Here is a 115,343-nt window from a genome sequence, read left to right on the forward strand (position 1 = left end):
TTTATGGCGGGTTTTTTGTTTTGTATCGAAGGTTACATATCAACCTGCTGACCACAGTCTTCAGCAACATCAGTCAAATGAAAGAAGTCAATTTTCAAAAGAAAACAAGTTGAAAAAGGAGGAAAAAAGATGGCGTTTCATAGTCCAAACTCCATTGCACAGAAAGTAGTTGAGGCAGGCGCGAAAAAGGCCGTTATGCCCATTCGCAACCTGCTCATTTTGGGATTTTTAGGAGGAGCATTTATAGCACTTGGATTCCTGTTAGATATTCGCGTAATCGGAAATCTGCCGGAGGAGTGGGGTTCCCTCAGTTCACTTATTGGAGGAGCTGTCTTCCCGGTCGGTCTTGTGCTGATTATCATTGCCGGAGGTGAACTGCTGACAGGCAATATGATGGCATTGCCCATGGCAGTGCTCGCAAAGCGTGCCTCTGGAATACAGCTTGTAAGAAACTGGTCGTTGATTCTTGTCGCTAACTTTGTTGGTGCGATATTTGTTGCTTATTTCTTTGGCCATGTTGTCGGCTTAACAGGATCAGGACCATTTTTAGAAAAAACAGTGGCTATCGCCCAGGCAAAAGTAGATGAGCCTTTTATGAAAACACTAATATCTGCTGTCGGCTGTAACTGGATGGTGTGTCTAGCCGTGTGGATGGCGTTTGGTGCAGAGGATATCGGTGGAAAAATTCTAGCCATTTGGTTCCCGATTATGGGATTCGTGGCAATTGGCTTTCAGCACGTCGTGGCCAATATGTTTGTGATTCCAGCTGCTATTTTTGCAGGTCAGGTGAGCTGGGCAGAGTATCTCTCTAACTTTGTTCCCGTATTTATCGGCAATGCAATTGGCGGAGGCGTATTTGTAGCCTTGATGTATTGGATGGTTTATAAACAAGCGCTCGAAAGCAAGGAAGATCAACACTCTATTAAAATGAAGAAGGCTATGTAGTTTCAAAGTTTCGCAAATTTCTAGAAAAAATTTCGATCAAAATGCTAGTAAGCAACATTTTATATAAAAGGTAAATTCATCCCTAAGTGCGAATAATTAACAATATAAACATAGTATTTATAGTAAAAGCAAAAATTGCTAGATTTTAAAAGTATTAAAAATTGCTAGGATATCCTGTTCTCATCATATGGATGAAAAATAAAAATGCAAAAACATCTCTCTGATAAGTAATTAGGGAGATTGTCTGTAGGAGTGACGTATTTTGTCTGAAAAAGTGAATGTTGTCATTAACGGAGTCGAACGTGAGATTGAAAAAGGAACACGCATCTTGGATTACCTGATATCTCAGGACATTCAGCATCCACATATTTGTTATTCAGAGGTTCTAGGTCCGGTGCAAAGCTGTGATACCTGTATGTGTGAAGTCGATGGGAATATTATGCGCGCTTGTTCAACAGAGGTAGAGGAAGGGATGAACATCCTGACGTCCTCAGAGCTCGCAAAAAATGCTCAGGAAGAGGCGATGGACCGTATTTTAGAAAATCATTTATTATATTGTACGGTTTGTGATAATAACAACGGTAACTGCCGTGTCCATAATACAGCTGAAATGATGGGAGTCGAACATCAAACTCGTCCGCATCGCTCCAAGGGATATGAAGTGGACATGTCTCATCCGTTTTACCGTTACGACGCGGATCAATGTATATTATGCGGCCGTTGTGTGGAAACATGCCAGGACTTGCAGGTCAACGAAACCTTGACAATTGATTGGGAAAGCAAACAGCCGCGTGTATTATGGGATGGCGGCACAAGCATCAATGAATCTTCCTGCGTTTCATGCGGGCAGTGTGTGACCGTTTGTCCATGTAACGCTTTAATGGAAAAATCAATGCTTGGAAATGCCGGGGTAATGACGTCGATTGAAGATGATTTGCTGACTCCGATGATTGATTTAGTAAAAGCAGTAGAACCTGATTATCAAACCATTTTTGCCGTATCAGAAGTGGAAGCTGCGATGCGTGAAAATAACATCGAGAAAACGAAAACCGTTTGTACGTTCTGTGGGGTCGGCTGCTCATTTGAAGTTTGGACAAAGGATCATGAAATTTTAAAAATTGAACCATCTGAAAACTCACCGGTTAACAGTGTTTCTACCTGTGTAAAAGGGAAATTCGGATGGGACTTTGTGAACTCACAAGAGCGGATTACGACACCATTAATCCGTAAAGGTGATGAGTTTGTAGAAGCGACATGGGATGAAGCGCTGACTCTAGTCGCTGAAAAAATGGGTGCCATTAAAGATACGTACGGAAGCGATTCATTAGGATTTATTTCTTCTTCCAAAATTACAAATGAAGAAAACTACTTAGTGCAAAAGCTGTCACGTCAAGTGTTTGGAACTAATAACGTCGACAACTGTTCTCGCTATTGCCAATCTCCTGCATCATGGGGCTTACAGCAAACAGGCGGAATCGGCGGAGACTCTGGAACGATCAAAGATATTGCGGGCGCTGGACTTGTCATCCTTGTTGGATGTGCACCAGCAGAAGGACACCCTGTTCTTGCATCGCGCATCAAACGTGCACATAAGCTTCATGGACAAAAATTGATTACCGTGGATGTTCGCAGACATGAAATGGCGGACCGTGCTGATTTATTTGTACGTCCAAAACAAGGAACAGACTATGTATGGCTGTCTGCCGTAACAAAGTACATGATCGACAAAGGCTGGCATGATGAAGCATTCATTCAAAAGCATGTGAATCATTATGGTGAATTCCTTGACATGATTAACCCTTATACGTTGGAAGAAGCAGAGAAAATTACCGGGATTACTAAAGAAGCTTTAATTCAAATGGCAGAAATGATTCGTGATGCTGACGGAACAGCGATCTGCTGGGGAATGGGTGTAACGCAAAACATTGCTGGTTCTCATACGTCTGTTGCAATTGCGAACCTTCTTCTTGCAACAGGAAACATGATGCGCCGCAATGCAGGGGCATTCCCACTTCGCGGACATAACAACGTCCAAGGTGCAAGCGACATGGGAACCATGCCGAATATTTTCCCAGGTTATCAGCAAGTGGCCAATGACGAAGTACGCGCAAAATTTGAAAAAGCATACGGTGTCACACTTCCTGCAGAACCAGGCCTTGATAATATTCAAATGCTTGAAGCGGTTGATAAAGACGAGTTAAAAGCAATGTATATCGTCGGTGAAGACATGGCTTGGGTAGATGCGGATTCTAACCATACACAAGACATGCTTGCGAAGCTTGATTTCCTTGTCGTTCAGGAAATCTTCTTATCAACAACTGCACAATTTGCGGATGTTATTTTACCAGGGGTACCTTCTCTTGAAAAAGATGGAACCTTCACCAATACGGAACGCCGTGTACAGCGTTTATACCAAGCATTGGAGCCAACTGGAAATGCGAAGCCGGACTGGTGGATTCTTCAAGAGGTAGCGAAGAAAATGGGCTACAACTGGAACTACGAGCATCCAAGTGAAATTTTTGCAGAAATGGCAAGCTTAACTCCATTCTTTGCACACTGTAACTATAATGTTCTTGAGGGATGGAACAGCTTCAGTTGGGGATCTCCAGATGGAACGGATACGCCAGTTCTTTACCTGGACGGATTTAATTTCCCTGATAAAAAGGCGCGCTTTGGTCTGTTCGATTATGTGGCTCCAGTAGAATTCCCAGAAGAGTTTGATCTGGCGCTAGACAACGGACGTTTACTTGAGCACTTCCACGAAGGAAACTTGACACATAAATCAGAGGGTCTTCAATACAAGTTCCCGAAAGTCTTTGTGGAAGTATCACCGGAGCTTGCGAAAGAGCGCGGTGTGAAGGATGGCGCACTTGTACGCCTTGTATCACCATATGGGGCGATTCGCCTTCCAGTTCTTGTCACAGACCGTGTTGAAGGAAAAACCATCTATGTACCAATGCACTCTAACAGCCATGAAAGCGCAGTTAACTTATTAACCGGCGGAGCGGTTGATGTCGTGACGCATACTCCTGCTTATAAACAGACGAAAGTGCGGATGGAGGTTCTCAACCAAGAAGGGGAAAATCCACTGCCAAGATTCAACCCGCGTAATGCGACACGCACTCCGCAAATGGGTCTTGAAATTTACCGCAAATGGGAGCGGGGCGACTATGTGCCGCTTGCAAGCATCAATGAACATGTACAGCCTGGAATGTATGACAGGAGGAATGCATAATGGCGAAACCAATCTCTACCATTAAAAAGAACGAGCTGACAGAAGAGCAAAAAAAATCGCAATCCTTGGAGAGTCTTCTCTCCGAGGTTGCTCAAAACAAAGACTCCCTGCTTGAAACACTTCAACTACTGCAGGAGCTTCACGACAGCGGCATTTTGGATGCCCTTAACAGTCTTGTCAAAGCAAAAGAGAAAGTGGCCAAGATTGCTGTTGGACAAATGACACGCGAGCCGGTAACAAATCTCATTAATAACACGATGGCTGCAGGCGGAGCGTTGACGACTCTTGATCCAGAGATGACGAAGAAACTCATGGGGAGCGTTGCATTAGGAATTGAAAAAGCGCAGCAGGGACTTCAAGAGGATTCAAAAGTTGGGATTCTAGACCTCCTAAAGGTACTGAATGATCCAGATATCAACCGTGCAATTGGATTTGGATTAAATCTCCTAAAAGGTGTCGGTGAAGGCTTAAAGGAATAAGTGTTGGAGAAATCCATTGGTTTTTATATAACGAATGGATTTCCCCTTTAATATGGAAACTATCCTTATAGGATTGTTAAGGGGGAAAAGCAAATGGGGAGAAATTTGGAGCATGAATTTAGTATGCTAGTTCGGGAAATCAGAAAAGAATATGTTGGCAATGGACCGAGGGAAATTAGTACGCGTTTCATGGGCAACTGGGCCGTTAGTGAAATGAAAGGCAATCTCACCAATGTAGAAAAGTTTATGATTACCTCTGATCAAGGAAAGCAAATGGTCCATGAGGCCAGAACGAAGATGATTAAAGAAATATACAAAAAACCAGAGGTTCTGGAAAAATTTGAAAATTTAATCGGAGCAAGGGTTCTTCGGCTATTTTCTGATATTAATATTGAAGAAGACACTGCGATGACTGTATTTGTCTTCGCCGACTCCGTTGATCTAAAAAGTAAATAAGGAACGAAGGAGGCGAGGATTATGAATCAGCAAATGCAGGTGACCAATACCGTTTGGAGATATGAAAATGGTGTTACTCAAACGGTAGAAGATAGTATTGTGACGGAGTATCCGATCACCATTATGTTAAATAACGAGGAATTCGCAACACTCGTTTGCAGCCCGGAGCATATCGAGGAGCTTGTTGTCGGATTTTTGGCATCTGAAGGCATGATTAGAGGATACGAGGACATCAAGGATATCAGCATCATTGAAACCATCGGAAAAGCAGTTGTGACCACACATCGAGTCAACAAACTTAATGAAATGTTCCACTCAAAACGGGTGGTAACCTCTTGCTGCGGGAAGAGCCGTCAAAGTTTTTATTTTTATAATGATGCCAGAACCGTTAAGCCGTTGGAAACAAAACATCATGTTCTTTCTATTGAGGATTGCTTTCGTCTGATGGAGGAGATGCAAGCGTCATCTACGATTTTTCAAGAAACAGGCGGTGTACATAACGCAGCGCTATGCGATGAGAATGGATTGGTCGTCGCAAGGACAGATATTGGCAGACATAATGCCTTAGATAAAATTTTTGGCTACTGTTTGAAGCATTCCATTTCGATGGAAGATAAAGTGATCGTATTCAGCGGCCGGATTTCCTCTGAGATATTGTTAAAAGTGGCCAAAATTAAATGCGGTGTTGTTCTTTCAAAATCAGCCCCAACGGAGCTGGGACTTCGCCTGGCGGAAGAGCTGGGGATTACCGCAGTTGGTTTTATCCGCAACAAGGCGCTTAATATTTATACAAACCCAGAAAGAATTATCCCTGAAATCACAGCAAATTGATCTGCTTTGTCTTTGCTGAAAAGCGGAGTCAAGCTGGGTTTTTAACAAACAAATACTTATCCTTACATTCACGGTTGCTTATAAGCAGCCTTTTTATTTGGTGCAGGCGATTAAGGACTTTTTAGAAAACCTATCATTGAGTGATGTTGAGTAAAAGCGAGTGAGGTGCCTGTGCCTTAGCGTAGTAGTGGGGAACAGATGCTAGCTTCCGATAAAAGGGATGAGACCCGAAAGAGTTTCAGCGCAAGCGAGGGACGGTCTTCATAAAGGGAATGAGAACCGAAAGAGGTAGAGTGCAGGCGGCCGACTGTCTTCATAAAGGGAATGAGAACCGAAAGAGGTTGAGTGCAAGCGGCCGACGGTCTTCATAAAGGGAATGAGAACCGAAATAGGTTGGGCGCAAGCTGGGGACGGTCTTCATAAAGGGAATGAGAACCGAAAGAGGTTGAGTGCAAGCGGCCGACGGTCTTCATAAAGGGAATGAGAACCGAAACAGGTTCAGTGCAAGCGTTCGACGGTCTTCATAAAGGGAATGAGAACCGAAAGTGTAGTGAGGGACAGGCACTGATTCTAGAAATTTTGCGACTTTTTCTGGTGGTTTTTCATAGTTATTTGAAGGTGTTAATCAGAATAAAATTTTATTTTACCTCATATAAAAATATGTTGTCAATAATAAATTTGTGTTATTTTCAAAAAAATGTTATAATAATCTTATAATTATTTTTCTATCGTATTCTGAATTCTTCTGTATACTTTTGCAGACAGAATTCTGGATGCGTTTTTTTAATATCCTTTTTCAAACGATAGAAAAATTCAAATGAGCTTTAAAGGTAAGTAAATCAATTTACTGCCTATTTAGTACCCGAGTTTTTATCCTATAAGGAGGAATAGAATAATGAACCTGATCAATAAGAAAGTTACACATAAGCGTTTTGGAGCAGGTAATATAGTTAAACATGATGACACGATTATTGAAATACATTTCGCTTCGGAAAATAAAAAGTTTGTTTTTCCCGATGTATTTGGAGAGCACCTAAAATTGCAGGATGAAAGTATTGCTAATTCACTTGGAGAAATTTTACAAGAAAAAGAAAACGAACGAAAGAAGGAAGAACAGAAGCGGGAAGAGGAAAAGAAACTACAACAAATAAAATATGAACTTCGCTTGGAACATGAAAAACTTATGAAAAATCATAAACTTCATCCTGAATCACAAATGGTTTTTTGGTGTGACACAGAAGAACAGAATCGTTCTTTTACGGAGTGGAAGGTTTTTTCGGGGGTAATAAAAAGCGGTAAAAACAAGGGGAAGCCTAACAAACCTACCCGCTTGCATCAAAATAGTGCGGTCCTGTTAACAGCAATAGATTCCAGCATGCTTGAAAAAGATAGACGTATTTTAGGTGTCTATATGGTAAACGAAAATTTTATCGGCAAACTTAATGAAGATGGATATATTCCAGCTCATTCCAAATACAGATTGCAACTTACTGAAGAGGAATCGGGTCAGATGCCTTTTTGGAAATATTATTTTAATGAAAAATCTCCTGATAAAATGACATGGAAAACCGGTAAACACCGATATTTTGATAATTCATGGATGGCTCAAATTTTGCTTGATATCGTTTCGTTGAAAAGTGATCCTGGTGAACGAGAGCTGGCACAACAATTTTTTGAACATTTTTGTAAAATGAATCAAATAGCAGAACAAGAGCTGCCAAAGCCTAATGGTGCATTAATGCGTATTTAAATTTAGCTCTCAGCAGAATAGTGATGGACTCGATAAAGCCACGTCATTCTTAGATGTGGTTTTTATACTTGATTCATATGTGATTCTGGTTTATATACTAAAAATAAGAAGTAAAGGTAGAAGCCTATTGGGCATAATGAAAAAAGTCATATATTTCTGAAGGGAGTGGAGTTTCATGGACACTCAAATCACGACGAAGTTTAAAATACATAAACCAACTAATGAGGTGTTTGAAGCCATTGTAGACCCTGCAAAAATAGGGAATTTTTGGTTCTCGTCGAGTTCCGAAAGATGGGAACAAGGCAAGTCCGTTACTGTAAGATATGTTGAATACGAAGCAGAATTAGTGATACATGTTTTAGAAGTCGAGGGAAATAAGAAGATTGTTTTTTCATGGGGTGGAGAGTACAACGAAGAAACAGTTGTTACTATTATCTTACAGGCGTTGGATCATGCAAGCACCAGGATTGAGGTAAACGAATCAGGTTTTAATGAAAACGACCCTGAAATAGTAAGCAAAATGATAGGACAAAAAGAAGGCTGGGTATATATGTTAACTTGTTTAAAGGGCTACTTGGAAAATGGAGTTAGAACTTTGAGAGGATCATTAATCCATTAGGCACCACAAGTACTAGATCTGTTGCTGGTTTCTAGGGGGATTTTTGGAATTGATACAAGGAAAACCTGCTCTTAACAACAAAATTTCCGAGGTGATGCTTGAATACAGGCATCGCCTTTTGCAACGTGAAGACGATTTCAGCTGTTGAGAGTAAAAGTTTTAATAATTTTTACAATTCAATCTTAATGAATGCTATAAAGCCTTCAAGCGAAGGCTTTTTTTGCGATGAAAATTTATAAAATAGTTTTACAATATTTGGATAAAATAAAGGATAGTAAAATTCGGAGTTGATGCCATGCATTTAATTTTTAATGGCCTTTTTCTAGGTGCCGGATTAAGATGGGGTGATTGGAGAAACTGGAAGAAGTACCATTCCACCATTTTATTTCTTTGGTTTGGCGACCTGCTTTATAACTATCTTTGTTATAACTATAAAATGTGGGAGTACAAAGAGAGCATACTTGCAGCAAATCTCCTCCCAAATCATACGATTATTTCCTTATTAATCATGTTTGTTGCCTACCCAGCAACAGTACTAATTTACCTCGGCAATTTCCCAACAGGGATTGTTAAAGTAATCATTTGGATCTTATTCTGGGTAACTTTATACTCACTAATTGAATACATAAATTTGCGATACTTAAATTTAGTTGCGCATCATAATGATTGGAGTATTGGCTGGTCAGTATTATTCAATTTCATCCTTTTTACAATGCTAAGGCTCCATTACAAAAAACCTACCATCGCTATACTGATCTCTATTCCGATTATTCTCTTTTTTGTTTTGTATTTTCATGTTCCCGTAGGGCAATGAACAATATTTAGCATTTTTGTATAGAGTGCAAACTTAATGGCTATAAGGAATATGTTGAATGTTTATTATTTGGAGGTCATGATGGGTAGAATCGTACATTTTGAAATTCATGTAGATGATATGGAACGGGCAAAAAAGTTTTATGGAGAGGTGTTTGGCTGGACATTTGAAGATTGGAGCGAATATGCTGGTATGCCCTATTTTGGAGCTGTAACAGGTGCTGAGAATGAACTTGGCATCAATGGAGCATTGATGAAGCGTCAAGGGCCGCCGCCAGAACAGAACCAAGCTTTGAATGGCTATGCTTGTACAATGGGAGTGGCGGATTATGATTCAACGGAATCTAAAATTCTAGACCGGGGCGGCAAGGTAGCTCTGCCTAAGTATGCTCTTCCAGGCATGGCGTGGCAGGGATATTATATTGATCCTGAAGGAAATATATTTGGTATTCATCAACCAGATAAGAATGCAAAATAGGCGAGTATGATGTGGTGACAATCATCAATTGACGTAATGATTTTGGCTAATTACATCTAATACAAAGTAATTGAGGATAGTTAAACAAATTACTGTATCTAACCGGAACACTTACAAATATTGTTTTAGCAATATTTGTAAGTGTTCTTTTATTTAGTGAAAACGAAGTTGTTTCTAGCAGCTAATTACCTGTTCTAATTAATTCGGATTAAAGATGCAAATCTCTTTTCAATAGCACACTTTGTCTATTTTTCTCGAGGAAGTATCGTTCGATACGTCTCTCTCCAATATTTCCCTATTAAAAATTTTGAACTACTTATTGTAATTTGTTCAGTGTAATATCATTAGATTTTTTTAAATAATAGAGTTTGGTTAAGCTGAATGACACCTTCTTCTTGCAGTCCTTTCCACAGTTTTAAAATGCCCTCAATCAGAGATATGCCTTTTGCTGAATTTAAGGGTTTATTGCATTTTTCCTTTCCCTTTGCCATTTTCCCAATTTTATTTTTTGTCCACACCTTTTTGTTGTTTTTGAATTTATTAGGGGTAAGGGACAAGAAATTCATAGTGGTTTCTTTCCTATTTAATGATAAGGAGAGGGTTTTATTTGGCACTAACAGAAAACCGTATACTTGTTGGTTTTTACCCAAATGTGTCAAGGGCAGAGCGTGATCAAGTTCATCAGGATATCGGAGCTACCTTAGTTAAAGAGTTAAAAGAAATTCACTTGGATATTGTCACGGTTCCGATTAATCAGGTTAGTACAAGCTGTGCTAATTATCAGGCGAACAATAAGGTTCGGTATGCTGAGGAAGATATCGAGATTCACCTTAATGGCCTTTGTAGAAGAATTGTTCCCAATGATCCAGAGTACGATCTGCAGTGGGGCCTGGAAAAAATTATGGCTCCGGAAGCATGGTGTAGAGCGGTTAGATCTTCAAATGATGTCAATATTGTCATTATGGATACAGGAGTTGACCAGAATCACCTGGACTTAGAAGGAAGAATCACTAAAAATATGAGTTTTACAGTTCCAGCGGGAACGGTCGATGATAATTATGGACATGGCACACATGTGGCTGGGATTGCTGCCGCGATCACTAATAACAATCAATTTGGAGCAGGGACAAGCTTTAATTCTGGTAATATATGGAATTACAAAGTGCTTGGCGATACTGGGACTGGTTCTATTAGTTGGGCCATCGCCGCAATTATCGACGCTGCCAATACAGGTGCACACATCATTAATATGAGCTTTGGTCATTATGGTTTTGTACAAGCTGAACAAGATGCCGTTGATTTTGCTTGGAGTAGAGGTGTGCTTCTTATTGGTTCAGCAGGAAATGATGATAATGATAATGATATTATTCCACATTATCCATCTGACTATTCAAATGTCATCAGTGTCGCTGCTACAGATGAGAACGATTTAAAAGCAGACTTTTCCAATTTTGGAGAAACGAATGTAGATATTGCGGCACCAGGCGTAGACATCTTCTCCACTTGCCCAAATCACCCAAATTCGATTGGGTGCCTAAATTTTGGTTCATTAAGTGGTACATCTATGTCTGCTCCGTTTGTAACAGGTCTTGGTGCATTAATCAAAGCGACTTTTCCATCCTTAACGAATGCCCAAATACGCCAAGCCATTGAATCGTCTACTGATACGGTTCCAGGTACGGGAACACAATATCGGCTTGGAAGAATTAACGCATTGAAAGCCATGATTGCAGCAGAAGGTCTAGCATAGGATATCACATATGTGCAAAGTCCGCCTGATCAGAGCGGACTTTTTTAGATTCAATATATAATAGGCTGCCATCTAAGCCGATTCTTTTTGATCTGAATACGATATTGAACAAAGGAGTCAGTAAAGGGGTCATGAGACATGGGTAAATCAGTTGGTAAATGGACCAAGCATAAAATATTACTTCAGGATGAAGCTTTGACAACCTATTTACCTGAGACCAAATTGTTCAGAAGGGATACATTCCATGAACTCTTGGAAAAGCATGGGGAAGTAATCGTAAAACCGTGTTTGGGTCTTCATGGAAGAGGAGTAGTTAGTGTATCAGCATTAACTAACCAACACTATTTGGTGCACTTTAAGAACGAAAAAGTAGTATACAACAGTGAAAATGATGTCTACACGTTTTTAAGGAAACAATATTATTCTCGTAGAAAAAAATATATTGTCCAGCAAAAACTCAATTTAACTAGCATTCAGAATTGTCCATTTGATATTCGAGTAATGGTCCAGCGCACTAGAGGTTCGCTAAAATGGTGGGTAACAGGAAGGCTTGCTAAGGTAGCTGCTAAGGGATATCTCATAACTAATGCAGCTCAAGCCGTTATGCCTGTTGAGGAAGCAATAGAAGAAGCTAATCTGAATTTTTCCGTTAAAGATTTAATAGCTGAAATGGATCATATTTCATTGTTAACGGCCAATAAACTGATGGCATATTATCCAAACAGAAGAATGATCGGTCTGGATATAGGTCTTGATATTTATGGAAAACTCTGGATCATAGAAGCAAATTTGGGTCCTGATATCTATATGTTTAAGAAGCTTAAAGACAAAAGCGTATTTAAAAAGATGAGATGGTTCCGAAAACATTGAGCCAGCATAGTTATCAGACCAAACCATTTACGCGATTTGGTCTTGGTAATTATTATTTATAACTGAGTTACTAAATAACCATTTATTCTAGGGAACTCAGAGATCCTGCTAATTTAATAAAAGGTTACATAAAAGGATTACTTGTGTTGATTCGTTTGAAAAGGAATTGTATTATTACGTTCCTTTTGCTATGATAATATCATCAATTAGGAAATGGAGGTTTTCTTTGTGACAGCATCAATGAGATTACGATTCCCTATGTTCATCCGTTAACTAAATACGTGTGAAGGCTCTGCCTGCGTTCAGAGCGATGGGATTGGTCTGTCTTTTTTTAAGAAAACCTATATTTGACGGTTATTTTAAAAGAGAGGGGATGATTTCTCCTCTTTTTTGTGTGTCTTTAAAATGGAATAAAGTGGTACAATCTTGTGAATGTGGGCGAAGCGAATTTCTGAAAAAATAATAATAGAAATGAGCTGGAAATCAATGAACATTGAAAACAATCATCTCCAGGAGAATTGGTTAAAAAATATCATTCTCTTTTTAAGCAGCCAGACGGTCTCACTATTTGGATCGTCTCTGGTTCAATACGCCATTATGTGGCATATAACACTAACGACCGAATCCGGATTGATGATGACGTTGTATATTATTTGTGGTTTTATCCCGACCTTTATTTTGTCACCAGTTGCAGGAGTTTGGGCTGACCGATATAACCGTAAAATGCTGATTATGTTAGCAGACGGACTGATCGCGATGGCAACTTTAATCCTTGCTATTCTCTATTTAATGGGGTTTAATGCAATCTGGCTGCTTTTCATGATGGCAGCGGTTCGTGCCTTTGGAACTGGAATTCAAATGCCAGCAGTCGGAGCCATTTTACCGCAAATTGTTCCCAAGGATAAATTGACAAAGGTGAACGGAACAAATGGTAGTATTCAAGCGATTATCATGTTCGTATCGCCAATGGTTAGTGCAGCACTGTTAGGACTGACCTCGATCGAAATGATTTTCTTTATCGATGTGATTACGGCAGGTATTGCCATTGTCACGCTTCTGGCTTTAAAAATTTCTGTACATGAGAAGGCAGCAGAAACACAAACAACAAGCTACTTTAGTGATTTTAAACAAGGGTTACAATATGTGAATAACCATGCTTTTCTAAAAAAATTCTTCCTATTCTTTGCGGTATTCTTTGTACTAATGGCACCCGCATCCTTTTTAACGCCACTCCAGGTTACACGCAGTTTCGGCGATGATGTGTGGCGATTATCAGCCATCGAAATTGCCTTCTCCGTCGGCATGATGGCAGGCGGGGGAATTATTGCGTCCTGGGGAGGCTTTCCGAACAAAATCAAAACGTTAGGATTCGCAAGTATGATCATGGGAGTCTGCACATTTGGCCTTGGTATTGTCCCGGATTTTTGGGTGTATTTAGCATTTATGGCCGTATTCGGTATTGCCTTGCCAATTTTTAATACACCGGCAACTGTTTTGTTACAGGAAAAAGTAGAGGAAGGTTATTTAGGAAGAGTTTTCGGCGTAATGGGGATGATTTCAACCTCGATGATGCCACTTGGAATGTTACTATTCGGTCCTATTGCCGATTTCATCAAAATTGAATGGCTATTAGTAGGAACTGGAATATTCATTATCATATTAGCCATATTCCTAGGCCGTAATAAAGTATTAATGGAAGCGGGAAAACCTGCAGCGATAGAATCATAATGTTAAGAACGAGGGTCATTGGCTCTCGTTTTCTCATGTTGGTAATTGTCCCCCAGCGTAAATATTGGGAGTTGGCTATTATATGTTTTATAATTTTAAGAAAAAAGGTGATAGCGATATGTATAAACTATATTGCAGGATGTATCAACGTTCTCTTAAATTTGCTATGAATTTTCTAGCCTGGCGAAAACCTGAATTAATAGAGGGAGAAAATAGTCTAAGCAAACTTCCTATTCTAATAAAAAATAAAAATATAAAGAATGTATTGATTGTAACGGATAAAGGAATTACAAAGCTCGGATTAATGGATGAAATGCTTAAAGGTTTGAATACTATGGGGATAAACTATGTTGTGTATGATGATACGGTTCCCAACCCTACGATTGATAACATTGAAGAAGCACTCAGCCTTTACCGTGAAAACGGATGTGAAAGTTTAATAGCTTTTGGCGGTGGATCGCCAATGGATTGTGCAAAAGGGGTTGGTGTACGTTTAGCAAGACCTGAAAAGAGCATTTCACAAATGAAAGGGCAGCTAAAAGTAAGAAAAAAGACTCCGACGCTTTTTGCCGTCCCAACAACATCTGGAACAGGAAGTGAAGCCACACTTGCGGCAGTAATATCGAATAGCAAGACACACGAGAAATATGCAGTCAATGATACGGTATTAATTCCGCACTTTGCTGTCCTTGACCCGCTGCTGACGATTAAACTTCCACCCCATATTACGTCCACTACAGGGATGGATGCATTAACACATGCTGTTGAGGCTTACATTGGAAAAAGTAACACAGAGGAAACAAAAAATTGCGCCAGAGAAGCGGTCAGCTTAATTTTTGAAAATCTATATGAAGCTTATTCAAACGGATCAAATATTGCCGCCCGCCGAAATATGCAGAAAGCTTCCTATTTGGCAGGAGTCTCATTCACACGTGCTTTTGTTGGCTATGTACATGCGATTGCTCATACTCTTGGCGGATTTTACAACGTTCCCCATGGCTTGGCAAACGCAATTATCCTTCCCCATGTTCTTGAGTATTACGGCAGTTCGGCACACAAACCATTGGCGGAGTTAGCTGATTTAATTGGTGTTTCAAAAGAATCTGACAGTTTGGAAGTCAAAGCAAGAAAGTTTATCAATGCCATAAGGCAGCTTAATCAAGCTATGGACATTCCAATTAAAGTGAGTGGTATTGAGGAAAAAGATATGCCAATTATGATCGAACGAGCTCTAAAAGAAGCCAATCCTCTTTATCCTGTACCGAGAATTTTGAACAAAGACGATCTGTTTAAACTTTATCAATTAATTAAAGAATGATTGGGGGTCTAGGTTGGCGGCTGTCCTCCAGGGGATTAACTGTAGTGGGGAGCAGGCACTATTTCATGAGGGATCGGTCTTCAAAAGTGGAATGAGAACCGAAAGAGGGTCAGGGTAATCATGAGAACGGTTTTCATAAAGGGAATGAAAACCGCAAGAGGTCTGGCGCCAACAGGAAACGGTCTTCATAAGAGGGATGAGAACCGAAAGAGATCCGCGCAATCATGGAAACGGTCTTCATAAGAGGGATGAGAACCGAAACAGGTCCCGCGCAAGTAGGAAACGGTCTTCATAAGAGGCATGAGAACCGAAAGAGGTCCCGCGCAAGTAGGAAACGGCCTTCATAAAAGGAATGAAAACCGCAAGAGGTTCAGCGCCAACAGGAAACGGTCTTCATAAGAGGGATGAGAACCGAAACAGGTTCAGCTCAATCAGGAAACGGTCTTAATAAAAGGCATGAGAACCGAAAGAGGTTCAGCGCCGACAGGAAACGGTCTTCATAAAAGGCATGAGAACCGCAAGAGGTTCAGCTCAATCAGGAAACGGTCTTCATAAAAGGCATGAGAACCGAAAGAGGTTCAGCGCCGACAGGAAACGGTCTTCATAAAAGGCATGAGAACCGCAAGAGGTTCAGCGCCGACAGGAAACGGTCTTCATAAAAGGCATGAGAACCGCAAGAGGTACAGTGCAATCATGGAACGGTCTTCATAAGAAGAATGAGAACCGAAAGAGATCCTGGCAATCATGTAAACGGTCTTCATAAGTGGGATGAGAACCGAAACAGGTCCAGCGGAATCAGGAAACGGTCTTCATATGAGTCATGAGAACCGAAAAAGATCCGGACAATCATGGAAACGGTCTTCATAAGAGGGATGAGAACCGAAACAGGTCCAGCGGAATCAGGAAACGGTCTTCATAAGAAGAATGAGAACCGAAAGAGATCCGGTCAATCATGGAAACGGTCTTCATAAGAGGGATGAGAACCGAAAGAGGATCCTGGCAATCATGGAAACGGTCTTCATAAGTGGAATGAGAACCGAAAAAGGACCAGCGCAACCAGGAAACGGTCTTCATAAGATGGATGAGAACCCGAAAGAGATCCGGGCAATCATGGAAACGGTCTTCATAAGTGGAATGAGAACCGAAAAAGGACCAGCGCAACCAGGAAACGGTCTTCATAAAAGTCATGAGAACCGAAAGAGATCCCGCGTAACCAGGAAACGTTCTTCATAAGAGGGGTGAGAACCGAAAGAGGTTCAGCGCAATCAGGAAATGGTATTCATAAGAGTGATGAGAACCGAAGATGGTCCATCGTAAGCAGGCAATGTATGTGTTTTTATATATTTACATTAGTCTTTACATAAAAGCCGATCATTTAAGGTATCGGCTTTTATATAGTAATTCTTATTCAGCTTCTTTATTTAATTTGAACTTTTTGATCCCCAATTTGGATATACCATTTACCTTGTGCAAAGCTTTCTTTAGAGATTTCATAAACTTCTGTATCTTTTATGGTAATTCCCGGATTAAGATCAGACACAATTTTTGAATTATCAATGTCAGTTTCAACAGCATAATAGCTGCTGGCGTCAAGATCAGCCTCATACTCTGTGCCTTTTTCATCAACTAAGTTAAGAGTTGGATAATCAAACATTCCCACTGGTTCATCAGATACGTTCTTCATTGTATATTGAATAGCCACAAAAGTTCCACCTTCTGAAGCTTGTTTATTAACATATTGATCTCCAACTTTTGATTTTTCTTCAAATTTAGAAACTGTTATTTCTAATTTGTTAGCGGCAACAACTTCTCCAACCGCATACACTTTTTCTTTTGGCGCTTCTTCTGTTTTTGAATCCGTGGCAGCATTATCTGAAGCAGTATTTGTACCCGTGTCGGTATCATCACCGCCGCCTAATGCACTACCAATTATAAATAGAACAATGATAGCTCCAATAAATGATAAAATCTTGTGTCTCATAAACCAATTACGTTGATCTTTACCGCAATTAGGGCATTTTTTTACTCCTTTTGCAATTTCTTTACCACACGCTTTGCAAGGGACTAAATTTTTATCAGCCATAGTTAGTACCTCCTTATTACGTGTATTATGTCCATATAATTCATTAGAAAATCCGATAATTTCTACCATTTTTTAAATCATAAGATGAAGTAACATAAGAGGTTTTATGTATTATTTATGTAATCCTATTTAATCTCGATCATTGGAATCAAAAGGTAAAATGGGTTAAATATAAGAAACGATGTAGCACTCAATAAACGTAGGTAAATTAATATCCTTGAGTTGTTTTTAATTTTTAGAAAAAGGCTTATAAGGGGGTGGATTTGTTTTACATATTAAAATCTGCCATTGAAATAAAGAATGGTTCCAAATAATTTTACTATTTATTGAAAATACTTAAGAAGTGGTCTAATTAATAAAGGGGAATCATTATGGAAGATGGGATTATTTCTTATTTGGATAAAAGGGAAGAAAAATTGCTGGAAATTCTTACGAGAGACTACGAAAAGTTTATTGAACCAGGCCCTATTCAAAAACAACTAATTAAGGCCCAAGGAAAAGTATTAGAATTTACACCTGAGAAGTTGAAAACCATCACTGCCGATACTATAAAAAAAGCTAATGATTTGACAGTAATTAGAAAAGTATTGGAAAAAGCAGGTGATGGTTTTTATGTAGTACAAGAAAACTCCTCCAGATTAACACTTAACAAAAGTAAAATAGTAGAATTCTTAAATAAGGGACAATTTCAAATAGAGGAGTTTCCTGAAATATGTACATTAAGGAGTTATCATATAGAAAAGGCTGCGCTGAATAGACGAAAACTTATAGACTTGCCCTCAGCTATGGTAGGAGGTGGTGGAACAGGTTTCTTTGGCTTGGCGGGTGTACCTTTCAACCTTGCTTACACCTTTTTTATGTATTTTCGATCTGTACAAGCAATTGGGCTGTACTATGGATATGATGTTTTGGATGATCCTAGAGAATTAGAGTTTGCGTCAAATGTGACTGTGACATGTCTCTCACCACATCTTGAATCAGATGTAAAAAATTTAGGTTCCATTATTAGTAAAATGATGCTAGCAGCTAATGTTTCATCCTTAAAGGAATCACTATCAAAACTAACATATAAGCAAATGGCACAAAAGGGTGGAGCAGAGCTGCTCTATGTACAAATACGAGCATTTGCCAATGCAGCCGCCAAAAAAGCGATTAAAGATGCGGGTAAAGAAGGCTTAGAAGCTGGGATATTTAGGAAACTTCTTGAACAACTAGGTAAAAGAATGACACAAGAAACTGGAAAGAAGGCAGTTCCTTTAGTTGGAGCTTTCATCGGTGCATTATCTGATACATATACAATGAATAAAATTTTATATGGAGCAAATTTGATTTATCATAAACGCTTTTTATTTGAAAAAAATATTAGGGTGAAAGCATTGAAGGACGAAAAGACTAATCCAGATATAATTGATTATGAAGAATGATGTGAAATTGGATCGTTGTTGAACTAGGTTATCCAATAAGAAAAGCTGAGAATGTAACCAACACTTTGCAAAACCGCAACAACTTTTCCAAATGATGTATTGAAGTCTCACGAGGAACTTCATAAAAGCATTCCTTTTTCCAAAGAAAGAAGGTACTTTGGTATATATCTAGACCGGAAAATGGCAGGATTGTGTACAAAGCAGCTGCAGAGAAATTAGAAAAAGATGAAGCACTACATATTGACTGCGAATCGTTCATTATTAAAAAAGGCAACTACAGAAACATTACTGTATATAACTTTAAAAATAGTTCGCATGTTATAGAAATATCATATTCTGATATTGATCCAAATGGCTATTGTATCGAATGGTACTTCAATGATGAAGATGTAAAGTGTATGGTCAGGTTAAGAGATAATTAATAAAGTAGCGGATTTGTATCTTTATACTAAGTTCCTTGCGAATGAAAGATCCGGAAAAACGGGGAAAGAATCATCCTCCAAACTGTTTTACCAAAATTCTCAGGCTGAATCCAATATGGACTCAGTCTTTTTCATTTGTTCGAGTCATTGCTAGGGCTGGGGTACCAGGTACCTGGAATTCTTACACAAACTTTACATACCTTTTACGCGGGCTTAAGAAGATATGGTCATTTTCATAATAAAATAAGAGGGAGTTGATCACGGTTGAGGGAAGCAATGGCTGCAGGACAATTTTGGCCTGAATTGGAGGAGATGTTTTTGAAAATCGCTATTTTTACGGATACCTTTCATCCTGATATTAATGGTGTTGCCCGCACGCTGAACCAATTTACCAATTATTTAGATGATCACAACATTTGCTATAAAGTGTTTGCACCGATTTCTCCTATTGACGATTATGTTTCCGACCAGATTCGTCACTTTAAAAGTTACCCTTTCTTCTTGTATCCTGAATGCCGCCTTGCTTTCCCTAACATTTTCAAGATGAAAGCAGAATTGCAGAATTTCTCACCTGATATTATTCATGTCGCGACACCATTTAACATAGGTATGTGTGGAGTATATTTATCTCGAAAACTAAACATTCCTCTTGTCGGTTCTTACCATACTGATTTCAATTATTACCTGAAATTCTACCATCTAACTTTCCTTTCAAGTATTCTTTGGAAATACATGAAATGGTTCCATAAACCATTTGAAAAATTATTTGTTCCATCCCATGAAACCCTTACCCAGTTAAACCGTCATGGATTTAGAAACCTCGAAATCTGGCCGGGAGGTGTGGATTGTCAGTTGTTTCATCCTTTTTATGATAAAAATAAGGCTCGTGACCGTCATGGCATTACGAAAAAGTACCTCCTTACCTATGTGGGCAGGGTGGCACCTGAAAAAGATGTCAATACACTCCTTGCCATAGCTAAAAAACTTCCATCCCACATCAATGAACAAATTCAATGGTGCGTTGTCGGTGATGGTCCACTTAAGGAAGAGCTTCAAAAGAATGCTCCAAGCAATATGATGTTCACGGGTTTTTTAACAGGCGAGGCTCTAGCCGAATTGTACGCTGCATCAGACTTATTTGTTTTTCCTTCTCCCACTGAGACATTTGGAAATGTGGTCATTGAGGCGCTTGCAAGTGGAACTCCCGTTATTGGTGCGAATTCCGGCGGTGTGAAAAATATTGTAAAACCAGGGGTAACAGGTTATTTGTGCGAACCGGGTAATGTAGAGGAGTTTATCAAGAGGATTATTTTGCTTTTAGAGCAGAATGAGCTGAGAACTCAATTAGGAATTGAAGGAAGAAGCTATGCTTTGACGCAAGACTGGGACCAAATTTTTACCCGTTTACTTAGCCAATATTCTGATCTAGTTGAGGAACCGGCAAAGAAAAAGTATGCATAATCAGCCTTGGAATTTTACAGCCACCTATTAAAGAGGGGGATTGACGGTATGGATACATTTTCACATATTGTGATGGGACTGGGAATTGGGGCTTTAGCTCAAATAGATCCCGTTGTCTCAAATAATCAGTTTCTATCACAAGCTGTTCTATTAGGTGCAGTGATTGGCTCGAACGCACCCGATTTTGATTTTATTTATAGAATGAAGGGGAAAGGCAGCTATATACGTAACCATAGAGGAACCTCACATTCTCTTCCTGCACTTCCTTTATGGGCTGTTTTTGTTTCAGGCTTCATTTACCTACTTTTACCAGGTGCTGATTTTCTCCATTTATTTTTATGGACTTTTTTGGCTGTCATTCTGCACGTCTTTTTAGATTTATTCAATGTTCACGGAACGCAAGTCCTGCTTCCCTTTTCTCGAAAATGGATTTCCTTTGATTCTATACCATTGACCGATCCTTTTATATTCATGCTCCATGTTCTAGGCTTTTGTCTCCTTCCATTTTTTCATAGTGGAAAAACATTTCTTGTCATTTACGCTTGTATGTTCCTGTACCTTTTCATTCGCACCTTTTCTACCATTTTTATAAAAAAATACTTACATTCTTACTTCCAGAACGCCATTGAAATCAAATGTATCCCGCATACAAGTATTGGAAAATATGACGTCATAATCGAAACGAATGAAGATTTCCTTTTCGGTGTTTATTATAAAAATGAACTATATATTGAACACAGTTTCTCTAAAGTAATACCTTTTCCAGAGTTGGTGGAGGACAGTAAGAGTGATGAAGTCGTTGCTGATCTACTCTCATCTACTCATTTTGCCTACCCTTTTGTTCGAGAGTGTAAGAAGGGATATCTCATTTACTGGAATGACCTCCGCTTTCGAACAAAAAGGTTTTTCCGTTTTGGGGCGATTCTGTTCATTTCCTCTGATCTTAAGTGTAAAAAAAGATATATAGGTCATGTTAACTCACCTAAGCAATACAAAAAGGTACTGAAAAACTTAAAACATTCACATAGCTCGATTTAGTTCATGATGCCTGGCCCTTGATGCAGTAAGGCGTTAAATTACTTGGGGTCAGGTTAAAAGTTAATGCAAGCAAGCATAATTTTAACGTAAGTAAATTTTTTCTAGATATTTAAAATATATTGTTATTTAGAAACATTTTATCAGCATATTAAAACCTAAGTGAATGATTGGAGGAAAACATGAAAGCTGTTGTCTGCAGAAAGTATGGGAAACCGGATGTTTTTCAACTTGAGGATGTGGAGAAACCGATCGCCAATGACAATGAAATACTGATTAAAGTTTATGCGACAGCAGTAAACTCAGCGGACTGCCGCATGAGGAAAGCGGATCCAGCCGCAGTAAGACTATTCTTCGGCTTCACAAAACCAAAGATTCCTATTCTAGGAGGTGTCTTCGCTGGAGAAGTTGAAGGTATTGGGAAAAATGTAAAATCATTTAAAATAGGGGATCAAGTTTTTGGAGCGACTGGTATGGGTTTCGGTGCTTATGCGGAGTACAAGTGCCTTCCTGAAGATGCTGTGGTGGCAATGAAACCAGAAAATATGACGTATGAGGAGGCCGCGAGTATTCCTTTTGGAGGAATGACAGCCTTGCATTTTCTTAGAAAAGCGAAAATACAACCTGGACAAAGAATTCTTGTCTATGGAGCATCTGGAGCAGTAGGTACTGCAGCGGTACAACTTGCCAGATATTACGGGGCAGAGGTGTTCGGGGTATGCAGTACGGCCAATCTTGAAATGGTAAAATCGATTGGTGCTGATATAGTAGTTGATTACAAGAAAGAGGATTTTACCAAGCACGGTGCCTTTGATATCATTTTTGATACCGTAGGAAAAATATCGATCGGACAAAGTCGAAGGTCCCTTAAGAAAAAGGGTATTTTGATTTTAGGGGCTGGTGGTCTGCTACAGGTTTTTCAAGGGTGTTGGACCTCCATATCCAGCAGCAAGAAAGTGATTTTAGGGGTTGCCAGCGAAGAGACTGAATACCTCACTTTCCTTAAAGAACTGATGGAGAATGGGAAAATAAAAGCGGTCATAGATAGAACCTATCCTATGGAACAAATGGCCGAGGCTCATCATTATGTCGATGAAGGGCACAAAAAAGGAAATGTAGTCATTACTTTTGAAAAAGGTGGTCTCTAAATCAATGCAATATATGCCCTATTATCTCTCTTTTCTTGGTTTCTTTTTGACCTTAGTATTCACGATGTTAATTGGGAAAATCTTTAATATTGATTGGTTAATTTTCTACTATTATAGCGAAACACCTTCAGAGGGATTTATTTTTGAAACAGGAATCTCTTGGCTACCTCTTATATTAGCGGTATTTGTAAGCTATCTTAGTTGGAAATGGGGTAAGCGTAAATTTCCTAAGCACTAACGTACATCCAAACTCATTTTTGAACTTGATGTAACCTGTGCAGTTTAATTGAATGAGAAATAATAAACACTGGTGCTTAAAATAAGTGACAATCTGGTACTATTGCCATAGTTCCACCTTTTTTATAATGTGATTATGCTAGTTAAATTGATGAGAGGTGGAACAAATATGTATATACCTAAAAGTTTTGAAGTCAATGATCAAGATCGTATATTTGATTTTATTGAAAAATACAGCTTTGGCATTGTATTTTCTCAACATAATGGAGAACCCTACGCTACTCACTTACCATTGATGTTAAATAAATCTGAAAATGCTTTATATGGTCATTTTGCACGTCCCAACTAACAGTGGAAGGACGCAGAAGACCAACAAGTTCTTGTGGTTTTTCATGGTCCACACTGTTATATTTCACCTTCTTGGTATGAAACAACTAAGGCAGTACCTACTTGGAACTATGTTGCTGTCCATTTATATGGAGAGATGGAGATACTTGAAGATGAAAAAATGATATTCGAGTCTTTAAATGGCTTAGTAAATAAATATGAAAGTCCTCATAGTACATACAATTTGAATGAAGTAGAACCTAGCTTTATCAAGGGAATGAGTAAAGGCATTGTAGCGTTCAAAATAAAAATCACAAAAATTGAGGCAAAAGCAAAATTAAGTCAAAATCATCCGGTGGAGCGACAGGAGTTAATAATTAAGCATCTCGAAGGGACTTCTGATCAAGATAATATACAAGTAGCATCTCTTATGAAGAAAAACTTTCAAAAATAAAGTAGTGGTTTTTTTCAACTAACAGTTGCTTACTTTATCGAAATAAACAACTATAAATCAAAAGGTTACTAACATTAAAGAAAGCAACATTACGTTGCTTTCTTTAATGTTAGTCTTGATTGTTTGTAGTTTTTGATTCAAGGATGGGTTTATCCAGCAGAAGCGGCTCAAGCAGCTTATAACGATGCAGTACCAATGAAACGGTATGGCGAACCTGAAGAAGTCGCTAACGTAATTGCGTTCTTACTTTCTGACGAAGCTTCTTATGTAAGCTCCTCTTCATTTACTATAGATGGTGCTTTATACAATATGTAATTAAATGAATAATGAGCTATGCCTTTCAGGTAAAAGCCTATAAGAGGTCAAGACAAGAATGTTAATATAATAGCATTCTTGTCTTTTACTTATTTCGGAATGAAATACACCTTTGGAACAGCACCTAATTTTATAGTGCATTAAGGATGATGTGCAAAATTTAACTTCGTTATCTAGATTTCTTATCAACCAGGGTTACGTTCACGACGTTTGTTAACATACAATTATAGAAATGTGAACATAAAACACTTTGGAGGAGGTTGAAATGAAGAAATTAAATTGGCTTATTTTTGGTATTATAATAATTTTCATAGCTGCAGGTTGGTTCGTATATCACAAAATTACCGATGATACTTATCAGGGAATGTCTATTATTCCGGAAAAACACGAAGATATCCCTTTATTTCAGGGATTAGAACCAACTGAACATGTGTATGTTCTAGATGGAAATCGTTGGAATGATATATATGATTTTTATTTGAAAAAACTTCCTCAACTTGGCTGGAAACTAGAATATGAGAGTTCAGCACTAACTGATCATGATTCGGAAAACGATTGGAGCGGATTCCATTCAAGGTGGAGAAAAGAAGGTTTCGACGGGGAATTAAGTATTTCAGCTCATTATAATCAATACGAACAACAAACAGAGGTCAGCTTTGATCAAACCCCAATCTATCACTCAACAACTTGGATTGATCAAGTTCCAGAAAGTATTTGCATTTATCAAAGTATGGATGATGAAACATGTTCTGAGATAAAGGATAACATGAAAATACAGCAAATTGCTGATTTTATTAATGAAGCGATTGACTGGAAAGAGGAAGTATCGCCACGCAAAAACACAATTGTAATAGATTTCGGGGATATGAAAATAAAGGTTCTTTATGAAAACGAAAAAGAAGCTTATTTTCAATCAGACAAAGGGACAAAATTAATGAAACCAGATCCTGATTTCTTTGAACATATGAATCTATCTCAATAGTTCTTCTTCAACTACGATAGAGGAAATTATGGAAAAATGGTGCCAGACCCCAATGTTGTACAGTGCTAGGGTTCTGGCACCATTTTTGCTCAGCGTAGTAAAGCTTTGCTGAAGTGTGGGACAGGCACTACCTTTCTGAACATAAAACACTTTGTTGGAATGAAGAAATTAAATTGGCTTATTTTTGGTATAATAGTAGTTTTCATAGCTGCAGGTTGGTTTGTATATTAAAAATTACCGAACGGGAAAGCCCATCTCCTCTAGGTGTGGGATGAGAGTGAGGTCGAACAAGGTATGTATTCAGACATATCAATTGTTCGAATTTTTGCATTGAGAACATATGTTCCTTTGTGATAAAATAGGAAATATAAAGGGGTGAGTATTATGGCTGAATCTAAAACTCCAAGTTACGTTTTAACTTTGAGGTTAGCAACCGAAGTTCACCAAGAACACAAATTATTTAAAAGATTTGAGCTTGCTAGGAATATCTATAACGCTTGCTTAGGCGAATTGTACAAAAGGTATTTGACTTTAAAGCAATCAAAGCGATACAAATCTGTTTGTAGGATGGAAAAAGGAAAACAAAGAAACCAAATGTTTTCGGAATTGAACAAAGAATTCGGTTTAGCCGAGTATTCACTTCATAAGTTCGTAAAAGCTATGTAACATCAATTCAAACAAAATATAGACTCTCACACTAGTCAAAAAATAGCCACCAGGGCATATAAAGCTTTTGAAAAGTTAATGTATAAACAAGGGAAAAAGGTTAGATTTAAAAAATATGGCGAAATGGGATCTGTCGAAGGAAAAACTAATTCAACTGGAATTCGCTACAAGGATGGCAATATTGTTTGGAACGGACTTGTTCTTCGCACAATCGTAAAAAGAAATGACGTATATGCTCATTTGGCACTGAGAGATAAAATTAAATTTGTCAGGATAAAAAGAGAGTGGTTCAAGGACAAGCATGTGTACTATGCCCAGTTAGTATTGGAGGGTATTCCTCCTAAGAAGTATAATAACGAAGGTGTTAAAGATACCAAACCTAATGAGAGCAAAGTTGGAGTTGATATTGGGACATCCACCGTTGCAGTTTGTTCTGAAAACGGAGTGTTTTTAACAGAATTAGCACCTAGTGTTGTCGACCTAGGCAACAGGATAACAATGATACAAAGGGTAATGGATAGAAGTAAAAAAGCAATGAATCCCTTAAAATACAAAGAGGATGGAACCGTTGATACTACTAACAAATCGAGATGGTGTTTTTCAAAACGGTACATGAAGAAGAAAAACCAATTGAAAGAACTGCAAAGGTTAAATAAAGTAAAACGGAAGCAGGATCACGAAATACTCTCGAATCGCATCATCTCGCTAGGCACAAATGTTATCGTTGAAACGATGAGTTTTAAGGGACTTCAGAAACGAACGAAAGAAACTACGGTAAATGAAAGAGGTAAATTCAATACAAAGAAAAGGTTTGGTAGAACTATAAGCAATCGCGCCCCTTCGATGCTCCTCTCTATTATTGACCGCAAATTAAAGTACGCTGACAAAAACTTAAAAAGGGTAAACACAATTCTAATAAGAGCTAGTCAATACAATCATATAGCTGATACCTATGAAAAGAAAAAACTTCATCAAAGGTGGAATAACTTTCATTTTTGTAAAATCCAAAGGGATTTATACTCAGCTTTTTTGCTTATGAACTGCAATGATAATTTGCAAGAAATAGATAGGGAATTATGCGTACAAAACTTTAAATGGTTTAGGGAAAAACACGATTTAGAAGTTCAATCATTAAAAGCGAAAGAGAGAACACCCATTTCGATGGGTGTCTAATAATGAATACGGTTTAGATACGAGCCGAAGCAATCGCAAATAGAAACGATGGTTTCTTTGGTTGTAGAAGTCTAATTGAACACATATGAGTTCCTTTATGCTGTAACTCGAAAAGTTAATAATTTTTCGGGTGAGAATATTGGAGAAGTGTGTAAGTAAATTAGAACCCCACTACTTCATATGTGGGAGTATCAGATCTGCTAATCTACTAGTAGGCAAGTTAACGACTACTAGGAGGTTCAAGAGATGAAAAAATTAAAAAAGCTAATAGTAGCCGCTGGACTAATGTTATCAATTTCAGCATTTACCTTAACAAATCAAACAGAGGCAGCAACCACTCACAAAATTCAATATGGGGAGACATACTGGAAAATTGCGAAAGGATTCGGTATTCCGATTACTAGCCTCATGAATACAAACAATAGTAAGCCACTTATTGCTGGGCACTATATGACTCTGCCAAACTCTCCTATTTCAGCAGCAGAGAAGGAATTACTAGCACGTTTAGTTCGTGCAGAGGCTGTAGGTGAGCCATATGCTGGGAAGGTGGCTGTTGCGGTGGTTGTGCTTAACCGTGTGAAAAGTGATCAGTTCCCGAATTCAGTAAGTGAAGTTATCTATCAAATTTCAAATGGATATTATGCATTTACCCCTGTAGCAAACGGTCAAATTAACCAGCCAGCTGACGTTCAATCGAAAAGAGCCGTCAATGAAGCAATTGCTTTAATGGGTAAGGGAAATGGTTCTCTATTTTTCTATAATCCTGCAACTGCAACAAGTAATTGGGTTGCATCACGTGAAGTAACACTGAGAATTGGAAATCATGTATTTGCTAAATAATTTATAAAGACACCAATCTTCAAAATTGATTGGTGTCTTTAGTTTAGGTGCCTGTCCCTCAACGTAGTAAAGCATTACTGCAGCGGGGAACAGGCACTACCTTACATATTTGGTGCTAACAGATCACTTCCAAACATATTCTTAAAAAAACAAGAATAGGGAGTGTACCTCGTTGAGAAAAATACAGGTTACTTTACGTCCTGTTGTTAGTCAGATAAATTTACCTACTGTTGTGAAAACAGCTATACTTCCAGGTGACTCAACTGAAAGTATATTTATTGCAACCCAGGTTGGAGAGATCTTTTACATAAGAAATGGAAGTCTTCGGTCCTTTTTAGATATTCGCCCGCGAATCCTAAAGCTAGGTGCTAATGGCGGATATGATGAACGGGGGTTATTAGGCTTAGCGTTTCATCCTGAATTTTATTATAATTGTTTGTTTTATCTTCATTATTCAGCAGCGGGTACACAAGGTCCCGGTGCTCTTCCTGATTCTTTTACCCCTGACCCATGTGATCCCAGTACATTAAACCTCAGGTGGAAAAATAGGGAAACTCAATATGATCATATCGATACAGTGGAAGAATGGATACTGCAACATAATGGGCAGCCTCAAAAACGCCGGACATTGCTTAACTTAAGACGACCATTTTCAAATCACAATGGTGTCAATAGCTTAACTTTCTCACCTGAAACTAGAAAACTTGTTTTAACAAACGGAGACGGGGGATCAGGGTATGATCCATTTAATTTAAGTCAAGACAATATGGAAATCGCCGGTAAAATTATTGAAATGGATGTAGATAAGAATACATTTATCAATAATCCACCCGCAGCTACGCGTTTTGATGAGCTTCCCGTACCCATTCAGGAAACGCTTACGGTGATGGCCAAAGGGGTTCGCAATATCCCAGGTATTTCATTTCAGCGATTTTATAATCAGTATATGAAATATGTAGGAAATGTCGGACAGGATTTGGAAGAGGCCATCTATTCATTCGTACAGTATAAACCAATTCCGGTAACTCAATTTACTCAAGCTTCTTTAGGAAAAACCGAACCGTTTATTAACCTTGGATGGCGCGCATGGGAAGGAGCTTTTCCAACTTCTATAGTAAGGAGCTGCTCTGGTAATCAGTCATTGGATGAGAAAACTATTGCTTTTTATAATGAAGCGATAAAAACATCAGCGAGTCGACTTCAGCCTTTAACAACTTATTTCCATAAAGATCCCCGACCCGATAAGTTTGGAGGAACTGCCCTTACTGGAGTGCAAGCCTATATGGGGTATGAGATCCCTGCTTTAACAGGAAGCGTTGTGTTTACCGATCTCGCCCGGCGTGAAGCCTCTCAATCCCCGGCCAGAGGGGTACTTGCTTACACCAGGGTAAGAGCAGATGGGAAACAGAATGATTTTAGCGTGATTAATACCAATTATAACTTTGGATCCCAATCAGCCTATTATGTTAGTCTGGGCGCGAATCTAGATCAAACTAGATTATATCTAGGGGTTTATGGCTCCACGAAAGTGACTGATCTTAACCAAGGAACTGTATTTGAGATTATCCCATCATTCACTTAGTAAAAATGGACTTTATTCTTTTAAAGAAAAATAAGGCCGTCTCTACCCAAATCAGGCAATAAAAGAATGCAAATAAAAAGATACATCCTGTTATAAGAAATGAAAAGAAATCAGTGCCGACTGGCCCCAGAACGGGAAAGCGGAAAACATATAGCAGGGTCATAATTCCTATTGTTAAGAGAATGCTGCCTGTAGAAATAATACTGATTCTCTTTTTGAAAAAAGAAAACCCTGCACCGATCCCAATCCCAAGTAACCCTGTTGTAAAAGGAAATACCATGAGTTCACTTGGCTGCAGGATCAATAGTAACAGATAGGTAAGGAAATATGACATTACTCCAATCGGAAAGGAAAGCATAGCAGAAATCATAATGGGCAGTGTAGAAAAGGGGCTGATGAGGTATCCGATTCCTGGTAAAATGCCGCCTGCCGCCTGAAGTACAGCAGCCATGCATGCAAGAAAAGTTCCAAAAATCAGCCTTGTTGATTGTTCCTGCTTACGATAGTTTAATTGCGCAATTATAACTTCGTCTGAAATTGATTTAAAGAAATACATCGGTCCACCTCATTTAAAGCGGTTATTAACTACAATATATTAAGCTATTAATTGAGGTGGAACTCCGAATAAAACAACATCCAACAAAGCAAATATTGATTTTCGGGGAATTTAGGCCTGTCCAAAGGAAATGAAAACCGAAAAATGATCATTGAGTGGCGGAACAGGTCATCATGATTGGGATGAAGCCCCAGACAAGGTGCAGAATAGAAGAAAGCGGTCTTCATAAAGGAGATGAGAACCGTTCCAGGGTCAGTGGCAGCAGAACCGGTCTTCATAAAGGAGATGAGAACCGTTCCATCATCAGCGGAAGCAAGAACCGGTCTTCATAAGGGAGATGAGAACCGTTCCAGTATCATTGGAAGAAAGAAGCGGTCTTCATAAAGGAGATGAGAACCGAATCAGGATCAGTGGTGGAAGGAACCGGTCTTCATAAGGGAGATGAGAACCGTTCCCAGGGTCAGAGGAAGCAAGAACCGGTCTTCATAAAGGAGATGAAAACCGATCCAGGGTCAGTGGAAGCAAGAACCGGTCTTCATAAAGGAGATGAGAACCGAACCAGGATCAGTGGAAGCAAGAACCGGTCTTCATAAAGGAGATGAGAACCGATCCAGCGTCAGTGGAAGAAAGAGACGGTCTTCATAAAGGAGATGAGAACCGTTCCAGGATCAGCGGAAGCAAGAACCGGTCTTCATAAAGGAGATGAAAACCGATCCAGGGTCAGTGGAAGCAAGAACCGGTCTTCATAAAGGAGATGAGAACCGTTCCAGGATCAGCGGAAGCAAGAACCGGTCTTCATAAAGGAAATGAAAACCGATCCAGGATCAGTGGAAGCAAGAACCGGTCTTCATAAGGGAGATGAAAACCGAATCAGGATCAGTGGGAGAGGAAAGCGGTCTTCATAAAAGAAATTAGAACCAATCCAGGGTAAGTGCCCTGTCCCCCGAAACAATCAAACTAAACTACACTAGGACCGGCAATTTTTATTAAATACTTAATGATCAATTTTCCATAACCACTTCGATTAAGATAATTCCATCTAATGTTCGCAAATTTTCATTTAGAACTGATTCAAACTCATCCAGGGTTCTAGCCTGCGCACTTTTAATGCCAAAACTCGCAGCTAGTTGCACAAAGTCGGGATTCTGGTAGGAAACCCCATAATTTTCTCCGAACATCTTATTCATTTGCTGGACTTCAAGTTTTAACTTGGAATCATTCAGAACGATGATCATAAAGGAAAGACCTAGCCGTTTGGCGGTCTCTATTTCTGCAAAATTCATTAAGGCGCCGCCGTCGCCGGTAATACAAATGACAGGGTCATCGGGACAAGCCAATTTTGCTCCGATGGATCCAGGAATGGCGATGCCCATCGGGGCCAATCCGTTTGAAATGATGAGCCGGTTTGGTTTTTTGGGCTGATACGTACGAGCAATCGAAACTTTATGGGCACCCACATCCGAAATGACAATCGCATTCTCTGAGGTACTATCTTCAATACAATGAAGGATATCTTCAATCGTAATTGGACTGTTTATCGGTTTGGATTGACGAGTGTTTATTTGATAAGCCTTCCTTATTTTTTCCTTGGGATTTCCAAAAGGAATCCATGCTTTAGCAGAGAGATCCATTTGATTAAAAGATTGGAGCGTCTTCTTGATGTTCCCAACGCATTCTACTTCGGTTGGATAGTACTCATTGACTTCTGCAGGTAAGGAATCAATATGTAAAATAGGAATTTTCTTTTCGTTCCAGCTTTTCGGGAGCTTTTCTACAAAGTCGAAACCTATTGTTATGATTAAATCTGCTTCTTGGATACAAGGCAACACTTCATCATTTTCATTAAAGCCAAAAGTAAAATAATTAGAAGGGTGGTCCTTCTCTAAAATCCCTTTGGCCATAAAACTATGAGCAGCAGGTACTTGCAGGGCATTGATAAAAGTTTTAAGCTCCAGGACGGCATCTTGCCTCACTACACCATTTCCAACTAATATAAAGGGTTTCGTACTATTTTGTAAAAGAGTATGGGCAGCTTTTATGATCTCCTCAGCAGGGACAGTCTCAGGTAATGGCTTAGTTGGTAAGGGATTGGCGGGAATTTGTTGTGTTAAAAAGTTCTCCGGCAGTACAATTGCAACAGAACCTGGTTTTTCCATTTTAACCGTTCTGAATGCTTTTCGAATAATAGTAGGCACTGCCAGCGATTCCAACAATTGGGTGCTCCACTTTGTGGCTGGTTCGAATATTTTAACAATGTCTAAGTATTGGTGTGATTCCGGATGGTTCCGTTCCACACCTGCTTGGCCGATTAGCGCAACCACCGGTGAATGATCGAGCTCGGCACTTGCAATACCAGTCAACAGATTTGTAGCTCCAGGGCCTAACGTAGATAAGCAAACACCCACTTTCTTTGACAACCTCCCGTACACATCCGCCATAAAAGCAGCCCCTTGTTCGTGCCTTACGTTGACAAATTGAACTTGTTTTGATTTTGATAACGAATCAGCGAGATCAAGCACTTCCTGTCCAACAATCCCAAAAACATACTCAACACCTTCCATTTCTAAACATTTGACGATAAGATCGGATACTTTCATATGTCCTCCTTGGGAAACTGTTTATATCGAAAAAATAGTTAAAAATCTGATTCAATTGAAGTATTTCAATCATTTGCAAAGACCCAGTAAACTCTTTATTAGTTTAAAGTATTATGAGGGAGTTATTCTTTTTTCTGTGCGGTTTTATTAGGTACTCTTTGCATCCTTTCAGCTCAACTTAACACGAAAATACCTCCGAATATGGTTATCTCTTTGCTTTATATTCAGTAAACGGATTTTATATTTACCTCTAAATATAAATACATTTAGAAACCAGATTGTTAAATAATAAATAACAACAATAAGAGATCAGGATTTCATGACTCAAACAAATGAATATGATAAGAAATTTGTACAAATACAGAAAGGGCTAATGCAGAATGTACACTTTAGAACAATTCCTATCCCGTTACGGGAATACATTCGAATCCTATTTCGAGCATTTGGTTGGTGCAACAGTTGAAAATATTAGCGACCCATATATAGATAGAGGTTATGTTGCTGGAGATGTTGAAATGGACGAAGGAACAAAGCTGCCTACTCATTTTCGTATGGCAAACCCGACCGAAGTAGCCATGGAACAGGAAATACCGGCCGATGATGATCTGTCGTTCGATGATCTTTATTATGGAAGTATTATCGATCAATCGGTTCAACGTATTGAACCAAAGGCTGATCATGAAAGGCACGAAGCGTATCTTTATTTTTACGTTACAAAAAATATGTATTTTGAAGTCCCGATTGGATTCAATGGAAAAACCGGTGAGCTTTATGGTTTTGCTAAGGAATTACTTAATGATGAGTGGAATAAATACGCTATTCAATGATCATAAATTTAGGTAAAGGTTTCCCTCAGTGTAGAAAAGCATTGCTGTAGTGGGGGTGGGGGACAAGCAATAGGTTTGAATTGAGTAAAGAAAGGGTGATTTCAATGAATGAATCTCCAAAAGAGAAGGCAGTGTCGTTTTTGCAGCAAGTTGCCTCAGGTGAAGTACGAGAAGCATATGGGAGGTACATTGGTTCGGATTTCCGTCATCATAATCCATTTTTCCGTGGTGATGCTGAATCTCTTATGCTCGCAATGGAAGAGAGTTCCGCTCAGAATCCTCACAAAATCTTTGAAGTAAAACGTGTTATAGAAGATGGTGAAATCGTTGCGGTGCACTCCTATGTAAAGCAGAATCCGGAAGATATAGGGGGAGCTGTGGTCCATATCTTCCGATTTCATAACGGGCTAATCGCCGAAATGTGGGATGTGGGCCAGCCTATACCAGAAGATTCTCCAAATGAATGGTGTGTTTTGATGTAGCATGGTGTATTCATAAGCTGAGCATTACCTAAGTATAAGAAATGCTCTTTTCTATTTGCAGTGTGAATTAAAGATTGGGTTTCATAAAGATTTAGTAAAGCTTATCTGAAAAATAGGGTTAGACGACAAAATTAGAAAAAAACATTTTTTTGTCGATCATATTATGGAACATATTATCAAGGTTATGATATATTATTAATAACAGTTAACAATATGTTAATCATCAATTGAACTGGATGAGGTGATCAATAGATGAGTGAGACTCTGTTAGGTTATGATGCTAGTAAATATCGGACTCCTGATGGATATACGAGTGATATTGCTGTTTTTACGATTATATCAACGGAAGTCGGTCCTTATAAGCCGCCAGAAAAAGAGTTGAAAATTATGTTGATTAAGCGGGCTGAGAAAACCAAAGAAGGGGAGCTCAATATAGAAAGAGGAAAATGGGCTTTGCCTGGTGGGTTTATTAAGCCGGAGGAAACGGCTTATGATGCAGCTGTTCGTGAATTAAGAGAAGAGACGGGGATAGATGGATTAAAGATTAAGCACTTTGGCGTGTATGACAAACTTGGTCGTGATCAGCGGGGCTGGATCCTTTCGAATGCCCATTATGCAATAGTTCCTGAGAATAAGCTGGTAAAAAGAAAGGCAGCAGATGACGCAGAGGAGGTAGCGTTATTCTCGATGGATGAAGTGTTTCAGCTTGAACTGGCATTTGATCACAAGAAAATTATCGAAGACGCATTATGGTTCATCAAAAAAGATATGTCATTAACAACGCTGGCGAAAAACTTCTTACCAAAGGAATTTGTGCTATCTGAGCTCCAAGGAGTATTGCTAACTGTCATGGATGACCCTTGGTTAAAGCTAGATTCACAATTTTTCAGAAAAGCACCTACGCTTCCATTTATTGAAAAAGTAGTAAAGGATGGAGAGCCTCAAAAAACCAATCGCTGGTCGAAAAACAAAGCGCAGCTGTACCGGTTTAATGATTTTGATCCGTATGTATCGATCTATAATGCCAAATATTAATTTTTTTCTTTATAATAATTAACAATTTGTTAATTAATAATTAAAATCGGGAGTGGGAAAAATGAAAGTTTTAAAGGACTGGTCTTTGTTTGAAAAGCTATGGATTGTTACGTTTACACTTGTGAATGTGTATTTGTTTTTTGCCTGGGATGATACGATTCTCGGGTTAATTACCTCGATTTCTGGAATGCTTTGTGTTGTGTTGGTTGCGAAGGGGAAGATCAGCAATTACTATTTTGGGATTATCCAGACCGGAACCTATGCGTACATCTCTTACGGTTATGGCCTGTATGGTGAGGTTATGCTGAATGCCTTGTTTTATTTTCCGCTGCAGTTTGTTGGCCTCTTTTTATGGAAAAAACATCGTGCAAAACAAACAGTACAAGGAGAAGAAATTCAAGTCAGTGTTTTAACGAAAAAAGGGTGGATTATTACGTTAGTTTCATTCCTCGTCATCTTTGTTCTATACGCTACTTTGCTTGGAAGAATAGGAGGCAATGTAGTCTGGATCGATTCGGCCACGACGACATTGTCGGTGATTGCGCAGATTCTTATGCTGAAACGATTCACGGAACAATGGTTATTTTGGATTGCGGTGAATGTGCTATCTATCGCTCTTTGGCTGAAGGCTTTGATTTTACAAGGAGGAAGCGATGTATCGATGCTTGTTATGTGGTCGGCTTTTCTGATCAACAGTATTTACGGCTATTACAACTGGTCGAAAGTTTATAGACAGCAGAAGGGGGAGGAAAGGTTATGAGGAAGGTTGGATTTTACGGTGGGAAATTTTTACCGCTCCATCAAGGTCATGTGTTCGCCGTCATTAAAGCTTCTACGATGGTCGATGAATTGTATGTGGTGTTGTCACATAGTGAAAAAAGGGACCGGGAGCTGTGTGAGGGGAGTATGCTGCCACATATTCCAAGTAGGATTCGGCTTCGCTGGCTGTCGCAGCTGACGAAAGAGATGAAGCATGTCAAAGTCATGGAAGTGGAAGATCATGATGGAGATGAAGATTACAATTGGGAGGAAGGGGCCTTAAAAATAAAGAAGGCAATTGGGAAGAACATTGATGTGGTGTTTAGTTCGGAACTGGACTATGACCCGATTTTCCAAGAGCTATATCCCGAGGCAAAGCATGTGTTGATTGATCCAGAGAGGGAACAAGTTCCAATATCGGCAACGGAGATTCGAAAGAAAGGTGTGTTTCATTACTGGAACTACATTCCACAGGTTACGAAGCCTTATTTTATCAAAAAGGTCGTGATGTTGGGGACGGAAAGCTGTGGAAAATCAACGCTTACGAGAAATCTAGCACAAATTTATAACACAACCTATGTAAGCGAATATGGCAGGGATTTTTGTGAAGAGTTGGGAGGCTGTGATGGGATTATGCTGGAGGAGGATTATCCGCTCATTGCCTACGGTCATAAAATAAAAGAATATGAAGCTAGTAAAAGGGCAAATAAAATCGTCTTTATTGACACGGAAGCAGCTGTCACTCAGTTTTATTCAGAACTCTATAATCGTAAAACTCAACGGGTTCTAGATGAAATGGCTAGGATCCAAAAATACGATTTATGTTTATTTTTAGAGCCTGACGTGAATTGGGTGGATGATGGATTAAGGGTGCATGGGGAACAAAAGGATCGTGAAGAGAACAATCAGCGCTTGAAGGAAGTATTGAAGGAAAACGGAATTGAGTTTGTGAGCATAAGCGGGAGTTATCAGGAGCGATTAGAAAAGGCGATGGAGTTGATAGGGAGGGAGTTTGGCGGTTATGGTGTTTAAGGGATTTATTTAGAGGGCATTTCTAAGTCAGATTGTAAAAAGACTTAGGTACTAACTATAGTTATATATTGGAGGCTGCTAAATGATAAACATATAGTAGCCTCTTTATTGTGGGAAATAGGGTTAGTGGATTCTAATCACTGGATTACCAGAAACGCGAGAACCGTCCCCACATTCCTCCGAATAAATACTTTTCGAATTATCAGATTATTCTTTACTAATCGTTCTAAAAAGAGTATGATATTTCCAAAAGGAGGTGTAAGATGGCTAGAAACAAAGAATTTGATGAGACTAAGGTTTTGCTCAAAGCAATGGTGCTGTTTTGGCGTAATGGATATGAAAAAACGTCAATGCAAGATCTTGTAGATTTTACAAAAATAAATCGTAAAAGCATTTATGACACATTCGGCGATAAACAGACGTTGTTTTTGAAGGCTTTACAGCTCTTCGAAGAAATTGTGGATCGGAGAATTCAAAGTCGACTTCAACCTACAAGTTCAGTTAAATCTGCGATAAGAGAGATGTTTGAAATGGCTGTTGCATCTCATGATGAAAAGCCTCCAGGATGTCTAATTGTCAATACAGCAGTAGAGCTATCATTGCATGATCCGAAAATCGCTGACAGAATTCAAAAAAGCTTTAGTAAAACAGAATCTTTAATACGAGAACTATTATTACAAGGACAAATGAATGGAGAAGTATCTCATCAACTTGATGTAGAAAAGACTGCTCAATTCATTCATAATTCATTCATTGGTATAAGAGTATTAGCCAAAACAACGAATGATCAAAAAAAACTACAAAACATCATTGATTCAACTTTAGAGGTATTAGACTGAACTTTTTAGAATGATCGTTCTAAAATGGTGATGGTTTTGTTTAATTCTATTATTTTTAGGGATGGTGGAAATAATGAAGAGTTTAGCACTTTTAAAGAAAATGGCAAAAGGGGAAATACCAGGCGCACCTGTTGCACAGGTACTTGGTTTTACTGTAACAGATGTTGAAGAAGGTAGAGTTGTCATTGAAATGGACGCAACTGAAAGATTACATAATCCGATGGGAACGCTGCACGGAGGCATTTTATGTGATATTGCAGATGCTGCAATGGGGTATGCTTTTGCAACCACATTGGCAGATGACGAACTCTTTACAACCGTTGAGATTAAATTAAACTTTCTAAAGCCGATCTTCAAATCCAAACTTCGTGCTGAAGGCCAGCTTATAAAAAAAGGATCTTCAGTCGGATTACTGGAATGTCATGTGTATGACGAAAAACAAAGTCTCGTTGCCCATTCCACTAGCACATGTATGGTTTTGAAGGGGAATCCAGGGAGAAAAAGACTAAAATCAGGACAATAGAATTGGTTGGATACTTGACCTAAATTACTCGTTGATCGCCTGTTTTGGGAAGTATTCGCTCTCCTATTAAAAGAAAAATAATAAAGAATCTCAAAGATAGTATCAAATATATTTTCCGAATATTCTTAAAAAGGTGTGTTTATATGTCTTCTATTTCACTATCTTCACCCCGATCCGAAAGCGAAGTACCCATTAAAGAGAATAAACTGATTTTCATTTGGAGTTTTACGACATTGCTAGTTGTCATGAATACGACCATGTTTAATGTTGCATTACCTTTTATACTAAACGACTTTACCTTAAGTTCATCAACCGCATCATGGCTCGTTTCTGGTTATTCCATCATGTTTGCCCTCTCAACGTTGACTTTTGGCAGATTATCTGATTTTATTCCCATCTCAAGGCTCTTACTGTATGGTATTAGCATCTTAACAATAGCATCGTTAATAGGGTTCTTTTCAACTCATTTTTTACTATTATTAGGGGCTCGAATTCTTCAAGCTGCTGGGGCAGGATCGGTTATGGGATTGGGAATGATCATGGCTGGGCGCTATATTCCCCTTTCAAGGCGTGGAAAAGCAATGGCCATTATTGCCTCTGGTGCCTCTTTGGCTTTCGGGTTAGGTCCTGTAATAGGTGGAGTCATTACTCAATATTTAGGATGGAATTATCTTTTCGCTGTCACTAGTATATCTGTCCTATGTATACCTTTTTTAATAAAGTTATTGCCTAAAGAGAATATCAAAAAAGGGCATTTCGATTTAATCGGTGCTATTCTAACAGGACTTTCAGTGACAGGTCTGCTCCTTTTTCTATCCACGTTTTCCTATGGTATTTTATTAGGGACAGTTATTCTTTTTGCAATATGGTGGAAATATCTTAAAAGAACAGAAGAGCCGTTTATTCAGCCAACACTTCTCAGAAATAAGCAATATAGAAAAATGCTATTGATTGGTAGTTCAGCCTTTTTCATTAACTTTTCCAATCTATTTTTAATGCCCATTATTCTTGCAACTGTATTTGGCATAGGCCCAGTAGAGGTGGGCATAATCATTTTTCCAGGAGCAATTATTGCAGTAATTGCTGGACCATTCATAGGAAGATTAATTGACCGTTATGGGAATGCACCATTGATTACTTTAGGACTTTTATTTTTATTAAGTGCTACGATCATTTTTGCCTTGTATTCTACCATTAGTCCTTATTTCATACTATCAACATACATGTTCGCAAGTATTGGTTTTACAGCACTTTCAACGAGTATTTCCAATGAGGTAACCAGGATTCTTCCGATGAATCTTATAGGTTCTGGAGTAGGAATCGTCCAATTAATGCAATTTTTCGGCGGAGGTCTCGGGGTGACAGTTTCTGGTTTATTATTAACAGTTCAAGAAAGTTCATCCGCAGAAATGATTTATAGAAATATTTATGGAAGTTTTTCCTTTGTGATTCTTATGGCTTTTGTCATATATGGTTTATATTACCGAAAAGCTAAGGTAATGCAGCCAAGTTAATTCCGAATGGAAGTAAGAAGCAAAAAGTTCATACCTTCGCTTCTCAGGGTTAGAGCCTGACGTCAAATGGGTGGATGATGGTTTAAGGGGGCATGGGGAACAAAAGGTTCGTGAACAAAATAATCAGCGTTTGAAGGAAGTATTGAAAGAAAACGGAATTGAGTTTGTGAGCATGAGCGGGAGTTATCAGGAGCGGTTAGAAAAGGCAATGGAGTTATAGAAAGGGAGTTTGGCGGTTTAGGAACCGAGGAGGGGTCAGTCCCTCACTCTACTAAATCGTTAGAGAAATGGAGGACGACCCTATTTTTTATTTTCCCAGTGTATTCTGTATGTATGATTGAACGGAAGCAAAAGTATAGGTTAATATATTTGTAGTTTTAGATGGAATATAGTGGAATAAAGGAGTGGCAATTTGAAGAGAGTGGCTTGTCTGTTCGTCTTCGTTCTGTTCCTAGCAGGATGTGGGAAAAGTTATGATGAGGATTTTACCGAGACATATAAGGACGTTTTGGATGAAATGTTGGGGCAATGGAAGGTCGTGGAGGAAAGAGAAGTAGAGGGCATGTATAAACCTTTCTACGTATCAGAACGTAAATATACAAGATGGAAACTCAAGTATTTGACCTCACCCGATAAACCTTTCTACGTGCCGACCGTTAGGTACTTAGGCTGGGAATTAGAGTATACCGATGCTTATGGAGAAAAACATTCTGTAACGATTTATAATGATTATCCCATACAGGAAGATTTGATTGCGGATGTGTTCAATAAATTAACGGATGATTTTGAGAGAAAAGTATATGAAGACCTATTTGTCTCCGTTGAAGACCCGTATTTACGGGTGGGAGACTTGGAGCGAGAATATTTTACCAAACATTATGATACGATTAAAAAGCTCTACGGTGATAAAATCCTTTTACAGAATGCAAAAGTTGAAGATGTGTTTGAAGGAACACCGATCTATGCACGAATAAAATTCAATAAAGAGAATTTTCAGCATCTAACAGACGCGCAATTTAATCAATTGATCGATGTGGAGCTAAAGGAATTATTAGCGGAAATTCCGTTCTTAAATGCCCATGTATCTATAATAAATGAATATAGTGAAGAGATGTTTACGGCACGCCACTTTATCCAGGGGAAAGAGTTGGAAGTAGACAAAGATTATTTAGGCGACCAATTTTTAAGGATTACATTAAAGAAGCATTTTCCTGAATATCAGGTGTTAGAGCCAAAAGAAAAATATAAAGTTAATTAAGCAAAACATGGAAAAAAACGCTACTCCAGATCAACGTGTCAAAGAAATTGTTGAAATCGTTACTACTATGAAAGCTGACGAAGTAAGATTTAGTTTGTTGGGTACAATGCTGTAATGAACCGCAAGTTTATAAATGAAGATACGAAGAATTTAATTTGGGAGGCGATGGAAATGACAATGGTATTTGAGAAACAATTAAAGATCCTAGAAGAAAAACGCCGTATAGAAGATTTAAAAAATGCACTACATGATTTATATACAGAAGAAGGCCTTTCTGAGGAAGAGATTGAAATTGTGGAACGTGGTATTAAAAGGGTAACTCGTGTACCTGAACATATATTTCTAGAAGTAAAAGAGCAAGTATAAAAAAGAGTTAACTATAGAATTATAAAAGTAGGTGTGACTAAACCTTACCAATTTATTATTTGTAGCAAGTGCCTGCCCCCAATTGATAGAAATCCCATAATTAAATTTTAAATTGTGCAATTTATGGATAAGACCTTGTTTACTGTACTAGGGGATAGGTCCAATTTCCCATGGTATGCTGGTGCCTATCCTGTCCCCCATCGTAGTAAAGTAATGCTTTATTGCACTGGGGGACAGGTTCTTTTTTGTTCCTGTGTTCATGTTTCGAAGATGGGTAACCATGAAACGCCAGAACCGTCCCCACGTTCCTAGGACAGGCCCCTTTTTTTCAATTTCAGCCAATACTTTGTTAGACTATAATTATTGCAGACTCATAGAATCATTTAAGGGAGGCGATAAAAATGAGTTGGACACTAATCCTTACTATTGCAATTTTGGTATTAATGCTGGTGGTTTTTATTGTACCAATCGGGCTTTATCTTTGGATTTCCTACCGTGATGCACGTCAAAAAAAACACGCGGTTTTAAGAAATTATCCGGTGTTAGGACGGATGAGGTACATAATTGAGAAAATTGGGCCTGAATTAAGACAATATTTATTTTTGAACAATGATGAAGGGAAGCCTTTTACAAGGAATCAGTACGAGGGAGTTGTCAAATCGGGCAAATACAAACAGCGAATTACCTCCTTTGGTTCGGAAAGGAATTTTGATGAAACAGGGTTTTATATTCGAAATGCGATGTTTCCAACGCAGAGGGAAGATCTTCGTATTGAGCAAAAGCCCAAGATTCAAACTCAAGTTTATAAGATTGATAGTGAAAGGTTAATGAGCAGGAAGGAACATTCGGAGCAGACAGAAGTGGAGCCATATTATTTGTCGGAAAAGGATCAAATCATACTAGGCAAAGAGACCTGCAGAAAACCATTCTATCTAAAAGGATTGGTCGGGCAATCTGCCATGAGTTACGGCTCCTTGGGGAAAAATGCCATCACCGCTTTATCCAAAGGACTGGGTCTTGCCGGCGGAACATGGATGAATACGGGAGAAGGCGGGCTTTCTAACTATCATCAAATCGGAAATGTTGACATTATGGCGCAAATTGGACCGGGATTGTTTGGCTTTCGGACGGCTGAGGGAGATTTTTCATGGGAGCTGTTCAAACAGAAAAGTGAGTTGGACCAGATTAAAGCATTTGAACTGAAACTTGGTCAAGGGGCGAAAATTCGCGGCGGACATGTCGAGGCTGAAAAGGTGACACCTGAAATTGCCGAAATCAGAAGTGTGAAACCGTGGACAACAATCGACAGCCCCAATCGCTTCCGTCAATTCAATGATACGAAAGGGCTTTTGGATTTTATTGAGCAGCTTAGAGAAATCGGCGGAAAGCCTGTAGGATTTAAAATGGTTGTCGGCAGCCGGGATGAAGTGGAAGAAATGGTGAAAGTGATGGCAGAGGAGGGGAAGGTGCCAGACTTTATTACCGTTGATGGCGGTGAAGGCGGTACAGGTGCTACCTATCAAGAGCTGGCAGATGGCCCAGGCCTGCCGCTTTATACAGCTCTTCCAATTGTCCATGAAATACTGAAAAAGTATCAAATAAGAAATAGGGTTAAGCTGATTGCCTCCGGAAAACTAGTCACACCGGATAAAATGGCGTATGCCCTTTGTCTTGGGGCGGATTTAATTACGACAGCCCGTGCCTTCATGATCTCGGTTGGCTGTATTATGGCACAAACCTGCCACAGTAATACATGCCCTGTCGGCGTCGCCACAACAGATCCGGACCGTGAAAAAGCGTTAGTTGTAGAAGAAAAAATGTACCGGGTATGTAACTATGTCGTATCGACGAGAGAAGGTCTTTTCAATCTGGCAGCAGCTGCAGGATTAGCCTCACCAACCGAATTTAATGATAAGCATATCATGTATAAAGCCATGAACGGCCAGCTGTTTACAGGCAGCGAGTATATGCGCGGATTGATAAAACCATCGATGGATCAGATGGCATTATAAGTAAAGAAGGGCTTTGTAGTAAAAATGTTCGCTGCTCCTTCTGTGAAACAAGATTTCTCGGGGAGTGTACATCATTCAAATCCTTGCTTAAACTTTAGAAACTTATGATAAACTCAAACTATCAGATTATCAAAAAATAAGTATGGATTGCAATAACATGAATGTTGCTCCCAAAACGAGGTGTCTTCGCTTGAAATTAATGAAGGAAAAATTCAGCTCCAAATTTGTTGTTTTTATTATTTTGACGCTGATTCTAGTTAACATTCCAATCTTTGGCAACTATATAAAGATCATTAACACTGTGATACATGAATCCGGGCATGCACTTATGGCACTATTTGGCGGAAAGGTCCAGCACATTTCTCTATTTTTGAACACTGAAGGTGTTACGTACACAAGCCACTCTGGTTGGTTTGGCGGATTTTTAACTGGGGTGTCAGGCTATGTTTTTTCATCTTTCTTTGCTTTTTTAGCGTTTTGGCTCATCAGCAGAAAAAAATATAAGGTGTTCATTGTCATTTTGCTTGTATTCATTAGCGGCAATCTTATCTTTTGGGTTCGTAATTTCTACGGCATTTTTTGGCTAGTTTCCTTTGGTGCGCTGTTTTTGCTGCTGTTATATAAAGGTTCAGGAGCATTTGTTCAATATTTTTTGCTTTTTATTGCCAGTGTCCTTATGGTTGAGTCCATTTCCTCTTCCTATACAATCATGCTTCTAAGCTTTATTCAGCCATTAGCTGCAGGGGACGCAACAGGACTGGCAAGAGCAACATTTTTCATTCCTGCCCAGCTTTGGGGAATCTTCTTTTTTTGCCAGGCTTTAGTTTTCTTTTTAGCTGGTCTCAAGGCGGGGGCCTATCGGGTTGAATGATGATTTTATTTGGAAAAAGTGGAAAAAGGGTCTGTCCTCCAGTAAAGTAAAGCTTTAGTGCACTGGGGGACAGACCCTTTTTCCCTGCCGCAAGCAGGGAACGGTCATCATAAAAGGGATGAGAACCAAAAGAGGTCCGGCCTCAAGCGGGTAATGGTCATCATAAAGGGGATGAGAACCGAAAGAGGTCCAGCCTCAAGCGGGTAACGGTCATCATAGAGGGGATGAGAACCGAAAGAGTTCCAGCGCAAGCGGGTAACGGTCATCATAAAGGGGATGAGAACCGAAAAAGTCCAGCCGCAAGTGGGTAGCGGTCTTCATAAAGGAAATGAGAACCGAGGGAGTTCCAACGCAAGCAGGGAACGGTCTTTATAAAAAGGATGAGAACCAAAAAAAGTCCAGCCTCAAGCGGGTAACGGTCATCATAAAGGGGATGAGAACCGAAAAAAGTCCAGCCGCAAGTGGGTAACGGTCATCATAAAGGGGATGAGGACCGAAAGAGGTCCAGCCGCAAGCGGGTAACGGTCATCATAAGGGGGATGAGAACCGAAAAAGTCCAGCCGCAAGTGGGTAGCGGTCATCATAAAGGGGATGAGGACCGAGGGAGTTCTAGCGCAAGCAGGGAACGGTCTTCATAAAAAGGATGAGAACCAAAAATAGTCCAGCCTCAAGCGGGTAACGGTCATCATAAAGGGGATGAGAACCGAAAGAAGTCCAGCCGCGAGCGGGTAACGGTCATTATAAAAGGGATGAGAACCGAAAGAAGACCAGCCGCGAGCGGGAGGCGGTCTTCATAACAGAGATGAGAACCGAAAAAGGTCCAGCCGCAAGCGGTTATCGGTCTTCATAATAGGGATGAGAACCGAAAAAGGTCCAGCCGCAAGCGGGTAACGGTCATCATAAAGGAGATGAGAACCAAAAGAGGTCCAGCCTCAAGCGGGTAACGGTCTTCATAATAGGGATGAGAACCGAAAGAGCTCCAGCGCAAGCGGGTTATCGGTCTTCATAAAAGGGATGAGAACCGAAAGAGCTCCAGCGCAAGCGGGTAACGGTCATCATAAAAGGGATGAGAACCGAAAGAAGTCCAGCCGCGAGCGGGAGGCGGTCTTCATAACAGAGATGAGAACCGAAAAAGGTCCAGCCGCAAGCGGTTATCGGTCTTCATAATAGGGATCACAACCGAAAGAGTTCCAGCGCAAGCAGGTAACGGTCATCATAAAAGGGATGAGAACCAAAAGAGGTCCACCTGCAAGTATGCAATGGTCTTCAAAAAAGTATATCGGTGGCAGTCCCCCAACTTAGTAAAACATTACTGTAGTCGGGAAAGGAGTCGATATTAAGTCTTAGTAATCCGAAATATGTGAATAATCTTTCACCAAATCTCCGTATCCTTGTTCTTGTAAGGAGGTGACGACTTTTCTCGTAATCTCTATTTTGTCATTTACTAGGTACTGAGTTTTAGATGTTATTAATCGGTCAAAGATTGGACTTCTTTTTAGATCAACTTGTACAAGTTTCTTCTGAGCTTTTAACAAGTCTTCCAAAGTTAGGAGTGGATAGTCTTTTCCATGGAAAGTAAAATCAGGATTTAATTGGTACCATAAATCCTTATTATCTCTAATCCATTTATCTCCTATATCTTCAATGCCTTTTTGAATATCTAAAGCGACGGTCAAATATTCCTCCTTCTTAGTCTTCTCATAGCTGTCTAGTAAAAAGTTCATTTCGCCTAAAGCATGGTTTAAAGAGGTATGTGTCGTTTTCTTTTGGGTACTTCCATAGAAATCACTAATGAGGTAACCATGATCCGTCTTGATAAAATTCTTCTTTTTTACCTGTTCCAACAAATAATCTGCATAGAAAAGTGCCATCTCCTCATATTCAGGTACATCTAAAAGTTTGCTTATTCTTTTTAGATGAATCGCAAGGTATTCATTAAACCGTGTGTCATAATAAGGAGCAATGATGCCATAATTATCTTTCAGCCATGTGCTGGTAATCTCGGTTTGGATTGGTTTATTTAATTTAGAATCATAGACCAATAAATTCACGGCTGAGTTCACGATAAAATCATAAAAATATCTTTCTTTCGTCCTTTCATAATGATCTACATGACGACGATCATGCACAAGAGAGAAGTACCGTCCATAACCAAGCTTCGTACCTGGCTCAATAGACCATGGCAGCTTCCCATAAGGGCCCTCCGCCGTGTACCATTTGTTAATCTTTTTGTATTCCTTCAAGGTATGCTTTTCCCATTCTTCAAAGTTTACCTTTTTGTTAAAAAGCGGTTGATCAGAGTGTAAGATCCAGCTCTCTGATAAACTTTGTCCTTCGGCAAAATGAGGTACGTTGAGAATAATAGAATTCTCTTTTTTCGTGATTTCTGTTCCATCATGTTCGTCTATCAGCTCACGTAACTGGCTTTTCTGTCTATGATTATATTCTTTTGTTAGCTCAACCGAATTATAATTCTTGCTAACTACAAGGTTGGCATATGTTTTTGGTCCTTTTAACTCAACTAAGCCGTGTGGAGTAGAGGTTGGATCAACTCCTAGTGTTGTATCATGTTCATGGACGATTTTCTCAGAATGAAAACGAGTAACTTCATAGTTTGTAAAGTCTTTCTCAAAAGGAAAAGAAAGGTCAATCATAATTGGTTGTTCGGTGTTATTTTCAAATTTGGTAAAGACAAAGAAATCATTGTTGTCTAATTTTCTAATGGTAACGGTTAACTTCCCATAAGTACGGGGGAGTATACGGGAAGAAAGTTGATAGGTTGTGGAAAAATCTTTGGCTTTGACAAAGGATTTCGTTTCGCTGTTTATTTTCTCTAATTTAACATCATTTCCTTGAAATTCAGCATTCTCACCGTACAGATTCCCTTCAATCTGTATATGTATAGTTTTATTAAACAAGAAATAAATTCCTAACCCAATAATAGAAAAAATAATTAAAATGCTTACCATATATCTAAATTTTATTTTGGTAATCACATTTATCCCTCATGTCCTGATGTTCTAAACTATATTATATAGTAGAATAAAATGTTAGGGCAGTACCACATTTCCCCTGATTAGGAAAATCTTTACTCGTTGTTGCTTCGCAAATCTAAAATAATACTTTGGAAATGGAAGAATCATTTTTTAATTTTAGTTATCTGAATATTCTGTTAAAATGATGATATATTGTTATAAAAGGTTTTCATAAAATAGTAGGAGGTATAAATGATGAACGCGCAAAAACTAGATGAAATATTAAAAAATGCTGTGGGGGCTTCTAAGATTCCTGGGGTGGTAGCTTGTGTGGCAGACGATCAGGGGATCATCTATGAAGGGGCTTTTGGTCAACGCAGTTTAGATAGTGACGTAAAGATGTCGACCGATTCTGTATTTTGGATTGCTTCTATGACAAAAGCGATCACAACCGTTGCAGCGATGCAGCTAGTGGAGCAGGGAAAACTGCATTTAGACCAACCATTAAACAGGATTCTTCCACAGTTAAATGAGATCAAAGTAATGGAAGGGGTAGACAACGATGGTTCTCCTATCCTCAGGGAACCAAAAACTCAGATTACATTGCGGCAATTGCTCACACATACAGCTGGATTTACCTATCATTTCTTCAATGAAGATACAATTAAATATATAGAAGCAAAAAAATTACCTGGTATCACCGAGTGTAAGAACGACGCTTTAATGACAGCGCTAGCCTTTGACCCTGGAGAACGCTGGGAGTATGGTATTAACATAGACTGGGTTGGAAAAGCAATTGAAGCTGTTACAGGTCAGAGCCTTCGTGTTTATCTCAAAGAGAATGTATTTACCCCTTTAGGAATGAATGAGACGGATTTTGTTCCCCATTCGGAAGCTCGTTCACGTCAAGCTGCCATGCATGCACGGGGTGAAGACCAAACGCTTGTGCCGATTCCATTTGCAATGCCTGAAGATCCTGAATTTTTCATGGGAGGCGGAGGACTGTACTCGACAGCGGGTGACTATATGACATTCCTTCAAATGATCCTGCATGGAGGGATTTTTAAAGGAAAACGGATTCTTGAAAAAGAAACCATCGCAGAAATGAGTAAAAATCAAATTGGTGACCTCGAGGTAACAGCATTGAAAAGCGCCAATCCTGCTCTAACAAATGACTATGAAGCTTTCCCTGAAATGGTTAAAAAATGGGGACTTGGTTTTCTGATTACCACTGAAGATGCACAAACTGGTAGAAAAGCCGGGAGCTTGTCTTGGGCTGGGCTGGCAAACACTTATTTTTGGATTGATCCTGTAAGCAAGATAACTGGTGTAATTTTAACACAAATCCTACCATTCGCAGACCAGAAGGTGTTGAATTTATTCGATCAGTTTGAAGCAAAAGTCTATGAGCAAACTGCTGAAAAACTTGTTTCGGAAGGGAATTAGAGAGTAATAGATTAGTAATTGATGCCTGTCCTCCACGGTAGTAAAGCATTTGCTGCAGTGGGGGATAGGTAGTGATTTTTTTTGAAAAGGAATGAGAACCGGAAGAGGTCCAGCAGAAGCGGGTAACGGTCTTCATAAGTGGGATGAAAACCGAAAGAAGTCTAGAGCAAGCAGGCAACGGTCTTCATGAGAGGAATGAGAACCGAAAGAGGTCCAGTGCAATCAGGAAACGGTCTTCATAAGAGGAATGAGAACCGAAAAAGGTCCAGCGCAATTAGGCAACGGTCTTCATAAGAAGAATGAGAACCGAAAGAGGTCTAGAACAGCCAGCAAACGGTCTTCATAAGAGGGATGAGAACCGAAAGAGGTCTAGAGCAATCAGGCAACGGTCTTCATGAGAGGAATGAGAACCGAAAGAGGTCAAGCGCAATCAGGAAACGGTCTTCATAAGAGGGATGAGAACCGAAAGAGGTCAAGCGCAATCAGGAAACGGTCTTCATGAGAGGAATGAGAACCGAAAGAGGTCCAGCGTAATCAGGTAATGGTCTTCATAAGAGGAATGAGAACCGAAAGAGGATCAACGCAATCAGGTAACGGTCTTCATAAGAGGGATGAGAACCGAAAGAGGTCTAGAGCAATCAGGAAACGGTCTTCATGAGAGGAATGAGAACCGAAAGAGGTCCAGCGTAATCAGGTAATAGTCTTCATAAGAGGTATGAGAACCGAAAGTGATCCAGCGGAAGTAAGCAACGGTCCTCATAAAATAATTGAAAACCATAAGAGGTAGACTAAGCAGGAATATTCATATTTTTATAGAATTAATAGAGTGCTCACCTCGTTACCATTTTACCTTCCCAAAATTAATCCCCGAAAGGACGAGCCTCATGACAAAAAAATACCTTGATTTAAAAGTAGACTTTATGTTTAAGCAGCTGTTTGGACAACCCACTCGAAAACACATTACCATTGCTTTTTTAAATGACTTGCTAGGTCGAACAGGAGATGATCGTATTACTGATCTATCATTCGAGAATACGGAATATGTGAAAGAACGAGATGATGGCAAGTCCGTTAGACTTGATCTCAAAGTGTTTACGTCATTGGGTGAGAGGATTAATGTTGAAATCCAGCTTGTCGATCAATATGATATTCCAGAACGAATTCTCTACTATTGGGCCCGAATGTTCTCCACATCGATCCACTCAGGTGAACCCTACACAAAACTCCCACCAACCATTGTTATTTCAATCCTAAACTATCCTCTATTCCCATTTGAAACAGATTGCTTTCACACTATTTTTCACGTAAGAGAAGATGAAGAGTATTTTATGTGGAGCCATTTGCTGGAATTCCATGCGTTTGATTTAAGCGCATTCATGGTACAATGGAGAAAATATCGGAAAAAAGTACGGGAACAAAATCACTTAGAAATACCTTGGTTAATGATGTTATCAGCTGCTGACTATCGGAAGAAACAAGTAAACAACGAAATGCTTGAATCATTGGAGGAATGGGCGATGGATATTGAACAAGTAAGAGAAGCGCTCATCGAATGGGAAAACCTCAGTACAAATAAAGAAAATCAAGAGGTGTATGAAGCGCGGTTGAAGGAACTACGGGATTTATTAAGTAATTTTGAAGGATATCATAGGAGAGGATTTGAGGAAGGAATTGAAATAGGCGAGGAAAAGAGAAGCAAAGAGATTGCAAGGAAAATGCTGAAGAAAGGCAAAGACATCTCAGAAATTGCAGAGTTTACAGGATTGAGTGAAGAAGAAATTCAACGATTGTAAAACGCTGAAAAACCGCACAGAAGTATACGAAAAGGTCTGAAAATCCTCGATCAATTGGAGGGATGGGCGATGGATATTGAACAAGTAAGAAAAGAGCTCATCGAATGGGAAAAACTAAGTACAACGATAGAAGATAAAGAACTATATGAAGCACTGGTCGTTTATTAGAGTGAAACAAGTTGGATAACAGCAACTAAGTTGGATCTACACCCAACCATTACCTGTAGAAATGTTATAAGAAATACAATATAATAGAATGAAACTTAATAAAATATTCACCGGGCCTACTAGTAGAAGTGGCTCCTTTTTTTCCATATATTAATAGTCAAAAATAGTCAAAGTCAAAAGGAGGAATGAAAGATGATTTGTGAAAACTGTCAAACAATGCAAGCAACTTATCAGCTGAATATTTCATCTAATAAGAATCAAAGTCAAATTAGTTTGTGTAGTGAATGCTATGAAATCGCAAAACAAAAATTTGAAAATGGTTCGATTCCTTTTGATAACCAACTGTTCAATCAATTGGACAAAGATAGCAGCCAGTCTGAGCAAAATGCTAATGGAACCCGTCGAAAGAAGCGTAAAAAAAATGGCTTTCTTGATCAACATGGACGGAACTTAACGAATGAAGCAAAAGAAGGGCGAATTGATAGCGTGATTGGCAGGGATAAAGAAATTGAACGTGTCCTCCAGATACTAAACCGTCGCACAAAAAATAATCCGGTTTTAATTGGTGAAGCAGGTGTAGGAAAAACAGCGATTGTTGAAGGTCTTGCCCTTCAAATCGTCAAAGGTAAAGTACCTGCGAAACTTAAAACGAAAGAAGTGTATTTGCTCGACGTCAGTTCACTTGTAGCGGGTACATCATACAGAGGGCAATTTGAAGAAAAAATGAAAAAACTTGTTACTGAATTACAAAAACGTGAGAACGTCATTTTGTTCATTGATGAATTGCACATGATGGTTGGTGCTGGAGGTGCTTCTAACGATTCAATGGATGCAGGGAATATATTAAAACCAGCGTTAGCGCGTGGTGATATCCAAGTGGTTGGAGCAACAACATTGAAAGAGTATCGCATGATTGAAAAAGATCCAGCACTGGAGCGCCGCTTCCAATCGGTGATTGTTAAAGAGCCGTCTGTTAATGAAGCGTTTGATATTCTAAAAGGTGTTCGGCCAGCATATGAGAAGTATCACGATGTGAAGTACTCGGATGAAGTCCTAAAAGCATGTGTCACACTGTCAAAACGTTACATTCAAGATCGCTTCTTACCAGATAAGGCCATCGATTTAATGGATGAGGCCGGAGCAAAGTTAAACCTTGCACATGTAGATCTAGATGTGAACTATCTAAAACAGCGCTTAAAAGAAATTAATGAAGAAAAGCAAGAAGCACTCGAATTGGAGCACTACGAAAAAGCAGCGATTCTTCGCGATGAAAAGAGAGAAATAAAACAAATATTATCTGAATATTCAGGTGATATAACGAAAGATATTACCGTAGAAATGATTCAAGAAATTATTGAAAACAGTACGGGAATCCCTGTACAAAAGCTACAAAAAGCAGAGCAGCAAAAAATGAAAGATTTGAGAGATAGACTGGCTAATAAAATAATTGGTCAGGATAAAGCGATTGAAAAAGTAGCCAATGCAATTTTAAGGGCAAGTGTAGGTTTAAAACCAAAAACACGTCCAACAGCTTCATTCTTATTCTTAGGTCCAACGGGTACAGGTAAAACCGAGTTAACGAAAACTCTTGCAGCGGAATTATTCGGCAGTAAAGATGCGATGATTCGCTTAGATATGAGCGAATATATGGAAAAGCATTCTGTTTCGAAGCTCATTGGTTCACCTCCTGGCTATGTTGGATATGAGGATGCAGGTCAGTTAACAGAACAAGTTCGTAGAAAGCCATATTCCATTATTCTGCTAGATGAAATCGAAAAAGCACACCCAGATGTGATGAATGTGTTCCTTCAAATCATGGAAGATGGCAGGTTAACGGATAACCAAGGAAGAGTCGTGAGCTTTACAGAAACGATTATTATTATGACTTCAAATGCAGGTGTTGGCAGCAAAACGTTAGGTCCAATTGGTTTTGGCGGCGACGAACAGAATAGAGCAGAATCAAATATTATCGACAAAATCGGAAATAAGTTTAAACCTGAGTTCTTAAACCGTATCGATTCGATCATTGAGTTTAATCACCTACAAAAAGAGAACCTCGTGGAAATTATCGATATTATGATTGTAGAGCTTAAAGAAACATTAGAAGAACAAGGAATTTCGATTGAAATCGATAAGGAAGCTAAAGAAAAGGTTGCGGAACTAGGTTATAGCAGCGTATTTGGTGCTCGGCCACTTCGACGCGCCATCCAAGAGCAAATTGAAGATAAAATTACTTCTTTAATTGTTAATAGTGAAAACGTAACTGCGATCACTGTATCAGTAGAGAATAATAAAATTAACGTAGCATAAGGAAAGATGATCGCCCCACTTTTCAAATAAGTGGGGTTTTTTAAAAAAATTAGGCCTACTACATATGGAAGTAGGCTTTTTTGTATATAAGACCTTTAATACGAGTGTATTGAATACAAATAAATAACCTTAAGCTTGTACTGAGACATGCTTGAATTTTTTAACATCAAATAATCCCATATCCGTTAATTTTAAGTCAGGAATGACAGGTAATGCCAAGAAAGAAAGAGTGAGAAAAGGGTTGAATTTCTTCGATGCCTCTATAAAATCTAACCCTTTCTTTAAATTCATTAATTCGGTGTATACTTTTTCTACTGGCTCATCAGATAGTAAACCTGCAATAGGTAGTGCTAAAGAGGCTATAACTTTTTCATTTTCAACAATTACTAAACCACCGCCCATCTCTTTTATCTTTTCTATTGCAAATAACATATCCCTGTCATTCGTTCCGGCTACAATAATATTATGAGAGTCGTGAGCAATAGTAGTGGCAAGGGCTCCCTTTTGAATACCTAATCCCTTTACGATTCCTAAACCTATATGTCCTGTTTGATGATGTCTCTCAATAACAGCCAGCTTAAGTTGGTCTCGTTCGATTGAAGGTTGAAAACAATCATTTATAACTTCAACCTCTTCTACTAAGTGTTTTGTAATTAAACTGTTTGGGATAATTTCAATAACACGAGCTATGTTACTTTCTTTAAACTTGATTTGTAACTGTTCTGGAGTAACTTCCTTCATTTGAATACTACTTAGTAGCGAATTGATTGGATTTGTTTCACCGATATCCTCGTGCAGGTATTTTCCGTTTTGTGCTACTCGTTTACCTGCTGAATATACTTCGTCTATTTCAACATGAGTTAAATCTGATAATATTAGAAAGTCTGCATCATACCCTGGAGCAATTGCCCCCTTGTGTTTTAGCCCATAACACTCTGCAGCACTAAGGGAAGCCATTTGAATCGCGTTTATAGGATCCACGCCATGTTGAATCGCTAATTTTACATTATGGTTTATACTTCCTTCATAAATTAAATCATCTATATGTTTATCATCGGTTCCGAATAAACAACGACGAGCATTTTTATCCGTCACAACATTAATCAATTGTGGCAGGTCTTTAGCTACTGAACCTTGTCTTATAATCAGGTACATCCCTCTTTGTAAACGGTTTTTAGCTTCGCTAGCAGATATTGCTTCATGGTCGGTTTTGATACCAGCTGTTGTATAGACATTAATGGCATCTATATCTAAGCCAGCAGCATGACCATCGATTTTAACTCCTAGTGTTCTAGCATCGTTTAGTTTTTGTAACATACTTTTGTCTCCGTGATAGACAGAAGGATAATCCATTACCTCCCCAAGGCCTAGAACTCTTGGATGGTTATAAAACGGAGCTAAATCTTCTGCTTTTAATATCGCTCCAGCATGCTCAAAAGGTGTAGCTGGTACGCATGATGGTACCATCATGTAAATGTTTAGGGGGAGATTTTCAGAACTATCTAACATATATTGAATCCCTTCAATCCCTGCTACATTAGCAATTTCATGAGGATCGGCGATAATGGTTGTAACTCCATGTGGTAACACTACCTTAGCAAATTCTTTTGGAGTAACCATGGAAGACTCAATATGTACATGGCTATCAATAAAGGAAGGAGAAATATACTTACCATTTGCATCAATGACTTGTTCACCTTCATATTCTCCAATTCCTACAATTACACCTTCTTGTATAGCAACGTCTGCATCAATTAACTCCTGATTAAATACATCTATAATTTTACCGTTCTTAATCACTAATTCAGCTTTTCTTCTTTTGGCAGCAGCATCTATTTTACTTTTTAGAAGCTCCTTTGATTCGTTTTGTTTATATTGATCTTTACTCATAAAAAAGCCCCTTTCTGTTAGAGCATCTATTACATATTAAAGTTCAGGTTCTCTTTAGTATGGTGCTTTTTTAACTGTTTCCTATCAACTAATGTTGAACCTTCCTTTATATTTGTATACTCTCCGTATCTTTATTTCCAAAAACTACCTGTAAAAGTATAATTTCAGTCAATAAATAGATTGGTCCAATAATTACTCATCTGTTAATACATAGATGATAGGGATCAAATGAAATCAACTAAAGCAGCAATCTTGAAAAGATATGTACATTTCTTAAAATAGGAATTCTTTAAATATTTGAATGGGGTGGTTTGTAAGCTCATGAAAGTATCTTTTAAAAAGATGAATAAAACGAGATGTAGAACAAGGGAAGGGAATCGAAGAAAACGTGCTTTGCAGGTCGTCCCATAAATAAGGATCACCTCTAAGGCCCGATGATTTATGTGAAGGCCTTTTTAAAGAAATGATATATTAAACATTTTGTTGATAATAATATTATTATGTTAAAGGAAGTGAATTCGAAGTAGGTTGCCTGTCCCTCATCATAGTAAAGCATTACTGTAGTGGAGGACAGGCAGCATTTTTAATCTTAGTTTTGAATGGGATCTTATCCTAAATAAACAGAAATAAAAAATATTCCTTAATGGAATAATGTTAATTGAGGTTGTTCTTTAACTACAATTAAAAATGGAGTGAATTCATTTGGCTGAGAATAAGGTAATTGCAGGTGAATATGAAGGCGGAACAGTCCAAAAGGAACTGTTTGAGGACAAGGTTACCATAGACTTTAAAGGTGAGAAAATGATGTTAGATAAAACCACAGTTGAGCATTACGACATTCTTGACGAAACAAGTAGAAAGAGTGCTATCAGTGCTATGGGGCGAGGTTTGGCAGGGGCTGTTGTTCTTGGTCCGGTTGGACTCCTTGCAGGATTATCTGCTAAGTCTAAGAGCACACATACTTTAGCTATTCAATTTAAGGATGGTAAAAAAAGTCTTATTGATATCGATAAAAAAATCTACTCAGTTCTTTTGAAAAGGTTATTTTAATAGTTCCTGATCGTTTTTGACAATGCCTTCTTTAAACGGAAGGTTTTTATATTTTTTCAAAGTTAATTCAGAACATCACGTAGTCACCTGATTTTTCTGAAATGGAATGGTCAATATTGTACGCAGGGGATGTATTACGGCTTTTCCGACAGGCCATATGAAATGGGCAAACCATTATTTTCTGCACTTATAGGATACGATATACTTTTAGTAGAGAACGGAGAGTGAATTGTTTTCGATGTTGGGCTGAAATATGCTCAGACAGAGTTAGTTAAAAGCTAAACGTAAAAATAAGCTGTCGAAAAGGTATGTGAATGAACAAGCGCATCTACTATAGAGCGTCGTTGGCGATGATGTTGGTGAGTGAAATAGAGGGGAATATTCATGAACATAAATAATATTGAAAACTCCATAAACAAGAAGATTTTAGAGCGGGGATACTATTATTATATGAGCGGAAAAATCATGGGAGTACGTCGTTTAGGAGATTATGAATATATTTTTCAGATTGAAGGAAACGATGATTACGAGGTAGAAGTGAAAATCGATGGAGATGGTGAAATTCTAGACTCAAGCTGTGACTGCCCTTATGATTATGGTCCCATCTGCAAGCACCAGGTCGCAGCTTTCTTTGAGCTGTCTGAGGTAATTGATGAAGATTACGACGAGGATCATCACTTATCGGCAACCCGGCCAACACTAAGTCACGTGTTAGAAACACTTTCCAAGAATGAACTGATCAATATCATCATGGAAATTGCAAAAAAGGATGAAGTTTTAGAAGAGCGCCTTATTTTCAACTATTCAAAAGCGGATTATGTGCAGGAGGTGAAGGCCTGCAAAGAACTTATTGCCTCCATTGTTGATAAATATTCGGGAAGAGACGGGTTCATACCATACGGACAAGTGCATCCATTTGCGAGTGAGCTGGGAGAGGTATTGGAAAAGGCAACTCATTCTACCGACCCGCTCTTATCCTTGGATATTGCTTTTCTAGTATTGAAAGAAGCCATTGAAGCTTTCCAATATGCAGATGATTCTGGCGGTGATATTGGTTTATTAGTGAACGAAACAATAGGATTTATCGAGAAAGTTTTTGAAAGCAATAACCATTCCAAACACGATGTTAAGAGAGAGTTATTGGACAAATTATTGCAGAAAAGTGAAAGCAAGAGTTTTGAAGGCTGGGAGGAATTTAGAATATCCTTGCTGCGGGCAGGTGTTTATTTTGCTGAGAACGAAGATTTGCGAACTAGATTTAAATCCAAGGTAGAGAGCTTTATCAGTGAAGATGAGGGTGATCGGTACTATAATGAAAGCTTGCTTAGGATATTATTTGATTTGATCAATGAATATGGAACAGAAGCGGAATCGGAAAAGTTTATAAAAGATCATCTGCGCTATACGTCTTTTCGAGAGTTATGGATTGAACATCAGATGAAGGTGAAAAACTATCAAAAGGTGATTGAACTCGCGCTGGAAGCGGAGCAACAGGACAGCCGTTATGCTGGGCTTGTTTTGAAATGGAAAAGAGTTAGATATGAGGCGTATAAAGAGCTTTCGCTTAAGGAACTGCAGCAAACATTGGCAATGGAATTATTTATGGGTGGCGATTTTAATTTTTATAAAGAATTGAAAGAGTTAAACGGCCAGGCTGAAGAAGTTTTTTACAACGACCTTAAGAATCAATTAAAAACCGGCGGGGGCTGGCATAGGACAAGTTTGTTTCTTAAGCTGATAAAAGAGGAAAATGATCTTGATGAATTGATGGAATTTGTGCGAAATAACCCCGGATATATAGAAGAATATGCTGAGATGCTGGCCGATGCATTTAAAGATGAAGTAATACAGGTTTATAAACAGTTTATCCGTTTGGAAGCAGGCCGTTCTTCAAATCGAAAAAGCTATCGGGATGTTTGCAGGAAAATCACGAATTATACAAAACTAGCTGGAAAAGAGAAGCAAGAGGAGTTAGTTACCGAGCTAAGTTCTATCTATTATAAAAGGCCTGCATTTCTCGATGAACTGGGGCAAGATTCGGTCATGAATTTGCTGGAAGAGAGAAAATGGTCGAATACCGAATATTTTGGTGCCTGTGCCTCATCGTAATAAAGCTTTATTGCAGTGGGGGACAGGCACTCAGTTTCAGCGGAAGAAGAAAGCGGTCTTCATAAAGGAAATGAGAACCGAATCAGGAATAGTGGAAGAAGGAAGCGGTCTTCATCAAGAAGATGAGAACCGAAACAAGATCGGCAGTAGGAGGAAACGGTCTTCATAAAGGAAATGAGAACCGAATCAGGATTAGCGGTAGAAGGAAACGGTCTTCATAAAGGAAATGAGAACCGAAACAGGATCAGCGGTAGAAGGAAACGGTCTTCATAAAGGGAATGAGAACCGAAACAGGATCAGCGGTAGGAGGAAACGGTCTTCATAAAGGAAATGAGAACCGAAACAGGAGCAGTGGAAGAAGGAACCGGTCTTCATAATGGGTATGAGAACCGAATCAGGATCAGTTATAGAAGAAAGTAGTCTTCATATTAGTTTAAAATATTACGAGGGACTTATTTCTTACCGCGGCTTTATTGAGTTACCATTGTTAGAGATCCAACTCTACACACCTGTCTAATAAAACCTGTATCTTCTCGTGTTGATTTAAACTAACATTGTGAAGAATTGCACTTAATAAACGGGACAACTACAATCTGTAATACCAGGGAGCTTTCCGTTTTAAGAGAAAATAGAATACGATCTTACAAAATGTATCAGAGACCATTGATGGGTTGATTGCAAAGGTTTGAGTGTGTTGAAGAACATTCCCTAAAGCATAGTCATACTATGTTTTAGTTATCTTTGTGAAGGGAATGAAAAAAATGCACAATGTCCCTAGGATGTATCCATATCAAAATCAATATTATTATGATGTTAATGCACCATGGCATAACTATGTTAGACAGCCTGTTTACAGGTCCATTCCTAATGGTACTAGACAAGATTATGGAAAAGAACCATTTGTAGTTAATATCAATGAGGCTGCGAAGCAAAACAACACCTATCGTACAGCTTTATGGACAGGGGATCAGTTGCAAGTTACTTTAATGAGTCTCAATGTTAACGAAGACATCGGTTTGGAAATGCATCCTGACGTTGATCAATTCTTACGTATTGAACAAGGACAGGGGATTGTTCAAATGGGCAAGAGTAAAGATCATCTTGACTTTGAAAAAAATGTCTATGATGACTTTGCAATAATGATACCTGCTGGAACATGGCATAATCTAACCAATACAGGTAATATTCCGCTAAAACTTTACTCGATTTATGCTCCTCCTAACCACCCATTTGGTACTGTTCATGTTACAAAATCAGATGCAGTAGCTGCGGAAGAAGCCAACGGTCATCGCAATAACAATAAGATACCTAGAAAAAATTCAACTATATTTAGACAGAATAATCTGAATACAACTAATTCAAAAACTACCTTTTCTAAAGAGGAAGCAGCAGCAATCGCTTTACTGCTGGGCATTGATTTTACGAAGGTTAAATTTGATTTAAATGAGTTTTGGATGGGAGTAAATACTGAACTCGAACATGGAAGAAAATACAATCAGACAAATGTTACAGCGGATGAACCGATCACTACTGGAAAAATTGCCTTGGCTCATATCAACGAATTTCCTGATTATTATAAAAGGTTGAAAGTGCTTGAGGAAGAAGCAAAAGCGTATTGGAAAGAACAGACTAGATAATTTTGTCCTCGGTTTTTGATTAACATTAAAAATTAGGCTGGTAAACTGCCTACTAATAAAGGTTTTTCGTAATATTATATATTTCTAAAATTGAGGAATTTAACGGAGGCTTCTTATTAGTTCAGTAAACTTTTGAGAGGCTTCTTTTTTCATTGCTTGGGTCATATGTAAGGTTGGTGGCTGTCCCTCAATGTAGTAAAGCATTACAGCAGCGGGGGACAGGTACTGGTTTCATAAAAGGAATGAGAACTGAAAGAGGTCTAGTCGAAGCGGGTAATGGTCTTCATAAGAAGAATGAGAACCGAAAGAGAATCAGCGCAAGCGAGCAACGGTCTTCATAGAAGGAATGAGAACCGAAAGAGGTTCAGCGCAAGCGAGCAACGGTCTTCATAAGAAGGATGAGAACCGAAAGAGGTCAAGTCGAAGCGAGCAACGGTCTTCATAGAAGGAATGAGAACCGAAAGAGGTTCAGCGCAAGCGAGCAACGGTCTTCATAAGAAGGATGAGAACCGAAAGTGATCCAGCGCAAGCAGTTAACGGTCTTCATAAGAGGAATGAGAACCGAAAGAGAATCAGCGCAAGCAGCTAACGGTCTTCATAGGAGGAATGAGAACCGAAAGAGAATCAGAGCAGGTAGATAACGGTCTTCATAAGAGGAATGAGAACCGAAAGAGGTCAAGTCGAAGCGAGCAACGGTCTTCATAAGCGGAATGAGAACCGAAAAAGATTCAACGCGAGCAGCTAACGGTCTTCATAAAAGGAACGAGAACCGAAAGAGCTTCAGCGCAAGCAGATAACAGTCTTCATAAGAAGAATGAGAACCGAAAGAGCTTCAGCGCAAGCGAGCAACGGTCTTCATAAGAAGGATGAGAACCGAAAGTGATCCAGCGCAAGCAGCCAACGGTCTTCATAGAAGGAATGAGAACCGAAAGAGCTTCAGCGCAAGCAGATAACAGTCTTCATAAGAGGAATGAGAACCGAAAGAGCTTCAGCGCAAGCAGATAACAGTCTTCATAAGCGGAATGAGAACCGAAAGTGATCCAGCGCAAGCAGCCAACGGTCTTCATAAGAAGTATGAGAACCGAAACTGAATCAGCGCAAGTGAGTAACGGTCTTCATAAAAGGAATGAGAACCGAAAGAGATTCAGCACAAGCAGCTAACGGTCTTCATAAAAGGGATGAGAACCGAAAGAGAATCAACGCAAGCAAATAACGGTCTTTATAAGAGGAATGAGAACCGAAAGTGATCATGCGTAAGCAAGCAACGGTCTATAAGCATTTACGGGCAGAAGGGTAGGTGGAAGATCATCCGATTGTAAAGTTCGAATTGATTAATAAATCATGAGATTCTTTTTTCTCTTTAGTCTCGGGGAAAAACTAAATGACACAAGCTAGTATCTCTGGAATAAGATACTAGCTTGAGAGTTTGTGATAGGTTTTAAGAATCTTCCGACTTTAAATTCAGAGACAAATTCTGGTCAATCCTCTAACCTTAACAAGTTCTTTTGAATTTTGCCAATAGATGTCCTTGGGAAGTCTTCAACGAATTTGTATATTTGAGGGATTTTAAAATATGATAATCTTTCTTGGCAGTATGTTTTCAGTTCATCTTTTGTTAGGTTTTTGTCCTTTGAAATTTTAACAAATGCAGCAACTGCTTCTTCTCTTAAATGATCTGGTACGGCAATAACGGCGCAGTCTTCCACATTAGGGTGATCGCGAATCACATTTTCCACTTCGATGGAGGATATATTTTCCCCGGCCCGTTTGATCATGTCCTTGCTTCTGTCTACAAACCAAATGTGACCACTTTCTTTATAATAGCCATTGTCTCCCGTGTACAGCCAGCCGGCCCTAAGGGTCTTGTTTGTGGCATCTGGATTCTTATAGTAGCCTTTCATTAAAGAAGGGGATTTGACGATAATTTCTCCAACTTGGTTAGGCCCGACTTCTTGTCCGTAGTCATCGACGATCTTCACCTCAAAGCCCAGCGCTGGCTTCCCGATTGAAACGATTCCGGTCGTTTCATCTATTATTCTTGGTTCATACAATGAGGTACAAACAGGCGTTGCGATTGTTTCCGTCATGCCATACCATTGAAACAATTTAACCCCAAAGCGCGATTCAAAATCATCCAATTCTTTTGCAGTAACAAACAAACCATAGCCTGCCTGTCTTAAAGTATGACTCCTTTCATTTGGATGTTTTTCGCATTGTAATAACATTTTAATAGCTGTAGCAACAAAGCTTGAAACAGTAGGTTGATATCGTTGGACTTGATCCCAAAAAGTAGAAGAGCTGAACCTTTTTAATAACACAATCGAACATCCTATGACCAAGGAAGCCATTGACGTATAGTATTGGGAGTTGGCATGAAATAAAGGCAGGAATACTAAGTATCGATCGTTAGGTGTCAGCCACTGGGTTCTAACGGAAGACTCCCCAGCAAAAATATAGTTCTCATGGGTAATTTCCACGCCTTTTGGTTTAGAGGTCGTTCCTGATGTATACATCATACAGCACACATCGTCAGGGCTAACTTCATCTTCGGGATCCTCTTTTGAAAAAACGGTCACAGTCTTCAACCATTTTTCATCTAAACTCACATCAAAGAGTAGATTCTTTGAGTGTACGACTTCCATTATTGTTTCTGAATACCATTCTTTCTCTCCGATAAATCCTATGGCATCCGAGTGGTCGATGAAATATTCAATTTCATATGGAGTAGAAGCGGTATTAATCGGAACAAGAACAGCTCCAATGGCACCACATGCAAACCAAAGGTAGTAAAATTCAGGTCGATTACTTATAAGAATAGCGACTTTGTCACCTTTTTTTACGTTTTTTGATTTAAGATAATTTGCTGTTTGAATAACAGTATCTAATAGATCCTCGTATGTTACGCAGTCATCTTCATAGTAAAGAAACACTTTTTTAGGATGCAGCTCTCTTTTTTCTTTGATTACATCAAATATCGTTTTTCTTCCAGTAATGATCATTTAGAAACCCCCTGTAGCAAGTCAAAATAACATGGGAATAAAGGTTACCCCGATAGCTGAAATGATAAATAGTATAAACATAGAAACTAGACAGTAGCCCCAAATATCTTTCAGACTTAATCCTGATAAGCCTAAAGCTGGTAATACAAAGAATGGTTGTAATAGATTTGTGACAAGGTCACCGATCGATACGGTATTAACAGCAACCGATACAGGAACCCCCAAAGCTTTTGCTGCATCAACCATGATCGGTCCCTGCACCTGCCATTGGCCTCCTGCGGATGGAACAAATATATTCAAAATAGCGGCAGAAAGGAAACTTAAGAACGGGAATGTAAATTCATTCGAAATCGCTACAACCCAATTTGAAATCACAACAGCTAAGCCTGAGCCCATCATCATCCCCATAATTCCGGCATAAAAAGGGAACTGGAGCGCAATTCCGCCAGCAGAAGGCATTCCTTCAATAATGGCATGTACATAGCTTCCTGGTGACCCGTGCAGGGCAAGACCCAAAATGAGAAAAGCAAAGTTTAAGATATTTAATTCAAGGTTGAACCCATTTTTGGAAAAATACATAAATAACCAAATAAGTCCAAGTGCAACAATGATGTAATTTAATAGTTTGCTATTGTTTAATCTGTCAGCAATCGTTCGTTGTTCCTTTACAAGACTTGTTTCTAAAGAAGCTGCTTGTTCGTCCTTTGACTGATACGGAATAACATCCTCAGAGTTTGGCATCATTTTAGTGTAAGCGTATATGACAGCTACCAATCCAACAATACCAACAAATAACATTGTAGGGCTGAAAATCGTTTGTGTTAATGGAATTAGTCCAATCTTGTCCTCTAAAGAGTGGCCTGGTGTGTTGACGAGGAGAGGGGCTGTTACGGTAATGCTTATTGGCAAAGTAGCGATTGTGGCCGTATAAGCAGCCGCAATTAAGATTCTAAAATCTGCAGCAGGTACATTTCTGGCAACTTCAATGGCAAACAAAGTTCCAAGAACAAAGCCTAACCCCCAGCTTAAATAACCCCCAACAGCTGCAACTAGCATGGTAATGATAATCGCGGACTTTTGTGTTTTTGGAATTTGTGCTCCTTTTTGAACCCATTTTTGAACGATCGGTGCCTTCACAAGAGCATAGCCAGTAATAATGATCAGCACCATTTGAGTTGTAAAGGCTAGGAATCCCCAAAATCCGTTATACCAATGTTCGACCATAGCAAAAAGGGACTCCCCTGTAATGGTCATTCCCATAAACATGACGATTAAAGTTAAGATAATGGCAAAAATAAATGCATCTGGTAAAAACTTTTCTACTCCCACTTTGAATCGTTGCGAAATAGCACGTAACATACATTTCCTCCTCACTAATTTTTTGAAAAACATAATTGAATTTGGTCTTGTATTATCTAAGGTGGAATTAGCTGTGTCAACTTTAACGCTGATGTATCAAGAACGCTTAGGGGTGTTAACGCTTTCATTATAGGGTTGACGGTCAACTTAATTGCTGTGAAAATATAATAGACTATAGTCTCTGAGATTAGTTTCGCAAACTATAGTATATTTGTCAATATATTTATAATTTTTTGAAAAAGGTGAAAATATGAACCTACGACAGCAAAAAACAATGGAAACGAAAAGAAAAATTCTAACCACTGCGATCAAATTATTTAATGAAAAAGGCTTTAGTCATGTGACAGTAGATGAGATTATTGAAAAAACGTCTACATCAAAAGGGGCATTTTATAATCATTTTAAGAGCAAACACGATATATTCCTTGAAAAGTTTAAAGAAATTGATCATTTTTATGTCAATGAAATCCTGCCTAAATTAAAACCTCTTAAAACAGCAGAAGCAAAACTAAAATATTTTTTATATTTGGAAATGGAATACATTGAAAAAGATTTAGGCTGGGATGTCACACGTACGATCTATGAGCAAGAGCTCAATACGGAAAGAGAAAGTTTCTTTCTAGATGAAAATCGACCGCTCTATCATATTTTGAAGAAAATTTTTGAAGAGGGACAAAAGAATGGTGAATTTCGCCAGGATCTCACATCTGAACGGTTGGTCGTGATGCTGTCCCGTGTAATAAGGGGATTTTTATATGACTGGAGCATCAAGAAGGGAAGTTTTTCTCTAGTAGACGAGCATATTGAACTTTTTAATATTGTGATTGAAGGGTTAATGAAAAGGTAAGGGATGGAGGGAAATTAAGGGCATGTCCCTTGGTAGGGTGAATTAATCCTGTAGGGAGATACACCCTTATTTTCTTCTGATTTAACACAATTAGCATTAACCTTTGGTCGATAATCCATATTATGCCTCTAATAAAATAGAGGCTCCAAGGACGGAGCAGGGCCTCACAAGCACTAATTAAACATTTCGATAATTTGACATATAATTCCCTCTTTTAGTGACTTATATCACGTTTGATTGTTTAAAAATTATTTACAATATTCTTAAGTTAATTAAAGGGGGAAGACAAATGTTAATCGCTTGGGTGCTTTCTATTCTTTTATTCGTAATCGGTATTGGTTCATCAGTTGTGATCATGGAAGGACTGAAAGAAAGAGATGAAGTTGATTTAGCAAATTTACAAGTGAATGCATTGCCTTTTAAAAATAAACAAACTACAAAGCGAGCAGGATAATGATATTGGATAATGAACAACATTTTGTAATGAAATCACCCCCGAATAGGACCATTCGGGGTTTTTCAATTTTATCAAAAAAAACTAGATAGAGAGAGTTATACCTGTTGTTAATCTGATTAGAGAATTAGATAAAAAATGGCAAATGTTTAAATTAACAATAAAAACATTATGTTAACTTCAATAAATTAGGTATCTAGCAATTCCTCAAGAAAGGCATACATACCTCGCAGACTTGAAAGGGGTCAGTATAGAAGAAATAAGGCAATATTGATATGCTTATTAATAAATGCATTAGATGAAGGTAGTGAAAAAACATGCTGCAGCAACTACAAAAAACAATCGACCGAGTCATAAAAGAAATATGGGTTTCAAATATATCTAAAGACTATGACTCTTATTATTTGCTTAAAGAAGATTCGCTAAAGAATGCACTTTATTATCATTTAAGGACTAAGCTTAACAAACTGTTAATTGAGAATAACTTGAGAATATACACAGAGTATCATTACAAAGGTTTTATTGCGGACCTTGCTATTGTAAAACTTACTGAAAATCCTGGTAACAATCATCATTTGAAAGATGATGTAGAGGCTGTTCTGGCAATCGTAGAAATTAAATATAAATCAGGTTGGAATGCTCAGCCGTTCATGGATGATATTCAAAAGATTAAGAGCTATTTAGAAAAAACACCTAAAGATACAGCACAATATTATCTTGGGTTTGTTCATGAGATAGAATATGAAAATATCGAGGGAGATTCTTGGTTAACGAAATCTCAGCAAAAATGGGCGAAAGGTAGATTGACAGAGATGTCCGGGCACTATATAGGCGATGAGATGGTCTGGAATGTTCTCTCTTATAATGGAATGAATGAGGATTTCGAGTGGAGATACCGTTTTACAAGAGAAGAGCTGGAAGATGCAGCTTCTAGTTTTAACGAGGCTAAATATTCCCATGAACTTTATCACCATTTTTTAGATGTCGTTAGTAGAGAAGAAGGTGTAACTGAAAACTTAAGAGATGCGGTGAAGTATTTAATCTATTGGAAACTTGGGAAGGTCTCCACAACAAGAACCTCAGCGAGCGAGGAAATAGAGATCGAAGGACACACCTTTTACGTTTCGGGCGGGACGGCTTCTCATAGTAATTTTATTGAAAAAGCAATAACAAAGGAAATGCTTAAATATGGATTGAAATTTCGAGATGGCCAACTATCTTATACAGAGTTTAAAGGGTTAGTGGCCCAATTGACAAAGACATCCATTGTATTGCCTGCATTTTTTATACATACTTGGAAACCTTCCGAATATCCGATCTTAGATGTAAAAGTGTGGAGAACTTACAAGTGGAACAAGGGTGACATGGTTAAAAAGTACACCAAACCGAATTCATGGAATCATTATGAGGAATATACCGATTTTTTTAGTGGTTTAGTTAAAGATTCGGATTTGGATTGGCGAAATGTTGATAAGGGATTATGGGGAATGTGTGATGGACTAAAAGAGGAATCTGTTGACTGAGGCGTTATAGATGTCGAGGGGAATCAATATTGAGTATTAGTGCCTGTACCTCACCGTAGTAAAGCATTACTGCAGTGGGGGACAGGCACTCAGTTTTGAGACCGTACCTATTATTATTTTAAAAAATTAGAATATTCAAAATTATAATTGACGGATAGTATGATTCGATTTACATTATAAATAGTAGTTATGGCAGAAGACAGGCTGATGACCAAAAGGAGATGGGAAATGGATGAACCAAGATGTAAGAAGTCGAAAAGAAAGTGCCAGTCTTTTATTAAAATGCATGAACGAAATGGAGAAGTATGATATTTCACCCGTTTTGGAAACAAATATGCCGGGGTGGCATACTCATCCTTCGTTAGGAATGGTTCATAACCATCGAAATTTTGAACAAAGCGGATATTATGCTCAAACACTTGTTATGTCTGAACATACCGGCGCCCATGTGGATGCTCCCATCCATATCCATGGAAAACTGGCGTCAATAGATGAAATCCCGATTGACGCCATGATAGGCCCTTATAAAAAATACGACATTACCTCCTATAAACCAAAGGCAGGAGAGCCGGTCACCTTGGAGATCCTGAAAGAAATTGAGGAACGAGACAATTTTAGACTGGAAAAAGGTGATATTGTTTTACTTGATTTTGGCTGGGATCAGTACTTTAAACCAGACAGCAAGGATCCCCATGAACGGGAATGGTGGGGGAAAAACGAACCTGGATTAACAGAGGAAGCGTGCAAATATTTTTATGAAGCTGGAATAAAGGCAGTAGGTTCAGATACACCTGCTGCGGATATTTGTATCGTAAACGGGAACATCATCAGCGCATTTGGACATGCCCAGTACTTTCTTCCAAACAACATTTTGATTTTGGAAGGCCTGCAAAATTTAAATAAAATCCCAATTGAGGGTGTCTTCCTGGCAACTCCATTAAAAATTAAGGGAGGTTCCGGTTCACCCATTCGGCCTATAGTGTTTGGCTAAGGTGCAGGCGTATTTAGAGCCAAAGTGCCGTAGTTTGCTAGCTCCCTTTACACTAAAGACCGAGACTCGTACCACATAATCGGGGTCACGCAAGCAAAACGTAAATATAATGATGCACGTTTTGCCGGCTGGCCCCTTTCTACTGGCTCATTTTTACTAAAAAATCACTGAGGGAAGGATGATAAAGATGGATTTCTCGTATACGGAAAAGGAAGAAGCATTTCGTAATGAACTTAGAACATGGTTGGAAGCAAATCTACCAGAAGGATGGTTGGATGGTACATACCCCTACCCTGCACTTGATAAAGAAAACGAAGCCTTTTTAAGAGACTGGCAGCGCAAATTATCTGAAGGAGGGTGGGCTGGAATTTCCTGGCCTGTTGAGTACGGGGGCAGAGGTGCAACTTTATTGGAAGAAGTGATATATGCACAGGAAATGGCTAGAGTTAATGCTCCTCCAGTGGTGAACTTTATCGGAACAGCCATGGTTGGCCCAACTCTCTTACAAATCGGAACAGAATACCAAAAGAAGAAATACGTTCCAAAGATATTAAATGGGGAAGAAATTTGGTGTCAAGGTTATTCTGAACCTAACGCAGGTTCTGACTTAGCCGCTCTTCAAACGAAAGCAGTCAAACAAGGAGATAAATGGGTTATTAATGGCCAGAAAATATGGACCAGCGTTGCTCATTTGGCAGATAAGTGTTTCTTGCTTGCAAGAACTGATAATACTGGGAAAAAGCACGAAGGAATTACTGCATTCCTCATCGATATGCATCAGCCGGGTGTAGAAGTTAGACCAATTCGCCAAATCAATGACAACTGTGAGTTTAATGAAGTGTTCTTTAATGATGCAATCGCTTATGATGTAGATGTAGTGGGAGAAGTCGGCCAGGGCTGGAAGGTTGGTTTGATTTTATTAAGCCATGAACGAGTAGGTGTGGCAGGAAATGTATTCAATCTTCAAAAGGTATTTGATGATTTGTGTGAGATGGCAAAGACATTGAAAAAGAATGGCCGCCCTCTTATCGAGGACCAGCTTGTCCGTCAGAAACTACTAGGTTTCCGTGCAAGAACTAGAGCACTTCTATTAAACTATTACCGTCATTTAACCAATACGATTCGCAACGGCCGTCCTGGTCCGGAAAGTTCCATGGATAAGCTTGCTTGGAGTGAATTGGGAAAGGAAATGCTCGGTTTTGGTGTATCCCTTCAAGGGGCAAAAGGGACATTATGGAAGGAAGATGCAGCGGTTAGTCCGGACTGGCACGTGACTTATTTGCGATCATTGGCGTATTCCATTGAAGGCGGTACTTCTGAAATTCAAAAGAATATTGTCGCTGAACGTATTCTTGGATTGCCAAAAGATATTAAACATTAAAATAGAACAGAATGACGGTTCCAACGGTTCATCTTGAAACGCTGGAATCGTCTCTTTGTTTTCCTTAAAAGATAGGAAGATTGGTACCTGTCCCTCATCATAGTAAAGCATTACTGTAGTGGGGGACAGGTACTGATTTTCAGGATTAATTATATAGGTAATATTATTTTATATAATCATTTCCCGTATTGAATCAGGCGTTTGAATATTACTAATATGATCGTTCCTCTGCTTATGAATCGGTTTAGCAGACAAAGTGTTGATTTCCATGTGTAAGAAAAATAAGCGGAAAAATTCCGCTTAAATTGGGAAATATCCATATTTCCCTAAGAATAAGGGCAGTTTTTCCACTTATATGATCAAATCCTTTGTATTTTGCGATAATTGGAGAAGATAAAGGGAATTTCTACGCTTATCTCTGATTAAAAGCTCCCCCTATATACATTAAGGGGAAATTCTCCCCCTATGAATTCTCCAAACCCATTGAAGCGGGGGACAGGCACTGAATTTAACATAATAATAAAGTTAATCATTGACATAATTGGTTTGTTATAGCTAATATAGAGAAAGTTTAATAGAGTTTTAGATAGGTGCTAGACATACGTTAAAGATGGCTAGCTAAAAGGGAAGTTCGGTGAAATTCCGACATGGTTCCCGCCACTGTAATTCGGAGCAACATGCAGGATGTCACTGCTTTTTTAAAAAAAAGCGGGAAGGCGCAAGTTGTGTAGATGATAAGTCAGGAGACCTGCCTATTTAAATATCACTGATAAACCTACGGGAGATTAGGAAGGTGGTTAGTTTGCTGATAAAATTTTGTCATTTTTTAGACATTACCTTTTTATCTTCCTAGGCATTTCTGACCTCTTTCATGGTCAGAAGTGCCTTTTTATTTTGAATTATTAGGGGGAGAAAAAATGAAGAATAGGTCCAAAAGCTGGACTGCTTGGTTCGTAATGGCTCTATGCATCATGATGTTAGTTGGATGTTCATCAAATGAAAATCAAGCAGCTAAAAACAGTCAAGAAGAAGCTGAAAAGTCTGCAACTTTAGCGTTTACCTGGAGCCCATCTGGTTTAGATCCGCATAGTGGAGACAGCTGGGAGGTCATGCGATCAGGCACTGCAGAAACCTTAATTAAGTTGAGTGAAGAGTTAGCCCCTGTACCTTGGCTCGCCAAATCGTGGGAGCAAGTGGATGCTACAACATGGGTATTTCACCTTCAAGAAAATGTAACCTTCCATAATGGAAAAGTCATGGATGCAGCTGCGGTGAAGAATTCTTTACAGCGTGCCATTGAAAATAATCCAGGAACAAATGATTTATTAAAAATACAATCAATGGAAGCATTATCTGAAACAGAGTTAAAAATTGTCACAACGGAAATAAATGCTGCTCTCGTCTCAAACTTAGCGGACCCTGGAACGATTGTCGTCGATGTAGATTCTCTAGAAAAAGAGGATAGCTATCCAGCATTTACAGGTGCCTATATGGTCGAGCAATTTAACCAAGACGAGTCTCTCATTGTCAAACGTTATGAAGATTATTGGGGAGAGAAAGCAAAGCTAGATCAAGTAACGATTAAGTTTATTACAGACGGAAATACGCGTTTAATGGCTTTACAATCTGGAGATGTTGATGGTGCAACCGATATTTCAGTTGACAACATTGAAGTTTTAGAAAAAAATGATCAATTTAAAGTTTTAACAGCTAAATCATTACGCACACATTTGGTGATGTACAATATGGAATCACCTATATTTAAGAAATTAGCTGTGCGAAAAGCGGTTGATTCCCTCATTCCACGCCAAGAAATTGTGGAATCTGTTATGAAAGGTCAAGGAACGGCAGGAGTTGGACCTTTCTCACCAGTATTACCATTTGGAAAATTAACTGAAACAAAAGAGGATGTATCTGTTGACAAGCTTATGCAGGAAGATGGTTGGACCAAGAACGCCGATGGGATGTGGGAAAAGGACGGTAACGTATTTGAAGCCACTCTTTTGTCTTTTCCACAACGGCCTGAGCTAACGGTTATGGCAGAGGTTATTCAAAGCGAGTTACTCCAACAAGGAATGAAAGTAAACATTCGCGAAGTAGAAAATATTGATGCAGTACTAGCAGAAGAAGAGTGGGATTTAGCGATGTATAGTATGCTGACAGCTCATACTGGCAGTCCCTACTTTTTCTTAGAAATTTTCTTTAAATCAGACAGCTCTTCTAACATGAACCATTTTTCTTCGCAAACGGTCGATGCTTTGATTAATGAACTACATCAGACGACTGATACGGAAAAGAGCACGGCATTAGCGATTAGAATTCAAGAGGAAGTTGGAAAAGAAATACCACACTCCTACATTGTTTATCCCAATACTGTATTTGCAGTAAGAGATGAATTGAAGGGCTTTGAGGCTTTTCCAATTGAATACTATTATAATCATGCACATGTCGATAAAGACTAATTCTGCTCCATGGGTAAATTCGTATTTGAGCATCTATTTCAATTGGTTCTTGTTATTTTTTGTGTAGCGACACTTACCTTTTTATTAATTCGATTTTCTCCGGGAGATCCGGCAACCATCATGTTAAAAGCCAATGGAGTTCCTGCTTCTGATGAAGCGATTTCCGCTTTACGTGGTGAATTAGGGTTAACAAATTCTATTGGCAGTCAATATTTGGAGTGGTTACAGCAAATATTCACTGGGCAGTGGGGCGAGTCATTTGTTTCAGGAAAGCCTGTCATAAGCGAGTTGTTTATGAGATTACCAGCTACATTGGAGCTGGCATTCGCGGGACTTGGCGTCATGTTTGCTGTCACCTTGGTTTTAGGAATATCAACAGCTGTGTATGAACAGGGTGCAGTCGATAAAATAGGGCGTGTTTTAGCACTTCTAGGCTCAGCAATTCCCACATTTTGGCTAGGGTTCTTATGTATATACATTTTCTCTGTTCACTTAGGATGGCTGCCATCCATGGGAAGGAGTAATTGGAAGAATTTAATTTTACCAGCAACAACCCTGGGGCTTGGTCTAGGTACAGTATACGCGCGTGTTTTACGTGCGCATATGCTGGACATGCTGCAGCAGCCATTTGTAAAAGCATCTAGGGCAAGAGGGATATCGACAAATAGAATACTAGTGTTTCAAGTGTTGAAGCATGCTTTATTGCCTATTGTCACAATGGCTGGCACAAGCTTTGCCTTTATGTTAGGCGGCAGTATTATGGTAGAAACGATTTTTTCGTGGCCGGGATTAGGACAATATGTGATCGAGTCTATTAAAATGCGGGATTATCCGGTCATACAAGGGTACGTTGTTTTTGCGGCCATTTTATTTGTAGGTATTCATTTGTTAATAGATTTAATTTATTTAATCCTTGATCCACGGTTAAGGGCCCGATAGGAGGAGGCTGATGATGTTGAAGAGATTGCAACAAGTAAATAAAGGTTTACTTGCAGGAGTCGCGATCCTAATTGGTTTCTTTTTGCTAGGGTTATTTGCTCCATGGATTGCGCCCCACGATCCTTTAATCGTGAATTTGGCTGCTAGATTACAGTCTCCGAGCTGGACTTATCCGTTTGGTACAGATCAACTTGGGCGTTGTATCTTATCTCGAATTATCTATGGCGTTCGAATCAGTGTTACCTCGGCTTTGGTCATTATGTTCCTCACGCTTTTGATTAGTATTCCGATTGCATTATTCACGGGTTATGTTCGCGGCCGTTCAGATCATATGGTGATGAGGATCATTGATAGCGCTTTAGCCATTCCGGATATTGTACTAACGATTGCGATTGTAGGTTTACTTGGTCCTGGCTTGGTGAATATGGTTATCGCGATTGTCGTCGTTCGCTGGGCAAGCTATGTACGCTTTATCCGCAGTCTCGTTGTAAAAATATCTCAAGAAGAATATATCCTTTCAGCAAGAATGGCCGGCAATTCTCATTTTCGCATCTTAAAACGATACGTACTTCCTCAAATAGGAATGCCTGTTTTGGTTTTTAGTGCCTTAGATATGGGGAAAATTGTTTTGAATATTGCTGGTCTTTCCTTTTTAGGATTAGGCTCACAGCCTCCAACACCTGAATGGGGGGCAATGTTAAATGATGCAACGGGCTATTTTCAAATCTCTCCATATGTGATGTTATTCCCAGGATTAGCCATTGTTTTGTTTGTCCTAGCTTGTCAGTTAGTCAGTGAAAGTCTGGGGAAATACGAACAAATTGCTGTAGGTAAGGAGGCATAATATGCAGGTAAGAAGCCCCTTATTAAAGGTTGAACATATAGAAATTACATATAAGCATAGGCAGCAGAAAAAAGTCATTATTCAAGACGTATCATTCACGTTATATCAGGGAGAAATGGTCGCCTTGACTGGTAAAAGTGGTGCGGGTAAAAGCATTGTCTCGCATGCATTGGTTGGATTGCTAGACAAAGGGTTAAGTGTAACAAAAGGTCAAATCCTATTTGAAGGTCAGAATATCTTGCAATTCAATGAAAAGCAATTAGAAAAATTAAGAAGAGATCATATTACCTTGATGATTCAACATTCCTTAAACGGATTAGATCCCATCCGGCTCGTAAAAAAGCAGATGCTCGAGACAATCAGACATAGATCGTTAGGTTCGAAAAAGAATAGAGAGCAGTTCTTACACTATTGGTTGGCTGAAGTTGGTTTTCATGAACCTGATGAAATTCTTCATTCATACCCGTTTGAGTTAAGCGGAGGTATGAGGCAGCGAGTATTATTAGCGATGATCTTAAGTTTACAGCCGAAAATATTAATTGCGGACGAGCCGACAACGGCGCTTGATGCCGTGAATCGTGAAAGAGTATTAAGGTTATTAAAACACCTGCAACGTAATTTAGGATTAACGGTTCTTCTGATTTCCCATGATGATCATAGTGTGAAAAAGTATGCTGATCGTGTCGTTCAGATGAATGAAGGGGGGTTACTTCTATGACTCTGCTAGAATTAAAGAACGTGACAAAAGAATATCCTTTACGGCGGAGAAGAGGACAGCTAAAGAAAAAAGCCGCCGTTAACAATGTTAGTTTCACAATTGCAAAAGGTGAGAGTGTGGCGCTTGTTGGTGAAAGCGGCAGCGGAAAAAGCACGCTTGCAAAATTAATTATGAAGATGGAGAAACTAACTTCCGGGCAGATTTTATGGAATGGGCACAATATTCATTCAAAACAATTGAATGCTTTAACACTTTATAAAAACATTCAAATGGTACTGCAAGATTCCTCCTCATCATTGCATCCTAGAATGCGAGTGGAAGAAATACTATTAGAGCCCATTCACAATTTTTTTCCAGATAAAAAGAATGATGTTGAAGAATGTCTGAAACTATTGCATTTAGTTGGTTTGGACGCGTCATATATGAAGCGGTCTCCTAATCAATTAAGCGGCGGGCAAAAACAGCGAGTTTGTATTGCTAAAGCACTGGCGGTTCAGCCGGAACTGATTATATTTGATGAATCGATTGCAAGCTTAGATCGATATTCACAAGTTTCCATTCTGGAAATGCTGAAAAGGATCCAAAAACAAGTCGGACCAAGTTATCTTTTTATTACACATGATTTAGAGTCTGCTATCCAACTTTGTGATCGTGCAGCCGTCATGTACCAAGGGGAAATTGTAGAGACCTTCACCCATTGGGAGCGAGAGCTGCTGAGACATCCATATTCAAAACTACTCTTTGATACGATGGATTTTGATCATAAGGAAGGAAAGGTTGCAGCCATTTGACGACATAATAAATCGGAGGGAAAGAATATGTCAATTTTACTAGATATCAAGAATAGAAGAGCCATCAGGGACTATGATGGACAAGAAGTAGAGGATGAAAAAATCTACAAACTGCTGGAAGCAGCAACATGGGCACCAAACGATAGAATGAGAGAGCCTTGGACATTTTATGTTGTAAAAGGTGACGCTAAGAGAAAATATAACCAGCTGGCAGAGGATTACTTAAAAGAACGTTTTCCTACAAAACCTAATTTAATCGAGAGCTCATTAAAGGTAGTTAAAAATACTCCCGTCCAAATTATTGTAACGAGCGATATTATTCCAGGTGATGAGGATGCGACAAAAGATAATGAATTTGCTGTCTGCTGTGCGATTCATGCAATGTGGCTTGCAGCTCATGAATTAGGTCTGGGCTTTGTATGGAGGACAAGAGGGGTAGGGCTGGTTCATGACGAACGTCTCTATCAGTTTATTGGATCGCCAGAACATAAAAAAGTGATTGGAAATCTATTTATTGGATACCCAGATCCTGAGGCTCTAAAGAAAGCAAAAACCCCCACTCGTACATCATTCGAAGAGAAAACCATTTGGTTGGGGGATTCGCAATGACTAAATCAAAAGGATTATTACTGGTTTATACAGGGGATGGAAAAGGGAAAACCACGGCAGCCCTTGGTCTTGCCATAAGAGCACTTGGACGAGGAAAGCGGGTACTTATGATACAATTCATTAAATCACCCCAGCGTACATATGGTGAGAAAATAATATTCGATAAACTAGGTATTGATATGTATCAGATGGGAGTTGGCTTCACTTGGACAAAAACTCCGGAAGAGCATCGTGAAGCACTTCAAAAAGCATGGGCTTTTACAAAGGAAAAAGTTATGTCTGGAAACTATGATGTCGTCATATTAGATGAACTTAATAATGCATTAGCCATTGATCGCTTTCCGATTGAAGATGTTTTGCCTTTGCATGAGGTATTAGACCTGATTGGGCAGCGTCCAGAATCCATGCATTTGGTCATTACGGGACGATCAGCCAAACAAGAAATCATAGAAGTTGCCGACCTGGTTAGTGAAATTCAAGCAACCAAGCATTATTATGATGAGGGGATTCCTGCCGTTTTGGGCGTGGAGTTTTAATAGGAACACCTCTAAGAAAATAGAAGTAATGATTGCCCTCTTTTAAAATAAGCATTTCAGACATCTTAAGCGGTCAGAAATGCTTTTTTAATCTCATATATTATAGCTTCAAAAGCTAAAGGCAGCTTTGATTTGTTATACGAAACTAGTTTAACAGGACTTAAAAAAGAAGGAGCATTAAATGATATGAACAATGGTGTACCTTTGGGATGCGACTATATTGAACTATGGAAAGAAAATATGAAGGAATGGGATGGTACTCTTTCTGACCGAATGGTACATGATGAAGCTGAAGATGGGTTTTGGAAAAACTTTTTAGAAAAGAAGAAACAGGATGGCGATAGTTATATCAATTCTTATGCCTATATCATACAAGATGAGCTGGCTAAATTATTCGATAAAGATGATCGTGTATTAGAAATCGGTCCTGGGTGGGGAAATTATACTTTTAGTGCGGCAGAACATGTTAACCAGCTTACATGTGTTGATATCTCACAAAATATTATCAATTTTTTAAGAGAAGAAACCGCAAAGAAACAACTAAATAATGTAAGTTTTATAAATGATAAATGGGAAGAGATCAGCATTGAGCAAAGGTATGATGTAGTATTTGGAGTGAATTGCTATTATCGAATACGTGAGATAGGAGAGGCTTTACTTAAGATGAACCAAGCTGCATCCAGACTTGCAATTGCAGGAATGACAAGCGGACCGGAAAAACCGCATTATATTGATCTATATAGAGAGCACGGTTATGCCATAAAGTTTCGGCGGAGAGATTATATTCATTTACAAAATATTTTATATCAGCTTGGTATTATGGCAAATTGCAGGATGATTGAGATACCTAGAATCGCTGTCTATCCATCCTATGCATCTCTTTTACGTGATAATGTAAGCAAGATCTTGACTCCACACTATAGTAAACAAATAGTTGAACAAACTTTAAGTAAATACGTTGTAGAAAGAAACGGAAGGATCGAATACCCATATACCATTCATGCCGCATTACTATATTGGAAGCCAATTGAGTTGTAATTCTATTGTCGAGAATGATCTGGTGAAAGGGTCTGACCCCCGATAAAGTAAAGCTTTACTGTATTGGGGGACAGGCCCTTGTTTTGATACGGTAGGGAAAATATCGAAAAGACAAAGTCAAAGATCTCTTAAGAAAAAGGGTATTTTGATTTTAGGTGCCGGTGGTCTGTCGCAGGTTATTCAAGGCTTTTGGACCGTCATATCCAGCAGCAAGAAATTATTGTTAGGGGTTGCAAGCGAAGAGACTGAATATATCACTTTCCTTAAAGAACTGATGGAGGATGGAAAAATAAAACAGGTCATAGCTAGAACCTATTAATTGGATCATATGACCGAGGCTCATCATTATGTAGAAAAAGGGCACAAAAAAGGAAATGTAGTGATCACTTTTGAAAATATGAAAGATAAAAATTATTCAACATACTTCAATCTTATCCTAGGACTATAGCTTAAAGGTGGTGCCTAAAGCGATGAGACATATGCATATTATCTCTCTTTTCTCGGTTTCTTTTTGACTTTAGTGCTCACTATGTTAATTGGTAAAATTTTTAATATCGATTGGTTAGTTTTCTACTATTATAGCGAAACACCTTCGGATGGAATGATCTTTGAAACGGGAGTCACTTGGTTTCCCCTTATATTAGCGGTATTTGTAAGTTATCTTAGTTGGAATGGAGTAAGCGGAAATTCACGAAGCGCTAATTTTATATAAACTAGTTTATGTGCATTTCACCCAGCGTAGTAGTAGTGTGGGGAACAGGCATTGACTTTAAAAAGGAATGAGAGCCGAAAGAGGTCTAGTGCAAGCGTGCCACGGCCATCATGAGAGGGATGGGAACGAAAAACAGTTACGATCTTATTGTTTTAGAGAACATGTTTGTTCACTATTTGTAATCGGTTAATTAAAAGCGAGAGAGTTTCTTCCCCCAAAAACTCCATACAAATTCCTCCCTAAGCATGCCCCCATGATAATTCTCCACCCAAAAAATACCCCTACGATATACAATCAAATCAATAAACGGCCATTGAAGGATACGCCAGACGATAAGTTTGGCGTTTTTCTTATTTCTATCATAACTAGCTGCGAGTCTTCTATTTGCTGAATTATTTTTTGATCCTTTTAACGGATCTCCGAAAGAAGTCTCCCATCCTCAAGGAATGTGAAGGGTGATAGCCCGATGAGTAGGTGGGAGATGAATTTCGGTTGGCTTTAGCCAAAATGATTGTATAATGCAAACGTTTGTTCTATTATGAAATTATAAGAGATATTAGGAGGTGAATTGGTATGACCAAGCAAAACAAAGCTTTCAAATTCCGTTTGTTCCCAAACAAAGAACAGGCAGTATTATTAGCAAAAACTTTCGGCTGTGTTCGTTTTGTCTATAACAAGATGTTAGCTGAACGCAAGGAAACCTATGTAAAGTTCAAGGACGATAAAGAAATACTTAAAAAGGAAAAGTTTCCGACTCCAGCAAAATACAAAGGTGAGTTTCCGTTCCTGAAAGAAGTGGATTCATTAGCCTTAGCGAACGCACAGATCAACTTGCAGACTGCTTATAAGAATTTCTTTGAAGGAAATGCGGAATTTCCAAAGTACAAGAACCGTAAAGCAAAACAATCCTACACAACTAACTTAGTCAATGGAAACATCGAATTGAAAGATGGTCATATCAAATTACCTAAGCTAAAATTTGTGAAAATCAAACAGCATAGAGAAATTCCTGAGAACTATAAACTGAAATCCTGCACCATTTCGAGAACGAAGTCAGGGAAATACTATGTGTCTGTACTAACAGAATACGAAAAAGAGATAAAGCCTAAAACAATAGAAAATGTCATTGGGTTAGATTTTGCTATGGCTGAGTTATATGTTAGTAGCGAGAATGAGAAAGCCAATTATCCTCACTACTATCGTGTCATGTCAGATAAATTAGCGAAAGCACAACGTATTCTTGCCAAGCGTAAGAAAGGTTCTGAACGTTGGAATAAGCAACGCCTAGTAGTAGCGAAGTTACATGAAAAAGTAGCGAACCAACGCAAGAATTTTCTTCACCTTAAGTCAAAAGAATTGGCTTCTTACTTTGATGCTGTCGTAATTGAGGACTTGAACATGAAAGGAATGTCTCAAGCCCTTCACTTTGGAAAAAGCGTTCACGACAATGGTTGGGGGATGTTCACTACTTTCTTAGCGTACAAGCTAAAAGAACAAGGAAAACAACTCGTGAAAATTGATAAGTGGTTCCCTTCCACTAAGAAGTGTTCTTGTTGTGGTGCAGAAAACCCTATGAAACTGTCTGAACGTACATACAACTGTTCATGCGGTTATGTGGCAGGTCGTGACTACAATTCAGCAATCAATATCAAAAATGAAGGCATTCGCTTATTGGCGTTAGCATAGAAACGGAAAACTCTTGGAACAAGAGGGTTAGCTCGGTCATTTTTCGTTGGCTAGTAAAAGAAACGATAAGTCGAGAAGCCCCCACTTCAAGCGACCCGTAAGGGTGGTAAGTGGTGGGAGTAGTTCACAACACTAAGAAAATCTTAAGAAATGCATTAAGTGTATATTAAGATTTGATTGATATCATTCTCTTAGCACGAAAAAGAGGTGATAGAAATGTTACAAATAACTTTTGGGAGTGAACTTCCATGAACATATTAGTTTGTGATGATGATAAAGCGATTGTCGACGCAATTGGAATTTATTTAGAAAATGAAGGCTATAAAATCGTTAAAGCTTTTAATGGAGTGGAAGCTATAGAAGTGATTAGAGAACATGAAATCCATCTTATTATCATGGATATTATGATGCCGAAGATGGATGGGATAAGAGCTACCATGAAGATCCGAGAAGAAAATAATATCCCGTTAATCATCCTTTCTGCGAAATCCGAGGATTATGACAAAATATTAGGATTAAACTTTGGAGCAGATGACTATATTACCAAGCCATTTAATCCTTTAGAGCTGATCGCCCGAGTTAAATCACAGCTGAGAAGATATACAACATTAGGAGGTCTTGAGACGAGGAGCAGCATTTTACAGACTGGTGGACTCATGATCGACGACGAAAGCAAAACCATCACTGTCGATGGGGAGGAAGTTCATCTTACACCGGTGCAATACAAGATTTTAAAGCTATTGACGGCAAATGCTGGAAAGGTTTTTTCGATAGAGGAGATCTATGAAAAGGTATGGAATGAGGCAGCTTTTAACCCGGAAAATACGGTATCTGTCCATATAAGAAAGATCAGAGAGAAAATAGAAATTAATCCGAAAGAGCCAAAATATTTGAAGGTGGTGTGGGGAGTTGGATATAAAGTTGAAAAAATATAGCCATTCAATTATAACCAAAATCATTGTTTTTATCATGGCTATCATCTGCTTTACGGGTGTGATCCAAGCATTTGTAGAAGTTGAGATTGTAAATGATGGGAATTTTAGCAGTGCAACTGAAGATAACTATTTTAAAAGCAGGGCCTATGTTCAGGAAAGTGAACATCTTGTAAGCAGTCTTTCAAGACTAATCGGGGAGTTTAAGAACGAGGAACATATAGTAAATGGAGGAACCATTGATGAGGCTGAATGGAAAAGTGTAGAAGACAACTTATTTTCAGATTATCAACTTCAGTCGGAAAGCTTTATTCCTGAGCTGCCTGAAGAGAAATACTATGAAGCCTTTCAAAAAAAATATGCTGACGAAATCTCTCAAGCAAAGGAACAGATGATCAAGGAGGATTTAAAGGAATATCATTTGCTTATGCAAAATCTGGAAGAGTTCGAGGGAGTAGTGTTTTATGCCAGCGACGGAGCAAATGTGTTTACCAATACAACGATAACAGAAAAGACAAAGTTTGAAACCTACCCTTCTTATATGATTTTTGAGAATTACAAACAAGAGATTTTTCCAAAAGAAACGGAAGGAAACGAACATTTAAGGTTGATCACACAGGATCTGGATGGATTGGACCCAGAAAACTCGGTTCTGTATGTTGCTTTTTCAGAGGGATTTTTGGATCAAAAAATAAATGAATGGGAAGAAAACAAGGCTATTGCAATAAAAAACTTATATAAATTAGCAGGATTTCTCGGAGGATTCATTCTTTCATTTGTTTATCTTATCCTCGTAATAGGGAGAAAGTCATTTAAGGAGCAAGCGGTATACCTAAATGGTGTTGATAAAATATATAACGATATCAAAATAGTGATATGTATGATGCTTTTTCCACTTTGGGTGGTTTTGGTAGATGATGTATTTCGAAATATCAATAAAATGATCATACCTATAACGGTGCTTTTCTCCATTGTTGGATTAGTATTGGTACTGTCACTCGTGAAGCATGTTAAAAATAGAACGCTTTTCAAACATACTTTGATCTATTGTTTTATCCATATGATAGTGAAATTTACAGGAGATGTTTATCGAAGTGGCGGCGTTGGCGTAAAGACTGTCTTAATCGTAATCGGCTATCCGATTTTGATAGCATTAACGTTCTTCATGTTCCCGGTAACGATTGGTATTGCAGCATGGTTTGCTTTTAAAAAGGTCAAATCCTTTCAGGCTATACAGGAAGGGGTAGAGACCATTAAGGATGGAAATCTTCATCATCGGATCGAAGTGAGTGGAAATGGGGAGTTTGGAAAACTTGCTGATAATATAAACAGCATCACGGATGGGTTGAAAAAAGCAGTTGACAGCGAATTAAAAAGTGAACGATTAAAAACAGAGCTTATCACCAATGTATCGCATGATATTAGAACCCCTTTAACTTCCATCATCACCTACGTGGATCTATTGAAGAATGAAAAGCTTCCATCAAAGGCTGAGGAATACGTCGAAGTTTTGGATCAAAAATCAAAAAGGCTAAAAATCTTAACAGATGATCTATTTGAAGCGGCGAAGGCTTCCAGCGGAAATATTCCAGTTGATTTTGTGAAAATTGATATCGTGTCCTTAATCACTCAGGGGCTGGGGGAAGTTAATGACAAAATTGAAGCCATGGATTTGGATTTTAAGATGAATTATCCTAAAGATAAGATTTATGTGACTGCTGATGGGAAACTTTTGTGGAGATCGATAGAGAACTTATTATCAAATATTTTTAAATATGCACACGAAGGATCAAGGGTTTATATAGATATAGAGGATTTGGGCAGCGAAATACTCCTCACCTTCAAGAATATCTCAGCAACTGAGTTGAATATCTCAGCGGACGAATTAATGGAACGTTTTAAAAGAGGCGATGAGTCCAGATCCAGCCAAGGGAGTGGGTTAGGGCTATCCATTGCCAAAAACCTAATAGAGATACAAAAGGGGAAATTTAATATACAAATTGACGGTGATTTATTTAAGGCAGTCATCTACTTGCCTAAATACACCGATTAATAATAGATCATATAGCAAGGGCTAAGAATAGGATATCAAATGATGTCCTATTCTTTTTTATTCTCTTAAAAAGTCCGGTTCAATAGGCTCGGTGTAAAGTAGAAGTCCATCCTTCATAACGGTCCTTATTAAACAACTTGATCCTGGTCAAATAGCCTTTTCTCGGGTTAAATACTTATCAATTCATATTTGCAACTCTCTGATGTTAGAATATTAGGAATAACGATTAATATTTTGTGGAGGAGAATCTTATGATACTAGTGAGCTCCTGCTTAGCGGGTTATGAAGTGAGGTACAACGGTACACATAGTTTAAATAACAAGATAAAAAAATTGGTAGAAGAGAATAAAGCTGTAGCTATATGTCCGGAATTAGCTGGTGGATTTTCTACTCCAAGAGAACCAGCTGAGATCATTGGTGGAGACGGAGATGATGTGCTTGATGGAAAGGCAAAGGTGGTTGAAAAATCAGGTAAGGATGTAACTGAGTTCTACATCAAAGGTGCTTATGCTACTTTAGAAAAAGCGATTACAATAAAGGCAACTACAGTTATTCTTAAGGAAAATAGCCCATCCTGCGGCAGTTCAATGATATACAATGGTGAATTCAAAGGGATAAAAAATGCAGGAAATGGCGTAACCTCTGCTCTTCTCAAGTGAAATGGGTTAACAGTAATGTCAGAGGAACAATTAGCTGAAAAATAGAACCCGTTAATTTTAACCTAAGCTTTCTCGCTAGTTACGTTTGGTTTTTAACCTGTACAATAATAATTAAAGGCAGGGATTGTTATGAAACTAGTCCTTAGTAGAAAAGGATTTGATTCCGGCAGCGGAGGGTGTTTGTCTCCATATAACCATGAAACAGGAGAGTATATATGGTGTCCCATACCGGAAAAGGTAAATAGTTATTCGAATCAGATTCGATATACAGATATACCTGTGAAAAAGGACTATCTTAGCGGCCTGAAAGGGTCTAATCTGAGTGAAGTGTATAAAAGTTTGAAGGGGACGGACCGTGTAAAGTTACGAAAAAATGAGTACGTTTCCATTGATGATCGTGATTTATTTGCTCATTTCGATCCAATGCTAGGATTTCCTCCTTGGATAGAAGTTAATGATAAGTTCAAAATCGGCAAGGGGTTTGGTCAGTTTAATGCTGCACCCCATTTAGAAAATCACAATGTTAATGAAGGGTCTATTTTTCTATTCTTTGGTGGGTTTCAGTCAACATCCCATAGAAAAATATCGGGCCACTATATTTACGGGTGGCTTAAGATAAAGAAGAGAATAGAAACTTATAAGGAATGTAAAGAAATCATTGAACAATACAACCTCGAACATCATCCTCACATCACAGAAGCCGCTTTTAAAAGAAACCAGAAAAACTATATTTTTTTACCTGATCAATGGTTATTTGAGGATTTAAAGATTCCAGGCTGTGGTTATTTTACTACTCTAAATGACTCCTTATTGCTCTCAAACAATAAGGAGTCTAATAAAGCTACTTGGAAACTGCCAATCTTTTTTTATCAGAATCTCACACAGGTCCACCAAAAGACTTGGGAACACATACAAGAAGGATTTTGTACAGTGAGGACAGGGATTGGTCAAGAGTTCGTTACACAACTGTCAGAAAAAGGAGAAAAATGGTTGCGGGACCTATTCGTAAAAAATCAACATAATATTTACCGTCCTGAACCGCCTTCAGCAAAGGAGGACAGTAAAGCGTTGAACTTTCAGGAGTATTTGATGCAGAAACATACCCTAATAAAAGGAGAAAAGCAGTTACAGCCCATTTCTGTAAAGCAATATATGAATAGACTGGAAAGCATGCGGCGCCACGGTATCTATAACGAAGAAAATCTGATTGACGCTGTCTTGGTTGGGAAAATCCAAGAACAATATAAGGATTGGAAAACATATGTGAAGACGCTGGAGCATTACTTGAATTATAAAAATATTAGTGAATGAAAAGTAAAAATTTATATAGGAAAAACTTGTTGAAATGGCAATACTAATATCTTCTTTATTAGTTAAAGATAGTAGTGAGATGGCTAAACTGTTTGTAGATTTCTTAAGTGATGCTCCTCAAATTCATTATGTGGAAATTAGCTAGCATCAAATCAAGACATACTGCTACTCGTATTTTCGTTATAAGAATGGGGATATTAAAGTAAGAAATATTTGAATGGAAAGGAATTCAATAATTTATTATACGGAAAAGATTTGTCCTAAAAAGGTAACTAAAGTCACAATTTATTCAAACCGAAATAGGTGGTAAGAAATGTACAGTAGTATTTTTGTTATAGATAAAGATAATAAATTTGTTGAAATGAAACAGACTCAATTTGAAACAGAGGACATCTTTCAAGAAATTATTGAGAAATATCCGAATATCTTAGCAGGAGAACAAATTAATCCGAATGACCCCAGACGTTGGATTCTTGTCTCTCGTGAAATTGGCATCCCCTCAGAAGCAAATGGCGGGAATCAATGGTTTTTAGATCATCTGTTTATTGACCAAGATGCTGTACCTACATTTGTTGAGGTTAAAAGATCAACAGATACTAGAGTTCGGAGAGAAGTCGTAGCCCAAATGTTAGATTATGCTGCAAATGCTACTTCTTATTGGGAAATAGATACCTTGCGAGAGTGTTATGAAACTCAGTTAGAACAAGAGAAAACATTATCTTTAGAAACAATAGGAATGAGTGCTTCAAATGAAGATATGTTCTGGGGAAATGTTGAAACTAATCTCAAGGTTGGAAAAATTAGGTTGATGTTTGTTGCGGATGAGATACCTATGAGTTTACAGAGAATTATAGAATTCTTAAATGAACAGATGACGGAGACGGAGGTATTAGGCCTAGAAATTAAGCACTATGAATCGATAGATGGAATGAAAACGTTAGTACCTAAAATTATTGGCCGGACTTCAACTGCAGTTCAAGCGAAGAAAAATGAAAAGGGTACATGGGATGAAGAGAGTTTCCTGAATGATGTTCTAAATATTAGTGGTGAACAAGCTGTAAAAACGTGCAAAAAACTCATTCAAGAATTCGAATCGTTTGGGTGTCGTATTTGGTGGGGAAGAGGGCGTACTCATGGCAGCTTTATTCCTACTTATGATGGACGAATAGCAAGCCATCAACTATGCTCAATTTATCAAACAGATAAAACAACTTTAGTTGAATTACAATTCCAACATTTTAAAGAACCGTTCGTATCGGTCGAAGCAAAAAAGGGATTGAAACAGAAATTCGAAACCATTCCAGGCTTGATAATAGATGAGCAACGACTCAATAAAAGACCAAGTTTCGATTTGTCACTAATATTTAATGAGAATCATCTTAAATTGTTTTTGGAGATATATAAAGAATACATTGAAAGAGTTAAGGAGTATGAAGCGACAAATAGAGAATCACTTTAAAATTATTTAAAGGAAAAAGGGGTGCTTAAGTTTTACGTAAAAAATGATATACTCCTGACGCTGTTTATTGATAGATGGGGACGGACTCTTGTTACTTTAGAATTGCTAAACTAAGGAAACGTAGGTCCGTCCCTTTGTTCTCATAAGGGACTTATTATTTTTGATTGTGGTTTTATAAGGTTATCTTTGCAACCTTACAGTTCAACTACACAAAACATCCCCCGGTTATGTTTTCTCTGTAATTTGAATCCAGCAGAAACGGGTTTTTTTACCGTGTTTCACCATAGGAGAGGACGAAAAGGGTACTTTTTCAGCATTATTCGCAGGAAATTGTCGGTTTCTGCGCTTTCCGAGGAAATAAAAAAGAATTAAAAGTATCCCTTTGGCTCTGATGATTCTATAAATGATTAAAATCAGACTCTATTTGAATCAGAACAAATAACTTAACTAAAAATGCAGGAATGGTAGCTATTTATTTGTGTCTAATACAGGTTCCTTTAAAAAAGACTTCACTGGATCATAAAAAGTAGATATATGTTTCTAACAAACATGTAAAATATCCCATTTTTCTACTAGAGTAATGGGAACGCCTGATAATGTTCGCTATAATAGAGTGGTATTATTTATTTGAAGGATCGATCATTGCTTTTCTTTTTTTAAGTGAATAGGAGAAAACAAAAGAGCCGTTTCCTTGTGTATGGAAGGAGAGTTCGCTTTTGGACACACAATTTCTACAAATATTCTTCGGGGTCATTTATACGTCGACTTTATTCATAATTGGTTATATTTTGTGGAAAAAGAGAATTATTCGTTTCCGTTTCGGTTCCTATGTAGGGTTTGTTCAATCGCATAATAATCGCTCCTGCCGTGCAAGATATAAATTATTTAATGGGTTCGAGTATTTTTATTTTCGCTTTCAGAAAGGGGCTACGGTTACCCTGAAGTATTCAGTGCAAGTGGAAAAGGGGGCCATCACGATTAATCTGCGAAACAAGTCAGGAGAGATCTATACAAAAACATTTGAAGAAGATGGCGAAGGTGAATTCGATTTCATGACAGCAAGCAAGTGGCATTCCATCCAATTTGATGGCAAGAAAACAAAAGGAAGTTTTTTCGCGGAATTTATAGTTAAATAAATGAAAGGTCTATGCAGTAGTCCTTCGAGGATGTTGGTGCTTGTCCCCCACAGTAGTAAAGCATTACTGCAGTGGGGGACAGGCACTGAATATTACTGTGAATACAATTAAATATTAAGTCTAAAGCCTTTAACGATAACGCCATCATTGGCTGGTTCAAAGTCAAGCTGGGGCACTCGTTCAAATCCCATTTTTGTATATAATAAGATAGCATTTTTCATAAAATCAGCCGTATGAAGTCCGATATGGGAATAGCCTTTAATCATAGTTTGATGTATACAATGTTGTATTAAGGATTTACCAATTCCTTGTTCACAGGCAGTGGGTTCTACTGCAAGCATACGAATTTCAGGATAATCGATCGTGTTTGAAGTCCATTCGTAAGCCTCCAACTTAGCAGGAAACAGAGCAACGCTTCCTACGATTTTATCCTCGTTTTCCATAACAAATATTTCAACACCTGGATTTAGATCTTGGTCCGAAGTAAGAGTCCCTTTAAGTGCACTCCAATGTTCCTCTGAAACTAAATCTTTATATTCCTCGTAAGATTTAATCCTAAGATTTCTAACAAACTCTAACTCATTACTGATCATTTTCCGAATAAGCAATTTGAAACATCTCCTTCTTTATTGCACACTTGTACACGGTTTGATAACATACATGATCCTGTTTTTTAAAAAGTTCAGAAAAAAATTATAATCTCCCTTTTTTATTCTCCAAACTAGTACTTTTTTACCGTTATTAAATTCTCTTTTTATTTCAGGAATCCTTTATAAAATATAATTTTGTATCAAAATGTTAGTACCTCGCCGTAATAAAGCATTACTGCAGTGGGGATAGGCAGTGATTATGCTAGAGAAAGAAAAACCTAAAAAAGTCTGTTGAGTTCAATTAATGACAGGAACCGTTTTTGAATTAATACTTCAAAGTTGATTATGTTAATAAATGAAATTCCAAGAAGGTGAAAGGATTTGAGTGGTTTAATTGTAATACCAACTTTGTTAATGGTTGGTATTTGTCACTGATTGTGGAGGTGAGGAACATGCTGGGGATACGAACACAACTAAACGTTTGGGCAAGAAGACCCTACAGAAACTGAGTCTAATCACTTTGTAAAATAACCTTAGGGTAGACTAGACTCTAAACTTTAAGTTAAGGATTTATAATTAGTTTTCTCACTTTTAAGATAAATCAATTTGCTGAAGAATATTAAACGTACTTAATTGAGGTGTCATAATTGAAAATAATGAAATGGGTATTAATGATACTATTGATATTAGTTTGCTTGATGGCCGCCATCATTACGCCGGTTGCATGGATAGGAATAATTATTCTAATTTTTGGAGTTTATCAGTATGTGCAGAAATCAAAAGGGAAAAGGACCTTTTTAAAGCCTTGGATCATTGTATTAGTAGGATTTCTTTTTAGCTGGATTTCCGCATTTGCTCTTGTAGGACCTTCAGGAGAAAAAGCTGCTGATATAGAGGAGGAAAAGGCTGTACAAGATGAAGATCAACTAACCGAAGAGCAAAAGCAAGAAGAAGCAGATCGGTTAGCAGAGGTACAGCGAAAGCAAGAAGAAGCAGATCGCCTGGCAGAGGAACAACAAAAGCAAGAAGAAGCAAATCGCTTAGCAGAGGAACAGCGAAAGCAAGAAGAAGCAGATCGACTAGCAGAGGAACAGCGTAAGCAGGAAGAGGCAGCTCGATTAGCAGAGGAACAACGTAAGCAAGAAGAAGCAGCTCGAGTAGCGGAAGAGCAGCGAAAACAGGAAGAGGCAGCTCGTCAAGCAGAGGAACAAGAGAAAGCAACAAATGTGCATTATAAAAATTGTACGGAAGCTAAGGAGGCTGGCGCTGCACCGATTCGTAAAGGAGAGCCCGGATATGGGAAACATCTTGATCGTGATGGAGATGGGATAGGTTGTGATAAATAGTACTTTAGCGTAGTAGAGCTTATTATTAAAGTTAGGATCCCAACATATGTTGTTAAATCAACACTTGTTGGGATTCTTTGTTTGGGTGAAGAAATTTCGCTGCTTTCCAAAAAACTTTCTAAGAATTTTAATGAGAGTTCGACAATAATGAATTTGCCGAATTACCTTTTGAGGCAGCTTTTTCCTCGTTTATTAGCTGTTTTACTGCTGGGATATCTGCAGGTGCCCACTTGAGGGAATCAAGGTTCTCCCGTTTTAGCCAAATAAGTTTTGAGTGTTCACTTGGGATTGGTATTCCTTCGGTAACGATACATTTAATGGTAATTAGGTTAATGATAAACGTCTCATACTCATGTGAATGTTCATTGAATAAATCTTTCGCTTTTACTTTACAGTTTAATTCTTCTTTAATTTCTCTTTCTAATGCAGAAAATAGATCCTCATTGGCTTCTACCTTTCCTCCTGGAAATTCCCACATATTAGGAGTGGTCATTGAAGGTGATCGAAGTGCACACAAAATTTGGTTTTGATCATTCTCAATAATTGCCGCAACAACTTTGACTGTTTTCTTCAAGGTTATCCTCCACGTAAATTATTTTATTCAACGGATAATGTCATGTTTGTACGAAGATATTTTAAGATTTACGAAAAGTGTTCATTATCCATTTATATGGTTTAGGATTCGACTATTAAGCAGTATGGGCTAGACATCTCCAACGTTCTTACGACATCTGGTTAAATTATAGCATGTCCTCTGCATAAGAATGTACACAAAAGAGGGCGAGAAGAATTCTTACAGTTAGATTGAACAATGCATGTTATTTACGAAATGTCTCAATTTTAAGAATTGGAAGAGTTCAAGAAAAAATATAAGTAGAGAGCTACGATTAGGGGCCTGTCCCCTACTATAGTAAAATTTTATTTGATGGGATTGAATGCACTGTTAATGTATTTAATGTCTTTCCATCAAAATGGTCTAGTAGTAATGGCGAAGTAAAATTTACGTTTGGTTTTCGACATTCAGATGATGATGTTATCAATAAAGCCGTTGCGGATATAGAGAAACAGCTAAGAGAAATCGCTGAGAGAAGATCAGTCGAGTTAGATTTTCATCAAACATGGGGTGTTAAAGGAAGTGTTTTTTCAAATGAAGTTATTGAACATATTGAGCAAGCAGTAAAAGCTTACGACTATTCCTATCAATATATTACAAGTACTTCGCAACACGATGCGTCTCATATTAGTAAAATTGTGAAACCAGGAATGATTTTTGCACCTAGTGCTCAAGGGTTGAGCCATTGTGAAGACGAATTCACATCTTATGAAGATATAGAAAAGACGTCTAATGTTTTATTACAGGTTATCAAGTCTTTAGCAAACAACTAATAACTGGGACTAGTAACTCAACTCTTTTGGTTCAATCTTAGTAGGTAAGAATGGTTTAGCAAGCTAGGCACTGCTATTGTATTGTACTTCAGAAGAAAGGGCTGGTGGGGAAACCAACCAAAATCTAATGAAAAGGAAAATTGAAATAACCCTCCTTATCGGTCTTGCGGTTTGACTGAAGAAGGGGATTTCTATAAAAATAGGACATACCGTCTCCAGTTCAATTAGGAGGCGGTTGTTCTATTTTACTTCGGCAAACTATGTGTCCTATGGTTTGTGGGAAATATAGAGGGAAAGGAGAATCAGGGATGGCGAGTGTTCAAGAAGTGATTGAATAATGGAAGAAAGCCTTAAGAAGAGAAGTACAGCATTTTAAGGACACAAGGTGGTTCAGGATTTACGATAACAGATGGATAATGTCATATGACCTATAGGTGCCTATTCGCCTACCGTAGTAAAGCATTCCTGTAGTAGAGGGACAGGCACTGGCTTTCTCAAAAAAAGCCTCTTAGAATACTTTTTCTGTTGTGGAATTATATTCTACATATAATTTACCTTTTGCAACCTTATCAAGATGCCACCACCACTGTTCAAGTGGAATTCCGTTTGTATCAGAAAGGGAAAAATCATAAACGCTGCCGATATGTTTAGCCATTTCTTCGGCTTTCTTTAAAAGAATTAGGTCATACATGGTCAATAAGATTTTTTCTTCCATATTCAATTTATGTTTTACGTTCTCAAGCTGAGTTCTATCATGTAGCATCCTCAAATGCTCATATGCACTATAATCAATATCATTAACATCGTCACCATAATTTAGAACATCTTGTCTATACTGGCTCATTTCAACACATCCTTTACTTTGCCAAAATAGAAATACCCAGGATTATTAATGAAATAATTTTGTGGTTTTCCCTTCATACACGTGACCATCACGCCGTTTTCTACGCATATTAATATCCATTTTCCATCATCGAAACAAAAGTCTCTTTGTGTAAAGTGGCTCAGCCAATAGAATGGACATCATTATTTTTACCATTATATTCGCGATATGCTGGTCATAATCAGAAAGATTCCATGATTCTTCAATTTCTCCCCTATTTTTCCTTTTCTGTCCCTAAACTATCAATTGATACGAATAAGATACCATAAATAGAAACTGGAAAGGCATTGGCGGATCTTGTCAATTTTAGTAGAATAATCATGAGAGGATTGGAAAAAGGAGGTAAATGAATGAGACAAAAGATGAAGAAATGGTTAACAAATTATTTAACCGAGATGCAGTTACCTTCTCGAAAAAGAAGAATTGATGCTCAGACCATTGAGGACTATATCATAAAAAATAAGTTTAATAACTCTATAAATTATCAAGTAGAGAACGGCTACCAAGTTTTCGTTCAAGTTATGAAGGAACTTATCGAAGAGGGAATGATGACCCCTGTAAAGAATAGCCAATTAAACGGAAGACGACCTAGTATTCATACACAATGGTGGCTGCTGCCAGCACCTGTTGAGAGCTCGTGGAGTGATAATCAGATAATGGCCTTTTCTGATTTTCTTAACCTATCAAAGTATCGTCAACATCCTGAATGGCAAACAGACTTAGAATGGGGAAATATTGAGAAAATCTATAATTTCTTAAAACAGAGAGAGAACTTTCAATGGGTCACAAGAGAAGAACGCGCTTTTCAGTTATTTGGCGAAGAAAAATATTTCTCTTTTGAGGGCAGAGTATTATTACAACGATTACAGCTTACTCTAGATGACTTAAAGGCAAAGGTATATGGAGAACCGTTTGTGTTTTGGCCTGCTCCTAACCGCTTGATTTCGGATGCTAAAACGGTTTTAATTGTGGAAAATCTATCTTTTTATCATACATGCAGGCAGTTATTGAATAGTGGGGGAAATATAAAAGGAATTAATCCAGATCTGCTGATATATGGAGAAGGCAAGAAAATTGAGAAAAGTTTTAGTTTCTTAAATGAGATAATTAACAAAAAAGGCCTAACTATCTACTACGTAGGTGATATAGACCCTGAAGGTTGGGGGATATATGTAAGGTTGAAAGAAAATTATCCCGAAGAGAATATTCAACTTGCTATATCCATTTATGATGCGTTAATAGACAAAGGAAAGACAAATAGGACAGAGACGGAACAAGTAGCCAATACGCCTTACCTCACACATGTAATAAAAGAGATTGTACAAAATGGGCGCGAAGATATGGCGACAGTGGTTAAAGAGCTTTGGGAAAATAAACTTCGAATCCCGCAAGAAGCTTTATCCCTTGATACTTGGGAAGAATAAAGAAAAGGGAGAACAGAAATGAACAGACGCTGGCAAGGGTTTGGGGAACGGATGAAGCGGTTGAACCCGATATGGAATTTAGCATCAGGAATGAAGCTTTCGGTGCTTAATGAGTATGCACAAATGTTAGCTCTTGGTGTTCTGTTAGAAATATTTTATCGGGAGCTGGAAAATAACACGGATCGTAAAAAACAGGATATAACGAAAATAACCTATCAATGCCTGGAAGACTTACAAATAAGAAGTCAACTAGAAGGAGAACTAGAGGACGATGTCATTCAAAGGTTTGTAGATGGATTATTATGGAGCGGACAAGCTGATCTCCAGCAGCCTTTTTCTGCTAAGTGGTTTGATGAGAAGGAGAAAACCGTCAAGGACCATCGCTTTCGCTTTTTGGTTGAGGATATGGAACTTTCTCGGTCAGAATGGGCGAAAGGAGGAAAAACAGTTTACCAGTGCTCAGATGAAGCGAAAGAACTGATCTTTATGAGCAGGGAAATTCTACAAGAATTAGAAATTACCATTGATCAGTTGTACATTGAGCATTTGGTGAATAATGGTCATTTCCAACAAGCTTTGTCAGGGTTGGATGATTTAATGGCTCGTGTGAAACGAATGATTGCGAGAGAGCTGGAATATCGAGACAGTATAAAACGAAATCCAAAGGTTATTTTTCAGAAAGAAGCAGAGTTACGAAGTGAAAGAGAACAAGAAGTGAAACAACAATTTCAGGAGGAGAAACAGAGGTTTCAACAGATGAGATCTTTACTACATAGAATTACTGATTCCGAGAAGAATTATGAAATCTCTGAGAAATTGGAGCAAACTCGTCGTATTCATGATCAATTGGCCAGTCAGGTTATCGCAAATATGCGTTTGGAAATAGAATTGAGATATGAGTTTCCGAGCCTTTTTTGGAAACAGCAACAAATTTCCTTTCAAAAAAGCTATTTTCAAGACTGGATCGTCGCAGAAGGACTTCCAGCAGCTGATGATATGGCCACATTGCTTCAACCATTATTTTCTGTACAACCTCATTTTATATATCCTCTTGATTGGAGCTGGAATGAGCAGGAGACAGAATTTCTAGTACCGGAGAAAAAAGTGGCTTCATTAGAGCTGATAGAAGAAATCACATATAAAAAACGCGAAGTAGATTGGGAGAAGGTAACGCGGCTTTGGGAACCCTTATTTGTCGAACTTTTAGAAAAAGGGGAATGTCATATAGCCAATCTACGGAACATCCCAAAATCTTTACAAGAAAAATGGTTGGAGCAAAAGGAAGCTATCGATCTTTGGTTACTATTCCACAGTGAGCCTTTAACGGTCAACTCCATAGATATTGAAAAAGAACAAACGGATGAAAGATTACTATTAATTCAGCGACTAGCAGCCAGGCAAGATCGTTTTTATGAGTTAGATGGGAAGGTAATCACCTCTTTTATAAATTCAGATGAGCGTATGATTGAGTGGCAGGGTCTTAATATATCACCTTTTGTCCTTCAGTTAACAGATGCAAAGGAAGTGAAAGCATGAGTTTTTCAAGTCAACAACTTCAAGATGCTGCAAAGATATTTTTTTATTTAGTAAATAGGAAAATCGTTCTAAACAATGATCCTTTCTTAACTCCTTATTTTGAAGAAGATGAGATCCGGGATGCGGTCAAAATATTAGCCGAGGAGTCTAGAACGCGTGTCATTCAAACGGCAGATCGTATTCATCTTGTAGCAAGACCAGAGGGCTCTATTTTTGCGACATCTTATACGCAGTTCAAAAAGAAATATACTGATGTAGAAAATAAAAAGTACTTTCATCTGATAAACACCATTATCTTTGTCTTTTTATCAGAAATTGATATCCCATCAACGACAAATATTCGCTGGGAGCATTCAGGGGTTTCATACTATTTATTGGAGAAAAATATGACACAACTTCTCACACAATGGAAGAAAGAACATGATGACACGGACGGGAAGTTTAGTGAGGCTTATGGTTTAGCCATTCGAGACATGTACGACCTTTGGCATACGATGCCAGTAGATACAGATTCTGAAACGAACGGAGACCGAATAGTTAGTACTCGTAGAACACATATAGGTCTTATTCATATGGCTATTCGATTACTGCGGGACGAGGGCCTTGTTTATATTGTTGAAGATGAGAAACGGGTTATCCCTAAAGTAGAGTTATATGAGCGGCTAGAAGAGGGGTATCATCAGCAAGCTCGTTATGAAGAAATGAAAGAGCTCGTGTTAGCAACTTTAGATTCAGGAGGTGAAACCGATGCCTAGAATAGAGAAAGTAAGAATAACAGGTGTTAAGTACGATAAAATGCGCAAACATTATGAGGATACCATTTTTGATTTTCTCAATGAGGAAGAACCACAGCATACGTTGTTAACGTTAATGAACGGTGGCGGTAAAGGGATGCTGCTACAAATGATTTTTCAGACGATGATGCCATTAACAACCTGGGGAAAACATGGAGAGAATCATATTGATGCACTATTTTATAATGAGAAATTGCAGTTTGACCCATATACTTTCCATGTCGCTATTGAATGGCGTCTGGACACAGATCCAGTTGAATGGTTAGTATCCGGTATTTGTATAACATCGGATCGAAAGTTTGGCCACGAGACGGAAGAAACGGATACAGAACCTCAATATTTTCTTTACACTCGAAAATATCAAAAACCGACAGATTGGAGCATAGATACACTGCCGATTTATGACGATGAAACTAGGCAGGCAATTTCTTTTGATGAGTTGGAAAGCTGGTTGAAAAAAAGAAAGCAAGATTTTCAGTTTTATCCCAAATCAAAGCAGCCAGCCTATCATAAGTATTTGTCCTCTTATGGAATTGAGAGAAATGAATGGCGTCATATGAAAGACATCAATCGTGATGAAGGTGGAATTGAACATTACTTTAAAAAGGGATTAGATAATTTCGGTTTGTTTCACAATTTAATTATTCCGGAAATAAGTCATTATCTTGAGGAAGACCAAGAAGAAAATTTGTTGAAGATATTTCGTGATAATTCCATCATCGCTCAAAAACTGCCTAAATTGTTAAAACGGGAAGATGCTTATCAGCTAATCAAAGTTAAGTTTTCTCCTATTCAAGAGGAACTAAAGAAAGGGCAGTCTATTGAATCTACAAGAAAGGACCACCATGAACAGGGGAACTACCTTTATTTTGGCATGGAAGAAAAGCGCCAAAGCCTCGCCCTTGAGGAAGAAAAGTGGAAAGAGGAACGTGGAAAAACAGTAGAGTTACAAAAAGAGGCCCTTTGGGAGAAAGATAATCTGGAGTATGCGAAAGAAGTTCGTAACTCTATAGAGGTGTCGGAACAATTAAAAGAAATCGAAGATAAAGTAGTCAATTTGAATGAAGTGCTTAAAAAGAATATCACAGAAAAACAGGAACTTGAAATAGATACCCAATTTCTTGATTACATCACAGTTACAAAAGAACTGGAAAATATCGAGAAACAAATATCCCTTCTAGAAAACGAGCAAAATCTTCTAGATGAAAAAACACAAATTCAACAAATGAAAGAACAGCTTGTAATAAAGTGGGAAAAAATTGAAAAAGAATTACTACAAGAAATAGAACGATATTATGCTTTGGAACATAGCTATCGAAAGAGGCTAAACGCGCTAGAAAAACAACTGGACCAAGAAGAGAAAGAAGTAACCACGATTAAAGCAAAAATAGGAACGTACACAGATTTTATAAAATCTCATAACGAAAAATCTAGAATAATGGAACAACAGTATGGAGATATAATCAACCGTAACCCCGACTTGGTTGTAAGTAGACAAATGAAGGCCTTGGAAGAGTTAGAAAATAAAATACAGGAAACAAAACAAGAGCAAGAAGAACTTCATCAGGAACAATTAGAAAACAGAGCAATGGAAGCTAAGTTAACCAACGAACAGAAAAGTCTCTCTATTGATATAGAGGAAGCCCAGTTTGCTAAAGAAAAGCGGATGGAAGAAGAACGAGTCTTTCATCAAATGTGGTGCCGTTTCTTTCAAAAAGACATTCCTTTTGCAGTATACTCTGAAGATGGGTTGGAAACAGTCGAAACTCAAATGATAGCTGAGATCATTCATTTAAACTCATTGAATGAACAATTGAAAAAAGGAATTTGGAACCATCAATTAGACACAATGTTGGTGAATGATCACTATTGGATTCCAAATAACGATGTTATAACAGTAGTACAGCACTTGGATGAATTAGGGGTTCCAGCCATGTATGGAACAGAACTGATTAATGAGTTATCGGAAGAAGACAAGGTATCTTATATTGAGCGTTTCCCACTTCTCGCATATGGTGTTGTTATTCACGAGAGAGAGTGGGAAGAGAATGTTCATCACCATGATTTTCAGAATATGCTTTCTCATTCCCCTGTTCCAATCTTTATTCGTGAACGAATGAACCAAGACGTTCATTATGCTTTTGAACTTCCCCGTGAACAAGGGATCGAAATGGCTTTTGATAAGGAGAAGTGGCATCGCTGGAAGACGGAATTGGAAAAACGAACAGAGAACTTAAAGATAGAGTTACAACAAGCGGAAAGTAAATTGGATACTGCCAATGATTTACTTGAAAAGATAAAAAAACTGCGGCTTACAACGTATCATGAATTGGCGGAAGTTGAAGAAGGTTGGAGAATACAGCTTGCTGATCTAGTTGTAAAACAGCGCCTGTTAGAAGAGGAAAATGCCAGCTTAGTAGAAAAGCAAATCGAGCTTTCCAATAACCTGAAACAGGTTGATCTAAAACGGGACGAAATAAAAGAGAACCTTCCAGTTTTGAAAGCGTGGGTAATGGATCATCAGAAGTTCCTAGAGTATAAGGATTTAAAAGCGGAAGCAAGTCAGAAGTTATCCTTAATGGAAAAAAGAGTGCAGGTAGGCAAACAAAACCATAAAGACTTAAACGAAGAGTTTGATCGATGGAGAAATTCCTTTGATCAATGGAAATATCGTCGTGAACAAGAGGTTGATGAACTAAAAGAAGTTATACCTGCCATTCAATTCCCTAAGGATAAGAAGATGCTTTCTGAGGAGGCAGAGTTTCCGCAATTGGAAAATAATCTATTTCATGAAGTGAAGCCAATATTAAAACGATTAGAACGGATGCAAGAAAAAATACATCATGCTAATACAGAATTGGCAGAACTACATATTAATAGAAAACATGAACGATCAAAACAACAAAAATTAATTGTGCAACTTGATAAACTTACTCCAATTTGGAGGGGACGAGAATATCCGAATTTACCAAAACAGCTCATTGAAGAGAAGCTGGATAAGAGTTTGACTACGATAAAGAATTTAGAATTGGAGCTGCGCACAGAAGAAAAAGAGACAGCAGGATTACGTGGAAGATTAGAGCAATTAGAAAAAAATAAACAATATCATGAAACAAGAATTTTGGAATCGCACCATCGCCCTGTAGAGGCATGGCTTGATCTTGATCTTGAAGAAAAACAAAAATCACTAAAAGAAAAGTTAAAGACAATAGAAGAAGATTTAAGGGATCAGAAAAGAGTTTTAGAAGAACTTTCTATTTTTCAACAAGTGTTGATGACACAACAGAACACTCTGAAGTACCATCTTTCTATACTAAAACATGTTGGAGAAGTACCAGTAAAAGTAAAAAAACAGGTACATGACAATCCGGAACAAGCCGTTGACCAATGGATTAACAAAAATAAAAAGTTAAATGAATGGAAAGAAGAGTTTCGCGGTCAATTTAATGAAAAGTTAAGAGAGCTGCGCCTAGCTATACAAAATGGGCAAATGGACAGTCCATTAAGAAAAAATATTAATCAACTTATCCCTCAATTGGAGAGTGATTCGATTGATTCAAGTATACAGATTGTAGCTAGCGTCATTGAGCATATTGAAAAAGAATTAATAAAGCTAAAGAATGATAAACAAAAGTCAGAACAGGCACAGGAAGTATGGGTAGATCGAGCTGTTTATCGTGTTATTACAATCATGCAATCGTTAAAACGAATGGTGAATAAGATGAAAATCAAAAACAAAGAAGGTCATCTTTTCCCATTGGTGGAGGTTGAAAGGTTAAATGAAATTATCGCAACGGACGAAGAAGACTTTCGCAGGCTGCTTCGTGAACACTTCACAAAAACGATCGAAATCTTATTAGAAACGGAAGACTCTATTGAAAACTTAACAGACGCCCAGCTAAAGAAACATATGGATGACAGTCAATTAGTGCTGGTTTCCCTAAGAAACCGTTATCCAACTTTGCGTCTATACAAACCGCAAACGACGAATGCCTTTCTATATGAAAAACCAAGAAAGCATCACTACACCACATGGGAAACCTTAAATAAAGGTTCTAAAGTAGAGGCAAAAGGAAGCGGGGGACAATTACTCGCGGCTAGAACCATCATCATGATGATGATCATGACATTCAAACGACAAGAAAATAGTTCAAACTGGTCCGTATTAATCACTGATAACCCATTCGGACAAGCGGTATCAGCACACATCTTAGATCCGATCTTCTCCATTGCTGATACATTAAAATTCCAATGGATCGTATTAGCTCCACCAGAACTAATCAAATTAGACGTCAGCCGGCGATTTCCTGTCTATTGGAAGCTAGAATTACAGCAACAAAAACAGGGTGAAGTAATGAAAGAAGTACTTCAACATGGGGGTAGAACCTTTGAGGATGTGGAGTTGAGTTTGTTTTAATAATTGTCCCTGACATTTCTTGAAGTATGTCAATATTTTATTTGTAGATTTCGTGTATCATGTTGTTGGATTTAGAAATATGGCATATGGTACTTTTGCTATTAGAGAAATTTAAAAGTTGATTATCTAAGCAGCCCTTCCAATTCTAAGGGCTGTTTTTAATTTGTATTTACCCTCGAAAAAAATAAAGTGAAAAAACTTTTCTACAACATCTTTAAGTAATTCGTAAAAACATAAAGGAAAATTTATTTTTTTATCGAATCTAATTATAAAGAGTACATTATATGACATTTCTTCGCAAAATATACCGCTTGACATTGATAATTTGTTTGAATTTGGTATAATTTTCTTAAGCAAACACAACCTAAACTGATTTAAGATGTAGATAATACTATATTTTTGAGGTGATGGTATGTGTAATAAGGAGGAGAAAGATATGGCTGTTGCTGAAAAAAGACTTGAAGAATTAAGAGCTAAAATCAGCAAGATTACCAAGAATGCTCCGGTACTTAGTGGTGAAGATAATATGATTGAGTTAAATGAAAATAATTCTTACCATAAAGTATGGTTCGAGGAAGACAGTTATAAGGAGAAATAGACGTTGGCTAAAGTTGGGGATGTTTATAAAGTTAGGATATATTTTAAAGGTAAATCAGGAACGAATAAACCAAGACCAGTATTAATAATTGATCAAGACGAAGAATACTTTACTATTGTTGAATTAACTTCTGTAGAACCTAAAGAACCACCGGGTTATTTTGACAACTGTAAACAAAAAATAGTTGATTGGGTTCGAGCAGGACTTGATGAAGAATCTTATGCTAAATGTCATAAAGGTAATATTCATAGAGTCGAAGAATCTAGGTTATTTGAGTATTTGGGAACCCTAACAGCTAACGACTTAATTAATGTACTTGAAAAAGTTAATGAAGTGAACTTATAGACGTCTAATTATGATGTCTTTTTATTTTGTTTACTCATCAGCATAGGCGAATTCTTTGTGTATCAAGGAGATAAGAGGCAAAACTTTTTTGTTCCAGAAAAACTTCAAAAAAGAGATATCTTAATGGAAATTTTATGGGAGTGAAAGGGTCTGACCCCAGATAAACTAAAGCTTTACTTTACTACGGGTACAGGCCCTATTCAAACTTGGATGTTTAATCGTATATTACAGCTTTTCCTTGTTCACGTAACTTTTTTAAAGAGGTAAGCATATGATTGATTTCTTCATCGGAATGTCTTTCCCATGAACTTAATTCAGCCACTATTTTCAAAGGCAACTTAGACCGATAAGAACGTGTTGGGTTTCCAGGAAATTTCTTGTCAGTTAAGTTCGGATCATTTTCAAAATCACCTAATGGTTCTACAATGTAAATTCTTTCTTTTGATTTAGATGTTGCTAATTCAGCACCCCATTTAGCCGCATCTAAAGTTGCAGTGAAATATATATAGTTGGATTTTTTGTCTTGGTAATTCGATAAGTGTTGCGGTTCTAACAGATCTCCAATTTTTAGTTCTGCTTTAGTACCATGAAAGAAAGGTACATTATCTAAGACATCTTTTTTGCCATTCATACTTAGACACCTCTTATATTTTTAGATTTGTAAATAACAGTATAGGGCAGGGATATTAGAAAGTGTAGTCTATAAATGATTTACCTTTAGTAGTATAATGTAAGTAGAGAGAATGATGAAAATTATGTTTAATTAGCAAGCAAAGATTATGCTGATGGGTTTCTTGGGACTATATTTAAAAAGTGATATTTTGCTGCAGACCTATAGGAAATAACTAAATAAAATAAAGCAACTAAAAGAGCCACCTTTAATCGGGTGGCTTTCGGTTTATATTGAAAAGCGAGATAAATTAATTGCCAGTACAATGCTTCAAGACAATCACTTCAACTGCTCCGGAAGGCTCTGAATCGACTGTACCACATGGTCTAGTTTGGCTTCGATCCGATGCAGTAAGTATAATGTTACGACGATCGGAAAACCAACCTCGCTGATCAATGGGATGAGCTCTTGCATGTCCCGTTCCTCCTATTCATAGTAAGATTGAGAAAGCCGGATCCCGAGGGATACCGGCCATTTCTCGTTAGATGATTTCATAATCGGTGACGTTGCGTTCGACGACGCGTGCACCTTCGATGGCGACTAAGTCACCACTCGTAGAATTGAATGCGTTGGACGCGATGATGCTTTCCATCGCTGTTTTAACAGCAGCTGGATCAATCGGCTCGGTTGGGTTATCCACCGTCAATTTTGCTACCTTGCCATGCTGCGTCACGAATTGAAGCTCTAATACTTTGGCCATTCCTGTTTCCTCCATTTCTTATCATTATAGGATGATTTCTGAATTGTCATTTCGTTCTACATTCACTAGTGTATTTGAGGTAAGGCTTCCAAGGGCATTGGCTCCCTGGAACAGCTGGTCGGCTGTTGCTTCAATCTTGATGTTGTTGTAGGACTTCGTTTTATAGATGGGCTCTCCTTTTTCGTTAAAACCTGTTTCGAACGTTAACGCAAGACGTGAACTTGTTATTACTGCTTGTGCCATGTCTATCACCTCCTTCACTCTCTATATAGAGAAAAAGAGAAGAAAAGGACAGGGGCATTTGCAATTTTTTAAAAGTTCCTAAAAAATAGGTCCATTAATGGCTAATTTATGACAATTTTCTAAAAAGGGGTGAAAATTGGATTTTTGGTTTGTTTTATATCAAATAGTCCGTAATTCTATGCAACTTAGTTAAAAACAATGGGAGGAGTGTGCTATAAATCACAGAGGCAGTAAGCTAAAAATGCGATCTGTCACCTAATGAGATGACAACGAACAGGAGGTAAGAACAATAGAAAAATAGGGAAATATATTATACGAAAAAATCATTTACTGTCAATATACAAGAACGCCCTCTCGTTAAGGAGCTTTGGCTCCCTTTCATCATGTAGTCATAAAAGGATAGGCAGATATACTCACACGGGATATAATGTTGTGGGGGTGTAAGAAATGGAGAGTATGGGTGAGATCAGTTTTATTCATGGAAGCGATTTCAATCAATTTGGTAAAAAAGTAATGATCAGTCAAGTGGCGTTTTCATTTTTGGAAAATAATTTTGAAGTATATGAAGATGTTCACGCGAAACTGGAACCGCAACAAGTCAAGCTAGTAGAAAAAAGCATTGCAGCCTCTATTCAGAAAAAGGAAGCGCTTTACTGCCCGCCATTAATTGTTTCGAGCCGTGGAGGAATCAAAAAAATGGAGAAGGGATGGGCCGTGCTGCCAGGAAGGAAATTGTACATATTAAATGGAAGGAAAAGCGTGCTCGGATTTCAATCAGTCATTTGTCTTTTACAAGAGAAAATAGCCAGAGCTGTTGGCACCAATCAACCAAGACTAGTAAAAAGACTTCGAACACAGTTGGAGCAGATACGATCCTATCCACTGTCCCTGCAAATCTATCTGGATTTAAAACAGGATGAAGAAAGAAAGCTAGTTAACGACATCAGCATCGTGGAAAACAAACTGCATATAGGTGTCATTCTCCAGTATGACCAGCGGGATGGATGGACCTTAATTTCTAGAAAAATAGCTAAGAACCTTGAATCAATCATGGAGATTGAAACGGAGAAATCACGGCTGACGGAACAAAGCTCAGCACTGACCTCTCTCATTAACTTAAGGAAATGCTTAGTGACGCTGTTTGAAGGCAATGTGAATGGTCATGATGAAAAACCACCAATTTCCCGGCAGGGGGTAGAAAATATCGGTGAAGCATTCTGTCTGAAGTGGCTAGAGCTCTTTCCAAAACGATATGGAGATAGATGTCGGTATGTCTCTGGGTTATCGGGGATACAAATTTCCTTAGCCTTAACGGTATTTAGATTAGTTAAAACGCACAAGATTACATACTATGAAGCGATCAAAAGACTAGTAATCTTAAAAACAGCATGCACATGGCAGCACGAAGATCCTCTATTTGCGCACATCTACGACACGACATCAGGTAAAGTAAAAAACCATGCAAGCAAGAAAGCGATTGTTCAAACCTCAGATACGTTTTTATCAATGATTGAAAAGGGGCGAGGATCCATTTGATGATGACAGATGGAATGTTTTCAAAAAAGCAAGGATTGTACCTTGCATCCCTAAGCAGCTTAATTCAAAGAGTGCAGGAAAGAACGATTATTTTAAGAGAAGTCAATCCGTGTCATGTTCGAAACTTCAAACAGTATATTCTTTCTTATGTTGAAAAACAACCATTGTATATTCCACCATTGATTGGCCACCTCGATGAAGGGGAGCTTAAGGATGGGTTCGAGGGAAGAATTTCTATGATTGAAGGGTCGCACAGGCTTAAAGGGTTCGTACAGCTTTTTGAAACATTGGAAAAAAAGAAAAATATACAGGAAGCTGAAACAGCAAGCTCACTTCTCACTATGCTCAAGCACACAATGATTACCATGCAATTATATGAAGGTCTCCAAGATGAAGAAAGAGATCAATTGTATGTACATCTTCATACGTCGGAAAGCTGGATAAAATATCATGTAGCGTTGAATAAATCGAAGGGTGGTGGAAGGAATGTGAACCAAGTTATCAGCCGTAAAACCCCAGGCAAACGTCCGGCCAGACAAAAAACCAAGGGGCTTTAACACTAAGTCGGGTATACCAACTTAAGGTTAGTATACTCTCATTCTAAAGAAATGCAAAATAAATTCCCTACTGAAAGAAGAGTGGAAAACTTGAAAAAGGTGAAAACCTACATAATCAATCAAGAGACCGTACTTTTAACAGGAGAGTATGATCAATATGGAAAGCTGTGCACAAGAGTGATTGAAGGAGACCAATCGATCCTGGTAGATCACCCGCCGCTAAAGGTCATCTCCAAATCTATTAATTATTTTGGCTTCAGTCTAAAAGGGGCAATTGAAGGGGCGAAAACGATTCTTGGGAAGGTGAAAATGTGCCCGATCATGATCTGCCCGGTCCAGGATATTTGTATGTTTCCGCATACATCACCAGTTAATCATGATTGTATTTGGTTCAATCATTCAAACGTTCTTCATACTCAACCAATGGGGCGGTACACATTGGTCGAGTTGAGCAACGGCCGAAGCATCAAAATTCAAGCAAGACACACTGCTTTTAACAACAAAAAGCAAAAAGCGGGTGATTTGCGACGGATTATTCATGAGCGATCTCATACTAAAATCGTTCTCTATCTTGAACCGAAGCAGGAATATGAACGATGCAAGGAGACAGGGAGAATACATTTTGAACAACGGACATAAAGCAGGCAGGACCTTTCTATAAATCAGATGAAACGAACGGGTGCAGAGCAGTCCGATCCCGTTCGTTCCTATCCATTGCCATACGATTATTTCTGTTAAAAGGGAGAACGAAGTCATGAAGGGCATTTATAAACGTACAAAAACAGGCAACTTTACACAGATCCATAATGAAATCAGAAACACGAATCATCTTCCTGCAATGGGATTAGTGTTCCTGTTAGTCTCATTGCCAGAAAATTGGGTGATTAATAAGAAGAACCTTTATCAGACCTTCGGCAAGGCGATGGTCGAAAAATGCATCCCAATCTTAGAAGACGCAAAATTATGGGTCAGTTTCAAATATCGTGATGGCAAGCTCAATAAGTTTCATTACATCGCTTCTGATGAGCCTTTTACGAATGAAGAAATTAGCGGCGTCATAGATGATCTATATAAATCGGGTTATAAATTAATGAACATCAGCCCGGGATTTGAGCATTTAATGCAATCAAAAATAGCGGGGAATCCTTTTTATTCAGCGGATGGAATAGACGAAGCCATCACTTCAATAGGGACGGAAGAGGACAGAACGAAGAATAGAGCTGCTCAACAATTAAAAAATGAGGATGATTTCTGCCCTTCTTCAAGGAACGATTTTCAAGACTTGAACATCAACGATTCAGCATCAAGCTTTGAAAATCACCAACTAATAAAGAAAGAAGAAAAGAATAAACAAAAAAGAAAAACAGATCATATAAACCTTTATATAAAGAAAGCTAATTTTATGAATTCTGATGATTTTAGAAAGGCATTAACTGAAATCTGTGATCAACATTATGCAACATTTGCAGCAGGCCGTTGGAGTAAGAAAGCATGGCATACATTAATCAGTGCTTTCGTTACGCAAACCATTGAAACAGGAAAGTTTAAAGAGGTGCCAGAGCATAGTCTTGATGCCTATGCACTGTCTTCGCTTCATAACATAGCGTCCAACTCAGATGCGAAAAAGGAAGTCAAACCAAAAAGGAACTATAATCCAACAAATCCGATTTTGCTATGGGATTGGTTACATGACAGTTCGGAAGAGAATGAGTATGAATTGGATGAGGTTCCTTATTAGGTGAAAATTACTGTGCTAAACTGATTGTATTAAGATAAAGGAAACTTTATGTATATGTGTGCTGGCGCCTGTTCCCAAGTAAGTGATTAGAAGGGAAGATGAGAGAATTGTTAATCGCCGAAATGAAGGGGAAAATCCCTACTAAACTTCAAAACTCTGAAGATTTATTAACTTCATCTGTTATAGGTACTTTTCGATATTTATCTTCATCAACCTATATTCAATCGGTGTTAGAATCGAGCATGAATATAAAAGGGAGGCGTTTATTGTTTGATACTCCTATTAAAAAGTGTTTGTTTGAGTTTTGGCCTAGACTCGACGACTCTGAGCCCGATGTACTTTTACGTTTAATAGATGCCAATGACCATGAGTACCTTCTTTGTATTGAAGCCAAATTCTGGTCAGATAAATCGAGTGAAGAAGATACAACAATAGATGTAGAAGAAAGGAAAAACTGGCAGCGTGATCAACTTGCAAGAGAAATAGAGACGATCCATACGGTAGATTGTCACAAATTTATGAAGGTTAACCAGGAGAAATTGAAAAGAATCATGTTTGTCTACCTTACAAATGATACATATTTGCATTTTAAAGAAATAAAAGAAAGTATTAGTTTTGTAAAAGACATTGATTTTTCAATTGATCATATCTATTGGCTATCATGGAAACAAATCTTTAATGTAATTAACAGCGTTAGTCATTTCCAAACGCCCCAAGATGCTATGTTGCTAACAGATCTAGGACGATTATTAAGGAAGAAAGGTTTAGTAAGTTTTAATGGGTTTCATAATATGCAGCATGTTTACCCATATGTAAACAGGTATCAATATGAAAATGCACATAAGCATTATTTATGGAGTGAAATGAAAGCTGTTGACAAAACAATATGGAGTTACGGAGGAAAATATAATGGATGATAATTCAAATTTGATTCAATCAATAAATAATGTTAGAAATCTTATCCATAATTCAATACTAATTTTAAGAGATTTAGATACTTTGCTTTCTAAATATAGCTTTCAACCTTTAAATGGGAATGCATTAGGATCGGAATCGAGTAAAAGCCTTTATCAATCTATGACGGGTTACAGAACATTTTTACCGCAATACATGGCTAGACAATATGCACTTGAGAATGACATTGAAGAGAGAAAAGTGAAAAAGATTTTATTTACAAATATTCAATTGTTCCATGGTTATTATGATGAGATTCCCCCAGTATTAATTAACAGTATCATTTCACTTCCGAATCATCCTAAAAACTTAAAAAATGATATTCAAAACTGGTGGCTAAAAAACACTGTCTACGAAGATGTGAAATGGGAAAATGTAAAGAAACATGGAGAATTAAATGAACATGTTGATGATGAGGGATACAAAACCATTTTCTGGTGTAACGATCTTTTATCTTTTCAAGGCCAAAAAGAATTAAGTAATGAGGTTGAAAAATCCGTGCAAATATACAATCGTACAAATGACCAACAGGTATAGTGATAGACATCGTTCTTATCTTTTATTAGACAGATCCTTATAGTTAATAACTAATTATAAGTCTAAGAAAATTATTATTTGGATAGGAATCAATTTGGTGTCTTTGATTGATTTAACCAACCGAGAGGTAAATCAATTCTTTCAAGAGACACCCATCAATTTTGATTATACTAATCGAAATTGATGGGTGTCTCTAAGTTCAATAAAGAGGGTGTGAGCAGGATGAAAATGAAAACTATCGATGAGTTACTAGATTGGGAGGACGACTGGCTTGAACGTGATGGATTCGATGAAGGGGAAGAGAGAAATGCTTGGCTGGAAGAAGGAGTGCAGCTGTACAAACAGTTTATTCAAATCGATAAGAGGGAGCCTCGTTATTCTATCACCCTTTCTGAGCTTTATTTAGAAGTAGGCCGTGACGAGAAATTAAAAAGAGGAAACCAGCTTAGAGCTTATGAAACATTGCGATCAGCCACTATTCATGCACCGAATAAGCCAGATGCTTTTTATCATTTATCCTTCTTACTAGCTAAGGAAAAAAGAAGATGGGAAGCGGTCCTATTTTACGGAAATGAGGCATTGGAAAAAGGATTAACCAGCAGCAGAAGGATTAAACTACTTTGTAATTTGGCACTTGGCTATGCAAGGCTTGGGTATCTTTCAAAATCACGAACATTGTTCGAACAAGCAAGAGAGTTAGATACAGACATGGATCATGAATGGTTTATTGAATTATATTCTGATCGAATCAAAGAGAATCGCAGGGAACCGATTTTATTAAAAGAGACAAATGAGAAAAGAAAATTGGTCTCAAGAGAAGATTATACAACTGTGATAGACGATGCAATGGATGGAAAATGTGTTGTGTTAGATTTAACAAAAGAAGATAAATTTTTTCGAGCTGGAAAGGATGATATCCGTCTGGAACGAAAAGAAGCTGAAATTCTCGGTTATTTAATGGATCATTCGATGACATCCTGCCCAAAAAGGAGAATTGAAGAATCTGTATGGGAGGATCGCAAGGTAAGTGCTTCAGCAGTAAAGCGGTATATAACAAGTATCCGAAGAAAGCTATCGCAGGCAATGGGGCGTGAAGATATTTCCGAAGCCGTGTTAGTCACAACAAATGATGGGTATGAATGGAAATCTGACATTCCATCCATCGTCCTCCGTTAGACTGGTTACGAAAAAGTAACCGGTCTTATTTTATACTTAGGCTACAAAGAAAACAGGAGGATGATCAATATGAACTTAATGAAATTAGAAATGATGAATGGAACAGAACGTGCAGCAGAGGCATTACAAATGAGAGGGTTGTTTGTTGAAGTCAAGAACGACATCATTGAACTAACAAAAGAAAATACTAAACAGGATATCGAAAAGGTGTGTCAGTTGCTAAACAGCTTGAACATTCCTACATTATGGATTGCTAGTAACAAGTTTCAGGTATTGGTGAACCGGTTACCGATTTCAATGATGAAAAAAATCATGAATATTCGTGGTCACGAATTTCCAGTTAGTATGAACGGTTATCACTACCTTTGGAGAGCATTTGCACAAAGACGGTTTGGCATAAAAGTGAATGCACTAGACTTGGATCCACAAGTAGCAATGATGGTGAAAATGTTAAACCTTGCAGGCATTACAACATTAGCAGGCTGCAACGGACATCACCGTTATGCACCTAATTTTCAATTATCCGGTGTATTCCAGGGTGCTTGGATTAAAGTCATTCAAGAAAAATATTTAAATGAATGTGTGCTTCATTATAAATGGAACATCCACTTCGGAAACCAATCGGGCTCAAGTATCATTGCTGAAAAAACACCAAACGAAAGCTGGGACATGAACAAAATCTATCAGGACACAGTACAAATGGCAACTGTTATAAAGAAACACGCAGATGAAATTCGACACCTCAAGAACCACACATTCAAAAGGGATGGGGAAATGAAGGAGATTGGGAAACGGTTTGTGTTTGAGAAGGACTATGTAGGGGTTGTGGAGTGGATGAGAGGGGTTGTTAGATATTAAGCTCCTGAATTCATAATTTATTAAAAGGCTTGTAAGGGATATTTCCGGAAGCTAAGAGCATTCCTGCTAGAATTTGTTGGGGAGTAAAAGGCAAGGCTTGTTCTCCAGTAAAGTAAAACTTTGCCGTACTGGGGGACAGGCCCTTTATTTCAGAGGAACGTTATCAGACAGTCACTGAGCTAAGGAATGATTTTAAGCGGGCCGTAGAAAAGCACCTCCAGCAAGAAACAAAAGAAAAGTATGTACCAAAAGCTACACTTGTTGAAAAAAGGGATGCGCTTGAATTAGCAATTACTAATTGCAAGTTAGGGAAATTTAAACTTGCAGAAAAGATTCTTCAAACAGAGATTGCAAATGATCATGTATATCCCGACTTACTTCTTCAGTTATCATTCGTTTATTTTAAAACGGAACGTCGATTTGAAGAATTACAAACAATAGATAGTATTAATATAAATGCCGTTGAAGAAACGAGAAGAGAAACCTTCATAACCTCCTTGAATGAATTAAAAGAAAGAATTCTATTCTCAATTAAGAAGTTCGAACAAGCTATGAAAATATATCAACAATTAGTACAACAACAACCTAATTCTATAGATTATCGCTACCGATTAGCAATATGTTATGGCCTTTGTAATCAGGAAGATAAAGCAATTCAAATTTTAGAGGATATTAATCAAGAGACTCCAGGAGTTTGGGTAGTAGTTAAAAAATTAGGTCTGGCATTCGAGCAAAAAAGAGAGTACGAAAAAGCAAGGGGATATTTCAAATATGCTTATAGACTAAAACCGGATGATCTGGAAGTGAAAGAAAAGTTGGAAAAATATGATTTTTATCTTTGATGATTTCAGAGTGAAAAATAACCTAGTATGAGACTATAATTATTTTTGAAGAATTTTTAAGTACATTATATTGAGGAAGGGGAAGGAAGAAGGAATGGATAAATTAGATATAAAACAAAGGGTGTTAGTTACATTCTATATTGAATATCAAAAGGACCTGCCAGAAATGGAAAAGGTTAATGCAACTGATTTAGGTATTTCTCACGATATATTTAAAATGGCACTATTAAAATTAATAAATGAGGGTTTGATAACTGGGGTAGAATTTACTAGAGGAGGTCAAGGCAATAAGATACTTGGTGCATTTACAACAAACATACTTATGACCTCGAAAGGAATTGACTATGTAGAACAAAAGCTTGGAATAACTCCTACCTTAACTGCTGGTGAAAAAGTTAGAGAAGTTTCGAAAAAGGTGGCGGAATGGGGATATAACGAGATTAAGGATTTTACAGTAAAAGTAGCTGCTGAAATAGCAAAAAGCGCAATGGGATTAAACGGAAAATAGTAAAATCTTAATTTGTGATAAATTTTGTAAAGCAGAAGTTTAACAAAATAATTTAATGTATGACCTGGAAATTTGGCACCAATAATATACTGAATATTGTATCAGGAATTCACATTACCAGACAATTAAATCCTTAAATGAAAAACAGAAGTCAGTATATCTAACTTATTTGAGCTGGATGTAATCTTTGAAAAACAGTTTATTGTAAGGTTAAAAAAAGAACGAGATGGGAGGGAAGTTCCTCATTAAATTCTGTGAAATTTATTAACTATCATAAAAGAATTAGAAAAAATGTACATTAGATAGCAGGTTCATCGAGTAGGTGGTATATCAAAAGAATAGATGTTGAAGAGAGTATTCCTTTAAGTTCATTAGTGGTGACTTTAGCATCAATTCACCGACTAAGTGAGCTATCCAGATATGAACCGCTAACTTTGTCTAAACATTTAAGTAGTCAACATAACTGGCTAATTTCAGAATGCATAAAAAATGCTCCATATCAATTTATAAATGAAATCGCATCGGAGATAACTGGAGAAGAATTTTTAGTGCCGAGATCAGGTATCTAATTTATTGTAATTTATTGAACAGTAACCCGTAGGAGAATTAATATAAAATGGCAAAAAATAATAAAGTATTTTCATTAGGTAAAACCTTCGCTTTATCTATTGTATTTATTGTGATAGGTATACTTTTAACAGTTATTGCAGAGAAATTTTCTATTTTTCCAATTAAAAATAATATAGAAACTATGCTCTTTACAATATGGTCAGTACAAGCAACGGTTTCAACTTTAACAATAGCTATATTAGCTCTGTTAATTAGTCTTAATAAAGAAAAAAGATATGGGATAAATATATTGGACTTTATGTTAATTTCAAGTAGAAAGTTTCTAACTTTTCAGGATGAAATATTAATTATCTTATTATTGATTATAATTCAATACATATTTGTATCCTGCTTGTGGTTATCTGGCTCGATTTTCTTATTTATAGTTGGATTTCTAATAATAATTAGAATTTTATATGTAAGTATTAAAGTTCTTTTATTTGAAGATGATGTTCAAAAAGACATAACTAATTATATTATAAGTTCAATAAAAGCAGAATTGGCAAATGAGAATGAAAATTTTAGGAGTAATAATAGTGAAGATATTAAATAACTTATATTTACATACCATTGAGTCTATGGAAAATAAAGATATAGACGTATTAAATACTAATATTAGTATGTTTCTAACCATATACGAGACAATATTGGAGGAGAGCAAGGACTATGATAAGTCGGAAGTCCTAAAACAATGGATAAAGTATATTAATTTTCTTGGGAGTAAAGCTATAGAAAATGGCTTATTTGAAGAACTAACTGATCTACTTGAAACTGTATATAAACAGTCTTCACCATATGAATTAGATGTGGAATTAAACGAAACAATACAAAAACTAATAAACGTTTTTAGAGAATCAGAAAGTTTTGTTGAGTTAGAGAATATCCCAATAAAAAAGTTACTAAAGACGATTTATGTTACTTCAAGTGAAGAACTATTTCCAAAATTTGTTCGAATATACTTCGCAATATTGAAAAATAAAAATCTTAGTGAAGAAGAAAAAGATCAATTAATTTCTAATATAGTAGTAAGTGGGATGTTTTATCTATATACAGAACCTAAAAACAGGACAGAAAAGGAAAAAGACATTTTTTTAATAATATTGTATACGTCTAAATACATGATTGATAATAAGGATTTTAATAGATTTATTAAGTTATTAGGAAAACTTAAAGAGAATTTAATATTTGAGGAACATCTTCAAAAGTTATACTTATATATTAGTTGTTACTTATACTATCTCGGTTATAAAGAGGAACTGGCTACTGAAAGAAACTATCGTGAATTTATTAAAAAATATTACGAAAATCTTATGGTGCCGGAATTAATTTATTCAGACTTTTGGTTGAACTATGATGAAGTAAAGACTATACTTGATCGTTGGGAATGGTATCCACAGGGTGAAGTAAAAACTTTGATAATGGAAGATGTAGTTATAGAATTCTTCGTTTTTTTAAGTCTCTCTGTCGGGAGAGATGAATTTATAAATAGAATTGAAAAGGATGAATTGTTTAGTTTCTTAGATAGTAATCTCAACAATGAAGGGAATTTTAGAGAAAAAACCGAAGAAAACTTTAAAATTTTTAAAGAAGAATTAATGGGAATTAAAGTAGAGGATTCCTCACCTGAACTGGAAAATTTAAAATATCACTTAACAACAAGATTTAGAAAAATAAAAAGTGAAGAGTATAATAATTTAAGTAGAAATAGAGAAATAATAGATTATAATATGAAGAATATAAAAGAGTGTTTTGCAATTTTAATGGCTAAAAATCCACTCTTTAATAGGCTGACTTTTGGAGAGAAAAAGGAAACTATTAAAACAACCAACGTCTCCTATAAATTAACACGTAAATATAATTTAGGTTTCTTTGCTTCACACAAGCTAAATAACTCATATGTTGATAAAGATCTTTTTAGGCATTTTGAAAAATTTATAGTTGATCTATTGATAGAAAATGGGTTCGAGTCAATAAAAATCGATTATAGACGGAATGATAAATTAGATATTCTATTTAATTTAATTCAACAACTTCCTGAAAATAAAGTAAACACACTCCTATCTGGAATAAGCGGTCCATCCTTGTATAATGAGAGTGAAACTAATAAAATGATTTATCAGAAGACTTTAGAACAGCTGAAGTTCGCAAAAATTAGGCTACCAGTTTGGATTGCTTATAATAATGAAGAAACATATATACGAGTTAAAAATATAAATGTTAATATAAATTCTCTAACCAATGAAGAAATTGAAGAAGAACTTAATAAAAATAAAGTGACGGAAGACTTATTTAAATTTCATTTAACAAATAACATCTTTACTTTTGTGAATGAAGAAGAAGCAAAAGAATTTCTAAATGTATCAAAAGTATCATTTTCAATAGATATTGAATTAGAGTTATTGCATGAAAATAAAGATAATGGATTTATAGTAATATCAGAAGTGATAAGATAAGCAATTTAGACAAAACCAAAGAACTTGATCTATATTATCCTTTGGAAAAGCAGGAATAAAAGCAATGAAGGAAGAGAAGGAAAATGAGAAAAGATGGCGAAACTTATTAGTACGCCCACTGAAATTTCGAATCGTGAGCGGGGTTATTAGTGTAAAATTCGAACTAACCCCTTGTTCCTATTGACTTTCTTTTCCTATCGCCTAAAAATGCGACTTAAAATCGTGTTCCTAAGAAATTTTTATATTAACTTATAAGTAAGAGTAAAGCAGGTGAAAAATTATTCACCTGCTCTACTTATTTTACACAATTTTTACACATCGCCCACACAAAACCTTATAAACTCAATAACTATTAATCTAGTACGACCCCGACCACCGAGGTCGAACTTAAAAGTATTTTCAAGCTGACTTTTATCTTAGTGAAGACTTCCAAGATTTTAATACTGTTTTTCTCAAACTCTCTCAAATAAAAAAGGGGATGCTAGTGCCTATCCCGCGTGGTAAAGTATTACTGTAGTAAATGAATTGGGTAAAAATTTTGAATAAAAAATAGGGTAAAGGTTCTTGAACTAGGACCTGTACCCTATTTCTTTATTTTCCATATATACTCTTCTTAAAATTGGCTTCATAACTCCTCGTATCAAAATCACGAATAAAGGGAGATACTTTTTTAAATGTGTCACCTTCGTACAAAAGATAGCATTCCTTCCTCGCTCTCGAGATGGAAACGTAGAGGAGTTTTTTCTCTTTATTTAAAAGGTTATCAAGGTCTTTTGAATATAAGTCGCTCTCCATCATTTCTTTTTTCGTATAGTTTGCCTTCAGTTCATCCATTGCTTCCTGATTAGGATAATGCGTTTTATCAAAATGAATGATGAATACATAATCAAATTCTAGGCCTTTAATCGAATATGGATCAGTAAAGAAAATAGGCTTCTTGATTTCTTCATAATTAAACCTGGTTCCATAACGTTCAGTTGAAACTAAATCAAATTCACGGTCTAGAAAAGTTTTAACGGTAACATTCGATTGGTTTTTCAGGTGTAGATCGGAATACCTGTGAATTACCGCAATAGTGGCATCTTTATGGTTTTTATAGATGTCTTTAATTTTTTTGATCAAATACTGTACCATTTTTTTAGCATCGGCTGAATAGTGAATCTCTGGGGGTGGACCGGAGCGGACAAAAATTTGATCATCTTCTCGGTCGTTGTCTACATCAATAAATTGAAGCTGGCTTGCAAGCTCCATAATTTCTTTCGTTGAGCGAAAATTTTGTTTCAATTTTCGATTTCTTTTTCCCGCTATAAATAAGCCAAGCTCCCTAAAGGAAACAGGGGAGCGTTTGTAGATCTGCTGCTTGGCATCTCCTGCCAGTGTGATCGTTTTTTTCGTCAATCCCGTTAAGGCCTTAATTTGCATCGGCTGTAAATCCTGCATCTCATCGACAAAGATATGGTCATACCTAAGATGATCTGCAAGCCCATTATTGATTTCATTCAACAATTCCAATGCAAAATCTTCCATATCAAACTCTCGGTGCTCATAATTCGTACTCATTAGCTGATTGTACTTCGTAAATAAATGAAAAATAGTTTCTTTCTGCTTTCCTGTCACCAAAGGTTTATTTCCTCTACCTGTCCTTGAAGTATCCAGGTATTTCTCTTTTGTGATTAATCCGTTACCCTTCATCCATAAGAATTCCTCAATAAGAAATTTGACAGTATGGGATTT

At 37.9% G+C, this 115,343-nt stretch carries 101 protein-coding genes, 3 pseudogenes and 1 riboswitch (1 of these 105 cut by a window edge); of the genes and pseudogenes, 89 read left to right on the forward strand and 15 right to left on the reverse strand.

Annotated elements, in window-relative coordinates; all coding sequences use genetic code 11:
- The first annotated feature begins 129 nt into the window (after positions 1–129).
- The 14 genes from CZ487_RS11480 (at position 130) to CZ487_RS11550 (ending at position 16,505) form a co-directional block, all read left to right on the forward strand.
- On the forward strand, positions 130–945 hold the full coding sequence (locus CZ487_RS11480) for a formate/nitrite transporter family protein (protein ID WP_077212305.1): 816 nt from the start codon (positions 130–132) through the stop codon (positions 943–945).
- A 259-nt stretch (positions 946–1,204) separates the two neighbouring features.
- Positions 1,205–4,180 (forward strand): formate dehydrogenase subunit alpha, encoded by a 2,976-nt coding sequence (fdhF, locus tag CZ487_RS11485; RefSeq protein WP_077212306.1) that lies wholly within the window; start codon positions 1,205–1,207, stop codon positions 4,178–4,180.
- Positions 4,180–4,659: a helical membrane plugin domain-containing protein gene (locus tag CZ487_RS11490; RefSeq protein WP_077212307.1), complete on the forward strand. Its 480-nt coding sequence runs from the start codon at positions 4,180–4,182 to the stop codon at positions 4,657–4,659. The genes fdhF and CZ487_RS11490 overlap by 1 nt, the downstream gene beginning before the upstream one ends.
- A 93-nt stretch (positions 4,660–4,752) precedes the next feature.
- Positions 4,753–5,115, forward strand: a complete 363-nt coding sequence (locus CZ487_RS11495) for a Na-translocating system protein MpsC family protein (protein ID WP_077212308.1) — start codon at positions 4,753–4,755, stop codon at positions 5,113–5,115.
- Between the two features lie 21 nt (positions 5,116–5,136).
- Complete coding sequence (gene fdhD, locus CZ487_RS11500) at positions 5,137–5,946, forward strand: formate dehydrogenase accessory sulfurtransferase FdhD (protein ID WP_077212309.1); 810 nt, start codon at positions 5,137–5,139, stop codon at positions 5,944–5,946.
- Positions 5,947–6,841: 895 nt separating this feature from the next.
- A complete protein-coding gene (locus CZ487_RS11505) occupies positions 6,842–7,696 on the forward strand; it encodes a malate synthase (RefSeq protein WP_077212310.1) in 855 nt (284 codons plus the stop codon).
- A gap of 175 nt (positions 7,697–7,871) precedes the next feature.
- Positions 7,872–8,315 (forward strand): SRPBCC family protein, encoded by a 444-nt coding sequence (locus tag CZ487_RS11510; RefSeq protein ID WP_077212311.1) that lies wholly within the window; start codon positions 7,872–7,874, stop codon positions 8,313–8,315.
- Between the two features lie 295 nt (positions 8,316–8,610).
- The gene (locus CZ487_RS11515) at positions 8,611–9,129 is read left to right on the forward strand and encodes a CBO0543 family protein (protein ID WP_077212312.1); all 519 of its coding nucleotides are present in this window, start codon (positions 8,611–8,613) and stop codon (positions 9,127–9,129) included.
- 81 nt (positions 9,130–9,210) lie between these two features.
- Positions 9,211–9,606, forward strand: a complete 396-nt coding sequence (locus CZ487_RS11520) for a VOC family protein (protein WP_077212313.1) — start codon at positions 9,211–9,213, stop codon at positions 9,604–9,606.
- A gap of 607 nt (positions 9,607–10,213) precedes the next feature.
- Positions 10,214–11,356 (forward strand): S8 family peptidase, encoded by a 1,143-nt coding sequence (locus CZ487_RS11530; protein ID WP_077212315.1) that lies wholly within the window; start codon positions 10,214–10,216, stop codon positions 11,354–11,356.
- Between the two features lie 138 nt (positions 11,357–11,494).
- Positions 11,495–12,226 (forward strand): YheC/YheD family protein, encoded by a 732-nt coding sequence (locus CZ487_RS11535; RefSeq protein WP_077212316.1) that lies wholly within the window; start codon positions 11,495–11,497, stop codon positions 12,224–12,226.
- A 486-nt stretch (positions 12,227–12,712) separates the two neighbouring features.
- Complete coding sequence (locus tag CZ487_RS11540) at positions 12,713–13,954, forward strand: MFS transporter (protein ID WP_077215283.1); 1,242 nt, start codon at positions 12,713–12,715, stop codon at positions 13,952–13,954.
- Between the two features lie 118 nt (positions 13,955–14,072).
- A complete protein-coding gene (locus CZ487_RS11545; protein ID WP_077215284.1) occupies positions 14,073–15,272 on the forward strand; it encodes an iron-containing alcohol dehydrogenase in 1,200 nt (399 codons plus the stop codon).
- Positions 15,273–16,196: 924 nt separating this feature from the next.
- Complete coding sequence (locus CZ487_RS11550) at positions 16,197–16,505, forward strand: hypothetical protein (protein WP_077212317.1); 309 nt, start codon at positions 16,197–16,199, stop codon at positions 16,503–16,505.
- A 184-nt stretch (positions 16,506–16,689) separates the two neighbouring features.
- On the opposite strand, the gene CZ487_RS11555 is transcribed toward CZ487_RS11550, so the two are convergent.
- On the reverse strand, positions 16,690–17,355 hold the full coding sequence (locus tag CZ487_RS11555) for a DUF4352 domain-containing protein (protein WP_077212318.1): 666 nt from the start codon (positions 17,353–17,355) through the stop codon (positions 16,690–16,692).
- 371 nt (positions 17,356–17,726) lie between these two features.
- Between CZ487_RS11555 and CZ487_RS11560 the strand changes: the two genes are divergently transcribed.
- The 11 genes and pseudogenes from CZ487_RS11560 (at position 17,727) to CZ487_RS11615 (ending at position 29,421) form a co-directional block, all read left to right on the forward strand.
- On the forward strand, positions 17,727–18,779 hold the full coding sequence (locus CZ487_RS11560) for an EcsC family protein (RefSeq protein ID WP_077212319.1): 1,053 nt from the start codon (positions 17,727–17,729) through the stop codon (positions 18,777–18,779).
- A gap of 740 nt (positions 18,780–19,519) precedes the next feature.
- Positions 19,520–20,662, forward strand: coding sequence for a glycosyltransferase family 4 protein (locus tag CZ487_RS11570; RefSeq protein ID WP_077215285.1), 1,143 nt, complete (start codon positions 19,520–19,522; stop codon positions 20,660–20,662).
- Between the two features lie 48 nt (positions 20,663–20,710).
- Positions 20,711–21,700 carry a metal-dependent hydrolase gene (locus tag CZ487_RS11575; RefSeq protein WP_077212320.1) on the forward strand — a complete coding sequence of 330 codons (990 nt, stop codon included), beginning with the start codon at positions 20,711–20,713 and terminating at the stop codon, positions 21,698–21,700.
- A gap of 179 nt (positions 21,701–21,879) precedes the next feature.
- Positions 21,880–22,845 carry an NAD(P)-dependent alcohol dehydrogenase gene (locus CZ487_RS11580; protein ID WP_077212321.1) on the forward strand — a complete coding sequence of 322 codons (966 nt, stop codon included), beginning with the start codon at positions 21,880–21,882 and terminating at the stop codon, positions 22,843–22,845.
- A 406-nt stretch (positions 22,846–23,251) separates the two neighbouring features.
- Positions 23,252–23,863, forward strand: a pseudogene (locus tag CZ487_RS11590) (FMN-binding negative transcriptional regulator).
- A 132-nt stretch (positions 23,864–23,995) separates the two neighbouring features.
- Complete coding sequence (locus CZ487_RS11595; RefSeq protein WP_237562866.1) at positions 23,996–24,178, forward strand: SDR family oxidoreductase; 183 nt, start codon at positions 23,996–23,998, stop codon at positions 24,176–24,178.
- 265 nt (positions 24,179–24,443) lie between these two features.
- Positions 24,444–25,160, forward strand: coding sequence for a hypothetical protein (locus CZ487_RS11600; RefSeq protein WP_077212323.1), 717 nt, complete (start codon positions 24,444–24,446; stop codon positions 25,158–25,160).
- A 384-nt stretch (positions 25,161–25,544) separates the two neighbouring features.
- Positions 25,545–25,826 carry a hypothetical protein gene (locus CZ487_RS27485; protein WP_237562867.1) on the forward strand — a complete coding sequence of 94 codons (282 nt, stop codon included), beginning with the start codon at positions 25,545–25,547 and terminating at the stop codon, positions 25,824–25,826.
- Between the two features lie 78 nt (positions 25,827–25,904).
- Complete coding sequence (locus tag CZ487_RS11605; protein WP_237562868.1) at positions 25,905–26,999, forward strand: transposase; 1,095 nt, start codon at positions 25,905–25,907, stop codon at positions 26,997–26,999.
- Between the two features lie 246 nt (positions 27,000–27,245).
- Positions 27,246–27,839, forward strand: a complete 594-nt coding sequence (locus tag CZ487_RS11610) for a cell wall hydrolase (RefSeq protein WP_077212324.1) — start codon at positions 27,246–27,248, stop codon at positions 27,837–27,839.
- Between the two features lie 172 nt (positions 27,840–28,011).
- Positions 28,012–29,421: a PQQ-dependent sugar dehydrogenase gene (locus tag CZ487_RS11615; RefSeq protein ID WP_077212325.1), complete on the forward strand. Its 1,410-nt coding sequence runs from the start codon at positions 28,012–28,014 to the stop codon at positions 29,419–29,421.
- Here CZ487_RS11615 and CZ487_RS11620 read toward each other — a convergent pair.
- Positions 29,414–29,977 carry a hypothetical protein gene (locus CZ487_RS11620; RefSeq protein WP_077212326.1) on the reverse strand — a complete coding sequence of 188 codons (564 nt, stop codon included), beginning with the start codon at positions 29,975–29,977 and terminating at the stop codon, positions 29,414–29,416. The genes CZ487_RS11615 and CZ487_RS11620 overlap by 8 nt on opposite strands.
- A 173-nt stretch (positions 29,978–30,150) precedes the next feature.
- Between CZ487_RS11620 and CZ487_RS27490 the strand changes: the two genes are divergently transcribed.
- Positions 30,151–30,309, forward strand: coding sequence for a hypothetical protein (locus CZ487_RS27490; RefSeq protein ID WP_154676028.1), 159 nt, complete (start codon positions 30,151–30,153; stop codon positions 30,307–30,309).
- Positions 30,310–30,978: 669 nt separating this feature from the next.
- On the opposite strand, the gene CZ487_RS11630 is transcribed toward CZ487_RS27490, so the two are convergent.
- Positions 30,979–32,574: an acetolactate synthase large subunit gene (locus tag CZ487_RS11630; protein ID WP_077212328.1), complete on the reverse strand. Its 1,596-nt coding sequence runs from the start codon at positions 32,572–32,574 to the stop codon at positions 30,979–30,981.
- A 380-nt stretch (positions 32,575–32,954) separates the two neighbouring features.
- Here CZ487_RS11630 and CZ487_RS11635 point away from each other — a divergent pair, with 380 nt between their 5' ends.
- The 14 genes and pseudogenes from CZ487_RS11635 to CZ487_RS26610 all read left to right on the forward strand — a co-directional run bounded on the left by CZ487_RS11635 (position 32,955) and on the right by CZ487_RS26610 (position 45,259).
- Complete coding sequence (locus CZ487_RS11635) at positions 32,955–33,401, forward strand: hypothetical protein (RefSeq protein ID WP_077212329.1); 447 nt, start codon at positions 32,955–32,957, stop codon at positions 33,399–33,401.
- A gap of 104 nt (positions 33,402–33,505) precedes the next feature.
- Positions 33,506–33,883, forward strand: a complete 378-nt coding sequence (locus CZ487_RS11640; RefSeq protein ID WP_077212330.1) for a nuclear transport factor 2 family protein — start codon at positions 33,506–33,508, stop codon at positions 33,881–33,883.
- A 252-nt stretch (positions 33,884–34,135) separates the two neighbouring features.
- Positions 34,136–34,918 carry an NUDIX domain-containing protein gene (locus CZ487_RS11645; protein ID WP_077212331.1) on the forward strand — a complete coding sequence of 261 codons (783 nt, stop codon included), beginning with the start codon at positions 34,136–34,138 and terminating at the stop codon, positions 34,916–34,918.
- Positions 34,919–34,979: 61 nt separating this feature from the next.
- On the forward strand, positions 34,980–35,678 hold the full coding sequence (gene pnuC / locus CZ487_RS11650) for a nicotinamide riboside transporter PnuC (RefSeq protein ID WP_077212332.1): 699 nt from the start codon (positions 34,980–34,982) through the stop codon (positions 35,676–35,678).
- The gene (gene nadR, locus CZ487_RS11655) at positions 35,675–36,709 is read left to right on the forward strand and encodes a multifunctional transcriptional regulator/nicotinamide-nucleotide adenylyltransferase/ribosylnicotinamide kinase NadR (protein WP_077212333.1); all 1,035 of its coding nucleotides are present in this window, start codon (positions 35,675–35,677) and stop codon (positions 36,707–36,709) included. Before pnuC ends, nadR begins: the two co-directional genes overlap by 4 nt.
- A 263-nt stretch (positions 36,710–36,972) precedes the next feature.
- Complete coding sequence (locus tag CZ487_RS11660) at positions 36,973–37,548, forward strand: TetR/AcrR family transcriptional regulator (RefSeq protein ID WP_077212334.1); 576 nt, start codon at positions 36,973–36,975, stop codon at positions 37,546–37,548.
- 73 nt (positions 37,549–37,621) lie between these two features.
- Positions 37,622–38,071 (forward strand): PaaI family thioesterase, encoded by a 450-nt coding sequence (locus CZ487_RS11665; protein ID WP_077212335.1) that lies wholly within the window; start codon positions 37,622–37,624, stop codon positions 38,069–38,071.
- Positions 38,072–38,214: 143 nt separating this feature from the next.
- Positions 38,215–39,585 (forward strand): MFS transporter, encoded by a 1,371-nt coding sequence (locus CZ487_RS11670; RefSeq protein ID WP_077212336.1) that lies wholly within the window; start codon positions 38,215–38,217, stop codon positions 39,583–39,585.
- Positions 39,586–39,646: 61 nt separating this feature from the next.
- A pseudogene (locus CZ487_RS26320) lies at positions 39,647–39,805 on the forward strand (AAA family ATPase); the annotation flags it as partial.
- 192 nt (positions 39,806–39,997) lie between these two features.
- Positions 39,998–40,843 carry a hypothetical protein gene (locus CZ487_RS11680; protein ID WP_077212337.1) on the forward strand — a complete coding sequence of 282 codons (846 nt, stop codon included), beginning with the start codon at positions 39,998–40,000 and terminating at the stop codon, positions 40,841–40,843.
- Positions 40,844–41,014: 171 nt separating this feature from the next.
- Complete coding sequence (locus CZ487_RS11685) at positions 41,015–41,209, forward strand: hypothetical protein (protein WP_077212338.1); 195 nt, start codon at positions 41,015–41,017, stop codon at positions 41,207–41,209.
- A 401-nt stretch (positions 41,210–41,610) separates the two neighbouring features.
- Positions 41,611–43,221 carry an FMN-binding glutamate synthase family protein gene (locus CZ487_RS11690; RefSeq protein WP_077212339.1) on the forward strand — a complete coding sequence of 537 codons (1,611 nt, stop codon included), beginning with the start codon at positions 41,611–41,613 and terminating at the stop codon, positions 43,219–43,221.
- Between the two features lie 199 nt (positions 43,222–43,420).
- Complete coding sequence (locus tag CZ487_RS11695; RefSeq protein ID WP_077215286.1) at positions 43,421–44,092, forward strand: M50 family metallopeptidase; 672 nt, start codon at positions 43,421–43,423, stop codon at positions 44,090–44,092.
- 1,014 nt (positions 44,093–45,106) lie between these two features.
- Complete coding sequence (locus tag CZ487_RS26610; protein ID WP_154676029.1) at positions 45,107–45,259, forward strand: hypothetical protein; 153 nt, start codon at positions 45,107–45,109, stop codon at positions 45,257–45,259.
- A gap of 176 nt (positions 45,260–45,435) precedes the next feature.
- Here the strand turns inward: CZ487_RS26610 and CZ487_RS11700 are convergent, their stop codons facing one another.
- The gene (locus tag CZ487_RS11700; protein WP_139339564.1) at positions 45,436–47,010 is read right to left on the reverse strand and encodes a hypothetical protein; all 1,575 of its coding nucleotides are present in this window, start codon (positions 47,008–47,010) and stop codon (positions 45,436–45,438) included.
- A 309-nt stretch (positions 47,011–47,319) separates the two neighbouring features.
- On the opposite strand from CZ487_RS11700, the gene CZ487_RS11705 reads away from it, so the two are divergent.
- The 3 genes from CZ487_RS11705 to CZ487_RS11715 all read left to right on the forward strand — a co-directional run bounded on the left by CZ487_RS11705 (position 47,320) and on the right by CZ487_RS11715 (position 52,784).
- Positions 47,320–48,513, forward strand: coding sequence for a serine hydrolase domain-containing protein (locus CZ487_RS11705; protein ID WP_077212341.1), 1,194 nt, complete (start codon positions 47,320–47,322; stop codon positions 48,511–48,513).
- Positions 48,514–49,397: 884 nt separating this feature from the next.
- Entirely contained in the window at positions 49,398–50,306 is a 909-nt protein-coding gene (locus CZ487_RS11710; RefSeq protein ID WP_077212342.1) for an Rpn family recombination-promoting nuclease/putative transposase, read from the forward strand.
- Between the two features lie 360 nt (positions 50,307–50,666).
- Positions 50,667–52,784 carry an ATP-dependent Clp protease ATP-binding subunit gene (locus CZ487_RS11715; protein ID WP_077212343.1) on the forward strand — a complete coding sequence of 706 codons (2,118 nt, stop codon included), beginning with the start codon at positions 50,667–50,669 and terminating at the stop codon, positions 52,782–52,784.
- Between the two features lie 129 nt (positions 52,785–52,913).
- Here the strand turns inward: CZ487_RS11715 and ade are convergent, their stop codons facing one another.
- On the reverse strand, positions 52,914–54,674 hold the full coding sequence (ade, locus tag CZ487_RS11720; RefSeq protein WP_077212344.1) for an adenine deaminase: 1,761 nt from the start codon (positions 54,672–54,674) through the stop codon (positions 52,914–52,916).
- Positions 54,675–55,376: 702 nt separating this feature from the next.
- On the opposite strand from ade, the gene CZ487_RS11725 reads away from it, so the two are divergent.
- From CZ487_RS11725 to CZ487_RS11740, 5 genes and pseudogenes are all read left to right on the forward strand, one after another.
- Complete coding sequence (locus CZ487_RS11725; protein ID WP_077212345.1) at positions 55,377–55,724, forward strand: hypothetical protein; 348 nt, start codon at positions 55,377–55,379, stop codon at positions 55,722–55,724.
- Between the two features lie 384 nt (positions 55,725–56,108).
- Positions 56,109–57,833 carry an SWIM zinc finger family protein gene (locus CZ487_RS11730; protein WP_077212346.1) on the forward strand — a complete coding sequence of 575 codons (1,725 nt, stop codon included), beginning with the start codon at positions 56,109–56,111 and terminating at the stop codon, positions 57,831–57,833.
- 761 nt (positions 57,834–58,594) lie between these two features.
- Positions 58,595–59,140: pseudogene (locus tag CZ487_RS27495) on the forward strand (cupin domain-containing protein); the annotation flags it as partial.
- An 87-nt stretch (positions 59,141–59,227) separates the two neighbouring features.
- Positions 59,228–59,470, forward strand: a complete 243-nt coding sequence (locus tag CZ487_RS27500; RefSeq protein ID WP_272914223.1) for a DUF5661 family protein — start codon at positions 59,228–59,230, stop codon at positions 59,468–59,470.
- 152 nt (positions 59,471–59,622) lie between these two features.
- Positions 59,623–59,811: a hypothetical protein gene (locus CZ487_RS11740; RefSeq protein WP_077212347.1), complete on the forward strand. Its 189-nt coding sequence runs from the start codon at positions 59,623–59,625 to the stop codon at positions 59,809–59,811.
- 1,137 nt (positions 59,812–60,948) lie between these two features.
- On the opposite strand, the gene CZ487_RS11745 is transcribed toward CZ487_RS11740, so the two are convergent.
- The gene (locus CZ487_RS11745; RefSeq protein ID WP_077212348.1) at positions 60,949–62,469 is read right to left on the reverse strand and encodes a class I adenylate-forming enzyme family protein; all 1,521 of its coding nucleotides are present in this window, start codon (positions 62,467–62,469) and stop codon (positions 60,949–60,951) included.
- A 21-nt stretch (positions 62,470–62,490) separates the two neighbouring features.
- Positions 62,491–63,828, reverse strand: coding sequence for a short-chain fatty acid transporter (locus CZ487_RS11750; RefSeq protein ID WP_077212349.1), 1,338 nt, complete (start codon positions 63,826–63,828; stop codon positions 62,491–62,493).
- A 250-nt stretch (positions 63,829–64,078) separates the two neighbouring features.
- On the opposite strand from CZ487_RS11750, the gene CZ487_RS11755 reads away from it, so the two are divergent.
- The 20 genes from CZ487_RS11755 (at position 64,079) to CZ487_RS11845 (ending at position 86,909) form a co-directional block, all read left to right on the forward strand.
- On the forward strand, positions 64,079–64,675 hold the full coding sequence (locus tag CZ487_RS11755) for a TetR/AcrR family transcriptional regulator (protein ID WP_077212350.1): 597 nt from the start codon (positions 64,079–64,081) through the stop codon (positions 64,673–64,675).
- A gap of 289 nt (positions 64,676–64,964) precedes the next feature.
- Positions 64,965–65,129, forward strand: coding sequence for a hypothetical protein (locus CZ487_RS26615; RefSeq protein ID WP_154676030.1), 165 nt, complete (start codon positions 64,965–64,967; stop codon positions 65,127–65,129).
- Between the two features lie 317 nt (positions 65,130–65,446).
- Positions 65,447–66,652 carry a hypothetical protein gene (locus tag CZ487_RS11760; protein ID WP_077212351.1) on the forward strand — a complete coding sequence of 402 codons (1,206 nt, stop codon included), beginning with the start codon at positions 65,447–65,449 and terminating at the stop codon, positions 66,650–66,652.
- Between the two features lie 232 nt (positions 66,653–66,884).
- On the forward strand, positions 66,885–67,643 hold the full coding sequence (locus CZ487_RS11765) for a cyclase family protein (RefSeq protein ID WP_202617828.1): 759 nt from the start codon (positions 66,885–66,887) through the stop codon (positions 67,641–67,643).
- Between the two features lie 187 nt (positions 67,644–67,830).
- Positions 67,831–69,024 carry an acyl-CoA dehydrogenase family protein gene (locus tag CZ487_RS11770; protein WP_077212352.1) on the forward strand — a complete coding sequence of 398 codons (1,194 nt, stop codon included), beginning with the start codon at positions 67,831–67,833 and terminating at the stop codon, positions 69,022–69,024.
- Positions 69,025–69,595: 571 nt separating this feature from the next.
- Positions 69,596–69,794, forward strand: a riboswitch (cobalamin riboswitch).
- Between the two features lie 147 nt (positions 69,795–69,941).
- The gene (locus CZ487_RS11775) at positions 69,942–71,486 is read left to right on the forward strand and encodes an ABC transporter substrate-binding protein (protein WP_077212353.1); all 1,545 of its coding nucleotides are present in this window, start codon (positions 69,942–69,944) and stop codon (positions 71,484–71,486) included.
- A gap of 9 nt (positions 71,487–71,495) precedes the next feature.
- The gene (gene nikB / locus CZ487_RS11780) at positions 71,496–72,425 is read left to right on the forward strand and encodes a nickel ABC transporter permease (protein ID WP_077212354.1); all 930 of its coding nucleotides are present in this window, start codon (positions 71,496–71,498) and stop codon (positions 72,423–72,425) included.
- A gap of 13 nt (positions 72,426–72,438) precedes the next feature.
- Positions 72,439–73,269 carry a nickel transporter permease gene (gene nikC, locus CZ487_RS11785; RefSeq protein WP_139339633.1) on the forward strand — a complete coding sequence of 277 codons (831 nt, stop codon included), beginning with the start codon at positions 72,439–72,441 and terminating at the stop codon, positions 73,267–73,269.
- A gap of 1 nt (position 73,270) precedes the next feature.
- Positions 73,271–73,987 carry an ATP-binding cassette domain-containing protein gene (locus CZ487_RS11790; protein WP_077212355.1) on the forward strand — a complete coding sequence of 239 codons (717 nt, stop codon included), beginning with the start codon at positions 73,271–73,273 and terminating at the stop codon, positions 73,985–73,987.
- A complete protein-coding gene (locus CZ487_RS11795; protein ID WP_077212356.1) occupies positions 73,984–74,778 on the forward strand; it encodes an ABC transporter ATP-binding protein in 795 nt (264 codons plus the stop codon). Before CZ487_RS11790 ends, CZ487_RS11795 begins: the two co-directional genes overlap by 4 nt.
- Before the next feature lie 27 nt (positions 74,779–74,805).
- Positions 74,806–75,387, forward strand: coding sequence for a nitroreductase family protein (locus CZ487_RS11800; protein ID WP_077212357.1), 582 nt, complete (start codon positions 74,806–74,808; stop codon positions 75,385–75,387).
- Positions 75,384–75,923, forward strand: coding sequence for a cob(I)yrinic acid a,c-diamide adenosyltransferase (gene cobO / locus CZ487_RS11805; RefSeq protein ID WP_077212358.1), 540 nt, complete (start codon positions 75,384–75,386; stop codon positions 75,921–75,923). Before CZ487_RS11800 ends, cobO begins: the two co-directional genes overlap by 4 nt.
- A 132-nt stretch (positions 75,924–76,055) precedes the next feature.
- On the forward strand, positions 76,056–76,961 hold the full coding sequence (locus CZ487_RS11810; RefSeq protein WP_237562869.1) for a class I SAM-dependent methyltransferase: 906 nt from the start codon (positions 76,056–76,058) through the stop codon (positions 76,959–76,961).
- 1,285 nt (positions 76,962–78,246) lie between these two features.
- On the forward strand, positions 78,247–79,359 hold the full coding sequence (locus tag CZ487_RS11815; protein WP_077212359.1) for an RNA-guided endonuclease TnpB family protein: 1,113 nt from the start codon (positions 78,247–78,249) through the stop codon (positions 79,357–79,359).
- 248 nt (positions 79,360–79,607) lie between these two features.
- Positions 79,608–80,294, forward strand: a complete 687-nt coding sequence (locus CZ487_RS11820; protein WP_077212360.1) for a response regulator transcription factor — start codon at positions 79,608–79,610, stop codon at positions 80,292–80,294.
- On the forward strand, positions 80,269–82,344 hold the full coding sequence (locus CZ487_RS11825) for a sensor histidine kinase (protein ID WP_077212361.1): 2,076 nt from the start codon (positions 80,269–80,271) through the stop codon (positions 82,342–82,344). The genes CZ487_RS11820 and CZ487_RS11825 overlap by 26 nt, the downstream gene beginning before the upstream one ends.
- A gap of 251 nt (positions 82,345–82,595) precedes the next feature.
- Positions 82,596–83,003, forward strand: a complete 408-nt coding sequence (locus CZ487_RS11830) for a 2-thiouracil desulfurase family protein (RefSeq protein WP_077212362.1) — start codon at positions 82,596–82,598, stop codon at positions 83,001–83,003.
- Positions 83,004–83,132: 129 nt separating this feature from the next.
- Positions 83,133–84,314 carry an Nmad3 family putative nucleotide modification protein gene (locus CZ487_RS11835; RefSeq protein WP_077212363.1) on the forward strand — a complete coding sequence of 394 codons (1,182 nt, stop codon included), beginning with the start codon at positions 83,133–83,135 and terminating at the stop codon, positions 84,312–84,314.
- A gap of 313 nt (positions 84,315–84,627) precedes the next feature.
- The gene (locus CZ487_RS11840; RefSeq protein WP_077212364.1) at positions 84,628–85,773 is read left to right on the forward strand and encodes a hypothetical protein; all 1,146 of its coding nucleotides are present in this window, start codon (positions 84,628–84,630) and stop codon (positions 85,771–85,773) included.
- Between the two features lie 716 nt (positions 85,774–86,489).
- The gene (locus CZ487_RS11845; RefSeq protein WP_077212365.1) at positions 86,490–86,909 is read left to right on the forward strand and encodes a hypothetical protein; all 420 of its coding nucleotides are present in this window, start codon (positions 86,490–86,492) and stop codon (positions 86,907–86,909) included.
- Between the two features lie 107 nt (positions 86,910–87,016).
- Here CZ487_RS11845 and CZ487_RS11850 read toward each other — a convergent pair whose 3' ends face one another.
- Positions 87,017–87,517 carry a GNAT family N-acetyltransferase gene (locus CZ487_RS11850; protein WP_084783232.1) on the reverse strand — a complete coding sequence of 167 codons (501 nt, stop codon included), beginning with the start codon at positions 87,515–87,517 and terminating at the stop codon, positions 87,017–87,019.
- Positions 87,518–88,155: 638 nt separating this feature from the next.
- On the opposite strand from CZ487_RS11850, the gene CZ487_RS11855 reads away from it, so the two are divergent.
- Positions 88,156–88,845: an excalibur calcium-binding domain-containing protein gene (locus CZ487_RS11855; protein WP_139339635.1), complete on the forward strand. Its 690-nt coding sequence runs from the start codon at positions 88,156–88,158 to the stop codon at positions 88,843–88,845.
- A 127-nt stretch (positions 88,846–88,972) separates the two neighbouring features.
- Here the strand turns inward: CZ487_RS11855 and CZ487_RS11860 are convergent, their stop codons facing one another.
- A complete protein-coding gene (locus CZ487_RS11860) occupies positions 88,973–89,419 on the reverse strand; it encodes a (deoxy)nucleoside triphosphate pyrophosphohydrolase (RefSeq protein ID WP_077212367.1) in 447 nt (148 codons plus the stop codon).
- A 356-nt stretch (positions 89,420–89,775) separates the two neighbouring features.
- Between CZ487_RS11860 and CZ487_RS27980 the strand changes: the two genes are divergently transcribed.
- Complete coding sequence (locus CZ487_RS27980; RefSeq protein ID WP_419865747.1) at positions 89,776–90,231, forward strand: M20/M25/M40 family metallo-hydrolase; 456 nt, start codon at positions 89,776–89,778, stop codon at positions 90,229–90,231.
- 508 nt (positions 90,232–90,739) lie between these two features.
- Here CZ487_RS27980 and CZ487_RS11870 read toward each other — a convergent pair.
- Positions 90,740–91,075 carry a hypothetical protein gene (locus tag CZ487_RS11870; protein WP_077212368.1) on the reverse strand — a complete coding sequence of 112 codons (336 nt, stop codon included), beginning with the start codon at positions 91,073–91,075 and terminating at the stop codon, positions 90,740–90,742.
- Between the two features lie 389 nt (positions 91,076–91,464).
- On the opposite strand from CZ487_RS11870, the gene CZ487_RS11875 reads away from it, so the two are divergent.
- The 6 genes from CZ487_RS11875 to CZ487_RS11900 all read left to right on the forward strand — a co-directional run bounded on the left by CZ487_RS11875 (position 91,465) and on the right by CZ487_RS11900 (position 100,228).
- Entirely contained in the window at positions 91,465–92,538 is a 1,074-nt protein-coding gene (locus CZ487_RS11875) for a Wadjet anti-phage system protein JetD domain-containing protein (RefSeq protein ID WP_077212369.1), read from the forward strand.
- A gap of 18 nt (positions 92,539–92,556) precedes the next feature.
- Positions 92,557–94,074, forward strand: a complete 1,518-nt coding sequence (locus CZ487_RS11880) for a hypothetical protein (protein WP_077212370.1) — start codon at positions 92,557–92,559, stop codon at positions 94,072–94,074.
- The gene (locus CZ487_RS11885) at positions 94,071–94,829 is read left to right on the forward strand and encodes a DUF6063 family protein (RefSeq protein WP_077212371.1); all 759 of its coding nucleotides are present in this window, start codon (positions 94,071–94,073) and stop codon (positions 94,827–94,829) included. Before CZ487_RS11880 ends, CZ487_RS11885 begins: the two co-directional genes overlap by 4 nt.
- Complete coding sequence (locus tag CZ487_RS11890; RefSeq protein ID WP_077212372.1) at positions 94,822–99,285, forward strand: hypothetical protein; 4,464 nt, start codon at positions 94,822–94,824, stop codon at positions 99,283–99,285. Before CZ487_RS11885 ends, CZ487_RS11890 begins: the two co-directional genes overlap by 8 nt.
- Before the next feature lie 436 nt (positions 99,286–99,721).
- Positions 99,722–99,883, forward strand: coding sequence for a hypothetical protein (locus CZ487_RS26620; protein ID WP_154676031.1), 162 nt, complete (start codon positions 99,722–99,724; stop codon positions 99,881–99,883).
- A 3-nt stretch (positions 99,884–99,886) separates the two neighbouring features.
- A complete protein-coding gene (locus CZ487_RS11900) occupies positions 99,887–100,228 on the forward strand; it encodes a type II toxin-antitoxin system PemK/MazF family toxin (protein ID WP_077212374.1) in 342 nt (113 codons plus the stop codon).
- A 214-nt stretch (positions 100,229–100,442) separates the two neighbouring features.
- Here the strand turns inward: CZ487_RS11900 and arr are convergent, their stop codons facing one another.
- From arr to CZ487_RS11920, 4 genes are all read right to left on the reverse strand, one after another.
- Positions 100,443–100,859, reverse strand: coding sequence for an NAD(+)--rifampin ADP-ribosyltransferase (gene arr, locus CZ487_RS11905; protein WP_077212375.1), 417 nt, complete (start codon positions 100,857–100,859; stop codon positions 100,443–100,445).
- 318 nt (positions 100,860–101,177) lie between these two features.
- Positions 101,178–101,312, reverse strand: a complete 135-nt coding sequence (locus CZ487_RS11910; protein ID WP_077212376.1) for a YvrJ family protein — start codon at positions 101,310–101,312, stop codon at positions 101,178–101,180.
- 67 nt (positions 101,313–101,379) lie between these two features.
- The gene (locus tag CZ487_RS11915; protein WP_077212377.1) at positions 101,380–101,598 is read right to left on the reverse strand and encodes a DUF2922 domain-containing protein; all 219 of its coding nucleotides are present in this window, start codon (positions 101,596–101,598) and stop codon (positions 101,380–101,382) included.
- Positions 101,599–101,622: 24 nt separating this feature from the next.
- Positions 101,623–101,841, reverse strand: a complete 219-nt coding sequence (locus CZ487_RS11920; RefSeq protein ID WP_077212378.1) for a DUF1659 domain-containing protein — start codon at positions 101,839–101,841, stop codon at positions 101,623–101,625.
- Positions 101,842–102,288: 447 nt separating this feature from the next.
- Between CZ487_RS11920 and CZ487_RS11925 the strand changes: the two genes are divergently transcribed.
- The 13 genes from CZ487_RS11925 to CZ487_RS11985 all read left to right on the forward strand — a co-directional run bounded on the left by CZ487_RS11925 (position 102,289) and on the right by CZ487_RS11985 (position 113,609).
- Complete coding sequence (locus CZ487_RS11925; protein ID WP_077212379.1) at positions 102,289–103,377, forward strand: ParB N-terminal domain-containing protein; 1,089 nt, start codon at positions 102,289–102,291, stop codon at positions 103,375–103,377.
- Positions 103,374–103,934, forward strand: coding sequence for a ParB N-terminal domain-containing protein (locus tag CZ487_RS11930; RefSeq protein WP_077212380.1), 561 nt, complete (start codon positions 103,374–103,376; stop codon positions 103,932–103,934). The genes CZ487_RS11925 and CZ487_RS11930 overlap by 4 nt, the downstream gene beginning before the upstream one ends.
- Before the next feature lie 99 nt (positions 103,935–104,033).
- On the forward strand, positions 104,034–104,573 hold the full coding sequence (locus CZ487_RS11935) for a competence protein ComK (RefSeq protein WP_237562960.1): 540 nt from the start codon (positions 104,034–104,036) through the stop codon (positions 104,571–104,573).
- Between the two features lie 115 nt (positions 104,574–104,688).
- Entirely contained in the window at positions 104,689–105,672 is a 984-nt protein-coding gene (locus CZ487_RS11940; protein WP_077212382.1) for a hypothetical protein, read from the forward strand.
- A gap of 98 nt (positions 105,673–105,770) precedes the next feature.
- A complete protein-coding gene (locus CZ487_RS11945; protein ID WP_139339565.1) occupies positions 105,771–106,589 on the forward strand; it encodes a hypothetical protein in 819 nt (272 codons plus the stop codon).
- Positions 106,582–107,163, forward strand: coding sequence for a hypothetical protein (locus tag CZ487_RS11950; RefSeq protein ID WP_077212384.1), 582 nt, complete (start codon positions 106,582–106,584; stop codon positions 107,161–107,163). Before CZ487_RS11945 ends, CZ487_RS11950 begins: the two co-directional genes overlap by 8 nt.
- Before the next feature lie 222 nt (positions 107,164–107,385).
- A complete protein-coding gene (locus CZ487_RS11955; RefSeq protein WP_077212385.1) occupies positions 107,386–108,339 on the forward strand; it encodes a helix-turn-helix domain-containing protein in 954 nt (317 codons plus the stop codon).
- A gap of 69 nt (positions 108,340–108,408) precedes the next feature.
- Entirely contained in the window at positions 108,409–109,197 is a 789-nt protein-coding gene (locus tag CZ487_RS11960; RefSeq protein WP_077212386.1) for a hypothetical protein, read from the forward strand.
- A gap of 497 nt (positions 109,198–109,694) precedes the next feature.
- Complete coding sequence (locus CZ487_RS11965) at positions 109,695–110,039, forward strand: tetratricopeptide repeat protein (RefSeq protein ID WP_077212387.1); 345 nt, start codon at positions 109,695–109,697, stop codon at positions 110,037–110,039.
- 94 nt (positions 110,040–110,133) lie between these two features.
- Positions 110,134–110,547, forward strand: coding sequence for a YjcQ family protein (locus CZ487_RS11970; protein ID WP_077212388.1), 414 nt, complete (start codon positions 110,134–110,136; stop codon positions 110,545–110,547).
- Between the two features lie 302 nt (positions 110,548–110,849).
- Positions 110,850–111,116, forward strand: coding sequence for a YaaC family protein (locus CZ487_RS27985; RefSeq protein ID WP_084783236.1), 267 nt, complete (start codon positions 110,850–110,852; stop codon positions 111,114–111,116).
- A gap of 47 nt (positions 111,117–111,163) precedes the next feature.
- Positions 111,164–111,709, forward strand: a complete 546-nt coding sequence (locus CZ487_RS11980) for a hypothetical protein (RefSeq protein WP_077212390.1) — start codon at positions 111,164–111,166, stop codon at positions 111,707–111,709.
- Positions 111,693–113,609, forward strand: a complete 1,917-nt coding sequence (locus CZ487_RS11985) for a hypothetical protein (RefSeq protein ID WP_077212391.1) — start codon at positions 111,693–111,695, stop codon at positions 113,607–113,609. The genes CZ487_RS11980 and CZ487_RS11985 overlap by 17 nt, the downstream gene beginning before the upstream one ends.
- Positions 113,610–114,200: 591 nt before the next feature.
- Here CZ487_RS11985 and CZ487_RS11990 read toward each other — a convergent pair.
- Positions 114,201–115,343 carry the 3' portion of a UvrD-helicase domain-containing protein gene (locus tag CZ487_RS11990; protein ID WP_084783237.1) on the reverse strand. 528 nt of this gene lie beyond the right edge of the window, so 1,143 of the gene's 1,671 nt are visible here — the last part of the coding sequence; its start codon lies beyond the right edge, outside the window — the gene reads right to left on this strand; it ends in the stop codon at positions 114,201–114,203.

This window comes from Robertmurraya dakarensis, from assembly GCF_900156875.1.
GTDB classification, from domain to species: domain Bacteria; phylum Bacillota; class Bacilli; order Bacillales; family Cytobacillaceae; genus Robertmurraya; species Robertmurraya dakarensis.

What these genes read in the sequence shown, in the direction of transcription:
- CZ487_RS11480 (WP_077212305.1), top strand. Translation starts at nt 130, where the DNA reads ATGGCGTTTCATAGTCCAAACTCCATTGCACAGAAAGTAGTTGAGGCA.
- CZ487_RS11490 (WP_077212307.1), top strand. Translation starts at nt 4,180, where the DNA reads ATGGCGAAACCAATCTCTACCATTAAAAAGAACGAGCTGACAGAAGAG.
- CZ487_RS11495 (WP_077212308.1), top strand. Translation starts at nt 4,753, where the DNA reads ATGGGGAGAAATTTGGAGCATGAATTTAGTATGCTAGTTCGGGAAATC.
- fdhD (WP_077212309.1), top strand. Translation starts at nt 5,137, where the DNA reads ATGAATCAGCAAATGCAGGTGACCAATACCGTTTGGAGATATGAAAAT.
- CZ487_RS11505 (WP_077212310.1), top strand. Translation starts at nt 6,842, where the DNA reads ATGAACCTGATCAATAAGAAAGTTACACATAAGCGTTTTGGAGCAGGT.
- CZ487_RS11510 (WP_077212311.1), top strand. Translation starts at nt 7,872, where the DNA reads ATGGACACTCAAATCACGACGAAGTTTAAAATACATAAACCAACTAAT.
- CZ487_RS11515 (WP_077212312.1), top strand. Translation starts at nt 8,611, where the DNA reads ATGCATTTAATTTTTAATGGCCTTTTTCTAGGTGCCGGATTAAGATGG.
- CZ487_RS11520 (WP_077212313.1), top strand. Translation starts at nt 9,211, where the DNA reads ATGGGTAGAATCGTACATTTTGAAATTCATGTAGATGATATGGAACGG.
- CZ487_RS11535 (WP_077212316.1), top strand. Translation starts at nt 11,495, where the DNA reads ATGGGTAAATCAGTTGGTAAATGGACCAAGCATAAAATATTACTTCAG.
- CZ487_RS11540 (WP_077215283.1), top strand. Translation starts at nt 12,713, where the DNA reads ATGAACATTGAAAACAATCATCTCCAGGAGAATTGGTTAAAAAATATC.
- CZ487_RS11545 (WP_077215284.1), top strand. Translation starts at nt 14,073, where the DNA reads ATGTATAAACTATATTGCAGGATGTATCAACGTTCTCTTAAATTTGCT.
- CZ487_RS11550 (WP_077212317.1), top strand. Translation starts at nt 16,197, where the DNA reads ATGAGAACCGAAAGAGATCCGGTCAATCATGGAAACGGTCTTCATAAG.
- CZ487_RS11555 (WP_077212318.1), bottom strand. Translation starts at nt 17,355, where the DNA reads ATGGCTGATAAAAATTTAGTCCCTTGCAAAGCGTGTGGTAAAGAAATT.
- CZ487_RS11560 (WP_077212319.1), top strand. Translation starts at nt 17,727, where the DNA reads ATGGAAGATGGGATTATTTCTTATTTGGATAAAAGGGAAGAAAAATTG.
- CZ487_RS11575 (WP_077212320.1), top strand. Translation starts at nt 20,711, where the DNA reads ATGGATACATTTTCACATATTGTGATGGGACTGGGAATTGGGGCTTTA.
- CZ487_RS11580 (WP_077212321.1), top strand. Translation starts at nt 21,880, where the DNA reads ATGAAAGCTGTTGTCTGCAGAAAGTATGGGAAACCGGATGTTTTTCAA.
- CZ487_RS11600 (WP_077212323.1), top strand. Translation starts at nt 24,444, where the DNA reads ATGAAGAAATTAAATTGGCTTATTTTTGGTATTATAATAATTTTCATA.
- CZ487_RS27485 (WP_237562867.1), top strand. Translation starts at nt 25,545, where the DNA reads ATGGCTGAATCTAAAACTCCAAGTTACGTTTTAACTTTGAGGTTAGCA.
- CZ487_RS11605 (WP_237562868.1), top strand. Translation starts at nt 25,905, where the DNA reads ATGTATAAACAAGGGAAAAAGGTTAGATTTAAAAAATATGGCGAAATG.
- CZ487_RS11610 (WP_077212324.1), top strand. Translation starts at nt 27,246, where the DNA reads ATGAAAAAATTAAAAAAGCTAATAGTAGCCGCTGGACTAATGTTATCA.
- CZ487_RS11620 (WP_077212326.1), bottom strand. Translation starts at nt 29,977, where the DNA reads ATGTATTTCTTTAAATCAATTTCAGACGAAGTTATAATTGCGCAATTA.
- CZ487_RS27490 (WP_154676028.1), top strand. Translation starts at nt 30,151, where the DNA reads ATGATTGGGATGAAGCCCCAGACAAGGTGCAGAATAGAAGAAAGCGGT.
- CZ487_RS11630 (WP_077212328.1), bottom strand. Translation starts at nt 32,574, where the DNA reads ATGAAAGTATCCGATCTTATCGTCAAATGTTTAGAAATGGAAGGTGTT.
- CZ487_RS11635 (WP_077212329.1), top strand. Translation starts at nt 32,955, where the DNA reads ATGTACACTTTAGAACAATTCCTATCCCGTTACGGGAATACATTCGAA.
- CZ487_RS11640 (WP_077212330.1), top strand. Translation starts at nt 33,506, where the DNA reads ATGAATGAATCTCCAAAAGAGAAGGCAGTGTCGTTTTTGCAGCAAGTT.
- CZ487_RS11645 (WP_077212331.1), top strand. Translation starts at nt 34,136, where the DNA reads ATGAGTGAGACTCTGTTAGGTTATGATGCTAGTAAATATCGGACTCCT.
- pnuC (WP_077212332.1), top strand. Translation starts at nt 34,980, where the DNA reads ATGAAAGTTTTAAAGGACTGGTCTTTGTTTGAAAAGCTATGGATTGTT.
- nadR (WP_077212333.1), top strand. Translation starts at nt 35,675, where the DNA reads ATGAGGAAGGTTGGATTTTACGGTGGGAAATTTTTACCGCTCCATCAA.
- CZ487_RS11660 (WP_077212334.1), top strand. Translation starts at nt 36,973, where the DNA reads ATGGCTAGAAACAAAGAATTTGATGAGACTAAGGTTTTGCTCAAAGCA.
- CZ487_RS11665 (WP_077212335.1), top strand. Translation starts at nt 37,622, where the DNA reads ATGAAGAGTTTAGCACTTTTAAAGAAAATGGCAAAAGGGGAAATACCA.
- CZ487_RS11670 (WP_077212336.1), top strand. Translation starts at nt 38,215, where the DNA reads ATGTCTTCTATTTCACTATCTTCACCCCGATCCGAAAGCGAAGTACCC.
- CZ487_RS11685 (WP_077212338.1), top strand. Translation starts at nt 41,015, where the DNA reads ATGACAATGGTATTTGAGAAACAATTAAAGATCCTAGAAGAAAAACGC.
- CZ487_RS11690 (WP_077212339.1), top strand. Translation starts at nt 41,611, where the DNA reads ATGAGTTGGACACTAATCCTTACTATTGCAATTTTGGTATTAATGCTG.
- CZ487_RS11695 (WP_077215286.1), top strand. Translation starts at nt 43,421, where the DNA reads ATGAAGGAAAAATTCAGCTCCAAATTTGTTGTTTTTATTATTTTGACG.
- CZ487_RS26610 (WP_154676029.1), top strand. Translation starts at nt 45,107, where the DNA reads ATGAGAACCGAAAGAGCTCCAGCGCAAGCGGGTAACGGTCATCATAAA.
- CZ487_RS11705 (WP_077212341.1), top strand. Translation starts at nt 47,320, where the DNA reads ATGATGAACGCGCAAAAACTAGATGAAATATTAAAAAATGCTGTGGGG.
- CZ487_RS11710 (WP_077212342.1), top strand. Translation starts at nt 49,398, where the DNA reads ATGACAAAAAAATACCTTGATTTAAAAGTAGACTTTATGTTTAAGCAG.
- CZ487_RS11715 (WP_077212343.1), top strand. Translation starts at nt 50,667, where the DNA reads ATGATTTGTGAAAACTGTCAAACAATGCAAGCAACTTATCAGCTGAAT.
- ade (WP_077212344.1), bottom strand. Translation starts at nt 54,674, where the DNA reads ATGAGTAAAGATCAATATAAACAAAACGAATCAAAGGAGCTTCTAAAA.
- CZ487_RS11730 (WP_077212346.1), top strand. Translation starts at nt 56,109, where the DNA reads ATGAACATAAATAATATTGAAAACTCCATAAACAAGAAGATTTTAGAG.
- CZ487_RS11745 (WP_077212348.1), bottom strand. Translation starts at nt 62,469, where the DNA reads ATGATCATTACTGGAAGAAAAACGATATTTGATGTAATCAAAGAAAAA.
- CZ487_RS11750 (WP_077212349.1), bottom strand. Translation starts at nt 63,828, where the DNA reads ATGTTACGTGCTATTTCGCAACGATTCAAAGTGGGAGTAGAAAAGTTT.
- CZ487_RS11755 (WP_077212350.1), top strand. Translation starts at nt 64,079, where the DNA reads ATGAACCTACGACAGCAAAAAACAATGGAAACGAAAAGAAAAATTCTA.
- CZ487_RS26615 (WP_154676030.1), top strand. Translation starts at nt 64,965, where the DNA reads ATGTTAATCGCTTGGGTGCTTTCTATTCTTTTATTCGTAATCGGTATT.
- CZ487_RS11760 (WP_077212351.1), top strand. Translation starts at nt 65,447, where the DNA reads ATGCTGCAGCAACTACAAAAAACAATCGACCGAGTCATAAAAGAAATA.
- CZ487_RS11765 (WP_202617828.1), top strand. Translation starts at nt 66,885, where the DNA reads ATGAACCAAGATGTAAGAAGTCGAAAAGAAAGTGCCAGTCTTTTATTA.
- CZ487_RS11770 (WP_077212352.1), top strand. Translation starts at nt 67,831, where the DNA reads ATGGATTTCTCGTATACGGAAAAGGAAGAAGCATTTCGTAATGAACTT.
- CZ487_RS11775 (WP_077212353.1), top strand. Translation starts at nt 69,942, where the DNA reads ATGAAGAATAGGTCCAAAAGCTGGACTGCTTGGTTCGTAATGGCTCTA.
- nikB (WP_077212354.1), top strand. Translation starts at nt 71,496, where the DNA reads ATGGGTAAATTCGTATTTGAGCATCTATTTCAATTGGTTCTTGTTATT.
- nikC (WP_139339633.1), top strand. Translation starts at nt 72,439, where the DNA reads ATGTTGAAGAGATTGCAACAAGTAAATAAAGGTTTACTTGCAGGAGTC.
- CZ487_RS11790 (WP_077212355.1), top strand. Translation starts at nt 73,271, where the DNA reads ATGCAGGTAAGAAGCCCCTTATTAAAGGTTGAACATATAGAAATTACA.
- CZ487_RS11795 (WP_077212356.1), top strand. Translation starts at nt 73,984, where the DNA reads ATGACTCTGCTAGAATTAAAGAACGTGACAAAAGAATATCCTTTACGG.
- CZ487_RS11800 (WP_077212357.1), top strand. Translation starts at nt 74,806, where the DNA reads ATGTCAATTTTACTAGATATCAAGAATAGAAGAGCCATCAGGGACTAT.
- cobO (WP_077212358.1), top strand. Translation starts at nt 75,384, where the DNA reads ATGACTAAATCAAAAGGATTATTACTGGTTTATACAGGGGATGGAAAA.
- CZ487_RS11815 (WP_077212359.1), top strand. Translation starts at nt 78,247, where the DNA reads ATGACCAAGCAAAACAAAGCTTTCAAATTCCGTTTGTTCCCAAACAAA.
- CZ487_RS11820 (WP_077212360.1), top strand. Translation starts at nt 79,608, where the DNA reads ATGAACATATTAGTTTGTGATGATGATAAAGCGATTGTCGACGCAATT.
- CZ487_RS11830 (WP_077212362.1), top strand. Translation starts at nt 82,596, where the DNA reads ATGATACTAGTGAGCTCCTGCTTAGCGGGTTATGAAGTGAGGTACAAC.
- CZ487_RS11835 (WP_077212363.1), top strand. Translation starts at nt 83,133, where the DNA reads ATGAAACTAGTCCTTAGTAGAAAAGGATTTGATTCCGGCAGCGGAGGG.
- CZ487_RS11840 (WP_077212364.1), top strand. Translation starts at nt 84,628, where the DNA reads ATGTACAGTAGTATTTTTGTTATAGATAAAGATAATAAATTTGTTGAA.
- CZ487_RS11855 (WP_139339635.1), top strand. Translation starts at nt 88,156, where the DNA reads ATGAAATGGGTATTAATGATACTATTGATATTAGTTTGCTTGATGGCC.
- CZ487_RS11870 (WP_077212368.1), bottom strand. Translation starts at nt 91,075, where the DNA reads ATGAGCCAGTATAGACAAGATGTTCTAAATTATGGTGACGATGTTAAT.
- CZ487_RS11875 (WP_077212369.1), top strand. Translation starts at nt 91,465, where the DNA reads ATGAGACAAAAGATGAAGAAATGGTTAACAAATTATTTAACCGAGATG.
- CZ487_RS11880 (WP_077212370.1), top strand. Translation starts at nt 92,557, where the DNA reads ATGAACAGACGCTGGCAAGGGTTTGGGGAACGGATGAAGCGGTTGAAC.
- CZ487_RS11885 (WP_077212371.1), top strand. Translation starts at nt 94,071, where the DNA reads ATGAGTTTTTCAAGTCAACAACTTCAAGATGCTGCAAAGATATTTTTT.
- CZ487_RS11890 (WP_077212372.1), top strand. Translation starts at nt 94,822, where the DNA reads ATGCCTAGAATAGAGAAAGTAAGAATAACAGGTGTTAAGTACGATAAA.
- CZ487_RS26620 (WP_154676031.1), top strand. Translation starts at nt 99,722, where the DNA reads ATGGCTGTTGCTGAAAAAAGACTTGAAGAATTAAGAGCTAAAATCAGC.
- arr (WP_077212375.1), bottom strand. Translation starts at nt 100,859, where the DNA reads ATGAATGGCAAAAAAGATGTCTTAGATAATGTACCTTTCTTTCATGGT.
- CZ487_RS11910 (WP_077212376.1), bottom strand. Translation starts at nt 101,312, where the DNA reads ATGCAAGAGCTCATCCCATTGATCAGCGAGGTTGGTTTTCCGATCGTC.
- CZ487_RS11915 (WP_077212377.1), bottom strand. Translation starts at nt 101,598, where the DNA reads ATGGCCAAAGTATTAGAGCTTCAATTCGTGACGCAGCATGGCAAGGTA.
- CZ487_RS11920 (WP_077212378.1), bottom strand. Translation starts at nt 101,841, where the DNA reads ATGGCACAAGCAGTAATAACAAGTTCACGTCTTGCGTTAACGTTCGAA.
- CZ487_RS11925 (WP_077212379.1), top strand. Translation starts at nt 102,289, where the DNA reads ATGGAGAGTATGGGTGAGATCAGTTTTATTCATGGAAGCGATTTCAAT.
- CZ487_RS11940 (WP_077212382.1), top strand. Translation starts at nt 104,689, where the DNA reads ATGAAGGGCATTTATAAACGTACAAAAACAGGCAACTTTACACAGATC.
- CZ487_RS11945 (WP_139339565.1), top strand. Translation starts at nt 105,771, where the DNA reads ATGAGAGAATTGTTAATCGCCGAAATGAAGGGGAAAATCCCTACTAAA.
- CZ487_RS11950 (WP_077212384.1), top strand. Translation starts at nt 106,582, where the DNA reads ATGGATGATAATTCAAATTTGATTCAATCAATAAATAATGTTAGAAAT.
- CZ487_RS11955 (WP_077212385.1), top strand. Translation starts at nt 107,386, where the DNA reads ATGAAAATGAAAACTATCGATGAGTTACTAGATTGGGAGGACGACTGG.
- CZ487_RS11960 (WP_077212386.1), top strand. Translation starts at nt 108,409, where the DNA reads ATGAACTTAATGAAATTAGAAATGATGAATGGAACAGAACGTGCAGCA.
- CZ487_RS11970 (WP_077212388.1), top strand. Translation starts at nt 110,134, where the DNA reads ATGGATAAATTAGATATAAAACAAAGGGTGTTAGTTACATTCTATATT.
- CZ487_RS11980 (WP_077212390.1), top strand. Translation starts at nt 111,164, where the DNA reads ATGGCAAAAAATAATAAAGTATTTTCATTAGGTAAAACCTTCGCTTTA.